General features: G+C 62.2%; 77 protein-coding genes (1 of these 77 cut by a window edge). 28 read left to right on the forward strand and 49 right to left on the reverse strand.

The genetic code is table 11. From position 1 onward, the window contains the following. The 5 genes in view from HMPREF3157_RS09750 to HMPREF3157_RS09770 are tightly spaced (at most 59 nt apart) and all read right to left on the reverse strand, a layout consistent with a single transcriptional unit that may run on beyond the window. On the reverse strand, positions 1-285 hold the 5' portion of the coding sequence (locus HMPREF3157_RS09750; RefSeq protein ID WP_051120722.1) for a hypothetical protein. 108 nt of this gene lie to the left of the window's left edge; only the first 285 of its 393 coding nucleotides appear in the window; its start codon is at positions 283-285; its stop codon lies off the left edge, out of view. A 7-nt stretch (positions 286-292) separates the two neighbouring features. Beyond that, positions 293-541 (reverse strand): hypothetical protein, encoded by a 249-nt coding sequence (locus HMPREF3157_RS09755; RefSeq protein ID WP_369707160.1) that lies wholly within the window; start codon positions 539-541, stop codon positions 293-295. A gap of 59 nt (positions 542-600) precedes the next feature. Next, on the reverse strand, positions 601-1,557 hold the full coding sequence (locus HMPREF3157_RS09760; RefSeq protein WP_016664980.1) for a type II secretion system F family protein: 957 nt from the start codon (positions 1,555-1,557) through the stop codon (positions 601-603). After that, on the reverse strand, positions 1,554-2,432 hold the full coding sequence (locus tag HMPREF3157_RS09765) for a type II secretion system F family protein (RefSeq protein ID WP_016664981.1): 879 nt from the start codon (positions 2,430-2,432) through the stop codon (positions 1,554-1,556). Before HMPREF3157_RS09765 ends, HMPREF3157_RS09760 begins: the two co-directional genes overlap by 4 nt. Then, entirely contained in the window at positions 2,429-3,652 is a 1,224-nt protein-coding gene (locus HMPREF3157_RS09770) for a TadA family conjugal transfer-associated ATPase (RefSeq protein ID WP_016664982.1), read from the reverse strand. The genes HMPREF3157_RS09765 and HMPREF3157_RS09770 overlap by 4 nt, the downstream gene beginning before the upstream one ends. 236 nt (positions 3,653-3,888) lie before the next feature. On the opposite strand from HMPREF3157_RS09770, the gene HMPREF3157_RS09775 reads away from it, so the two are divergent. Beyond that, positions 3,889-5,103: a YihY/virulence factor BrkB family protein gene (locus tag HMPREF3157_RS09775; RefSeq protein ID WP_070436221.1), complete on the forward strand. Its 1,215-nt coding sequence runs from the start codon at positions 3,889-3,891 to the stop codon at positions 5,101-5,103. A gap of 14 nt (positions 5,104-5,117) precedes the next feature. Then, entirely contained in the window at positions 5,118-5,843 is a 726-nt protein-coding gene (locus HMPREF3157_RS09780; RefSeq protein WP_070436222.1) for an SOS response-associated peptidase, read from the forward strand. A 13-nt stretch (positions 5,844-5,856) separates the two neighbouring features. Here the strand turns inward: HMPREF3157_RS09780 and HMPREF3157_RS09785 are convergent, their stop codons facing one another. Further along, entirely contained in the window at positions 5,857-6,291 is a 435-nt protein-coding gene (locus tag HMPREF3157_RS09785) for a hypothetical protein (protein WP_070436223.1), read from the reverse strand. Positions 6,292-6,539: 248 nt separating this feature from the next. Between HMPREF3157_RS09785 and HMPREF3157_RS09790 the strand changes: the two genes are divergently transcribed. Then, entirely contained in the window at positions 6,540-6,788 is a 249-nt protein-coding gene (locus HMPREF3157_RS09790) for a WhiB family transcriptional regulator (RefSeq protein ID WP_016664986.1), read from the forward strand. Between the two features lie 98 nt (positions 6,789-6,886). Here HMPREF3157_RS09790 and HMPREF3157_RS09795 read toward each other — a convergent pair whose 3' ends face one another. Further along, the gene (locus tag HMPREF3157_RS09795) at positions 6,887-8,392 is read right to left on the reverse strand and encodes a sensor histidine kinase (RefSeq protein ID WP_070436224.1); all 1,506 of its coding nucleotides are present in this window, start codon (positions 8,390-8,392) and stop codon (positions 6,887-6,889) included. A gap of 103 nt (positions 8,393-8,495) precedes the next feature. Here HMPREF3157_RS09795 and HMPREF3157_RS09800 point away from each other — a divergent pair, with 103 nt between their 5' ends. Further along, on the forward strand, positions 8,496-8,999 hold the full coding sequence (locus HMPREF3157_RS09800) for a DUF2505 domain-containing protein (protein ID WP_070436225.1): 504 nt from the start codon (positions 8,496-8,498) through the stop codon (positions 8,997-8,999). On the opposite strand, the gene HMPREF3157_RS09805 is transcribed toward HMPREF3157_RS09800, so the two are convergent. The 3 genes from HMPREF3157_RS09805 to HMPREF3157_RS09815 are packed head-to-tail and all read right to left on the reverse strand — an operon-like array spanning position 8,996 to position 11,216. Further along, complete coding sequence (locus HMPREF3157_RS09805; protein WP_070436226.1) at positions 8,996-9,442, reverse strand: hypothetical protein; 447 nt, start codon at positions 9,440-9,442, stop codon at positions 8,996-8,998. The genes HMPREF3157_RS09800 and HMPREF3157_RS09805 overlap by 4 nt on opposite strands. Positions 9,443-9,480: 38 nt before the next feature. Next, complete coding sequence (locus tag HMPREF3157_RS09810) at positions 9,481-10,668, reverse strand: CpaE/TadZ family protein (RefSeq protein ID WP_070436227.1); 1,188 nt, start codon at positions 10,666-10,668, stop codon at positions 9,481-9,483. Beyond that, positions 10,665-11,216, reverse strand: a complete 552-nt coding sequence (locus HMPREF3157_RS09815; RefSeq protein WP_161493619.1) for an SAF domain-containing protein — start codon at positions 11,214-11,216, stop codon at positions 10,665-10,667. Before HMPREF3157_RS09815 ends, HMPREF3157_RS09810 begins: the two co-directional genes overlap by 4 nt. A 268-nt stretch (positions 11,217-11,484) precedes the next feature. Here HMPREF3157_RS09815 and HMPREF3157_RS09820 point away from each other — a divergent pair, with 268 nt between their 5' ends. Further along, positions 11,485-11,718 (forward strand): helix-turn-helix domain-containing protein, encoded by a 234-nt coding sequence (locus tag HMPREF3157_RS09820; protein WP_034373922.1) that lies wholly within the window; start codon positions 11,485-11,487, stop codon positions 11,716-11,718. 2 nt (positions 11,719-11,720) lie between these two features. Here the strand turns inward: HMPREF3157_RS09820 and HMPREF3157_RS10590 are convergent, their stop codons facing one another. Next, positions 11,721-12,260 (reverse strand): hypothetical protein, encoded by a 540-nt coding sequence (locus HMPREF3157_RS10590; protein WP_040386597.1) that lies wholly within the window; start codon positions 12,258-12,260, stop codon positions 11,721-11,723. Positions 12,261-12,328: 68 nt separating this feature from the next. On the opposite strand from HMPREF3157_RS10590, the gene HMPREF3157_RS09830 reads away from it, so the two are divergent. Further along, positions 12,329-13,408, forward strand: coding sequence for a LysM peptidoglycan-binding domain-containing protein (locus HMPREF3157_RS09830; RefSeq protein WP_168161707.1), 1,080 nt, complete (start codon positions 12,329-12,331; stop codon positions 13,406-13,408). A gap of 33 nt (positions 13,409-13,441) precedes the next feature. After that, on the forward strand, positions 13,442-13,831 hold the full coding sequence (locus tag HMPREF3157_RS09835; RefSeq protein WP_016664995.1) for an Rv3235 family protein: 390 nt from the start codon (positions 13,442-13,444) through the stop codon (positions 13,829-13,831). 33 nt (positions 13,832-13,864) lie between these two features. Here the strand turns inward: HMPREF3157_RS09835 and secA are convergent, their stop codons facing one another. The 8 genes from secA to HMPREF3157_RS09875 all read right to left on the reverse strand — a co-directional run bounded on the left by secA (position 13,865) and on the right by HMPREF3157_RS09875 (position 24,593). Further along, positions 13,865-16,654, reverse strand: coding sequence for a preprotein translocase subunit SecA (secA, locus tag HMPREF3157_RS09840; protein WP_016664996.1), 2,790 nt, complete (start codon positions 16,652-16,654; stop codon positions 13,865-13,867). A gap of 206 nt (positions 16,655-16,860) precedes the next feature. Continuing rightward, complete coding sequence (hpf, locus tag HMPREF3157_RS09845) at positions 16,861-17,505, reverse strand: ribosome hibernation-promoting factor, HPF/YfiA family (RefSeq protein ID WP_016664997.1); 645 nt, start codon at positions 17,503-17,505, stop codon at positions 16,861-16,863. A gap of 152 nt (positions 17,506-17,657) precedes the next feature. Beyond that, positions 17,658-18,410: a ComF family protein gene (locus HMPREF3157_RS09850; RefSeq protein WP_040386598.1), complete on the reverse strand. Its 753-nt coding sequence runs from the start codon at positions 18,408-18,410 to the stop codon at positions 17,658-17,660. Positions 18,411-18,520: 110 nt separating this feature from the next. Beyond that, positions 18,521-20,224 (reverse strand): LpqB family beta-propeller domain-containing protein, encoded by a 1,704-nt coding sequence (locus HMPREF3157_RS09855; RefSeq protein ID WP_070436229.1) that lies wholly within the window; start codon positions 20,222-20,224, stop codon positions 18,521-18,523. Further along, positions 20,221-21,843, reverse strand: a complete 1,623-nt coding sequence (gene mtrB, locus HMPREF3157_RS09860; RefSeq protein ID WP_070436230.1) for an MtrAB system histidine kinase MtrB — start codon at positions 21,841-21,843, stop codon at positions 20,221-20,223. Before mtrB ends, HMPREF3157_RS09855 begins: the two co-directional genes overlap by 4 nt. Beyond that, positions 21,836-22,516: an MtrAB system response regulator MtrA gene (gene mtrA / locus HMPREF3157_RS09865; protein WP_016665001.1), complete on the reverse strand. Its 681-nt coding sequence runs from the start codon at positions 22,514-22,516 to the stop codon at positions 21,836-21,838. Before mtrA ends, mtrB begins: the two co-directional genes overlap by 8 nt. Positions 22,517-22,555: 39 nt before the next feature. Continuing rightward, entirely contained in the window at positions 22,556-24,226 is a 1,671-nt protein-coding gene (locus HMPREF3157_RS09870) for a phosphohexomutase domain-containing protein (RefSeq protein WP_016665002.1), read from the reverse strand. Next, positions 24,216-24,593: a DUF3499 domain-containing protein gene (locus tag HMPREF3157_RS09875; RefSeq protein WP_070436231.1), complete on the reverse strand. Its 378-nt coding sequence runs from the start codon at positions 24,591-24,593 to the stop codon at positions 24,216-24,218. Before HMPREF3157_RS09875 ends, HMPREF3157_RS09870 begins: the two co-directional genes overlap by 11 nt. 58 nt (positions 24,594-24,651) lie before the next feature. Between HMPREF3157_RS09875 and HMPREF3157_RS09880 the strand changes: the two genes are divergently transcribed. Next, positions 24,652-25,065 carry a metallopeptidase family protein gene (locus tag HMPREF3157_RS09880; RefSeq protein ID WP_016665004.1) on the forward strand — a complete coding sequence of 138 codons (414 nt, stop codon included), beginning with the start codon at positions 24,652-24,654 and terminating at the stop codon, positions 25,063-25,065. A 27-nt stretch (positions 25,066-25,092) separates the two neighbouring features. On the opposite strand, the gene HMPREF3157_RS09885 is transcribed toward HMPREF3157_RS09880, so the two are convergent. From HMPREF3157_RS09885 to HMPREF3157_RS09895, 3 genes are read right to left on the reverse strand one after another with little or no spacing between them, the layout of a single operon-like run. Then, positions 25,093-26,727, reverse strand: a complete 1,635-nt coding sequence (locus HMPREF3157_RS09885; RefSeq protein ID WP_034373950.1) for a DUF5719 family protein — start codon at positions 26,725-26,727, stop codon at positions 25,093-25,095. After that, complete coding sequence (locus tag HMPREF3157_RS09890; RefSeq protein WP_070436232.1) at positions 26,724-30,293, reverse strand: glycosyltransferase family 2 protein; 3,570 nt, start codon at positions 30,291-30,293, stop codon at positions 26,724-26,726. Before HMPREF3157_RS09890 ends, HMPREF3157_RS09885 begins: the two co-directional genes overlap by 4 nt. Before the next feature lie 30 nt (positions 30,294-30,323). Further along, a complete protein-coding gene (locus HMPREF3157_RS09895; RefSeq protein WP_016665007.1) occupies positions 30,324-30,626 on the reverse strand; it encodes a WhiB family transcriptional regulator in 303 nt (100 codons plus the stop codon). A gap of 273 nt (positions 30,627-30,899) precedes the next feature. Between HMPREF3157_RS09895 and HMPREF3157_RS09900 the strand changes: the two genes are divergently transcribed. Both HMPREF3157_RS09900 and HMPREF3157_RS09905 read left to right on the forward strand, forming a co-directional pair. Continuing rightward, complete coding sequence (locus HMPREF3157_RS09900; protein WP_070436233.1) at positions 30,900-32,150, forward strand: folylpolyglutamate synthase/dihydrofolate synthase family protein; 1,251 nt, start codon at positions 30,900-30,902, stop codon at positions 32,148-32,150. After that, positions 32,147-32,779, forward strand: a complete 633-nt coding sequence (locus HMPREF3157_RS09905; protein ID WP_141740670.1) for a TIGR03089 family protein — start codon at positions 32,147-32,149, stop codon at positions 32,777-32,779. The genes HMPREF3157_RS09900 and HMPREF3157_RS09905 overlap by 4 nt, the downstream gene beginning before the upstream one ends. 11 nt (positions 32,780-32,790) lie before the next feature. Here HMPREF3157_RS09905 and HMPREF3157_RS09910 read toward each other — a convergent pair whose 3' ends face one another. From HMPREF3157_RS09910 to HMPREF3157_RS10315, 6 genes are all read right to left on the reverse strand, one after another. Then, complete coding sequence (locus tag HMPREF3157_RS09910) at positions 32,791-33,534, reverse strand: ABC transporter ATP-binding protein (RefSeq protein WP_070436235.1); 744 nt, start codon at positions 33,532-33,534, stop codon at positions 32,791-32,793. Next, complete coding sequence (locus HMPREF3157_RS09915; protein WP_016665011.1) at positions 33,534-34,442, reverse strand: ABC transporter permease; 909 nt, start codon at positions 34,440-34,442, stop codon at positions 33,534-33,536. The genes HMPREF3157_RS09910 and HMPREF3157_RS09915 overlap by 1 nt, the downstream gene beginning before the upstream one ends. Further along, positions 34,439-36,445 (reverse strand): glycosyltransferase, encoded by a 2,007-nt coding sequence (locus HMPREF3157_RS09920; RefSeq protein WP_070436236.1) that lies wholly within the window; start codon positions 36,443-36,445, stop codon positions 34,439-34,441. The genes HMPREF3157_RS09915 and HMPREF3157_RS09920 overlap by 4 nt, the downstream gene beginning before the upstream one ends. Before the next feature lie 42 nt (positions 36,446-36,487). Next, complete coding sequence (glf, locus tag HMPREF3157_RS09925; protein ID WP_016665013.1) at positions 36,488-37,645, reverse strand: UDP-galactopyranose mutase; 1,158 nt, start codon at positions 37,643-37,645, stop codon at positions 36,488-36,490. A 120-nt stretch (positions 37,646-37,765) separates the two neighbouring features. Next, positions 37,766-38,653, reverse strand: coding sequence for a glycosyltransferase (locus HMPREF3157_RS09930; RefSeq protein ID WP_016665014.1), 888 nt, complete (start codon positions 38,651-38,653; stop codon positions 37,766-37,768). Next, on the reverse strand, positions 38,650-40,689 hold the full coding sequence (locus HMPREF3157_RS10315) for an NAD-dependent epimerase/dehydratase family protein (protein WP_016665015.1): 2,040 nt from the start codon (positions 40,687-40,689) through the stop codon (positions 38,650-38,652). Before HMPREF3157_RS10315 ends, HMPREF3157_RS09930 begins: the two co-directional genes overlap by 4 nt. Positions 40,690-41,199: 510 nt before the next feature. On the opposite strand from HMPREF3157_RS10315, the gene HMPREF3157_RS09940 reads away from it, so the two are divergent. Beyond that, on the forward strand, positions 41,200-42,111 hold the full coding sequence (locus HMPREF3157_RS09940) for an LCP family protein (RefSeq protein ID WP_070436237.1): 912 nt from the start codon (positions 41,200-41,202) through the stop codon (positions 42,109-42,111). Between the two features lie 30 nt (positions 42,112-42,141). Here the strand turns inward: HMPREF3157_RS09940 and HMPREF3157_RS09945 are convergent, their stop codons facing one another. Further along, entirely contained in the window at positions 42,142-42,825 is a 684-nt protein-coding gene (locus HMPREF3157_RS09945) for a glycosyltransferase family 2 protein (protein WP_016665017.1), read from the reverse strand. 145 nt (positions 42,826-42,970) lie between these two features. Between HMPREF3157_RS09945 and HMPREF3157_RS09950 the strand changes: the two genes are divergently transcribed. From HMPREF3157_RS09950 to HMPREF3157_RS09960, 3 genes are read left to right on the forward strand one after another with little or no spacing between them, the layout of a single operon-like run. Beyond that, complete coding sequence (locus tag HMPREF3157_RS09950; protein WP_016665018.1) at positions 42,971-44,290, forward strand: nucleotide sugar dehydrogenase; 1,320 nt, start codon at positions 42,971-42,973, stop codon at positions 44,288-44,290. Further along, a complete protein-coding gene (locus HMPREF3157_RS09955; protein WP_016665019.1) occupies positions 44,287-44,706 on the forward strand; it encodes a DUF2304 domain-containing protein in 420 nt (139 codons plus the stop codon). Before HMPREF3157_RS09950 ends, HMPREF3157_RS09955 begins: the two co-directional genes overlap by 4 nt. Then, positions 44,703-46,643 (forward strand): DUF6541 family protein, encoded by a 1,941-nt coding sequence (locus HMPREF3157_RS09960; protein WP_016665020.1) that lies wholly within the window; start codon positions 44,703-44,705, stop codon positions 46,641-46,643. Before HMPREF3157_RS09955 ends, HMPREF3157_RS09960 begins: the two co-directional genes overlap by 4 nt. 26 nt (positions 46,644-46,669) lie before the next feature. On the opposite strand, the gene HMPREF3157_RS09965 is transcribed toward HMPREF3157_RS09960, so the two are convergent. After that, entirely contained in the window at positions 46,670-47,854 is a 1,185-nt protein-coding gene (locus HMPREF3157_RS09965) for a glycosyltransferase family 4 protein (protein ID WP_016665021.1), read from the reverse strand. Continuing rightward, positions 47,841-48,905, reverse strand: a complete 1,065-nt coding sequence (gene wecB, locus HMPREF3157_RS09970; protein WP_016665022.1) for a non-hydrolyzing UDP-N-acetylglucosamine 2-epimerase — start codon at positions 48,903-48,905, stop codon at positions 47,841-47,843. Before wecB ends, HMPREF3157_RS09965 begins: the two co-directional genes overlap by 14 nt. Before the next feature lie 579 nt (positions 48,906-49,484). On the opposite strand from wecB, the gene HMPREF3157_RS10840 reads away from it, so the two are divergent. The 4 genes from HMPREF3157_RS10840 (at position 49,485) to HMPREF3157_RS09990 (ending at position 54,587) form a co-directional block, all read left to right on the forward strand. Then, positions 49,485-50,159, forward strand: a complete 675-nt coding sequence (locus HMPREF3157_RS10840) for a glycosyltransferase family protein (RefSeq protein ID WP_232049709.1) — start codon at positions 49,485-49,487, stop codon at positions 50,157-50,159. After that, entirely contained in the window at positions 50,156-51,274 is a 1,119-nt protein-coding gene (locus HMPREF3157_RS09980) for a glycosyltransferase (RefSeq protein WP_016665024.1), read from the forward strand. Before HMPREF3157_RS10840 ends, HMPREF3157_RS09980 begins: the two co-directional genes overlap by 4 nt. 74 nt (positions 51,275-51,348) lie before the next feature. Then, entirely contained in the window at positions 51,349-53,211 is a 1,863-nt protein-coding gene (locus tag HMPREF3157_RS09985) for an ABC transporter ATP-binding protein (protein WP_070436239.1), read from the forward strand. 290 nt (positions 53,212-53,501) lie between these two features. Next, positions 53,502-54,587, forward strand: a complete 1,086-nt coding sequence (locus HMPREF3157_RS09990) for a glycosyltransferase (protein WP_371440691.1) — start codon at positions 53,502-53,504, stop codon at positions 54,585-54,587. Here HMPREF3157_RS09990 and HMPREF3157_RS10845 read toward each other — a convergent pair. Further along, a complete protein-coding gene (locus HMPREF3157_RS10845) occupies positions 54,581-54,853 on the reverse strand; it encodes a hypothetical protein (protein WP_232049710.1) in 273 nt (90 codons plus the stop codon). The two genes, HMPREF3157_RS09990 and HMPREF3157_RS10845, sit on opposite strands and share 7 nt — an antisense overlap. Here HMPREF3157_RS10845 and HMPREF3157_RS10965 point away from each other — a divergent pair. Continuing rightward, positions 54,740-55,681 carry a glycosyltransferase gene (locus tag HMPREF3157_RS10965; RefSeq protein WP_332067306.1) on the forward strand — a complete coding sequence of 314 codons (942 nt, stop codon included), beginning with the start codon at positions 54,740-54,742 and terminating at the stop codon, positions 55,679-55,681. The two genes, HMPREF3157_RS10845 and HMPREF3157_RS10965, sit on opposite strands and share 114 nt — an antisense overlap. 4 nt (positions 55,682-55,685) lie before the next feature. Here the strand turns inward: HMPREF3157_RS10965 and HMPREF3157_RS10000 are convergent, their stop codons facing one another. Continuing rightward, positions 55,686-57,659: a DUF6541 family protein gene (locus HMPREF3157_RS10000; protein ID WP_016665028.1), complete on the reverse strand. Its 1,974-nt coding sequence runs from the start codon at positions 57,657-57,659 to the stop codon at positions 55,686-55,688. 47 nt (positions 57,660-57,706) lie between these two features. Next, entirely contained in the window at positions 57,707-58,609 is a 903-nt protein-coding gene (locus HMPREF3157_RS10005) for a glycosyltransferase family 4 protein (protein WP_141740672.1), read from the reverse strand. 249 nt (positions 58,610-58,858) lie between these two features. Between HMPREF3157_RS10005 and HMPREF3157_RS10875 the strand changes: the two genes are divergently transcribed. Next, positions 58,859-58,984, forward strand: coding sequence for a hypothetical protein (locus HMPREF3157_RS10875; RefSeq protein ID WP_255348415.1), 126 nt, complete (start codon positions 58,859-58,861; stop codon positions 58,982-58,984). 128 nt (positions 58,985-59,112) lie between these two features. Here HMPREF3157_RS10875 and HMPREF3157_RS10010 read toward each other — a convergent pair whose 3' ends face one another. From HMPREF3157_RS10010 to HMPREF3157_RS10050, 9 genes are all read right to left on the reverse strand, one after another. Then, the gene (locus HMPREF3157_RS10010; protein ID WP_016665030.1) at positions 59,113-60,102 is read right to left on the reverse strand and encodes a Gfo/Idh/MocA family protein; all 990 of its coding nucleotides are present in this window, start codon (positions 60,100-60,102) and stop codon (positions 59,113-59,115) included. Next, on the reverse strand, positions 60,102-61,208 hold the full coding sequence (locus tag HMPREF3157_RS10015) for a DegT/DnrJ/EryC1/StrS family aminotransferase (RefSeq protein ID WP_016665031.1): 1,107 nt from the start codon (positions 61,206-61,208) through the stop codon (positions 60,102-60,104). The genes HMPREF3157_RS10010 and HMPREF3157_RS10015 overlap by 1 nt, the downstream gene beginning before the upstream one ends. 30 nt (positions 61,209-61,238) lie before the next feature. After that, on the reverse strand, positions 61,239-61,859 hold the full coding sequence (locus tag HMPREF3157_RS10020; protein ID WP_016665032.1) for an acyltransferase: 621 nt from the start codon (positions 61,857-61,859) through the stop codon (positions 61,239-61,241). Further along, positions 61,856-62,398 carry a 5-(carboxyamino)imidazole ribonucleotide mutase gene (purE, locus tag HMPREF3157_RS10025; RefSeq protein ID WP_070436240.1) on the reverse strand — a complete coding sequence of 181 codons (543 nt, stop codon included), beginning with the start codon at positions 62,396-62,398 and terminating at the stop codon, positions 61,856-61,858. The genes HMPREF3157_RS10020 and purE overlap by 4 nt, the downstream gene beginning before the upstream one ends. 3 nt (positions 62,399-62,401) lie before the next feature. Continuing rightward, the gene (locus tag HMPREF3157_RS10030; protein ID WP_083288155.1) at positions 62,402-63,652 is read right to left on the reverse strand and encodes a 5-(carboxyamino)imidazole ribonucleotide synthase; all 1,251 of its coding nucleotides are present in this window, start codon (positions 63,650-63,652) and stop codon (positions 62,402-62,404) included. Then, positions 63,597-65,057, reverse strand: a complete 1,461-nt coding sequence (locus tag HMPREF3157_RS10035; RefSeq protein ID WP_070436241.1) for a sensor histidine kinase — start codon at positions 65,055-65,057, stop codon at positions 63,597-63,599. Before HMPREF3157_RS10035 ends, HMPREF3157_RS10030 begins: the two co-directional genes overlap by 56 nt. A 19-nt stretch (positions 65,058-65,076) precedes the next feature. Further along, entirely contained in the window at positions 65,077-65,775 is a 699-nt protein-coding gene (locus tag HMPREF3157_RS10040; protein ID WP_016665036.1) for a response regulator transcription factor, read from the reverse strand. A 72-nt stretch (positions 65,776-65,847) separates the two neighbouring features. Continuing rightward, positions 65,848-66,957, reverse strand: coding sequence for an adenylate/guanylate cyclase domain-containing protein (locus HMPREF3157_RS10045; RefSeq protein ID WP_070436242.1), 1,110 nt, complete (start codon positions 66,955-66,957; stop codon positions 65,848-65,850). A gap of 43 nt (positions 66,958-67,000) precedes the next feature. Further along, the gene (locus HMPREF3157_RS10050) at positions 67,001-67,777 is read right to left on the reverse strand and encodes a biotin--[acetyl-CoA-carboxylase] ligase (RefSeq protein WP_141740674.1); all 777 of its coding nucleotides are present in this window, start codon (positions 67,775-67,777) and stop codon (positions 67,001-67,003) included. 93 nt (positions 67,778-67,870) lie between these two features. Between HMPREF3157_RS10050 and HMPREF3157_RS10055 the strand changes: the two genes are divergently transcribed. The 7 genes from HMPREF3157_RS10055 (at position 67,871) to HMPREF3157_RS10085 (ending at position 76,637) form a co-directional block, all read left to right on the forward strand. Further along, the gene (locus tag HMPREF3157_RS10055) at positions 67,871-69,457 is read left to right on the forward strand and encodes an acyl-CoA carboxylase subunit beta (protein WP_016665039.1); all 1,587 of its coding nucleotides are present in this window, start codon (positions 67,871-67,873) and stop codon (positions 69,455-69,457) included. Further along, a complete protein-coding gene (locus tag HMPREF3157_RS10060; RefSeq protein ID WP_016665040.1) occupies positions 69,454-69,747 on the forward strand; it encodes an acyl-CoA carboxylase epsilon subunit in 294 nt (97 codons plus the stop codon). The genes HMPREF3157_RS10055 and HMPREF3157_RS10060 overlap by 4 nt, the downstream gene beginning before the upstream one ends. Before the next feature lie 22 nt (positions 69,748-69,769). After that, on the forward strand, positions 69,770-71,470 hold the full coding sequence (locus tag HMPREF3157_RS10065) for a DUF885 domain-containing protein (protein ID WP_070436243.1): 1,701 nt from the start codon (positions 69,770-69,772) through the stop codon (positions 71,468-71,470). Next, positions 71,467-72,186: a Maf family protein gene (locus tag HMPREF3157_RS10070; protein ID WP_083288156.1), complete on the forward strand. Its 720-nt coding sequence runs from the start codon at positions 71,467-71,469 to the stop codon at positions 72,184-72,186. Before HMPREF3157_RS10065 ends, HMPREF3157_RS10070 begins: the two co-directional genes overlap by 4 nt. A 75-nt stretch (positions 72,187-72,261) precedes the next feature. Next, on the forward strand, positions 72,262-74,037 hold the full coding sequence (locus HMPREF3157_RS10075) for an acetyl/propionyl/methylcrotonyl-CoA carboxylase subunit alpha (protein WP_016665042.1): 1,776 nt from the start codon (positions 72,262-72,264) through the stop codon (positions 74,035-74,037). 27 nt (positions 74,038-74,064) lie between these two features. After that, on the forward strand, positions 74,065-74,901 hold the full coding sequence (locus HMPREF3157_RS10080; RefSeq protein ID WP_016665043.1) for a purine-nucleoside phosphorylase: 837 nt from the start codon (positions 74,065-74,067) through the stop codon (positions 74,899-74,901). Beyond that, complete coding sequence (locus HMPREF3157_RS10085) at positions 74,898-76,637, forward strand: phospho-sugar mutase (protein ID WP_070436244.1); 1,740 nt, start codon at positions 74,898-74,900, stop codon at positions 76,635-76,637. The genes HMPREF3157_RS10080 and HMPREF3157_RS10085 overlap by 4 nt, the downstream gene beginning before the upstream one ends. Positions 76,638-76,640: 3 nt before the next feature. On the opposite strand, the gene deoC is transcribed toward HMPREF3157_RS10085, so the two are convergent. Then, positions 76,641-77,321, reverse strand: coding sequence for a deoxyribose-phosphate aldolase (gene deoC / locus HMPREF3157_RS10090; protein WP_070436298.1), 681 nt, complete (start codon positions 77,319-77,321; stop codon positions 76,641-76,643). A 64-nt stretch (positions 77,322-77,385) separates the two neighbouring features. On the opposite strand from deoC, the gene HMPREF3157_RS10095 reads away from it, so the two are divergent. After that, complete coding sequence (locus tag HMPREF3157_RS10095; RefSeq protein WP_016665046.1) at positions 77,386-78,516, forward strand: NUDIX domain-containing protein; 1,131 nt, start codon at positions 77,386-77,388, stop codon at positions 78,514-78,516. 31 nt (positions 78,517-78,547) lie between these two features. Here HMPREF3157_RS10095 and HMPREF3157_RS10100 read toward each other — a convergent pair whose 3' ends face one another. The 5 genes from HMPREF3157_RS10100 to HMPREF3157_RS10120 are packed head-to-tail and all read right to left on the reverse strand — an operon-like array spanning position 78,548 to position 84,536. Next, complete coding sequence (locus HMPREF3157_RS10100) at positions 78,548-79,834, reverse strand: thymidine phosphorylase (protein ID WP_016665047.1); 1,287 nt, start codon at positions 79,832-79,834, stop codon at positions 78,548-78,550. A gap of 38 nt (positions 79,835-79,872) precedes the next feature. Continuing rightward, positions 79,873-80,274 carry a cytidine deaminase gene (locus HMPREF3157_RS10105; RefSeq protein ID WP_070436245.1) on the reverse strand — a complete coding sequence of 134 codons (402 nt, stop codon included), beginning with the start codon at positions 80,272-80,274 and terminating at the stop codon, positions 79,873-79,875. A gap of 11 nt (positions 80,275-80,285) precedes the next feature. Next, positions 80,286-81,635 carry an ABC transporter permease gene (locus HMPREF3157_RS10110; protein ID WP_016665049.1) on the reverse strand — a complete coding sequence of 450 codons (1,350 nt, stop codon included), beginning with the start codon at positions 81,633-81,635 and terminating at the stop codon, positions 80,286-80,288. A gap of 1 nt (position 81,636) precedes the next feature. Further along, positions 81,637-82,965, reverse strand: coding sequence for an ABC transporter permease (locus tag HMPREF3157_RS10115; RefSeq protein WP_034374002.1), 1,329 nt, complete (start codon positions 82,963-82,965; stop codon positions 81,637-81,639). After that, the gene (locus HMPREF3157_RS10120) at positions 82,962-84,536 is read right to left on the reverse strand and encodes an ABC transporter ATP-binding protein (protein WP_070436246.1); all 1,575 of its coding nucleotides are present in this window, start codon (positions 84,534-84,536) and stop codon (positions 82,962-82,964) included. Before HMPREF3157_RS10120 ends, HMPREF3157_RS10115 begins: the two co-directional genes overlap by 4 nt. Positions 84,537-84,644 lie beyond the last annotated feature (108 nt).

Here is an 84,644-nt window from a genome sequence, read left to right on the forward strand (position 1 = left end):
CGCATGCTCGCGCGCTTCGACGTCCACGTCACCGAGTTGTTGAAACCGAGCAGAGGCTAGTTCTGAGGCCCGTGCGAGGCCGTCGCTCGGATCGTTGCCGAGCAACGCCCCGTGGTACGCCGACTGTACGGCGATGTCCGTGAGTCCATTGCGCACGTGAAGGAAGAGGGCAAGCTGGAGGAGGCTCAGGCCAAGCGCTACCACGAGTGCCGCGATGAGGGGGAACTCCACGACCGCGTTGCCTCGTTCTTCGCGCAGGCGCCGATGCAATCGGCGTATACGCATGCGCACGCTACTCGGTGAATTGGCTCATGGCCTGGTTGAACAAGCCCACGAGGGCATCGGAGGCCACGGCCCATAGAGCTACGACGATGCCGGCCGTCATGAGGGTGATGAGGACCCACCCGGGAACGTCTCCGCGTTCACTGGCCAGGCGCTCGCGCGCCGCGAAGAAAGCTCGAACGCCCGCACGGGAGATGCGCTCACGCAGCGGGGTCCGGGCGGTGGCATTGTCAATCAAGGTTGAGCGGTTAATGGACACGGGGTTCTCCTTCGGAATGAGGTGGGATACCAAAATTGCAAAATGCGGGGCCATGCTTGTCATAGCCCCACCTGGAGTGCGGTGATGCCGGGGAAGACCGCAAACACAATGACGAGCGGCATGAGGAGGAAGACGACGGGCAGAAGCATGTACACCTCGCGCCGCCCTGCGCTCTCCATCAAGGTCCGCTTCGAAAGCTCGCGGGCATCTTGCGCTTGCGCGCGCATGACATCTGCGAGTGGGGTGCCTCGTTCGAGGGCGACGGCAATGGTTTCCGCGAACCTCGAGAGGGAGTCGAGCGGGGAGCGGGTCCCAAGACTGATAAGTGCGTCCTCGAGACTCGCTCCCGCGCGGATCTCGGAGACTGCAATCGCCAGTTCCCGCGAAAGCTCTCCCTGAGAGGTGCGCGCGACTCTCTCCATTGCCGCGATTGGCCCTTCCCCTGCTGAAATCGCGAGGGCCAGTAGATCGGCAATAGTGGGGAATTCGCGCGCCATTGCCTGCTTCCGCGACGAAATCGCGCTCGTGAGGAGGTAGTCGCGTACGAGCGGTGCGGTCACGCTTGCGATCACGACAAGTGCGAGGAGCGCAATGAGCGGCGCTCGCTCGAGCGCGAACAGCCCCATCCCGAGGGCAGCGCTCGCCACGAACGCCACTATCGCCCAGGTAAACTGCTGAATTCTGAAATCGCGATAGGTGATCCGGCCGCCCGCGAGCGCAAGACGCTTCTCGATTTCACGTTGGCTCCCGAGCGCCCGCGCGGCAAAGGCGCGCACGCTCTCGAGAAACGGGCCCACGCTAGCGTCAATCACGGGATACACCCGTGCACTGTTCTCGAGAAAACCGAGTGCTCCACGTGCGCTGCCCCGTTTAATGTAAGGACTGACGCGAGCTTCAACTGACCGAGGTCGCCGCCACGGATTCTCGAGGATCACGAGAGCGAGGCCAAGGCCGAAAAGTGCGCCGAGGGTGCACCCCAAAATGACGATCGTGAGGGTATTGTCGCGGATGATCATTTGCGCAGCACCCTCTCGTCTTGCGGCAAGCGCGCGAGCGCGAGCATGAGGCGATAAGCGAAGAACGACACGAGCGCACCAGCGATGATGAGCATGCCGCCGGCGGTGGAGTCGTAGGCCTCTGCGGCTTCGGGACGCAGAATCATGAGCCCGAGCACCACCCACGGGGCGATTAGGGCGAGCTTCGCCCCGTTGACCGTCCAGCTCTGCCTCGCTTCGAGCTCGGAGCGCACGCGCGCATCTTCACGAAGGAACGATGACAGGGTGCGGAGAAGCGTACCGAGATCGGTTCCGCCCACGTCTCGCGTAATGCGCAGTGCCTCGATGATGCGATCCGCAACAGGGTCACTCAATCGCGCCTTGAGTCGATCGAGGCTGTAGGAGAAATCGCCGGTGGCGTGGTATTCCCTCGCAAATTCACCGAATGACGAACGCAGTTGCTCGGGCCCGCGATCGGCGAGTTGGGCAAGAGATTCGGGCAGCGAGAGCCCCGCGCGGACAGCCGATCCCACGAGGTCGATTACCTCCGGCCATACTTCGCGGAGGTTTTCTTGCCGTCGCCTCGCCAGTGCTCGCAGCGCCCATGCGGGGAAAAGGCTTCCGCCGACCCCTGCAGCGACGCTCGGGATCATCGCGGTGCTGAGCCCTAAACTGAGGATGAAAGCCACGCCACCGGTGAGCACCGACGCAATAAGAAGGTGATGCGGGCGTGCGTTCGAAAGCCCGATCCGGGCGAAATCGTCGCGGATTCGCTGCTCAATACGGGTACGCGAGCCCACCCGAACCGGTCTCCTCGCTTCACGGGGCCAAAACGCTGACCAGATCGTCACGAGCCCGAGGCCGAAGAGAGCTCCAGCAGCAAAGCCCGGGATCATCGCTTGTCTCCAAGGAGGGTCGATAGCGAGAAGCCGGCTCGTTCGAACCGTTCGGGGTGCGGCGGGTATGCGTCGCCTCTGCATAGCCGGCCGCGACGGAACTCGAAGATGTGTCCGAGCTCGACTACGGAATCTTCGACTCTCCCCGGAACAGCGACGATCTCTCGCACTCGACGGGTGCCATCGTGAAGGTGATCGAGGTGGACGACAAGATCGATTGCGTTCGCGACGGTAGGCGTCACGAACGAGCCGCTGACATTTTCGCCCGCGAGCAACGGGAGCGTGCACAGCTTGGCGATCGTGTCGCGGGCGGAGTTGGAGTGAATGGTGGCCATCCCTGGAAGCCCACTGTTAAGCGCGATGAGCATGTCGAGCGACTCGGCCTCGCGAACCTCGCCAACGATTATGCGGCTGGGGCGCATACGCAGCGCCTCCTTCACAAGGCGACGCATCGTAATTTCGCCGACGCCTTCGAGGTTCGGCTGCCGGCACTGCATGCCCACGACGTCCCGTGCCGAGATATTGAGCTCGAATACTTCCTCGATCGTCACGATCCTTTCGCGCGGGTAGACGGCCGAGCCGAGGCAACTGACCATCGTCGTTTTACCTGCGCCTACGCTCCCGGAGACGATGATGTTGAGCCCTGCCTTTACGCTTGCGTCGAGGAAGTCGGCAGCTTGCTGCGTGAGGGACCCTAACGCGACGAGGTCTGCGAGGGAGTGTGCTTTTGAGATGAACTTTCGGATGTTGACGGACCAGTGCTTGCGCGTGACATTCGGGATCACGGCGTGAAGGCGCGCACCGCTGGGGAGAAGTGCGTCGACGAATGGTGTACTGAGGTCAAGGCGGCGACCCGTTTGCGCAAGCATTCGTTCGACGAGCCCGCGAACTTCGCCGGCCGAAAGCACGAGTGGGGTCAATTCGCTGACGCCGTGCCGGTGGACGAAGATTTCGCTCGGCGAGTTGATCCAGATTTCTTCGATCTCCGGATCGTCGAGGAACGTCTGCAAGGCACCGAAACCTCCGATGCGTGCGGCCACTTCCCCCACGGCCGACTCGCGCTCACGCAACGCAGGGACTTCACCACGGGCAGCTTTGGCGTCGTACTCGTTGACGACTGTGGCGATGAGGTCATCGAGTGACGACGATGTCGCATCGAGACCCTGCTCGCGAATCGCTTGGCGAGCTTCGGCCTCGATGATGCCGAGTGCGTCGTGCATGGGTTCCCCCCCCCTTATGCAATCGTGGCGCCTGCTCAAGGCTCCCCGTGCCCCGTCCCCCTGGGGCTTTCTGTCATCTTTGTACCAGAGTTTGAGGGCACACGAAACGCTGTTCGGCAATTGTGGATAAGTATTCCTGGGTTATCCAGACTGCGGGTGCGTGTGCGGTGCGGCATACGTGCAGATCGGCCGTATAGACTCGCGTCGTCCCGTTCCCCGTCCCAGAGGATGACCGCATGGCAACGCGCCTTTCCACCCGCGATACCGCGGCCGAAGCAAAGATGTCGAAGACCGAATGGACGTACGCGGCTAAGCGCACTCTCACGGAATTCTCTAGAGCGGGCGGAACGGACCTCGCCGCTCAGCTCACGTACTTCATCGTCCTCGCCATCGCCCCATCCCTCCTGGCCCTCTTCTCGCTCGCTGCACTCGTACTAAGCGGTTTCCAAGACGAAATCGTCGGGCTGATTACCGATGCAGTAGCGAAGTCGAACATTGCGAAGGGCTCGGGCGATCTGAGCGGCCCGATCGAATCCACACTCAAATCTCTCCTCGGGTCGACCTCCTCAGGCACGATCGCTCTCATCATCGGTATCGTGACCGCCCTGTGGTCGGCTTCGGCGTTCGTCAAGGCATTCTCGCGAGCCTCCAACAAAATCTACCGAGTGGAGGAGACCCGCGGCCCCGTCAAGTTCAACCTCTCGATGCTCGCGGTCACTGCCGCACTCATCGTGGGAATCCTCCTGCTCTTCATTTCCATGTTGCTCAACCAAAGCATGGTCGACTCCCTCTTTGGACCCATTTTCTCGGCGATCCAGATGCCGGATCTTCTGTCCTTCCTCACCGACACCTTTATCCCGATTTGGGCGTGGGTAAAGTGGCCGTTCATGCTCGCACTTTTGTTCGCTGTCGTGTCGCTGCTGTACTGGGCGACGCCGAACCTTGAGCACAAGTACCGTTTCATCTCGCCGGGTGGAATTTTCGCCATCGTGGGCATTGCCCTCGCGCTCGTTGCCCTCAGCATCTACATGTCGACCGCGGCGAGTTACTCGAGCTACGGCGCCATCGGTGGCGTCATGGCAGTCCTGTTCGTCCTGTGGGTCGTGAGCATCGTGCTCATTCTCGGCGCGGCGTTTGACGCCGAGGTTTTGCGCGGCCGCCAGCTCGCCGCTGGTATGCCCGCCGAGGACGGTTTCGAACTTCCAAGCCGAGGCACCGAACCGCCCACCAAAGCCGACCTCAAATACGCCAAAATCGTTGAGGAAGGCCGCGAAATCCGCGTCAGCAACCTTTACAAAAACCAGGGCAACTACACGGCGACATTCGCGGGTGAGGACGCGCTTCGCAAGGGCGACGAGGATGTCTTCTCCGTCTCCGAAAGCAACGAGTCATCGGGTGAGGAACCCGCGGCTTCAGCCACCGAGAACAGCGCGCGCGACGCGCAGGATTAGGCTGCGGCGTCGCCATGTGCGGGCGTTTCGCGTTTTTCCAGGAGATCGAGCCGCTTCTCGATGACATCGGCGCCCTGGATCGCGCCGATCCGCACCTGGCGACGCGCTACAACATCCCTCCCACGACGCCGATCTATGTCGTGACCGAGGGGGTCGAACGCGATACCAGCACGCTCACGAGAGCTGTGCGTACCGCCCATTGGGGCCTCGTCCCCCGGTTCGCAAAAGACCTCTCGTTCTCCGCGAAAACCTTTAACGCGAGGCGAGAAACTCTCATAGAAAAGCCAAGTTTTCGCGGCTCCCTTAGCCGCTATCGCGCCCTCGTCCCCATGAACGGCTACTACGAATGGCAGTCGGGACCGAACGGGAAAATCCCGTACCACCTCCACGATCCGCACGCCCCACTCCTGTATGCAGCCGGCCTCGTGTCATGGTGGAAAGATCCTGCGCGACCAGAAGCCGAATGGCTGCTCACAGCGACGATCATGACGAAAGCGGCCGAGGGACACCTCGAACGAATCCATTCCCGCATGCCCGTTTTCCTCAACCCCGAGGGCCGCGAAACTTGGCTCGGTTTCGAGTCTTTCGCAACGGGAAATGACGCCCATACCTGGATCAATGGCTCCGAAGGGCAGCTCCCAGCTCAAGCGCTTGAAGCCTACCGGGTGGGAGACGACGTTGGAAACGTGACGAACGAGGGCGCCCACCTCATTGATCGGCAGCATCCGACGCCTGCCTAGATCCGTCGGCGGCTTAGTCCTCGTCGGCGATAAAGAGCTCGCGATCGGGTCGATTCTCAGGGCGTATGAGAAGAACGAACAGCGCAATCGCCAGGCCAAGAGCAGTAAAGCCAGCCCAGAGGAGACCTCCACGGATGAGGCTTCCCCCAATCAGCGCCTGGAAAAGCTGCCATGTCACTCCAAAGCTCACGCCGTAGCGCCCGCGTTTCATGAGCGAACGCGCAGCAAGCGCGACCAACAGCGCGAAGATCCCTAGACATGCGGTGAGTCCCACGGCGAGTGTTGACAGTTTCGAGGACTGAGCGGGAAGAGTCACGAGGGCATAGAGCGCAGCGGCGAGAAGCAGGAGCGCCTCGACCACGAGGAGCGCGGCGCTCACGCGGCGCAGCGGGTGCGTGGGGCGTTGAGATTGCGCCTTGGAACCGGGGGCACCGCTAACGGAAGTCATGCCCCCACCCTAATGCCCGGTACGCCGTATGACCGCCCCTGGCAAGATGCAGGCGGTGTGGAAAAGATAACGAGGGATCTTCTCGCTAGATCCTTGTCCATTAGCGACGTTGCCAGGAACAATGGAGTACTACATCGCTTCGACACCACCGTGTTAGTGGCGATATGCATTGATGTCGAGGCCCGCTGGGCCACACGCCATTGTGACCCCACTACGGTCACGATGCACTGGAAAGAGAGAGTGACCCGATGGATTGGCGCCACCGCGCTGCATGCCTCACCGAAGATCCCGAGCTTTTCTTCCCCATCGGGAACACGGGACCGGCGATCACCCAGATCCAGGAAGCCAAGGCCGTGTGCCAACGCTGCGAGGTCATGAATATCTGCTTGAAATTTGCGCTCGAATCCGGCCAGGATTCCGGCGTGTGGGGCGGCCTTTCCGAAGATGAGCGCCGCTCACTTAAGCGCCGCACCGCGCGAGCGCGACGCGTCGCCTAACGGCCACTGCCCACAGGCGTATCTTTTCGAACCGTATCTAGCGGCGTTGCCGCCGCTAGGCACAGCCGCATCAACTCTGGGCTTGCCCTCCCCACTCCTTAGCGCGAGATCGGGTCGAGATACACATCAATCGTGGCGCGCGTGCCACCGTCGGGCCTATTCTCCCAGGTGAGAACGCCACCAAGCTCCCCCTGCACGAGGGTTTGCGCGATATTCGTGCCGAGCCCCTCGGGCCTGCTGGGCATCCCTTTGCCGTCGTCGTCGACGTTAATCACGAGATGGGTTCCGCTTCGCTCACTCGTAATCGTGAGGTTTCCTCCGGTTTCCGAGAGTCCGTGCTCGACGGCATTCGTTGCGAGCTCAGTCAGGACAAGCGCCAGCGGGGTCGCTTCCTCCGCACGTACGAGCCCTGCCTTGCCGACCTTGTGAGTCGCGACCGCAACCTGCCCGATGCCGCTCGCGTGGTCACCATCATGCACCGTTGCCGAGGCGGCATCGACCGCGAGGCGCAGGCAGCGATCGATCACGTCGTCAAGCAAAACGGTCTCTTCGCTGCCCTGCAGGAGGGATTCGTGAACCAGTGCGATCGTCGACACGCGCCGCATCGCCTCAAGCAGCGCGTCCTTCGCTTCGTCGGACTTCATGCGCCTGGACTGCAAGCGCAAAAGCGCAGCGACCGTTTGCAAATTGTTCTTGACGCGATGATGGACCTCGCGGATCGTCGCATCCTTAGTCATCAACTCTTTTTCGCGACGGCGCACCTCGGTCACATCGCGTACGAGAATGATGGCCTCCGTTCGCTGCCCCCGGCGCGTGATCGGGATCGCGCGCAGTGACAGGATCCCGCCTTTTGCTTGCATGTCGACGCGCCACGCGGCGCGCCCCGTCAGCACAAGTGGAAGCGACTCATCGACGGGAATTCGCGATTGCAGATCTGCGGTCGCGAGCTCCGCGAGGAGGGACCCCACCATGTCTCCCTGCATCCCGCAGCGGTGGAAGGCGGAAAGTGCGTTCGGAGAGGCGGCCTTGACAACACCTTCGCTATCGACCGACACCCAACCGTCACCCACACGAGGAGCCCCTCGGCGAGGCGGAACGGGCGCCCCTTTAATAGGGAACGCCCCCTCCCCCATCATGAGCAGCAATTCTCGGCCAAGCCGATGCTGCTCCTCTTCCGCGGCGGTGAGTCGCGCATCGGCGGGCGATGTAAACGATTCGATCGACACGATCGCGAGGACCACGCCCTTGCGACGAACGGGGGCAAAGCGCACGAATGCGGGGCGAGACTCGCGCTCGACCGTCACGAATGCGTCGACATCATCGACGCCTGCTCCCGCATTGTCATAGGCCGCGAGTAGCTCGGGCCAATCCTCACGCGTATAGACACTCGAGATCGGGTCCTCGAAATACACCGTACTGCCGTTAGCCGGGCGCGAATGCGCGGTCGCCCACATCCCCTCTTCGCGCGGCACCCACAGCACGAGATCGGAACCCAGCAGATCCGAAACGACCTGCCAATCACCGAGGAGAAGCTGGAGCCACTCAACCTCGGGCCTCGGCGTTTCATCGTCATAGGTAAGCACGTTGTTCACGGTGGGAGCCATATCTCAAGCCTACTGCCTCACGGCTTGAGTCCGGCACCGCGCACACGCTCGTCTCGCCGCGCGCCGCTAGTCTTAGGTCAGCACCAGATGTGAGGAGACGACAGTGAAAACACTCCACGACACCATCGACTACAGCGCGAGCGTCGAGCGCGTTGCACGCTTCTACGCGAGCAGTGAGCACGCAGCTGAGCGTGCGCGAAGGCTCGGCGTGAACGATACGCACGTGGATGTCCAGGGCAATCCCGACGGCGCCTTCACCACGACGATCCAGGCGACTGTGCCACGCGAGCAGATCGGCCACGACAAGTTCAGCCGTTTCCTGCCCGGGCGCCTCGACGTGACCATCGTGCATGACTGGGACGCTCCCGACGGCGGCTCCCGGACGGGGCGCCTACGCGCGACGGTCGCCTCTCTTCCGGTCGACCTTTCGGCGGACTTTACTCTCGGCGGCAGCGGCGACGGCTCGCGTATGAGCATCAAGGCAAACCTCAGCGTAAAAATTCCCCTCGTGGGAGGCGCAATCGAAAAAGCCGCACTCGAAGCAGCGGGCGATGCTTTCGACACCGAGGAAGAATTTGCCAACGACGTCCTCGCAAACGAGCGCTAGGCTTCGAGGAACTCCCTCACGGCGCTGGCTTCGCTCGCGTCGAACCAAAACACGTCGGGAGCGTAGGGGTCGTCGGCAACCTCAGCGGCCGAATTCTGGGTGATGAGATAGGCCCTTAGCGGCACCGTTATCGCCTCGCTCTTAAGGAGGTGCGACCACTCGCCAACGTCGGCCGAGGCGTCGCTCTCGAGTGCGCGATCGGGAAGGTCAAACGCTGCGATCGCAATCCGGCCCTCGCTTCTGTGAGCGTGGGCGAGAGACAGGATGCATTCGCACATCGCCTCGAATTCGCGCTCTTCAGCTTCATCACCAGCGAGCCCCTTAGTCGCCGAGGCCGGCACACCCCACACCCGCGCGCCTGCGGGAAGGTCGAACGTCGGGACCGTCATATCGAGAACGCTCGTTTCTCCCGCGAGCGCATTCACAGGGCAGAACACGCGCATGTGCCTCTCCTTGGCTAGTAACAGCTGGGGCCTCAAGACTACCGAAGAAGATTCTGGTCGACGTGAGTGGCGAGCCGCATGAGAGCCTGCCGAAGTTTCGATTTCGGTGCAGACTCTGACAGGAGGACGCCGTCCCACCTCGCGCGAGAGGCTACCGCCGCATCGAGCGGGAGGGCGAGGCACGTATCAAAATCGAGGCGCGTGCGAAGAGTCCGCTCGATGCTCGCGAGCGTCACGCTTGAGTCGAGTTTGTTAACAACGACGGTCACGGGATTCCGCGCGAGCTCCATGACCTGGGGAGCTTCACGCACAAAGCGCGTCACGCTAATGGGATCAGCGGCCACAACGGCGATCACGTGTGAGCCCGACGCAAGTGCGGTTCGCGTGGCCCCATTGCGATGCTGAGCCCCGAAGTCACCCCCGCTTCCCTCGTGGTCCAGTGGTGCGGCGACATCAACGACGACGGTGTTCGTCGCCTCTCGAGCTTTTCCACATACCGCTTCGAGGGCATTGTCGTAGACCTCGATGTAACGCGAGGGGACGCCTATTCCGCTGAGGAGGTGGAGGTCTTCGCTGACGAGCGGAGAATACTGGAGGAGAAGCTCGGCTGTGAGCGCGCCTTTATCGCTTGCTCGACATGCGGCAACGAGCCCGGGCACTTCATCAAGGACACCGAAAATCTGTGATTGGCACGGGCCGTAGGTGTCGGCATCGATGAGAATGCTCTCACCTCTGAGAAGCGACAGTTCGTGCGCAAGATGTGCTGCGACGAAGGAGCGCCCGGGGGCACCTTCGGGGCCCCATACGGTCAGCATCGGGGAGGCCACTTCGTCGCTGCTTGGCTCTTGGGTCCACGTGGAGTGATCGGGATCCTGCGTTTCGAGCCCCGCGTGCAAGAGCACATCGTAGAGCTCATCGGCATCGATTCCTCCGTGCACTTCGAGGGTGATTCCAAGTGTCGCGGGATCGGTGCGGCTCGACTGAGACGTCACGGCAACGACGCCGGTTCCCCCACGCCTGATCTCGTGGACGATTTCACGCGAAAGCCCCGCAACATCAACATCGAGAAGGAGAACATCGCCGAGTTCGGCTCGTGTGAGAGCAAGAAGCTCCGTAAGGTCAACGCACCGCCTAAGAACACGGCAACGAGCGGAAAGTCGCTGCGCGATGGTCGAAACCAGCTGAACTTCGTCGGCACCCGACGCGCACACGAGGATGTCGATCATTCGGAATCCTCAAAAAGTCCCGGCGCTTCGACAACATAGAGGTTGCGCTTTGTTCCAAGCGCATCGAGCACGCTTGCCACGTGTGCGGAGGGGATGAGGACCTCAACTCGCGAGCCGCGCCCACTGAGCCCGCCGCCCTCATCTACGCCACGGACGACGGCGCCCTCCACGAGGATCGTCGAATTGGGTGCATCCTCACCACCGGAAGCCCACACGTCAACCAGTGCACCCTTTTTGAGCGAAGACGTGACTGGCTGATCGACCTGGATGGTAACGGGGCGCATCGATGAGTCTGCCGCTTGCCCGACGGCGCTGCGGGGTAAAAGCTCGCCTCGTGCGATACTTTCACGGGCAACGCTTCCCTCTGCGATCGAGGCGGCTTTGTGCACGTAGTGCTCACGACTCTCCCCCATGCGGACCTCGGCCACCGTAAATTGTTCGGGTGTGAGCACGTCACCCTCGGCGATATCGGTTGTCGCGACAAGAACGTCTTCGCTCGAGGACACCATCGTGAATGCCAGGCCCCCGACGAGAGTGCTACCTAACACGAGTGCAGCGCCCGTAAGCAAGCGGGTATCGCGGTATGGATTCTTTCTGATGCGTCGAAAGCGCGTGCGCTCCCCCATTGACCCCCCAATGTTCGTGAACCACGTAGTCCACGACGAGCATAACGACAGTCGTGGCAGCATGCGAGCGGTTTTTCCAAATGTGGACAACTGCGGGGGCGCCAACCCGTCGACATTTATCCACAGGGTCGCCGATCCGGATGACTGTTCATGCAAAAATAGTGGAGAGCCAAGTTGACCGAGGAGCACCATGCCAATGCACTTCTACACGCTCGATGAGGTGTGCGAGATCCTCGCGATCGAAAAACCGCAGGCCTACTCGCTTGTGCGGAGCGGAAGTCTGCGCGCAATCAAACTTGGAGGGCGCGGCCAGTGGCGCGTTGAAGAGGCAGAGTTACGCGCGTTCGTCGATCGCGCCTACGCCGAGACCGAAGCGGAAATTCACGCGCACAACAGCGCCCGCACCGCCGAGCGCACGCGATAGAACTAAACGACCCAGATAGCTTCGAGCGAGGAAAACGGCACGGAAATAACGCTCTGCGTCCGCCTGGAAGCGTCGGCCCCTGCGACCGCCCTGATCTCGCAGTGATCTGCGAAAACTCGCGCCACCACCCCGGTAAGGTCCCCGGCCACCGTCACGATCACTGCACGACGCCCAGTTTCGGCCATTTCTTGCACAGCACTGCGCAGCCCTAGCCGCGGTCGCCGCTCGTCACCGGGTCGCACCCGACCAAGAGCGCCACTCACCCACGCGACTTTCGCCGCGTTCACGATCATTGTGCGCGAGGGGTGGAGAGCATCGAGCTCGATCCAATCGCGGCCGACACGTCGCATGCGCCCCTCGTATGCCCGACCTGAGCAAAGACTTATCGTCACAGCCTGCCCCGCGGTCCCCGCGATTCGGTCGAGGAGTCCCACCTCCGCACGCTCTGCTTCGGCGAGCTCCTGCGCGTCTTGGCGAATGCGTTCAAGGCGCTCTCGCTCGAGCCAGCGATCGAGATCCTCGAGACGGTCATCGGCACTCATGGCGACAAGGTATCGCACTCTCCACAGTGACCTCTTGCACATCCACCAAAAAGCACATAACATCCTTCATGAACATCAAAGTTTATCAAACTGCATCAAATGGTGCGTACGTGCTCAGTACTCCCGAGAGGCTTTCCGCTGCTTCAGCAAAGCTTCGACGTTTCTGCGCGCGAGCAGTCGCACTCACGCATAGGGGGAACACTGTGACCACGACGTTGACCGCACACAGCCATCGCGCAGAGAGCTTCCAGTCCACCGAGCTCTCCACATTGGCACCCGTCGCAATTCGAAAAACTCGCGCCTTCGCCAAGGCGCTCGCGTGGCTCATCGCGAGCGTCGCCGCTGTCGGTGCACTCACCTTCGCGCTGCATAGCGCTCACTCGAGCGAAGGCACCAGAAAATTCGCGCTCTCGGTCTTCGCGTTAGGCGCCGGAGGGCTCGCCGCGCTCACCGCGCACTTAAGCGTGACCTGGATTCTCATCTCGTGCGCGCTCACCGCGCCCAGGCACTCCTCTCGCCGCACATTCGCTCTCAAGGCTCTACGCCTCTGGTCTCCGCGAGCCGCGCGCCTCGCGGTCGTCGCACTTGGGATCTCGGCAACAGCCCTCTCCCTTGGCGACCCCACACGGGCTCTCGCCGATGCCGCACCAACGCCCCCGTCTGCCACAGCCACTCCGCACGCCTCCGATTCGGGGGAAAGAGACAACCCCGTGGAGGCTATCGGCAATAGTGAAGGCATCCCTTTATCCGACGTCACCACCCTCGGTTGGGCTCCACGAGAGGCAGACTCGGGCATCATCCCAAGCCTAGAGACGACCGCGGAGCCCACACCTTCGCAATCGATGGCGTACAGCGGCGCCTCGCAGGCCCTCCCAGCGCCAGCGGCTGCCCCAAACGCTATCGAGCAAGAAAACGCATCTCCGGCTCCTACCGCCGCTCGCACCGCAACGGCGCCACGTTCGAGCGATACCTACACAGTGAAGCAGGGCGACACGCTATGGACGATCGCAAAGCGCCATCTCACCAGCCTCAACGGTGAACGCCCCACCAACGGAGCTATCGTTCGCGAAATCGAGAGAATCGCCGCGCTCAATCCCGAAATCGACGACGTCGATCTAATCTTCCCCGGCCAAAACTTCAACCTTTGATCGCTAGCCGCACCACGCAGAAAGATTCACGCCATGCTCACCAATCCTCATTCCCCGTCACCGCGCATCGAAACCCCATTCGACGACGACATCAAGGCACGCAGGCTCGTCGAGGCAGTCTCGCGTCAAGCACTTGAGGTACTCAACGGCTATCGCCCCATCACGTCGCTAAGCAAAGTTCTCGTTCCGCAAGAACAGGAAAACTTCGCCAAACGCGTCTCCTGCGTCAACGCCTACCGGCACACTGCTGGCATCAAAGTCGCCCCACGCGTGAGTGTCGGCGGTGTGCACATATGTCAAGTCAGCGACAGCGTGATCGAGGCGAACTCGGTCGTGCGAGACTCCCTTCGCCCCAGGTTCGTGTGCATGAGGTGGGAGAAGAAGCGTTCCGGCTGGAAAATCACAACTCTCGAACTCGGCTAACGCACGTCAGCAGGCTTTAACCGACGGCGAAGGTCAGTTGTTCTTCGTGCGTTTACGCTCCTCGCGCTCCTTGCGGCGACGCTCGGCACGCGAGAGCGGCCGCTCGGTGGCTGCTTCGCCCTCAGCGGAGCTGTAGGAGAAGTCCTCAACCTTCGGCCCTTCGCCAAGGCCTTTCGCCGCGATCTCGATGCCCTCGGAGTCGCCGGCTTGGTTCGCGGTCCCAGACCCGGCTTTCGCCCCACCCGGCACAGCCTTTGCCTGAGCGGCAGCTTCGCGCACGAGCTTTGCGACCTTCTCGGGAACCTGCCCTTTGCTGGGTGCTTGCTGCACCTTGACATCAAGATTGAACAGGTACCCCACGACGTCTTCCTTGATGCCAGCGACCATGTCGTTGTACATCAGGAAGCCCTCGCGCGCATACTCAACAACCGGATCTCGCTGGGCCATAGCGCGAAGACCGATTCCCTCCTTGAGGTAGTCCATCTCGTAGAGGTGCTCGCGCCAGCGCCGATCGATCACCGAAAGGAGTACGCGGCGCTCAAGCTGGCGCATCGCTGCTTCTCCAAGCTCGTCTTCACGCTTTTCATAGGCAATCGCGATGTCCGAGCGGATCTCACGCTCAAGACGCTTTGCCGTGAGGTTTTCCTTGCCTCCAACTTCCTCAACGACATCCTCGGCCGTGATGGAGGCGGGGTAGAGCGCTTTGAGCGAGCCCCAAAGCTCCTCGAGTTCGAAGTCCTCGGCGCTCTTGCCGGCGGTCGCGTTACGCACGAGCGCTCCCACGACGTCGTCGATGTAGCCAGTGATGGAGTTTTCGAGATCCTCACCTTCGAGAATGCGGTTGCGGTCCTCGTACACGCGGGCACGCTGCTTCGTCAAAACGTCGTCGTACTTCACGACATTCTTACGAATCTCGAAATTCTGCGCCTCGATACGCTTTTGCGCGCCTTGGATCGACCCTGTCACGATCCTGCCCGTCAACGGCGTGTCCTCGTCAACGCCTCCGCGCTCAAGAATCTGTTCGGCACGCCCCTGCGAGAAGCGACGCACGAGATCGTCCTGAAGTGACAGGTAGAAGCGGGACTCGCCGGGGTCTCCCTGGCGGCCCGAACGGCCGCGCAACTGGTTATCGATACGGCGGGACTCGTGGCGCTCCGTGCCAAGAACGTAGAGACCACCGAGGTCGACAACCTCATCGTGTTCCTTGGCGACCTGTTCGCGGGCTTTCTCGAGCGCGTCGTCCCACGCCGCCTCGTATTCCTCGGGCTGTTCCTCAGCACTGAGACCGCGGTTCTCGAGTTCCTTATGCGCCATGAACTCGACGTTTCCGCCGAGCATGATGTCGGTGCCTCGGCCGGCCATGTTGGTCGCGACTGTGACGGCTCCCTTGCGGCCCGCCATCGCGACAACGGCAGCCTCGCCCTCGTTGTTCTTAGCATTGAGGACGTTGTGAGGGATGCCCTTCTTCTTGAGCAGCGCGGAAAGGTACTCGGACTTTTCCACGCTCACTGTGCCAACGAGAACCGGCTGGCCTTTCTTATGGCGCTCCTCGATATCGGCGACGACCGCGCGGTACTTCGCCTTCTCCGTGCGATAGATCTGGTCCATCTGATCGATGCGCTGAAGAGGAAGGTTCGTGGGAATCGGGACAACACCAAGCTTGTAGGTGCCCATGAACTCGGCAGCCTCAGTTTCGGCGGTACCGGTCATGCCCGCGAGCTTGTCGTAGAGCTTGAAGTAGTTCTGGAGGGTGATCGTCGCGAGCGTCTGGTTCTCGGCTTTGATCGCGACGCCCTCCTTGGCTTCGATCGCCTGGTGGACGCCTTCGTTGTAGCGGCGACCAGAAAGAATGCGGCCCGTGTGCTCATCGACGATCATGACCTCGCCGTCCATGACGACGTAGTCCTTGTCGCGCTTGAAGAGCTCCTTGGCCTTAATGGCGTTGTTGAGGAAGCCAATGAGCGGGGTATTGAGCGACTCGTAGAGATTGTCGATGCCGAGCTGGTCTTCGACGAGGTCGATCCCCGGCTCCAGAATGCCGACGGTGCGCTTCTTTTCGTCGACTTCGTAGTCACGGTCGCGCTTGAGCTTAGTTGCGACGCGCGCGAACTCAGCGAACCACTTGTTCACATCACCCGTGGCCGGGCCGGAAATGATGAGGGGCGTGCGGGCCTCATCGATAAGGATTGAGTCAACCTCGTCGACAATGGCGAAGAAGTGGCCGCGTTGCACTTTGTCGCTGACCGAGTGCGCCATATTGTCGCGCAGATAGTCGAACCCGAATTCGTTGTTCGTGCCGTAGGTGATGTCGGCGGCGTACTGCTTGCGGCGCTCCGCGGGATCCTGGCCGGAGACGATCACGCCGGTTGTGAGGCCGAGCATACGAAATACGCGGCCCATGATGTCACCCTGGTACTTCGCGAGGTAGTCGTTGACCGTCACGATATGGACGCCTTTGCCGGCGAGCGCATTGAGGTATGCGGGCAGGGTCGCGACGAGGGTCTTGCCTTCACCGGTCTTCATTTCGGCGATCTCGCCGCGGTGGAGGGCAGCGCCGCCCATGAGCTGCACGGGGTAGGCGCGCTGGCCGAGTGTGCGGCGTGCGGCTTCGCGAACAGTCGCGAAGGCTTCGATCAGGATGTCGTCGAGCGTTTCGCCGTCGGCGAGGCGCTTCTTGAACTTTTCCGTCTCTTCTCGAAGTTCATCGTCGGTGAGTTCGAGGAAGCCTTCCTCGATATCATCGACACGTTGAGCGATGTCGGCGAGGCGTTTACGCTCGCGGCCTTCACCGGCACGAAGGATGACGTCGAAAAGCTTGGCCACTGGAAAACTCCCTTAGAGGATCTCGTCATGCACGCGCGCGTGCGGAACACTCACGGCGCGGTTTCCTTGCGGATAACAGCGCGAACCGTGCCAGTCTACGTGGCAAAGGGGGTCCGCGCGCTACTTGAGCGCCCGGACCCCCTGGAGTAAGGCATCACACACCGGAAAAACCGCAACTTAGCTGGATTTTTCGCGGCGGGTCACAATTATTCCAATTCGATAACGCCGTAGTTCCATCCTTTGCGGCGGTACACCACTTTCGGGTTGGCGGTTTCCTCATCAATGAAAAGGTAGAAGTCGTGGCCGACGAGCTCCATCTGGTAGAGGGCGTCGTAGATACTCATCGGCGTGGCCTTGTGCTTCTTTTCGCGAATGACGATGGGCGAATCAAGTGCGGGGTCGTCGGGTGCCTCCGCGTCGCTGTCATCATTCTCCTCGCGTGGTCCTGACTCGGCCTTGGCGAAAAGCTCTTCGATCCGGTCCGCGTCAGCCTGCATCTTGCGGAGCGTCTCGGTATCAGCGCCATGTCCCTTGGAGCGGCCACGGTGCCGGTCCTTTCGCCTGTCCGCGAGGCGGCGGAGACGTTCATGAAGCTTGTCAAGAGCGAGGTCGAGTGCAGAGTACAGGTCCCCGGAGCGTGCTTCGGAGCGGATGATCTGACCCTCGTCATGGACCGTGAGCTCAACGCGTTCGCTTTCGTCGGCGCGGCGCGGGTTCTTTTCGGACGAAACTTCAACGTCCACTCGCATTGCGCTTGGCGCTAGTTGGGGGACCTTGCTGAGCTTGTCCTCAAGGTGACGCTGGAAGCGTTCGGAAACGTCCATTTTGCGGCCAACAACATTGATATCCATGGAAATCCTCCAGAGTTGAGAAGTGCGTGGGCGGCCACGATCCGCCCGGTTCTACGGGTGGGTGGTTCACCTCCTCCTCACGAGGTTCGCGGCGTCCCTGCCGCTTTGTGGTCTCTCAATTATGAGGCTTCTGACTGAAAACGTACCGCAGATCACACGAGTAGACTGGGAACGTGTGTGCGCGGAACCCTCGCAGACGCGAGCGTCAGTGCCGCGCAGGTGTGCACCCCAAGTCCTGCGAGAGCATCGCTTGTCTTTTTCAGAGTTGTGCCTGTCGTGACAACGTCATCAAGGATGACCGCCGAAACGCCGCGCAGCCCCTCCCATTCGTCGCTTCTCCTCGGCCCGATCACGCGGCCTCGCCCGCCCGCCCTCTCGCGCTTCGTTTGCGAGTGTTGGCTCGGTCCACTGAGTCGCAACGCCGGGGCTAGGCGCACCCGCGCGTGTGCGCTCACGTGTTCGGCGAGGAGCCGCATGTGATCCTCTCCCCTGCGCCGCACTGCTTCGCTGCGCGAGGGTACCGCGACGAGGATATGCCTGTGGGCGCATCGCTCCGCGAACTCGGCGAGGGCATCTGCAAGGAGAGGACCGAAGTATCGGGCGAGCGCGAAGTGCCCTCCGTTTTTGTAGTCGAGGACAAGGCTCTTCGCGCGCCCCTCATACTCGGCGAGAGTGACCACGGGAAACATCGGCAGCGCTTCGATCTCGCGGCCGTCGGCACTTGGCCGTGCCTCGCAGACCTCTTCGCATACGCTTTCCACGCGGATAGCACCACTCGAGAGGGCACTCGCACATTCATCACACATGTGAAGCCCTGGTTCTCCGCACGCACACGAAAACGGCACGAGAGTGTGACGTGCCCATGCAAGGGTGCGCGCGAGCGCCGAGGTGATGCGTCGTCTCATGGCTCCATTCGACCGTGTTTCTCGGTCAGCTGATGAATCTCCTCGGCATGCTGAGGATGGAACGTCGCTGTGGAGGGCGTTCCGACGGCTACCGGGCAAGCACTGCCGCACTAATAAAGGGCGATATCCCGCCCACGAGCGTCGATGTGCGCCCACGAGTCCACGGTCCTCTCGACGACCTGCCCGTCGTCGCTGCCGACAAACAACAGCCGTGCTTCGGACGAGCCAGCAACGGACGTCGTGTTCTCACGAAGCTCACTCACCTGCTCGAATCCCGTGCGCAAGCTCCACGCGATAGCAACAGGCATGGCGCTCGCACCCGAGGCGCCCCACAGGAGGATCGATTCCTCGGAGTACCACGCGATGCCCTGAACACTGTCGAGGGCAACGCTCACCTGAAGTGGTTCCGCAAGACCCGTCGGGGTACCGTCGGGCTCCCTCACAATTCCCATGATGCTCAAGGTCAAGGCTCCCGGCACCCCATGCGCGATAGCGAGACGCACCCCGTCTGTGGACATCGACGTGAAGGCAACGTCCTCGGTCGGCTCCCACACCACAGCAAACTTTCGCACGGCGCGCTCAGGATCGGGGTGGACCACGAGAAGCTCCGGCCCTCCAGCCTCCGGCATCGTCCAGGCGTATCCAAACTGGTCGATACTTGGGCTGCAGAGGGCTTCACCGAATGTTTCCCGGCGAACTTCGGCCTTGGTTGTCAGCGCTGAAACGAGAAGCTCGCGTCGATCAAGGCTCACGGCACTTGCGTAACGGCCGCGTAAACTCACGCGTCCACAGCGCACGGTCTCGGACGCGAAAGCGGGTACGAGCGATGCCCCTCCCGTGTCACTGGCAAGAGAGATGATGCCGCTGTCGCCCGATCCGTAGAGCCTGTGTCCCACCGATGCCTTCATCGGGTAGGTCTCCGGCGCAACAGAAACCTTTTCGCGACCGTTCATGAAGACGACCGACGACACGCGCTTGACACTCCGAAGCGTCTCGGAAATTTGGGCCAGTGCGAGCGCCCGTTCACTCTCGGGCAGTTCGAGGACCGAGACCGGCGTCTGCACCAAGAGATCCCCCGCCTCATTTCTTGACAGCGCGCTCGAGGCAATCACGATGCCTTCATGAAGTGCGGAACGCACGGCCCCCTTGAGGTAGGGAGCCGGCCCAAGTGCAAGCCGATTGAACGCGGAGGCGAACGTCGTTTGACGCATAAACCATCGAGGATCCGCCACGAGCATGTTTCCTGCATTCGCAACGAAGTACACGTTGACGGGCTCGTACAACCGGGCGAAGTCCTCCGCCCCCAGAACGAGCGCATCGGGAGCCTCCGCGATTCTCCATTCGCCATCGACCTCGGTGAGCCGAAATTGCGCCAGTTCCCGTGTAGCCTCGAGATTCGTGGTGCGTGCGCCCGTAGCCGAAACCTTAGAGACGACCGGCACCGTGACCGCGACCGCGTTCCCCTCTCGCTCCTGAAACACGAGCCCCTCCGACTCGGCGAATTCAATCGCCGTCGAAGGATTCCATGCCTCGCGCGCATTCCCCGCCAGGTATTCGCGAGCAATGCGGTTACCGTCGTCGACGCCAAGATGAGCCGCAAGGAAACCGCGCACGATGTCGATCTTTGTCGCCCCCTGATCCGGGGGCGCCACCGCGGCATTACCCTGCGCGCCGAGACCGATTCCCCTCACCGGCGCCGTGTGGATGTCCGAGGAATTGGGGATGCGGGCGCACCCCGCAAGCACAGCGGCTCCTGCCCCGCCGAGCACGGCACGCCGCGACACATCGCGGGAGAGAGAAAAGTGATTGTTCATTCGGCTTCTCCCTTCTCCGCCGACCGCACGAGCGCGAGCGGCGAGGCGGTTAGCTTCGCCCCGGGACTGCGCGGGAGCAGCAATCGAAACACGGCGGTCTCCCCCTTGACGCCCCATGCCTCAAGAAGCCCCCCGTGAGCCTCGGCGTCCTCGTGTGCAATGGCGAGGCCCAACCCCGTTCCCCCGAGGGTGTGCGTGCGCGACGGCGCCGCACGCCAAAAACGGTCGAAGACACGGGTCGCCTCTTCCGGACTTAGGCCCACGCCAAAATCCTGCACAGTGAGCGCAAGAGTCGAACCCCGCGAAGCCGTACGCACATCGATCACACCACCTGCACCGTGTTCGATCGCGTTGGTCAGGAGGTTTCGCACGATGCGCTCGATGCGCCTCGAATCCATGTCGCCGACGGTATCCACGCTCAAGTGCTGTACGCGGATATCGGCTGCGTACTCGGTGGCGATCGGCTCGAGTTGCTCAACGACATCGTCGACAAGCCCCTCCAGCGATGTTGGTTTAGCCTCGAGCTCCACGGTTCCGGCCTCGTGCCGAGAAATTTCGAGAAGGTCCGCAATGAGCGACTCGAAACGCGTCACCTGTTCCTCCAACAGTTCGAGGCTGCGCTTACCCGAGGGGCTGAAGGAGTCCTTTTCCATCTCGAGCATTGAGGCGGCCATCTTGATCGTCGTGAATGGTGTGCGAAGTTCGTGAGAGACGTCTGAGACGAAACGCTTTTCAAGCTCCGAAAGCTCGACGAGCTCGGTAATCGTGGATTGGAGCGAAGCCGCCATGTTGTTAAAGCTCGTCCCCATTCGCGCAAGGTCATCGCCGCCTTGAATCGCGAGGCGATAATCCAGGTCATTTTCCGAAATGTGGTCGACGGCCCGCGCGGCGCGTTTGAGTGGTGTCGTCACGATCCGCGAGATCGCGAGGGACACGAGGAAGAAAAGCAGCACGAGAACAGCGCCGCCAATCACAAGAATTGTGTTCACGCGGTCGAGCGTCTCTTGCTCCTGACTGACGGAGTACAGCATGAGAAGCCTGTAGAGGCCCGCTCCGGGAACATCGATCGTCGCTCCCACGAGAATCGCGGGTCCGGAGTCTCCACGTTCGACGTACTCAATGCTGCGGTACACGAATTGGTCACTCGCGGCGTCGAGCTCGCGCTCGAACTTTTCGCTCACAAACGCCGTGAGCGCCCCGTTGTTCGTCACTGCCTCGCCCGCGGTACTCCCCATCGGTATCACCGCAAGTCCTTTAAAGACCTTCGGATCCCCGACGGTCGCCCCCTCCATAAACGAAATGATCACGTCCTGGCGCTCGTTCACCGACGTGCCCACGAGAGGCTCGAGGTCGCTCACGAGCGCGCTACGCAACGCCTCGGACTGTTCAAGCGACCGATCGCGTCTGAGCTCGTAAAGGGCGTCAGAAATCGCCGTGGAGAGGAACGTTTCGACCACGAGGATCGCGAGGACCGACAAGAGCATCGTCGCGAAAACCGCGCGCGCGGCGATCGGCCATGTCGAGAAATCGCGAAAGCGGACACGCCCCGCGCTTCGCGAACTGATCTGTGACTCATCCGCTACAGCCGGGGGGAAGAAGCGCTCGCGAAGACTACTCACCCGCGCGGTAGCCCACGCCGCGAACCGTCACAATCAAGCGCGGATTGTCGGGGTCAATTTCGATCTTCGAACGCAGGCGCTGCACATGAACGTTCACGAGCCGCGTATCCTTCGAATGCTGATAGCCCCACACTTCGCGCAAAAGCTCCTCTCGGCTAAATACCTGCGAGGGATGACGCGTCATTTGCAAGAGCAACCCAAACTCCATCGGGGTGAGTCGAATCGTCTCGCCGTTCCTGATGACCTGATGGCGATCAACGTTGATCTCAAGGTCGCCGAGGGTAAGAACCTCAGCCTCGCCATGAGGCGCGCGGCGCACACGGGCACGGATGCGCGCAACGAGTTCTTCGGGCTCAAAGGGTTTCGTCAGGTAGTCGTCGGCACCTGCCTCAAGCCCCTCGACCACTTTCTCGGTCTCGGTACGTGCCGTGAGCATGATGATCGGAACGTTTGAGCTCTCGCGAATGTGCCGACAGATCTCGATGCCGTCCATCACGGGAAGCATGAGGTCGAGGAGAACGAGATCGATGTTTTCACGCTCGAGAATGGCGAGGCCCTCACGCCCGTTGGGGGCCGTAACAACGCTGTAGCCTCGCCCTTCGAGCAGAATCGAGACCATCTCGGCGATGGCCGCGTCATCGTCAATCGCAAGGATCCTAGGGGGTGTGCTCATGCCGTTATCCTGCCAGAAACCAGTAACAGTGGAAATTTGTTAGTCGCGAATGCTTGAAACGTCTCGCGACAGGAGCATGGGAATACCGCACTCTCGCTCGTAGCGGCACCCACACGACTCGCAGACGATCAGTCCTTTTCCGAGGTCAAGACTCGCGTGGCACTCGGGGCAGCGCACGAGGCTGCCAACCCAGTCCATCCCCTCTAGGTTCCGTTCATCTGGCGACATGTTGCTCTCCTTTTCGCCTTCGCCGTGCGGGGCAACCTCGCCGAGTACCTCCGCCTCACCGCGCACGAGCGCGAGCGCGAAATCTCGCAGGTGCTGCATGGTCGCCTCCTCAGCAGCTTCGACGTTAAGCCGCACGAGCGGCTCGGTCCCCGATGGCCGAACCGAAAGCCACCACTGCTCACGTGGATCAGCCGCTTCATCCCAGTGGGTGAGCGTCACACCGTCGAGGTCGTCGCGTCGCGCACCGCGCTCGACAAAAACTCGCGCAACGCGTTCGAGGATCTCGTTCACCGGTTCGTCGACTCGAGAGTTTATTTCACCGCTTGCCGCATAAGGCGAGTAGCGCTCCAAGAGCGAGCTCAAGGATTGTGCACCACTTCGCTCCAGTGCACCGAGCACATGAAGCGCCGCGAGCATCCCTGAATCAGCGAAGAAAAACTCCCTGAAGTAGTAGTGGGCGGAGTGCTCGCCTCCAAAAACCGCGTCGCGATCCGCCATTTCTTGTTTGATGATCGAGTGGCCTACCTTCGTGCGGACGAACTCGCCGCCTGAGGCCTCCACTACCTCCCGGACCGCTCGACTCGACACGGCATTGCCGATCACGACCGGACGCGAGCGACCGTCGAGCATTGAACGCGCAATCTCGGCCTCCGCGATCATTGCGGTCACCGCCGACGGGGGAACGATCTCACCTCGCTCATCCACGACGATGCAGCGATCGGCATCGCCATCGAACGCAAGGCCAAGATCTGCCCCGTTCTCGCGCACCGCGTTTTGCAGGTCCCTCAGGTTCGCGGGGTCGAGAGGGTTTGCCTCGTGATGTGGGAACGTTCCGTCGAGTTCGAAGAAGAGCGGAATAATCTCCACGGTGGGAAGGCGCTTCGCAAGCGCGGGGACCGTGTGCCCTGCCATCGCGTTAGCCGCATCGACCACAACCCTCAGTTGTCGCGTGCCCTCAAGCGGCGCAAGCCGCAGCATGGTGTCGATGTAGTCGTCGAGCATATCGAGGCGCTCAATGCGACCGCCCTCGCGAACAGGAATGGAACCTCTATCCAGGTATGCGTGCGCACCGTCGCGCACCTCCAACAGGCCATTTGCCCTCCCCACGGGCTTCGCATACGCACGACACATTTTGATGCCGTTGTCGCGCGCCGGATTGTGCGATGCCGTCACCTGCGCGCCCGCCGCGGCGAACAGTCCGCTCGCGCAATAGAGCTGATCCGTCGAGCTCAGGCCCGCGAACGCGACCGTTGAGCCGCGCCTCACCGCTCCGCGCGCGAATGCCTCGGCGAGGTCAGGGCTCGAGATTCGCATGTCGTGCGCGACGATGATGTCGCCGGCATCGAGAAAGTCGGCAAAGGCCGCCCCCAGCGCACCTGCAATTTCTGGCGTCAGAGTTTCGTAGGCAACGCCGCGAATGTCGTAGCTGCCGACTATCGCTTCGAGAGCCGCTGCATGATCTCGCTCGCCCTCAGCGCTCATCGCTCTCATCCTTCACGAGGGTGAGCCGCCTTCGCCCTTGGGGCCGGGGGTCCGACGCCTGTGTGCCTGCCCTGTGGCCTACGTCTTCATAGCTCGGCTTGGGTTCTGGTTCGTCGGCGAGGGCGCGCGCAAGCGCGAGCACATCATCTTCGGGCTCAAGCGGCGCCGGAGCCGTCACGACTGTCCAACCCCTGGGCGCCGTGAACGAAGCGGCGTGGCTCGCGCACAGGTCGTAGGTGTGCGGTTCGCTTTCGCGCGAGAGCGGGCCAATGACTGCGGTCGAGTCCGCGTACACGAAAGTGAGCGTCGCAACGGCAGGCTGGGAACATGAGGATTTGGAGCATGAACGGGCAGACACGACGTCCATCTTACGGCCCGATGGCTCGTGAACCACTCGACGCGGCCGCCACGCGTAGGCTTATGGCATGGCTTTCACACGAAACGCCCGGCTGCGTCGCCGAGATCGGCATGGGCGCGGGTTCCGCGGCGATCTCATTCCCTCGCATCTTCCGGGTTTTGCCACGCCGAGCGACCGCTTCGATGCACTCGTTGCCGAGGCGATGGGGCCGCTCTACGAGAGGTACGCAAAACTCGAGTACTTGCAGGTCCTCATCGAAGAGGTTCCGCTCGATACTTCCGCCCTTCACGCTCCTCCACTCGGCCGCTATTTCCCGGGCGACCGCCGCACGCGTCCACGGATCGTCCTGTATCGGCGTGCGATCGAATCCCGCGCTGGCAACCGCGAGGAACTCGCCGAGCTCATCTATGTCGTTGTACTGGAGAACGTTGCGGTTGCCCTCGGGAAGCGAGTCGACGAAATCGACCCGTGGGCCGCGTGAGACGCCCCGCGCTTGTGGCGCTCGTGCTTACCTAGGCTCGAGGTTGACAGTCATCCCGGTTGCCCGGGCAGCGTTTGCGGCGAGGGGAAGGGTCGTGACGAGTGTGCCGCCATCGTCCGCAGCGGCCGTTTGCGACCAGGCTCCCCTATAAGCCCCTCCGTCCTGAGACACCACGAGGAGACCGGCGATCGAGGCTGGGTCCTTTCCCAGTTGATCGGGGTTCACGGTTACGGAGTGCCCAGCCTTGATATCGACGGAAGTGCTCGCGCCTATCGTCCCGTCGCGTCTGATTGGTGCGACACTCACGTGCGCCCCGTGCTCTGAGTTGAGCGTGAGGCTTCCGCCTTCAGCTCCATGCCCGAGTGCGAGAACCGAAGCGGAATCGATCGCTTCCGAGGGGGCGTACTCGGCAAAGTCTTGCGGAAGACCAACCGTGTCGCCTTGCCGTGCACCGCTTGCAATCGACGAGCGCAACGACCCTGCGACGGCGCTTCGCGCACTCAAGGAGATTGTGTAAGTTCCAGCATTGAGGCCGTCGAGCGGAATCTCTACGGTTGTACCCTGACCCGGGTCTTTGACATCCCACTCTTTCACGAGCTTGCCCTGCGCATCGAACGCCCGGGCCGTCGCGAACGCCTCCTCAGAGCGGACCTGGGCCGCATCCCCGGGTTCGCCGCCTCGGGCGGTGCGTGCGAGCGCAAGATGGGCGTTCCCTCCCTCACGGAGCACCACTCCCGGCCACGTAAGGGAGCTGCTCGGCTCGCTCGCCTGGACGTTTTCAGTCCCCTGAGGCACGAGTCCCTCGCGCCTCACGAGCTCCGCGCTCATGGCGAGTGCGGTGCCTCGCACCTCGACATCGAGGGCTACCGTTTCGCGCTCGTCAACGAGGGTCGAGACCGGAACACGAGCAGTTTCTCCCGGGCCTACGACGATGTCGGAACCCTGGGTTGCCGGTTCCACTCCGTTTTCCGAGTACACGGTCACACGCGCACGGGAAGCACGCGTTCCTGGATTGGACACCACCAGAGTGTCGAACGTGCCCGCTCGCGTGGTGAGACCAGCGAAGGAGGCGGAGGTCGTCGCTTGGGCGCACCGCGCGAGTGCGAAACCTCGGTAATCTCCGCTTCCGGTCACATGGGCTTGGCTCGCATCAAGAACCGGCGCGGTCTCATCTGCGGTGCTCGCGGTGAGGATGGTTGAAGCGTCTAGGGAGTCGAGGCCGTATACCGAGTTCAGGAGAGCGCTCGACTCGGCATCGACGTCGGCTGCCCGTCCTTCCGCATCGACTCGAGAAAGGCGCGGCGAGGCGTCCTTGCCGTTCATGTCGGAAGAGGCAGGGTCGAGATTCGTTTGCGAGGACTGCGTCCCTCCGTACAGAGCATTCGACGAGGGATCGACTGCGACCGCGTTCATCGACACCTGCGGGGAAGGAGCGCCACCGGCGAAGTCCGCGTCTGACGTCTGTGTTCCCTCCGGTCGAGCGACGATTGGCCCCTGGCATACACGCGCGGCACGCGTCGACGTCGCAGCCGCGCTTGGGAGACTCGCCTTCGTCAAGGTTTTTTCGGGAACGAGCGCAACAACGCTTCCCACGAGCACAACGATGGCGAGAACCGCGAAGGCAGCGAGGAATGCTCGGGGCTGCTTATGCGTATCGGTCATCGCTTCTCCTCGCTTCGAATCCGCCTCGGGACCGCGACGAGAGCGCACACGATGAGCCCGACGACGGCGACAACACCAGCGACCATCTGCACGTCGTTTCTGTACCGCACCTCCAGGCGACCTTTCGCGTCCGCAGGCACGGTAAAGCCCTGCATCCACGTGTCGATCGTCGTGGGGCTGAGCGGCTTGCCGTCGAGTGTCGCCGCCCAATGCTCATCTTCGCGCACAGCAAGCGCGAGCGTGCGTTCCGATTGCGCGGCATCGATCGTTCCCGATACCGCTGTTCGCTCCGATTCGAGGGTAGTAGCCTCAGCATCGGCCCCGGATGCATCAATCAGACGCGCCCGAGCATTCGTGCCTGTCACTCGCCACAAACCGCCGGCATCGCTTGCAGTCACAAACTCTAGCTGCGGGGCTGCTGCGAGGGTCTCGTACAGTCTCGTTTGCGCATCGGGCTCACCCGTCACCACGATGTAGCCGATCGCGAAGTCGGCGAGGCTCGCGCTGCCGTCCGTCGCGGCCGCCGAACCAAGGGCACTCGCGACAGCTTGTGCAAGTGCGCGATCGGCCTGGTCGGAAATATTGCCACGCTCAGCCGCGCGCGCACGCGCGGTCTCCACCGCGGCGGAGGAGTCGTCGATGCTCGGCTGCGCGCCGCTGACGAGGTGCGCGTGCACTTCGCCGCGGGTGTCCTCGTGGAGGACCAGTGTGCGGGTGCGGTTGGCACCTGTCGCCGAATCCGCGGCCACGGCGGGGATCTCCCGCACCGTCGTGCGTTCGACTTCGAGCGCACCGCTGCCCTGAACAGCCCACACACCAACGCACGCCAATACTGTCGTTAGGCACGCTCCTTGCAGCACAAAGGAGGTTATCCTTTGGCTCCGTCGGCTCGACTCGTGGGCGCGCCTCACAATGGCGTCGGCCAGGCAAATCAGGCCGACGATTGCCGCTCCACTAGCGACCATGAGCGCTGGCCCCGGGTACGCGGTGTAGGGCGTCGAGCCCTCGAAGCCTACGACGGTGCGTTGCGAGATCCACGCGAGACTCACGGCCCCCGCGAGCGCGAGAACGCTGACTCGACCGACGAGACCGGCGGTGTGCCCGAGGAATCCAGAGGCAAGTGCCGCAACGATGGCTATCAGTGCAGGGGCTGCCAGGATCGCGAAGGTCCACCAGCTCGACGAGACCCCCAACATTCGTGCGACCGGATCGCCTGCGGAAGGCACAAGGGAAAGGAGTCTTAGCGCATCAGGCATCTCGAACACGCCGGGCATGCCCGCGTTCACAAGGAGTGTCTCGGGCCGAGTGGCGTAGGTCGGAAGCTCGCCGAGATGCAGGAAGAGCGCGGGCAAGCCGCACCACCACAGTCGCCCCCTGCGACCAGGAACGAACGGGGCAACAGCCGCGGTTCCGAGAATGAAGAGAAGGGCGAGGGCAGGCTGCACGAGAGAAATCACGGCAATCATGAAACCGGCCCCCGCAGCCGCTGGGATGCTTGCCTGAGACACCTTGTGAGGAAGCCCCACGGCTTTCGCGAAGAAGAACGCGGCAAGGGGAACAGCGATGCCGAGAAGCATGAGCGGCCAGCGCCCCTCGAGCACGGCAAAGACGAAAGCGGGAGAGAGCACCCACATGGTGGTGGCAATCATCCGCACGATGATGCTCCGCGAGATCGTGCCGCTCGCCCACCACGCGGCAATGGCGCTCAGGGCGATTCCCGCAACGAGGATAAACGCGGTCACGCTCGCGCCGTTCACGGGGATGAGGGCTGCGACACGTGCGAGGAGGTCTGTCGGCCCTTCAGCCCCGAGCCCTCCGGGTAGCCACGCCGACGTCACGATGTCCCAGTTGTCTCGCGCGTTCGCAGAAAGCGGGTGATAGTGGGGGCCCCTCAGCGTGCCTTCCCCGATCAACGGCCGAATCGCGAAGAGTCCACCGACGATAGACGCGAGCACAACAATGATGGTCCAGGTTGTGTGTCGGCCGTAATCGGCATCATCGAGGCCGTGACGCGTGCCTGCGATCCCCCAGCTCGTGCGGCGGATCATGCGCGTTCGATCGTCGTCGGCGAACAGAGAGGTCCACCACGCATCGAGTTGCTCGCGCATGGCCACTTTGCGGGGCATATACAGCGCGCTCAAGCGCTTGCGCGACAAGCGAGCGCGTCCGGCGGCTCGACGAGATCGCCTCATGACGCCGGGAGCCTTCGCAAAAACTCTCAGGCATGCAAGGAACTCGTGCCCCACCGCGCGAGCGTCGTGCCGCGTGATCGCTCGCGCCATGCGCCCGAGCGTGACGAAAGGCAGGGCGAGGAGGGTCGCGAACGCAAGCAGGAGCGAGCGGAACTTGAGGAGCGAAAGCACCTGAGAGGAGCGGTATCGGAAATCCCTCGGTCTCGTGAGGTCGTCATGCGGGATACGCGTCGAGGCCTGAGGAACCACCCTGACGCGTTCGCCAGCGCGCCATACTCGCTGAGAAAAATCAATGTCATCCCACGGCGCCGTGAGCGCGGGGTCTAATCCGTGGAGCTTGTCGAAAGTGCGCGCACGCACGAGCATTCCGGGAGACGTAACTGCCAAGACCTCGCTTCGCCAGTCCGTTTGGCCCTGGTCGATCTCGCCTGGGTCGACACTCGTGAGAATTCTGTGCGAATGCGTGAGCGAAAGACCGAGATCCACAAGTCGCGACGCGGGGCGCTCAACGTCCTCGAGCGCAAGGTGTTTCGTACCCGCGAGGCCCACTGTCGGGTCGGCGTCGAGAGCACGCTCAAGTTCCTCGAGGCACGTCAGGTTCGGGGCCGCAGCTGCGTCAAGAATCCACAACCATGACTCGGCTCCACGACTACGCTTACGCCGGCGCCCGGTCCCGCTCGTTCCATACAGTTCGCTCGTATCGTCCCTGAGCCTTTCCGGGACGAGGGCGGTGTGCGTCGCTGTTTTCTCCTCGCGCCGCTCTTCACGGTCGAGATCGATGTCCTTCGCGCGGCGGCCCCGTGCACCGCTCGTGGAATACACGCGCTTTTCCCATTCAAGGTCACGCGTCGAGTGGACTGTGGACTGGGGAGTCTCATCGTGGCGTGTGGGTTCCGACGGTTCCTCAGCGAGCGTCGGCCCCTCATCCTCGTGGCGGACTGCCCCACCGAAAGCGGGGTTGAGCAGCGTAAAGTTGCGAGACGCGCTTTCCTTCTCTCCCGCAGCTTCACTGGTCTCAAGCCTCGTCGCATCGGGAGAACTCGCGCCATCCTGCGCTTCTGAAGCGCGCGAAGACTTGCGCTCGGAACGCGCATCGCGCGCTCGCTTCGCCTCTTCGAGGGAGCCAACGAGATCCTCGACAATGTCGGGGCGACTCGCCCCTGCGGGAGTGACCCGCAGCAGATCAATACGTCCCTCGTCGAGGACCGACTCAGCGAAGTTGCGCAACTCCTTCGGCGCAGACTCTGGCACGGCTGCAACGACGCAGGAAGGCGGGGCAGATTGCGCACGCACCATTTCGAGGGTGCGTGCAAGGTCCCCGATCTCGTGAGTAGCGGAGACGAGGATGAGTGCGGAGACGTCCCGTTCAGTCACAGGGCGCGATCACCAATCCGTGACGAACGATTAGATCGCACGCTTCTTTAGCTTGCGGCGTTCACGCTCGGACAGACCACCCCAGATGCCAAATCGCTCGTCGTTCGCAAGCGCGTACTCCAGGCACTCGGCGCGGACCTCACACGACACGCACACCTTTTTCGCCTCGCGAGTCGAACCGCCCTTCTCAGGGAAGAACGCCTCGGGGTCGGTTTGAGCACACAGAGCCCGCTCCTGCCACGAGCCCTCGCCCTCGCCCTCGGGGAGCAGCGAGGAAAACTCGACCAAGGTCAGCTCGCGGCGAGCATCGTCCTCGAATGCCTGGAGGGTCATGAGGGTCCTTTCGGGTGTGTGGGCTATAGGCACGACTACTGCAGACGCGAGGGGTGCGACGCTACAGTGACGCTACGAATAACGCTACAAGTGACGCTACAGTGGGAGCGCACGCGTTCGGCGTTAGCACTAAAATACACCGATGTAACTTAGGCGCGTCAAGCCGCTTAATCGAATCTTTAGGGTTATGATCCTTTCCTTTAAGGCGCGGCGAGCGCGCCGCACCAGCTTCGGGTCCGCTGCCTAACTCTCTGACCTGCAAAGGAACCGCACATGCCCGCACGCCACCTCCCCGGGGACGAGCCGTTTTTCCGCGAATGGAAGACGTATCACGGCCCGTACGCCCGCTCGCGCTCGCGCGCCAAACTTTTTGCGCGCGAACTCGCCCTTGACACATCGCCCACGGTCCCCGTCATCGGCGTCGTAGGCTCCAAAGGCAAAGGCTCCGCAGTCGCTGCGACCACCCAATACCTCATGTCCCTCGGGTACCGGGTAGGCACGATCTCTTCTCCCCCGTTCCTCACCAACCGAGAGCGCATCCGACTCAACGCGCGCCCGCTCTCGGCTCCCGACTACGACACGCTTGCCGAACGCGTTGCCGCTGCGCTCACTGCCATGCCACCCGTTGCCGACACGGGCGGCTACCTCGCCCCCACGGGCCTATTCACCCTCGCCGGCGCCGCGCACCTCCTCGATTGCGGCATCGACATCCTCGTCATAGAGGAAGGCCTGGGCGGCGCGAGCGACGAGATCTCCCAGTTCCGGCTCGACACCCTGGTCGTGACCCCCATTTTTCTCGAACACGAAGGGATCATCGGCGACACTATCGACGCGATTGCATGCAACCTCGTCGGGGCAGGAGATGACCGCACACGGAACGTCGTATTCCCCACGACGCAGTGTCCCGAAGCCCGCACCGCCATTCGCGCACTCCTGCCAAACGCTACGCCGCACGAAGTCCCGGAACCACGCGACCTCGGGTTCGGCGCACTCACCTCCATGAACGTTGCGACTGGATACACCGCAGCCGCAATCACCCACGAGTCAGCCGTCGGACTCCCCCACTCCCCCGTCCCGCACTCACGCGCCGCCCACCTTGCCCAGAGCCTTCGCCTCCCGGGCCGTTCCTCCCACGTCTACGCCCACGGCACCCGCTGGCTCCTCGATGCCGCCATCTCACGCGAAGGCGTTGAATCCGCCCTCGAGAACGCTCGACACACGGGATGCTTCGATGACGCGCACACCCTCGTGTGCATGCCGGACATCAAAGATATTCGCAGCATCCTCACCCTCCTCGACCGAGACCGCACGATCCTCGCGACGACGCACGAAGACCACCTGTTCTTCGACAACTACCCCGACGATTGGGAAGTCATGCCACTGACGGAAGCACTGCCCGCTATCCAGCGCCGCTCACGCGAAGTGATCGCCCTTGGCACCATGAGCTTCGCCGCAGAAATGGCGGCCTACCTAGGCCTCGACACCGAAACATGGATCGACCCATGGGCGCAGGCGCAAAAATGAGCACGCTTCTTCAAGAACTGGCCGCCGCCGGAAGCGCCCCCGCACTCGTGAGCTACGCCGAAGACGGACGGACCGAACTTTCCGGACGTGTCTTCGCCAACTGGATCATCAAATCGATCAACCTCTTCGCGAACGAGCTTCTCGTGGACGAAGGCTTCACGCTTGTCCTCGACCTTCCGCCGCACTTCAAGCGCAGCGTTCTCCAAATCGCGGCGTGGCACCTCGGCGCGAACGTCTGCATCGTGGGTGCCGACGACCTCCCCGAGCACATCGACGTCCTCGCCACGTCACGCCCCGACACGGCGCTCGCAGAACGCGCCGAGGATGTCCTCGTCCTCGAAGCTCGTGCGCTGTCCCTCGCGTTCCCGGGCGAGACTCCCCCTCTAGCCCTCGACTGGGTCCAAGCCGTGCGAGCGGCAGGAGACGCCCTCGAAGTTCCCCTCACGACGTTCACGGGACCCGAGCCAGCGCCGCAGCCCACCTGGGGCGATGCCCGCCGGGTGGGACTCGAGGACATCGATCGCGAAGACGCAGCAGCCGCGATAGCCGCGTGGTGCGAAAGGCGCACGGTCGTGACGCCACTTTCACGCCTCGACGTCGCTACGCGTGCGGCCGAAGGGCTCGAATAAGCGTTCGACGCTCAGGAGCTCGCGCGCAAAGTCTCCACAGCCTCAACCGGGTCGCCGTCGAAGATCACGTGCCCCTTCTGCAGCACCACTATCCGCGTGCACAGTTCGGTGAGCATATCGAGCTCGTGGGAGACGATCACCATGGTCTTGCCATGCGCCTGCATCTCGCGAATCCGCGCAAGGCACTTGCGCTGGAAAGGCTCATCGCCAACCGCGAGAATCTCATCGACGAGGAAAATATCGGGATCGGTGTGCACCGCGACGGCAAACGCGAGGCGCAAAAACATGCCCGAACTGTAGTACTTCACGTCCGTATCGATGAACTGTTCGATCTCGCTGAACGCCACGATGTCATCGAAGCAAGCGTCAATCTCGGCCTTCGACATCCCGAGAATCGCACCGTTGAGATACACATTCTCGCGACCCGACAGATCCGGGTGGAAGCCCGCCCCAACCTCGATGAGTCCCGCGACCTTACCGCGCACGCGCACACGCCCGCGATCGGGAAAAAGCACGCCCGAAATCGTCTTCAGGAGCGTCGACTTGCCCGATCCGTTGAACCCGATCAGCCCGACGGTCTCCCCCGATCGAACCGTCACATCGACCCCGTTGAGCGCCATGAACATATCGCGCAGTTTCTGCCTCTTGAGCGCCGAGAATACGAGTTCCTTCAGCGCCCTCGTATGGCGAAGCGAGAACTCCTTGTACACGTTCTCGATGCGCACCATTTCGCGTGGTGATTCAGAAACAGACATCACAGCTCCTGCGCAAACTTCCGCTTCGAACGCTCGAACACGAACGTCCCGAAGGCAAAGACCGCGATCGCGATAAGCAGCCCCGCCCACCACAGCTGGGTGGCTTCGGCGCCCGCAGCAATCGTCGGGGCAGCTTCACCCGTCGAATCGAGCGCACTCGCCATGGGGCGCCAGAACGCCCCGTGGAAACACTCCACGACGATCGTGATCGGGTTGAGGCTGTAGAGAACCCACCACGCGCTTGTGCCGAGGGCGTCCTTGACCATCACGAGAGCGTAGAGAACCGGCGATGTCCACGTCGCCACCATAATGATGAGATCCACGAAGTTCTCGACGTCGCGGAACGCCGCATTGAGCGCCGCCGCGAGCATGCCAAGACCCACGGTAAACACGAGCAGGATCACCATGCCGATGAGGAACCACCACCCCTCAGCGATGGAAGGGCGCCAGCCGAAAAGGCCCGCCCCCACCATGAGCACGAGCACTTGGGGCACGAAATGCACAAGCGCCACGAGTGCGCTCGCCCATGGGAAAAGTTCCGACGGCAGGTAAATTTTCGACACAAGCGGCGCGTTCGACGCGATCGAACGCGTGCAGTTCCCGAACACCTCGCTGAAGAGGTTGATGACGATGATGCCGGAGAAAAGATACGCCGCGTATGCCGGAAGCGAGCGGTTCAGCTGAAGAAAGACTCCGAGCGCCAGATAGAACACCGCGAACTGCACCGCGGGCTTCGCGTAGCTCCACGCCATGCCCAGCACGCTGCCTCGGTAGCGCACCCGAAGTTCCTTCTTCACGAGAAGGCTCAGCAGGAAACGCTCGTAGAGAGGATTAAGCCATCCCTTGTCGCTTCCCGGTACTCGCCAACCCTGAGCCTTTTCCTCGCGTGTGATGGAGGAGATACTCACGCGTGTCGACCCTCACGCTTTGGGGCGGGATTCGCCGCAAATGTGCGCTCCCACGCCTCAAACGACGTGAGTTGTGACGCTGCAGCGCGGTACTGCTCGCGCAAGGTGCTCCACTTCGCAAAGAGTTCAGCGTGCGTGCGCACGGCTTCGGTGAGCAGTTCGCGCGCTTGCTTCGGATCTCGCTTGTACCAGGCGATCTGTGTGCCCTCGGCGTTGGACACAAGAGCGCTGTCGTAGTGCGACAGGCGCCACCAGCGCGCATCTTGGTGCGCAATTGCATCCTGCGGATGTTCGAGCGAGAGCTCGCTCGGCTTCGTGAAAGCCTGCTTCGCGAGCTGCTTGATCGTCCACGCCGGCATGAGGAGTCGACGAGGCTGGCTAAAGCCCCGCCCTTTGCGCGGCGGTTTATTCGTACGCACGTCAGGGTAGTCGTCGACGTCTTTCTTCTGCACGGCGTCGTCGAACTGTGCGGCCAGTGCGCGAATCTCGGGAAGCGTCGTCCCGATTGTCTCGTGAAGATGCTCGGGGCCTGCAAGGACATCGCGCTGGGCCATAAGGCGGCCCGTTTGCGTGTAGTACTGCATGGAAATCACATGCTTGATGTCCATGAAGTGCGATTCCTTCACGAGCCTGCCGCCGCGCTCATACGGTGAATGCAACAGGGCGGTGATGAGCCGGTTGCGCTCGTGGAAGAACGCCTGCCACCCCACAAGGTCGTCCTTTTCGCTCCAGGACATGTGCCACACGCCGGCACCCGGCAACGTGACAGTCGGAAATCCTGCATTTCCCGCTCGCAGACCGTACTCGGCATCATCCCACTTGATAAACACAGGAAGGGAAAGGCCGATCTCCCGTACCACTTCGGTGGGGATGAGACACATCCACCAGCCGTTGTAATCCACATCAACGCGGCGGTGCATCCAACTAGTTGCGCGAAGGGGGTGCACGGCAAGGTCGTGATTGTACTTTGAATCGCTGAAGGCAAGTCCGTAGTGGAAGCGCCACCGATCAATGCTTTCACCGAATGCCAGCATGGACGTGCGGTTATTCAGATCGAACATGTGGGCGCCTACAAGCGTGGGCTTCGTTGCGAAGTCCGCGAACGTCACAAGGCGTTCAAGTGAAATCGGCTCGATGGAAATATCGTCATCACAGTTCACCACGTAGGTGGACTTTTCGGCGATACAGGCTTCGTACATTCCGCGCGAGAACCCGCCCGAGCCGCCAATATTGCCCTGCTCAATGACGCGAAGCTTGTCACCCATCGCCTCCTCGAGCTCTGCGAGCTCGTCAGCGTGATCTCGCAGGCGATCGCTTCCCTGATCGATGATGTACATGACATCAAGGAGCTCGAACAGTCGCGGTGAATTCGCTATCATGCGGATGTTCTCGAAGCAGTAGCGCACCTTATTCATGGTTGTCATGGCAATCGAGAAGGATCCGCACACGCGTGCCAAAGACTCCGGAGCCGAGTACGTCGCGCCGCTAACCTCCAGAGCTCCCGCCGAAGCGTGAACATCGAACCAATACCAGCCGCCATCTCCGAAAGCAGTGACGGGCAACGTAAACGTCGAGACAGCTTCGCCCGCCACCGTTTCGGTTACCACAGTCCGCGAACGGCCATTCGCGCTCGAGCGGTGCACAACAATCCTGCCTTCGCCCTTTGTCGCGACGGTCAGCGTCACATCACGCACTCGAGTCCAGCGCCGCCAATACGATGCCGGGAAGGCGTTGAAGTAGGTTCCAAAGGAACGGGTCTGCCCTGCGGGAACTGTGATCCCGGAGCGCGTATACGTCCCTTCCTCAACATCACTTGTCGCGGGGCGCCTTACCCCCGCGACAGCCTCCATGATCTCAGTTGAGGCCCCCTCGGCGACGTCAACGGGGGAAACGTGTGCCGAAGACTCAACGTACAGCGGCATCGTTTCGGGGCTCGCGCCGAACGGCAAGACAAGCCTGTGGAGTTCGCGATGCCCTTCGGGCAGGGTAAACGTGTCAGTCATGGTGCTCTTTTCACTCATCGGAGTCACGGCGGATGCGCACAACTAGCGGCGCAAAAGCTCCTCAAGTTTGTTATCAGCCATCGAGAGGGCGGCACCGATGGCCATGTGCATGTCGAGGTACTGGTAGGTGCCGAGTCGACCGCCAAAGAGGGTCGAGGGCTCAGCCTCCGCACGCTCGCGGTATTCGAGGAGAGTCGATCGGTCGTCCGCCGAATTCACGGGGTAGTACGGCTCATCCTCACGGCTTGCGAACCGCGAGTATTCGCGCATGATGATGGTTTTGTCCTTCGCGTAATCACGCTCGGGGTGGAAGTGGCGTGGCTCGATGATGCGCGTGTACGGCACGGATTCATCGGCGTAGTTCATCACCGACGTTCCTTGGAAATCGCCCGTGTCGAGCGTTTCAGACTCTAGATCGATCGTGCGCCACTTGAGCTCACCAAGTTCGTAATCAAAGTAGCGGTCAACGGGTCCGGTGTAGACGACGGGGAGTTGGCCGCGCACGTCCTTTTTGTTGAACGGCTGCGACTCGTCGAAGTAATCGACGCCAAGCTTGACCTCGATGTTCGGGTGATCCGCCATGTTCTCGAGCCACGCGGTGTAGCCGTTCGTGGGCAGACCTTCATAGGTGTCGTTGAAGTAGCGGTTGTCGTACGTGTAGCGCACGGGAAGACGCTTGATGATCGACGCGGGAAGATCCTTGGGGTCCGTCTGCCACTGCTTACCCGTGTAATGCTTGATGAAGGCCTCGTACAGCGGGCGCCCAATGAGCGAAATGCCCTTGTCATTAAGGTTCTCGGGATCTTGCCCGGCAAATTCGCCCGCCTGCTCGGCGATAAGTGCGCGCGCCTCATCCGGAGTCATGGCCGCGTTGAAGAACTGGTTGATTGTGCCGAGGTTGATCGGCATGGGGTACACGATGCCCTTGTGGTTCGTGTACACACGGTGCACGTAATTCGTGAACGACGTAAACGTATTGACGTACTCCCACACGCGTGTGTTGGAGGTGTGGAAAAGGTGAGCGCCATACTTGTGCACCTCGATGCCCGTCTCAGGGTCGATCTCACTGTAGGCGTTTCCGCCAATATGCGGGCGGTTGTCGATCACGGTTACTTTTGCCCCGTGTTCGCGTGCGGCGCGGTCTGCGAGCGTAAGGCCGAAAAGGCCGGATCCGACGATGAGAAGGTCGGGTGTGCTCATGATGTGTCGTTCCCTTCGAGGTTTGCTACGTCGATCCCACAATAGCGGTCGCGCGCGCAGAATCTCGAGGGCGCACCGACTGCGCGCCGCTGGTTCGTCACATAGCGGGACTTAGCCGGTTCATGACCGCTGTGTATCTGAAAGACCGCGTTCAATGACGCGCCAATACACGCGGTCGCGCGCGAATGCGGGCACGGCGCGATACACCGCGCGTCCCACAAGATTTCTCACGGCCCTGGGCGCGCTGGTTGCCCCGCTCTTGAGCATCGACCACTGCATGTGCACATCGCTCTTAAAAAGTGCGAGGCCCCCGCGCCTGCGATAGAGGTTCGTACTCACGCGGTAATCCACGAGAGCGTCCGCAACATTGCCCATGCGAGAGCCCGTGCATAACAGGCGATGCCACAGGTCATAATCCTCCATCAGCGGAATGTCCCTGTAGCCGCCTGCCCTGCGCACGGCCTCAACTCGCATGAGAACCGTGGGATGGTGAAACGGTGAGTGATCGCGCATATAGTCCGCGATTTCTTCGTGGGTGAGGGGGCGGCGGCGAATACGCTCCTCGCCCGCCTCATCGCGGCGAGGCAAAGAGGACTCGTCGATCTCGCGCATGTTCGCGCCCACGATGTCAAGGTCCCGCTCCCGCAAAGCAGCGAGCTGCACCGCAAACCGTTCAGGATGATTCACGTCGTCAGCATCGGCTCTCGCAACGAGCGGACTTTCGCATTGCTCGAGGGCACTGTCGAGGGTGCGTGCGAGTCCGCCGTGGCTCTTATTCCTCACTACTCGTGCGCGACCGTATCTTCCTTCGAGAACGTCGGCGATGACGTCTTCCAGGGCGTCGGGAAGCGGGCCGTCGATGGCAAGCAGCAATAAGCCTGGAGCGGTGGTTTGGTCGACCGTCGCCGAGGCAATGGCTTCGCGCGCGTACGCCGGGTCGTCTCCCTCCCACAGGGGCATGAGGACGGTGAGGTCCTCCTCGATCTTCCGCACACCGTGCTTACTCACGTGAGCGCCCTTCGTGAGCGTTCGGCGGAATCGATCGAAGATTCGAGCGCGCGGATCTCGGTGGCACTCATGGGATCGGCAGCAAGAACCACGCTCGAGCGTCGTGGCGACGTGAAGAGCCCTTCACGGAGACCCTTGAGCGCGACGGGAAGGACATCCGCGCGAGTGCGTACCAGGGTCTGCATCCACCCAATCGCACTCTTGCCCCCGTAAAGAACCTTCTCGATCGGGGTGAACGAGTCGGTTTTCGTGAGGGCCCACAACCGATTGCGCACGTCGAAGTAGAACCTAGAACCAGGATTCGTCTGGGCATTCGAGAACTTCACGGTGCGGTGCTCAACCGTGCTCGACGCGACGGCGAAGCCGTGGGAGTCTCGCAGAAGCCTGCCTGTGAACTCAAAGTCATCAGACCAAATGAAATAGTCGGCAATGGGGAGTCCATGCTCCCACACGTCTTCGGCAGCAATGAGCGCCGACACGAAGCTCGCCGTGCGGATGGGACGCGCCCCGAGCTGTGCGTAACGATCGAGGTCGGCGTCACTCGTGCCGAGGCGCGTACGCGAGGAATTCATGGGGTGCGGCCTACCGTCGGTCCAGACCGCAAGCGAACTGAGAACGCTTGCGTGAACATCGAGCTTGCGCTCAACCTCGAGGAGCTTCTCGAGCGCATCGGGCGCTGGAACCGTATCGTCGTCCATGATCCACAGGAAATCAGGACTGTGCTCAAGGAGGGCATGCGCCATGCCGGTGCAAAAGCCACCGGCACCGCCTACGTTGCGATTGAGGTGAACAACGTCGGCACCAATCGGGTGGGTGTCGGCGACGGCGCCGGAACGGTCCGTGCTTGCGTTATCGATGATGACGACGCCATCCAGCGGCCTGCTTTGCGCGTGCAGTGCATCGAGGCACTCGCCGAGGAGATCAGCGCGGTTGTACGTCACCACCACGGCAACGACTCGTCGAGAGTCCTCCTGCGTGGCATCAGGGTGTGGAACAAAACGCTCCGGAATGGGGGCTGAGTCCGCTGGGTTACTCGAGGTGCTGTTGTCCCGCACCCAGCGAACAGTCGCGGCGAGGGACTCTTCGAGCGATGACCGCGCGGGCAGAAGCGCGTCGAGCTTCTCCCGCGACATTTCGGCGCTCGGCCGCGCGTCAAGGGCGAATCGCTTGATTCGACGGGGAAGTTCGAGGCCGCTTGCACGAACCGCTTCCCCTGCCCGCCCCGCGCGCGCCATGAGGCGCCTGCCGGGAAGTGAAAGTGCGAGCGGTGCAGTTTTCGCAATCGAGCGCACGAGGGCGCGCAACTCGTGATCGTCGAGCCGAGGGGAATCTGCAACGTTGAGCACGTAGGGCTCGCCTTCGGGGACGTTCAGATTGAGAGCGGCGCGCGTCGCGCCAGCGAGGGTTCCGACGCTTGCCAGGGGGCGCGCGATGACCGTGTGCGTGAGCGAGACTGCCCCAGAGTTCACGAGCGAAGCGATCAGTCGCGAGATGCGCGCATGAGAACCGGGACCAAAAAGCTCGGCCACGCGCATCACCAGCAGGCGTCGGCCCCGCCCCGCACGCACCCACTGGCCGTAAAGACGTTCCGCCTCTGCGAAAGCGCGCCCTTCGACGGTCGTAGGGGCCTGTGGGTCAGATTCGTGCGCACTATGCCCGTCAGGCGTCTCGCCGTACACGGCGCCGCTCGAAATGAACACGAGGGTTCGCACATCCTCACGTTCGGCAGCGGCAATGAGCGAACGCGCGCCTCCCACGAGGACCGAGTTGAGCGTGCGTGCGCTCACGCTCGAGGAGTCGGGAACCCCAGCGGCATTCACAACCGTGCCGCATCCGCGAACCGCGGCGCGCAGGGCTTCGTCGTCACGAATATCGAGCACGCAATGCTTGCCATTACCGCTTGCGGGTCGAATGTCTGCCGTCACCACGGGGGTCCCGTGCTCACGAAGCTCGCGCGCGATATGGGAACCTGCAAAGCCCGCACCACCGAGAACGAGGGTGCGCGGCGGCGTTTGCCGTCGCTCTTTTTCGGACACGTCGTCTCCTCGCCTTTCGTCCAGGTTTATCGCAGAGTCTAGGCATGATCTTACGGGCAGTGAGTCCCGAGCCTGAGCACACACGCCATCACCGGGGCAGATTCACTCACTCCACCTTGGTGTCCGAGGTTTTGTTGTCATCGGTGTGTACTGTGGGAGCGCGCATGGTGCGGCTTGCCGCCCCCCACACGATTGAAGGTGAACACGATGACGGGTGACTTCCCACGCGACGCCGGCACAGGCCGCTCGCGGCCCGGCCATTCGCGCGCCCGCTCGGGCGGGTCGGCGCGACCTCTGACGCGACCATCCGCGCCGCGTCCACGAGAGTCTGGCGCTCACAGCGAGCCCACCGCCGAAACGCCTACGCGTCAAATGCCAGCTGTACGCAATGCTGCCCGGCCGGCTCCGGTGCGTCTGAATTCGAAGCCATCGGGCAGCCCAGAGCAGCACGCGCAGCATCAACTCCCCCCGATGCACCCAGCGCCCTCGGGCCCGCCTCGCAGAAGAGGCATGTCTCGAAAGCGCGGGGTTCGCCTTGCCCGCACGATCGTCCTTCTCATACTCGTTATTGCCCTCGGGTGGCCGGTTGGCCTCGGGGTATGGGCTAATTCGAAAATCGCGCACACGGACGCGCTCTCCGGAGCCGCCGATACACCGGGCGAAACCTACCTTCTTGCAGGAGCCGACATCGAACAGGGCGGAGCCCAGCGCACCGACACTCTCATGCTGCTGCACAAGGCGCCCAACGGGAAGCAATACCTCGTCTCAATTCCGCGCGACACACTCGCCGAAATTCCCGAGCACGGAACGCACAAAATCAACGCCGCCTACTCGATGGGGGGCGCTCCCCTCCTCGTCAAAACCGTTGAGAAACTCTCGGGTCTCACGATCGATCATTTTGTCGTGATCGGCTTCTCCGGAGTCGAGGACGTCGTCAATGCAATCGGCACAGTGAACCTCTGCATCGACCGCGATGTCGATGACGTGCGTTCGGGTCTCAAGATGACCAAAGGCTGCCACGACGTGGGCGGCGAGCAAGCCCTCGCGTTCGTACGCGCCCGCTATTTCGATCCCACGGCCGACATAGGCAGGCAGCAGCGCCAGCAACAGTTCGTGAGCGCTCTGATGAAACGAGCATCCTCACCTGGCGTCCTGCTCAACCCACTCACTCAGGTGAATCTCGCAAGCGCGGGAACGAAAGCCCTCGTGACCGATAACGACACCGGCCTCATTGACCTCGCCAGTGCCGCCCTCGTCATGCGCGCAGCACCCAACTCTGGAGGTGTTCTCGCCATGCCAATCGAGGACCCGAACTTCAAAACGAAACACTCGGGTGTCGCCATCAAAGTTGACGACGAAGACGTGCACGCCTTCTTCTCATCGATTGCCGACGGCTCGGCCGAACCGAAGCCCGAAGGCTAGGGGCGCCTCACGAAGCGAGGCTCATCTTCTCTACTTAAAGAGAAGGTCCGTGACGATGTTGATCGCGTTCAGCAGCGGCTGCCCCTTCGATTTCGAATAATCCGTGTAGAGAATGTGAACCGGATATTCGGTGTACGTGAGATCGTTGCGACCGATTTCCGAGACGATCTCCGAGGCGTGCGCCATACGATTCTGCTCGATCGAGATGGACTCGCACGCGTGGCGGCTGAGCACGCGAAGACCGTTGTGAGTATCGGTGAGATGAACGCCGCTCGTGATGTTTGTGAAGACGATCGCCATCCGCAGCACGATGCGCTTGAGAAAGCCCGGCTTCGTGCGGCTATCGAGGAATCGTGAGCCGAGCACACAGTCAACCTTCTCAGCATTCATCTTCTCGATCATCGCCGCGGCATCGCTCACCTGGTGTTGCCCATCGGCGTCAAAGGTGACGATTTGCTGCATCGACGGATCCCGAAGCGCGTAGTCGATACCGGTCTTTAGCGCAGCCCCCTGCCCCATGTTGTAGGGGTGTCGCACGACTACGGCACCTGCATCCTCTGCCTCGACCGCCGAGTCATCATGCGAACCGTCATCAACACACACGACCAACGGGTACGTTTCGCGCAGTGCACGAATAACATCGCCAATTACTTTCCCCTCGTTATACAGGGGGATAACGAACCAGGTCGTGTCGGCTCCGGGGCCAAGGGTCATCAGAAAACCTCGTGAAAATTGACAATTTTTGGCGCGATTTTTGGCGCGGGTGCGCGTTACCGCCACCGCAAAGGCTACCCTAGTCGGTAGTGACAACAGCGCATAGCGCCTCGAAAAACTCAACTCCCCGAAGGGACCACGCCTCATGAAGATCGCCGTCGTGGCACTTGGAAAGATCGGATTGCCGCTCGCCGTGCAGTTCGCCGCGAGTGGACACGAAGTTGTAGGCGTCGACGTGAATGAACGTCAAGTCGCGACTATCAACGAAGCGAAAGAGCCGTTCCCGGGCGAAGAGCAGCTCGCCGAGCGCCTTGCCGAGCTTGTACCTGCTGGCAGGCTTCGCGCCACGACCGATTATGCCGATGCCATCCCGGACGCCGACGCCGTAGTGCTTGTCGCTCCCGTTTTCGTAGACGAGGAAACCTGGGAGCCGGACTTCCGCTACATGGATGCGGCTACGCGTTCGCTCGCCGAATACCTCACCCCCGGCACCGTGGTGGCGTATGAGACAACACTCCCCGTTGGCACGACCCGCACGCGCTTCGTTCCCGTGCTCGAGGAGGTTTCCGGCCTCAAGGAATCTCGAGATTTTTTCGCTGTCTATTCCCCCGAGCGTGTTCTCACGGGGCGAGTTTTTGCTGACCTCAGGAAATACCCGAAACTCATCGGTGCTCTAAGCCCCGCAGGCGCTGCAAAAGGTCGAGAGCTGTACGAGGCGGTCCTGCAATTCGACGAACGCCCCGACCTCGATCGCGCGAATGGGGTGTGGGACCTCGGCTCACCAGAAGCCGCCGAGCTCGCCAAACTCGCCGAAACAACCTACCGGGACCTCAATATTGGGTTTGCGAACGAGCTCGCGCTCTTCTGCCAGGACCACGGCATCGACGTCTACAAGGTCATCGCCGCATCGAACTCTCAGCCGTACTCACATATTCACCAGCCGGGAATTGCGGTAGGTGGCCACTGCATTCCTGTGTACCCGCGGCTCTACCTTTCCACTGACCCACATGCGGAGACTGTTCGTACGGCTCGTAAACTCAACGCCTCGGTTCCGGGCAAGCTCGTGGGCCGAGCGGAAGAAATCCTCGGCTCACTTGAAGGGCTCACAGCTGTTGTGCTCGGCGCGGCGTACCGAGCCGGTGTCAAGGAGACAGCGTTCTCAGGCGTATTCCCCACCGTTGCTGAGCTCGAGGCGCGGGGCGCCCGCGTGCGTGTTCACGACCCGTTCTATAGCGATGAAGAACTCGCTAAGTACGGTTGGGACGCGTGGCACGAGGGCGACAACGCCGATCTCGCGATCGTGCAAACGAATCACCCTGAATATCGCGGGTACACTGCCGAAACGATTCCAGGTGTACGCCTGCTCATTGATGGGCGGAACATTACCGCTGCTGAAAACTGGGTAGGCACCCCGCGCTTGGTGCTAGGCAACGGTGAGAACTCAACTCTAGGAAAGGCCTCATGACCGACATCCTCAGCTCTCCGACCGGACTCGTTCTCGACAGTCGCTCGCTAATAATCCAAATCATCCTCATTCTCGGGATTCTCGGAATCACCGCATGGCTTTTCATTAAACGTGGCGCCAAGCAGCTTGCGATCCGCCGGCTCCTCATTCTTGCATTCGCGGTATTCGCGGTTCTCGCTGTCATCTTTCCCGGCGCAGTGACCGCCCTTGCCCAGTTCGTGGGCGTCGGCCGCGGCACCGACCTCTTGCTCTACGCCACCGTTGTCGTGCTTCTCGGCTTCTTGGCTCTCCAGGAGGCGCGCACGAAGAACGCGGAAAAGCGAACGACGAAGCTGGCACGCAAAGTTGCCGTCTACGAAGCGGAACAACCTGAGGCATTCCGTAATCACGCCTTGAACGTCACGAAAGATTCATGAGCGCCTGGTGTGTGTTCGCGGGAGCAGCTGCTTGTGCACTTGCCCTAGCATTCCTCCCCGGTTTTGTATTCGCGCGCCTTCTACGGGTTCCGCGGCTTCTTGCCTTCGCGACCGGCCCGGCTCTCACCGCCGGGGTGTTTGCCTTGGGCGCGCTCGTCTGCTCACGCTTCGACGAGCAGTGGAACCTCATCAGCGCCGCATGCGTGAGCGGTGTAGCAGCCCTCGCGTTTAGTCTCCTTCGCCTCCTGCTCACACGAGAGTCATTTTTTCCCGCGCCTCGCGCGCTTGCACCCGCAACCGCCCGTTGGGTCTTTCCGACGGCTATCCTCGTGTGTGCTTTCGCGGCTGTCGGCCCTATCCTCTATACGATGCCTGGGCCTGATGCCATCCTTCAGCGCTGGGACACGCTTTACCACTTGGGCGCGATTGAGTTCATACGATCTACTGGAGACGGCTCGGTTTTCAAAGTTGGATCGCTCGGCTACACCGATGGACGCGCCGGCTTTTACCCGGCTGGCTTCCACGATATTGCAGCGCTTCTTCCGGGGGTTCCAACCCCCATCACCCTCAACGCTGCGGTCATTACGCTCGCCACCGTTCCATGGACAGTTGGGATTGCCGTTCTCGCCAGAATCTTGTGGCCTCGCGCCTCCTGGGCTCCAACGTCTGCCGCGTGCCTGGCCTTGCTGGCGCCGTCGGTTCCTCTCAACGAGTGGGTGCACTTGTCCCCCGTCGCAAACCTCGCGGGCTTCTCCTTCCTGCCGGGGGCGCTTGCAATAGCAATCGCAAGCTGGCAGACCTTGCTCAAACAGGTAAGGCACCGTAGCCTCGATATCCGCTGTGGGCTCGCAGCAGCCGTCACCACGACAACAGCGCTTATCGGTATCGCTTTCGTTCACCCCAACGCCTTTTTCGCCGCTTGCGTTCTCCTGGCTGCCGCAACTGCAGGCGATGCCATCCGCGCCTTCCGTCACGCCAACACCCGAACCTGGCATAGGACAATCGTTGCCGTCATCCCAGCCGTATGTGCAGCACCCATCGTGGCGATCATTCTTCTGCCTAATGCCTCACCGGTGACAAAGAATTTCACCGGCGGTCTCGCCGTTCCAGTGTGGCAGGGAGCCGGTGAACTCTTGACGGGGCTCCTTACTGTGTGGCCCATGGCCATTGGGGTAGGTATCTGGGTTCTCGCCTGGATCGGAGTCTTCGCATTTTTGCGACGTGGCGCGTGGTCGCCCCTCGTGTGTGCACTGGTCGTGGGCGTACTCTACTTCGATTCAGCGATCGACTCCCCGCTGAATCTCTCAACTCTCTGGTATCGAGGTCAGGATCGTTTGTCGATGGTCGTCACTCTCGTGACGGTCCTGTGCGCAGTCGCGGGTATCGAACGGGTCCGCCTATTCGCCCGGGCCCCTCAAACAACCCGCACTACCCGGATGATCACCGCGAGCGTATCTGGGGTGATCGCCCTTGCTCTCATAGCATCAAGCGTAGGCGCGCGTGCATCGTACGCGGCCCTCAATTTTGATCTCGACACACCGAACCGGAGCCGCTTCTTCGATACGGAAGAACTCGAGATGCTCAAGAGTCTCGACGGACGACTCGATCCACGCAGGAAGGTTCTCGCCAGCCCTTTCTCCGGCGGCTCCCACCTTTGGGCACTAAACGGACAGAGCGTGCATTTTCGGGTACTTGGGCAAACATACACGGAGAGCGATGCCGTGCTCATCCGTACACCAGAACTCATCGGGGACCCTCGAGATCCCGGTGCGTGCTTCCGCCTTTCTCAGGCGGGGATCGGTTACGTCTACGTTGATGCACTCTCCTATTACTACGCAAGCGGCATGGCGCCACTTACCGTCCGGCGCCTTCCGAACCTTGGGGATCCTCTGGCGTCAACAAGCCACTCGGCGCTGTACGAACTCCACTGCGAATGAGAGCCGGCGATTACAATAGTTGTGCCCTAATCGGCGAGCATGCGTGAGATACGTGCTGCGCCACGGTCCGCCGAAGATTGGAGCGAAGCATTGCCGACGGTCCACTGTCGCACATGTGCTCGATCGACCCTGTCTTGGCTGTCAATGGCCTCGATCATCGCGTTCGCGAGCGCCTCCGTGTCATAGCCCGGCGCGTAGCCGAGACCGTTGTCTCGGATGCGGATTGTTGCTGCCGAATTCTCGGCTCCGGCGTGGATGATTGGCCGCCCACACGCGCCGGCCGCATAGATTTTCGTGGGCAGCGCAAAGTCGTACCCCAATCCGGGCGTGATCGAACTCAGGCCCGCAACGGCTCCACGCATGTACTTCGCGACCACGTCTGCGGGGACCTTCGGGAAAAACTCGATTCCATCAACACTTCGCTCACGAACCATACGTTTGAGGGCCTCGAGGTTGGTGCCTTCAGAAAAGAATATGAGCCGAGCATCCATTCGCTTTTCATGGGCCTTTTCGAAAGCCTCCACGAGAATCTGAGCACCTTGCCATTCGGAGACGGTTCCCGCATACACGAAGTACGGCCCCTCTTCGCCGGCATCCGGCCCTTCCGGGGTGAAGATCTCCGTGTCGATGCCGTTTCCGATCATCTCGAGCGAGGGGCGCTTTCCGATGCGCTCCTCGATTCGTGCCCGGACGCCGTCGGAAATGGTAAGCACAACCGACGCGCGCTTCCACACGGTTTCTTCCATCCATCGGACTGCACGTTTGACAATGCGCGGGACCCCTTCGACAGACTCAGTCGCATCAGCCCACACGTCAGCCGCGTAAAAGGCATATGGCACGCCTTTGAGGCGCGCAACAAGCGCGACGACGAGGCCTGTCGTCGGAGGTGGTTCGGCGATAATACCGTCGAGGTGTCGCGTCAAAAGGAGTCGAAGGAATAGCGGGACATCGAAGCTCAGGTAAGAGACGTAGCCGCGTACAGCGCCCTGTTTATCGCGTTTGACGGGCCAGCGCACGACCCGGGTGATGCCTCGTTCTTGGCGACTCGGTTGATGGGGGACGCGAGTTGTGTACACCCGCGTGCGGATACCGGCCTTCTCAAGTGCCTTCGCTAATTGGTGGGTACGAAACGCCGCGGGAATAGGTTCTGGCACGAATGCCCGGGTTGCAAGAACGACATGCCCAGCGCTCTCGCGGTTACGCCTCCTCACGCAGCACCTCGATGACGGTACGGGCCGCATGCCCATCGCCGTAGTAAGGGGGGCGCTCGGCACGGGGCCGGGGCCGCTGGAGGGCGGCGCTAAGGTCCGACGGTTCCTTGGCCAAGACGTTCCACTGGTTTTCGAGCGTTTCTACCCACTCGGTTTCGGTGCGTAGCGTCGTTGTGGGAGTGCCGAGGAGGTATGCCTCTTTTTGGAGGCCACCAGAATCGGTCACGACGGCGCTCGCACGAGAAACCGCATTGACGAGGTCCGGGTACGGAAGCGGCTCCCCTACAAAGAGGTTGCCACCCGCGAGTGCAAGATCCTGTTCTTTTGCTCTTGCAGTAAGCCGAGGGTGGGCAAATAGCGCGATTGGAAGCGGAGCATTTTGGAGTGCAGTGATGAGACCCTTGAGTCGATCTGGATCATCTGTGTTGTCGGCACGGTGCATGGTGGCAACGGCGAACGGCGAGTTGGCGTCAATCCCCTCGGGAAGGTGAAGCGGACTGCCGTCAACTGCCTTCGCAACGCGCAGGCACACATCAGTCATGACATCGCCAACGACGCGCGTACGTGACCCGAGCCCTTCACTCTCAAGGTGCTGGCGTGCGACCTCGGTCGGCGCGAGCAGAAGGTCCGCGGCATGGTCGGTGAGCACGCGATTGTGTTCCTCTGGCATACGACGGTTGAATGAGCGTAGCCCTGCCTCGAGATGAGCGACCTTGAGGTGCATTTTTACGGCGCTCAGCGTGCCGGCAAGCGTCGAGTTTGTATCCCCGTATACGAGAGTCCAGTCGGGCTGGTGTTCCTCGAGCACGTCATCCATGGCGCTGAGCATGGCACCGGTCTGTCTTCCATGGCTGCCCGAACCTACCGCGAGGTTCAGGTCAGGCGCGGGAATTTTAAGATCGGCGAAGAACATGTCGCTCATCGCGGCGTCGTAGTGCTGGCCCGTATGAATGATGATGTGTTCGATACCCTCGTGCTTTGCTGCTTCATCGGCGATCGCGGCAAGTTTGACGAATTGCGGGCGTGCGCCGACAACGGACAGGATTTTCATTCGCGCTCCGGAATTGCATGTCGGGTGGTTCACCACGAGTTTAGCGGCCGTCCAGTGCTGTGACATGGCAAGATTGGCCGTGTTGTCTCAACCTTCACTGAGAGGGATGTGCTCGTGAATCAAAAACAACGTCTGCTCATCTTGTCCTTTTCGCCTATCGCAAGGGACGCCCGCGTGCTCAAGCAGGTGAAGGAGTTCGCTCCGCGATACGAGGTGACCACATGCGGTTATGAGGCAGCCCCCGAAGGCGTGAGTGAGCACATCCAGATTCCTTCTACTCTGGTGTCATGGAGGCTAAATCGCCCCCTCACCATGCTTCGCCAGTTTGATCGAGTGTACTGGTCACAAGAGGTTGTGGCGTGGTGCCTAAGCCGGCTCACCGGCCGCACGTTCGACTGCGTCTTAGCGAACGATGTTGAAGCCGTCCCACTCGCTCTCCGCCTGACCTCCCCCGAGAAGATCCACGCAGACCTGCACGAATATTCACCTCGCCAGAAAGAAGATCTCCGCCGATGGCGGCTGTTCGTTGCACCCTATTTTCGTTTTCTCACGCGGCAATACGTCACGCAGGTGCCGTCTGTGACCACCGTTGGGTCGGGGCTCGCCGAGGAGTACGCGCGCGAATTCGGCATCGACGCAGATGTCGTCACTAACGCGAGCCCTTTCCATGACCTCGCGCCTACACCAGTACCCGAGGACGCCCCCCTACGCCTCGTCCATTCGGGCGCCGCGATGCCGGATCGACGTCTCGATATCATGATCGACGCGGTGGCGCGCGTACCAGAATTGAGATTCGATCTCTATCTCGCACCGAACACGCCCTCGCTCGTGAAGGATTTGCGCACGCAAGCACACGAGTTGGCACCCGAGAGAATCCGCGTCCTCGATCCCGTACCGTATACGGATCTCATTCCTACACTCAATAAGTACGACGTGGGCTTCTACTCGATCCCACCCGTGAGCTTCAACCAAAAATTCTCCCTACCGAACAAGTTCTTCGACTTCGTGCAAGCTCGGCTTGCCCTCGCCATCGGCCCCTCCGTTGAGATGACTCGTATCGTGCACGAACACGCGCTCGGACGTATTGCATCCGGATTCGATGCTGATGGACTCGCCGCTATGCTCGCGGGGCTCACTCCCGAGAATGTCCGCATGTATAAGGCAAATTCCCACACGGTAGCCAAGGAGCTTAGCGCCGAATCGCAAGTAGCTACATGGGCGGCTAGCGTCGATCGAATCGCGGGACTCTCGTGACTGCGCAGGTCACGGTCGTCATTGCTTGCCACAGCGCGGAGCGTCCACTCGACCGCGCTGTGCGAAGTGTGCTCGAGGGAAACGAACGTCACGCCCACCCACTCGTCGTTGCACACAATATTCCGCTCGAGGAGCTCTCGCTCTCAATAGCCGAAGACCTACGCCCTCGGGTGCAGATTCTCCCTCACATCGATGGCATCTCCTCGCCCACTGGGCCATTCAATGCCGGTCTCGATGCGGTCGACACGCCGTGGTGCGCCGTGATGGGATCCGATGACTGGCTCGAACCGGGGGCCGTCGAGTCCTGGCTTCGCCTTGCGAAGCGATATAAGGCGGAGGCAGTCCTCACGAACCTCGCCCTAGGGTCTCCGACGCGGACCGTACCGACCCCTCCCGCGCGTGTGCTTCACCGAGGGTTACGGCACGAGCGGACAGATCGCCTCGTCTACCGGTCGGCTCCGCTAGGCCTCTTGAGTACGGCGATGCTGGAGCGCTTAGGGCTGAGATTTATTCCCGGCCTCTCGGTTGGTGAGGACGTCGCATTTGCGACGAGGCTCGCATGCGAAGCACGCGTCGCCGTAGACCGCACGGGGCCGGCCTACGTGATAGGCGAAGATGCCGGGGATCGCGTGACCTATGTTGTTCGACCGATTCGTGAACAGCTCGCGTTTGTTCCGCCGCTCATCGCTTCGCCGTGGTTCAACCGTCTCGCACCTTCGACTCGCGCAGCGATCATCGTGAAATTTATCCGCATCCATGTATTTGGGACAGTGCACTACCGTCCCGGCGTAGAAAGCTGGAGTGGTAGTGATCGAGAAGATCTAGCTTCGCTGTGTCAAAGGCTTCTCAATGCTAGCCCATCCGCGGTTCGATCATTCTCGAGAGCCGAAGCTTCTCTTCTCGCTGCTTGTCTCGATCCAACCGTTGACGCTGCAAGCCTCGCGGAACTCTCCCGTAAGAGACGACACCACGGCACACCCGCAACTCTTGTCACGAGTCGCGTTGGCGACCTTTTCCTTCCCGATGCACCGCCCCGTTTCATTGCTGCGTCAGCCGCAACCAAGCTCACCGGCACAGTTGCCGCCGCACTACGCAGCTACAAACGGCCTTCCTGAACGCACACGCAAGTCCAAAGTCCGCTGGTGGCAAGGTGGGTCGCTAAGCTTACGGTGTGAAAAAGTTGTTCTCCATGGTTCGCGCGTTGCTTAACGCACTTCCGGCGGGGACGAAAAAGTTTATCTGGACCTTTTCGGCCATCCTTGCAGCGCTATCGTTGCTCGATATTCTCGCCCTCGGCTTACTCGCATTGCTCCTCGCCCCGATGCTGGCGGGTGAAACCGCACGCATCCCGGTGATCGGAGTGACGCTCCGATCACCGGGCGACTTTGGAATAGCGCTCGCCGTCGTGTGTACGCTGATCATCACGAAGGACCTTCTCGCCATTGCCGTGCAGCGTTTCTCGACGCGGCGTTTCGCGCAGTTTGAGCAGGATCTCGGAGCGCGGCTCCTCGACTCATTCTTTTTCGCCCCGTGGACGGAACGCCTCTCGCGAAACTCGACGGATCTCGTGCGCTCAACCGACGTCGGAGTGGCCTCAACCGTCTCAGGTGTTCTGATTCCTTTTACGCAGCTCATTGGCGAGATCTCCACGCTAGTTGCCGTGCTGCTCGTGCTTATCGTGGCGCAACCGATCATGGCGCTCACAAGCGCCGTGTACTTCGCACTTGTCGGTCTCGTTCTTTACGTGTGGATTCTTCGCAAGGCCGTCGCCGCAGGCAGGGATAACCGGAATTTTTCGACCAAAGCCGTGCGGATGGTGAGCGAGATGGTGGCTTCGCTCAAAGAAATCACTCTTCGCAACAAAACCGAAGAGGTCGAGGAAGCTGTCTTAGCCCTCCGAAGAAAGGCCTCGAGCGCACGCGCCGACCAGGTATTCCTAGGTTCCTTGCCGCGATACGTACTCGAGATCGGTCTCATTGGGGGCCTCGCCATCGCTGCGCTCATTGGCTACTCACAGGGCGGCATGACGGGCGCGATGAGCTCACTTGCCCTGTTCGGTGTCGCGGGATTCAGGCTCGTCCCCTCCCTAACTCGTTTCCAAACCATCATGGCGCAAACCGGCGCGAACATGCCGTACGCGGATCGAGTCCTCAACGAGGTTGAGGCTGGAAAGCGCTACCGCAAAGGGCATACCGAACGTCTCGGAGGGAAAGCATTGGCCCGGGACGCTGCGGTGCTTCGACTCGAGAATGTTTCCTTCACGTACCCCGGCACTTCAAGCGAAGCGGTGCGCGGCGTCTCGCTCACTGTCCCCTTTGGCCAGTCGCTTGCTCTCGTGGGTAAGTCCGGTTCCGGAAAGTCAACACTTGTGGACATCATGCTAGGGCTCATGCAGCCGTCATCGGGAGCCCTGTTCATCGACGATATTCCGATGTCTGAGGCTCTTCTATCGTGGCGTTCGCGTGTGGGCTACGTTCCCCAGCAAGTGGCACTCTTTGACTCAACGATCGCCAACAACGTTGCACTCAGCTGGAACAACGACGAGATTGATGAAGACCGTGTGCGTCGTGCACTCGAGCGTGCCCAGCTCCTGAGCGTCGTCGAAGCGCGCGACGGAGGAATTTGGGCGAGCGTCGGCGAAGGAGGCATGAGCCTTTCCGGTGGTCAACGCCAGCGACTCGGTATCGCACGGGCCCTGTATGCCGAGCCTCTCGTCCTTGTCATGGATGAAGCCACCTCAGCCCTCGACACTGCTACCGAAGCTGCCGTCACACGAGCCGTCAATGCATTGAGCGGCGAAGTTACAGTGGTGGTGGTCGCTCATCGTCTCGCCACGATTCGCGAGAGTGACCAAGTTTGTTTCATGCGTGATGGTGCTGTCGCCGCTCATGGAACTTTTGATGAAGTTGTCGTCGCAGAACCTGAATTCGCGGAACAGGCTGCTCTCGCGGGGCTCGTTGATCTATCAGCGCTCACCAGTGGCGCCGCTTTGCACATTCAAAGCTCTTCTGCGACCATCGCCCCTTCGCCCTCGCCTAAGGACAAATCGTGACCTCGCTACCTCACGCTCGTCTCAAAGACCTCAGAGTCGCTTCCTTGGTTTACAACGATGCACATAACGATGCGCGAGTACTCAAGGCCGCGCGGAGCCTCGCCGACAATGGAGCAGAAGTAGAGATCATTGCCGTCGCGCGCGAGGCTCAAGGGCACCCCGCCGGAAAAGAGTCACGCGGGAACCATGTCGTGATCAATCGAGTACCGGCGTTCACACTCGATCAGATCGCGGGCCCGCTGGCTCCACGATTGCGAAAACGACTCGGTTTCGGAGCGCCCGGCACATCGATGCGCTCTCCAGGAAACGAGGGGCAACCTAATAGAACGCCCGCACGAGCGGAATCCACACGCACCCAAAAGAAGAGTCCCGCATCGCAGGCTTCTCAAGCACTCCTCCGCTTTGCCCGCAAAGCCGCTGTGTCCGCGTGGGGGCCGGTGTCTCTCACGTATTACTGGGCAGGAGCTACCCGGACGCTCCTGAGCGAAGACAACGACGTAGTTCTCGCGAACGACGCCAATACACTCGTTCCAGCGCTCATCCTTCACGCTCTCAAGGGCACGAACTTTGTGTATGACTCCCATGAGCTTTGGCGCCGCAGGAACGTTCCCAAGCGTCGCATCGCGCCATATGTTGAGGCCGCAATTGAGCGGGTCGGGATTACACGTGCCAGTCGTGTCACGACAGTCTCCCCCTCAATCGCCGCATGGCTCAAACGCGCCTACAACCTCGATGAGCTTCCCGCTCTCGTGCGCAATATCCCCTCTAAGGCGCCTGTCCCCGATCGTTCCGAAGGGCGCCTGCACGATCTCGCCGGCCTCCCACCGGATGTTCCGATCATTTCGTACGGCGGGGGTATCACTACCTCACGTGGGATCGAGGAGACGATCGACGCGCTTGCACTCATGGATCCGAGCGTTCACCTAGTGATGCTCGGATACGGATCTGAGGACTACATTGAGTCGCTTCACCAGCGCGCGAAGAGGCGAGGTATCGAGCATCGTATCCATGTTGTGGGCCCCGTCGCTCCCGACGAAGTGACCTCAGCCCTTGCCGATGGAGACGTCGCCGTAGTGCATATCCGCCCCACGTGCTTGAGCTACCGCTTCGCGTTGCCGAATAAACTGTTTGAGTCGATCCGCGCAGGTCTACCGGTTGTCGCTGCTGACTTGCCCGATCTCGCCGCAATCATCCGCGAGTTGGGTGTCGGACGCACAGTCGCGCTAGAAGACCCCAGCAGTCTCGCGGATGCTCTCACCACCGTTCTGCGAGACGGCGACGCATTCCGGGCTGCAGCGCGCGAAACAGCGCCAATCCTCACATGGGAACGCGAAGTCGAGGCTCTCATTGAGGGGATTCAGGAGGCAGCTCAATGATCGTCACTGCGGTAACCACCTGGTTCCCCACCCGGCAAAGCCCTAGCCGAGGCGCATTCGTGGTGCGCGATCTCCACGCGATCCAGAAGCATGCCGATGTTCGCCTCATCCATCTGGTTCCCCCCCATGATGACGACGGGACCCGCCGACTCGTGCATGAAGGCATCGAAGTTCTCCGGATTCCCTTCTCCCCCTCGCATCCGCACGGTTGGTTGCGCGCGATCCGCGTACTCAACCGCGCTCTTTCCGGGAGCGATGTCGTCCATTCCATGGCTTTTTCTTCACTCCTTGCGCTTGCACCCGCTCGCCTCGAAATGCCATGGCTCCACACGGAACATTGGTCAGCCCTCACGACTCCGGATACCCTCCCCGGACCGATCCGTTCTGGTTTACCGATTCTGACGCAACTCCTCCGACTTCCCGATCGCGTAAGCGCAGTGTGCAACTTCCTCGCGCGCCCTATTCGCGACGTACGCCGTGACCGCCCTGTCGATGTCGTTCCATGCATTGTTGAGCCCGGGAACCTTGTACCGCGACGCTCACGACGAGACGGTGCCTTGCGACTCATCTCCACGGGTGGCCTCATCGAACGGAAAGACCCCCTCATCGCGGTCGACACTGTCGCACATCTCGTAGATGCTGGCTATGACGTGACGCTCGAATGGCTCGGCGACGGGCCGTTAAAGGAGGCCACACGCGCGCACGCTGTCGACCTCGGGGTGAGCGAACGGGTGATCCTTGCGGGGTCCCAACCGTCACACAAAGTACGCGAACGACTTGGAGCCGCCGATCTCTTCTTTGGCCCCACTCGCGCGGATAACTTCTTCGTTTCAGCGGCCGAGGCACTCATTGCTGGTCGCCCCGTTGTTGTTGGAGCCACCGGCGGGCAGGGCGAGTACATAGATCCGGGTGTCGGCGCGCTCGTTCCTCGTCAAGATCCCGCCGCTTACGCAAGTGCGATACTCGATGTTGATGCCCGAACACGCGCATTGTCGAGTGACGAGATCGCGAGCGTGATCGGCGATCGTTTCAGTAGTGAGCGCGTGGGACGCGAATACGCGAACCTTTATGAACAGCTTCTCGCCAATCAGTGAGGTTTCACGGCTGATAGCAAGGAAGCTCGAGCGAGTAGAGACGGTAGCCGTTCTCCTCAGCTACGAGGTGTAGGTAGCGTTCTGGAATTGACGAGATTCCTTCATATGCTCTCGAAGCCCGAGCGTTCACGCGCGATCCGGGAAATTCAGATTCATCGAGGTACACGTGGGTGACGCCCTCGCGGAGCATCGACGTACACACGGCCTCGCTCGGCGATAGCTGAGAGGCATAGCGGCCAATGCGGCGTTGATCGAGAGTCTGCGGAGGCGCAAGTGAAGGGTACACAACCTTGCGCCCTCCAAGCGAGTAGAAAAGCGTCGTCCCGTCGAGAGGCGAGCCGAGTACGACCACTTCCTCGGGAAGTTTGGCCGCTTCGCGTTCGATGAAAGCGCGCTCTTGCGCGGTGACATAGGGATAAAGCTGCTCTCCCCAGGCCGTGTATGCGAGGCTCGCTGTTCGCGGGAGCCTGTGCGGAAGGAGTGCGCCGGTGAGGCCTAAGCCTCCGACCGTGAGAGCAACAATGAGTACGATAGACAGGCTTGCGACCTGAGCTCCTCCCCTCTTGAAGGGCTCCGCGGCCAGGGCACGGAGGAAAAACGCTGCACCGACACCGGCCAGCGCAACGATTCCGATTTCCCACAGACCGTGGACCCTCTCTCGAGCGCCATACCAGGGCGCGGCGAGCATCGCGAAATGCCCCTCGGTCTCTTGGCACGCGAATGTCAGCACCGCTGAAGCACAGAGGAGTATCGCGGCCCCGGTTGCCGTCTCCCTCGCCTTGCGCCAAGGCCCACCAGTGATCAACCCGGTGAAGGCAAGCGCATAGAGCCCGACCAATCCAAAAATTGCGAAGGGCATAGCCCGGACCCTCGGGCGATCGACGACGAGGGTAAGTATCGTCGTCGCAGTTGTGTGGGGGGCCTGCTTAGTGAGATTCATGTCGCCGAAGACCAAGGAGACCGTAAAGACATACCCCACGCCTATACCTATCAGGAGCACAAGCACGAGCCAGGCTCGGCGCTTATGCATACCAGTGAGTATTGACCTAAGAGCCCATGCGACGAGCGCCGCCCATAGGGCCACGAGATAACTGATGAAAGCCGAGGGGTGAGCCGCGAAGACCCCGGCTGGGACGAGAAAGCGAAGCGCACCTGCGCGTGAGTCAGCAAGGGCCGCTACGGCCGTGGGAAGGAGACTGACACCCAGGAGAAAAGGCCAAAGAGCGATGACAAGGCCGATCATCGCTGGCGAGGAAAACCCGAGCGTCGCTAGCCCAATCGAGGCGGCTAGAATCCATTGCGACCAGCGCTCCTTCGCAGATGCAGGCTCACCCCCGACTCGTTCGATTACGACGAGGGCGACGCCGAAAGACGTCACAGGAATGAGCGTAAGAACCGCGAGCAACACTGAATTTGCTGACATCACCGGGTCGAACGGCATGAGTGCCGCAAGCGCATCAAATGTCGTTGGATAAAACTCACTCGCCCCTCCATACATATCCCGCATCGCAGTCCACGCAAAGGCGTCACCGTTGTCACGGATCATTGCGATCGCCGAGTAATGATAAAAGGCGTCATAGGCACCGTTGAGATTGCGGATACCTCCCATTGCCCCGAGAGCGCCGTAGCCGATCGCTAGCGCGCTCACGATGAGGACTCCAAGTCCTACTGCGATGGGAGCTTCGCGATGAGTCGCGCGGGTGTCGGATCTATGCTCGCCGGAGTGCTTCTTCAACGCCCAAGCGCGCACGCCCCACGTGCCAAGCGCGCTCACGCACGCACACGCGCCAAAAAACCATAAAGCCCAGCGTATTCCTGTGAGAGCTCCCACCGCACTCGCGATGAACATGAGGAGCGCTGTGAGCGCTGGAGCATACACCATGGAGCGGGCTCCGAGCACCCCGAGTGCGCGCACGATAGACCAGCCCGGGACTAGGAGAACTGCGAGTGCAAACGCGAGCGCGAGCACCTCTTGCATGGCGAAGTCCTCTCAGATGGCGGGGAACAAAATGGGGAAGACGGGGATCAGGAACTGTAAGCGCTACCTGTGAGCATATCCGCGTATGCTCTTGCGATCTTTCCCCCGCCCCGTGACTCGCGAATCCATTGCCTCACCGACGACGCACGCGATTGGTACAACTCAGAGTCCGCAAGGAGCCCACAGATCTTCTGCGCTGCCTCCTGCGGACTCTCAACAACCCATTCTTCGGGATAAACGCTTCGTGCCCCGCCAAACGCTCGCGCCTCGGGCCAGTCTCTTACGATGGGAATTGCGCCTGATGCAGCCCCCTCGGCGACAGCCTCGTGAGTTCCCTCATGTCGTGACGCAGAAAGAACAAACCCCGCACGCCTAAAGACGCTGGGCATATCGTCACGCTGCCCAAGCAGCTCCACGGTTCCCGCATCGCGCAGGCCCTGGGCAACAATGCTTTCCCAGTCACGAGGCGCCTCCCCCGCTAACAGCAATCGAAACTCGGGTTGCGAGCGCAGCACTTCACGGAGAACTTCAAGTGCCCATGAAGGGTCTTTGACGGGTCGATTCCATCCCACCAATATCGCCGTTCTGTGCGCATCCTCAAGCTTGGGGAGGGTAAACCTATCCGTGTCCAAGGCGTTCGTGATGACACTCGTGCGGCTCGCCTCTAGGTCGGGGCGCAATTTCAGCAGAAGATTGCGCACGTGGTCAGCGACGAAGACCGTGTGGGTCAAGCGAGAAAAATCAATGAGCAACGGAAATGCGGTAAACGCCTCGAAACGGTGGAAACGGCCATAAACCGGGAGCTCGCCAAAGTCGGTTATCGACGCCCATACCAGAGCATGATGTCCCCATTCCACAAAAATCGCCTCGGCCCACTCGACGTCGGTACGCATCGACTCGGGCAGCGGGCGCGTCACTCCCGCAAGACGCGCCCGGATAAGTGAGTGCATTCGAAGGTCGTCAGCCTCTACATGCTCGGCAAGATCAACCCTCCGGCATTCGGCTATCCCGCGCTCTTCCAGCAGGGCGATCACCCGATCGACAAACGTAAACGACCGATGCGCGACGACCAGGAGACGTACAGGACGACCGGGAGGTGCTTGAGAACTCGTTCCACTTGAGTACAAGTTTTCCGACGGTTCCCCGAGCCGTCGGACTGCTTTCGATTCACGAAGAATCTGCGCGAACCGTAACGGATCATGACGGACTTCTACGTGATGGGTGAGCTCAAAAACTTTCACGAGAAAGCCCGTGGTCGAATCGAGGTCGCCTCTCGCGAAAGCTCGATCGGCAAAGCGCAGCAGGCGTCGGACCGTACGCTCTAATTCTCCGACCTGGCGGTCTCCGTGCGCGAGGCCGGCCCTCCTCGCGACGAATTCAAAACTCGCCCCGAGGGAGCCGGGAAGATGCGCACCAAGGCGTGCGAAGGCGGGCGGAATGCGCACCCGGGCCCCTACAGCTCGACCGTGCGACCTGCCGCCGCCGAGTCCAAAACTGCTTCCACGGCGCGGACCGTATTTAGGCCTTCGCGCATCGTCACGATGTTCGAGACGTCGCCGCGTACAGCGTCGCGGAAGGCTTCGTGTTCGGTCTTCAAAGGCTCCTTGCGGTTGAGAGCGTAGCGAACGGTATCACCCTCACTCACGCCGCGGAAGGAGGCAATCGCGTCCCATTCGTTTACGGTCTCGCCGTTGGCATGGAACGTGAGATCTGCGGTCAACGTGTCGCCAACGAGTGCGCCTTTTTCACCGGTCGCGATAGTCACGCGCTCTTTGAACGGCGATAGCCAATTTACGAGGTGGTTCGTAATGGTGCCATCGGCGAGGCGGCCCGCAATCGAGACCATATCCTCGTATTCGCGGCCGGACTTGCCGGTCGTCACAGCCGAGACCCGCGCAAAACTTGAGCGAGCAACGAATGCCGTGAGGTCGAGATCGTGAGTGGCGAGATCTTTCACGACCCCGACATCGGCAATTCGTGCTGGAAAAATCCCCTGGCGACGGGTAGAGATCTGATAAATATCGCCGAGCTGGCCATTTTCGATACGCTTGCGCATTTCCTGGAGAGCGGGGTTATAGCGTTCGATATAGCCCACCGCGCCCACAAGACCCTTTGATTCAAAGGCATTGGTGATTTCTTCAGCCTCGATGATGTCGAAAGCAAGCGGCTTTTCGACAAGCGTATGAACACCGGCCTCGGCGAGCGCGAGCGCTACGTCCCGGTGAAATGCAGTCGGCACTGCAACCACGCAGTAGTCGAGCCCAGCTTCGATAAGGGCTTCGACATTTGGCAAGACTTCGTAGCCGGGCGCGGCGCCATGCGGATCGCCTTGAGGATCCGCAACGGCCACGAGATCGACGCCTTCGAGAGCGCGAAGATTACGGGCATGATGACGGCCCATCATGCCGAGGCCAATAAGACCAGCGCGAAGATTTTTGCTCATCAGGCACCCGCTTTCGCAACGGCATTCACGGCCTCAACCACGCGCTCGCGATCCGCATCACTCACACTCGGATGAACCGGAAGTGAGAGCACTTCGCGCGCAGCTTTCTCCGTCACGGGGAGCTCAATGTCGCGGCGATCAAACGAGGCAAGGCGGTGCACGGGAGTCGGGTAGTACACGCCGCAGCCCACTGCATACTCCTCGCGAAGCGCCTGGGCAAAGCGGTCGCGCTCCTCTGCGCTGGCCCCATCAATACGAATCGTGTACTGGTGGTACACGTGGGTCGCTCCCTCGGCTACCTTGGGCACCACGACACCTTCGAGGTGTTCATCGAAGAATGCAGCTGTCTCCTGGCGGCGCTTCGTCCATGCCTCCAGCTTGGTGAGCTGAACACGGCCAATCGCGGCATGGATGTCGGTCATGCGGTTGTTGAAGCCAGCGACCTCGTTTGCGTACTGCTTCTCCATCCCCTGGTTACGGAACAGACGGATTCGACGTGCCGTCTCGGCATCCTCGCACGAGACCATGCCGCCCTCACCCGAGGTCATGTTCTTGGTCGGGTACAGCGAGAACATGCCCCAGCGACCGAACGTACCGACCTGCTTGCCGTTGAGAGTCGCGCCGTGGGCCTGCGCGGCATCTTCGCCAACCCACAGGCTGTGCTTCTTCGCGACTTCACAGATCTGCTCCATCGCGGCCGGATGACCGTAAAGGTGTACGGGCTGAATCGCCACCGTTCGCTCGGTAATCGCCGCTTCGATCTGCGCGGGGTCCATGCAGAATGAATCGAGATCGATATCGACGAAAACAGGCATCGCCCCGATCACGGCAACCGCATTAGCGGTCGCCGCAAAGGTGAAGGACGGAACAATAACCTCGTCACCGGGCTTGATACCCGAGGCGAGAAGACCGAGGTGCTGACCCGACGTGCCCGAGTTAACGGCAACGCACTCACGCCCACCGGCGAGCGCGCTCGAGAACTCCTTTTCGAAAGCCGCGACCTCGGGTCCCTGCGCGATCATGCCGGAAGCAAGTACGCGGTCAACCGCGGCACGCTCCTCCTCGCCGATGATCGGCTTCGCAGCAGGAATCAGATTGTATGACATGTGCAATGTCCTTCTTCTCAATCGATAAAACTATGCGGCATTTTCAAGCAGGGCGAGGCCACCGGTCACATCGTCTTCAACGTAGTGTTCGCCCGTCTCGGGACACACCCAGCCGCCGTCGGGGTCTGCTGCGAGGGGCTTACCTGACCTACCAACCCAACCAATGCGCTTCGCGGGCACCCCGGCAACGAGCGCGTGCGGTGGGACATCTTTAACGACGGTCGAGCCCGCGGCCACAAGCGCCCAGGCACCGATAGTGACAGGGGCCACGCAGACAGATCGTGCACCGATGGCGGCGCCCTTTTCGATCGTCACGCCCACCGGTTCCCAGTCGGATGCTCTCTTCGGGCTCAGATCCGGGTTGACTGCGCGCGGAAAATGATCGTTGGTAAGGACGACTGCGGGCCCGATGAACACCCCGTCACCAAGCACGGCAGGTTCATACACAAGGGCGTAGTTTTGCACTTTGCACCCCGCCCCCATTGTGACGCCGGAGCCGATATAAGCTCCGCGTCCGATGATGCAATTCTCACCAAGTGAGGCCCCCTCGCGAACCTGCGCGTAGTGCCAGACTGAGCTGCCTTCGCCGACACTCGCCTCAGGTGAAACGTCCGCCCCCTCTGCGAGCCGGTAGTTACGCTCTGTGCTCATGCCCCCACCTTGCCACCCGTAAAGCAATGTTGGCGGGACTCCCGCAGCTTTTTGCCTTTTTCGTACGCAAGATCGCGCAATTCTGTTTGATACCTCACCATTTTTTCGCGGATTTCTCGCGCAAAATCCGAGTCTCCGGAACTCAGAATTCGCGCTGCGAGGAGCCCGGCGTTGGCAGCGCCACCGATCGATACGGTTGCGACGGGCACTCCCTTCGGCATTTGCACGATCGACAAGAGTGAGTCCATGCCGTCGAGGTGCCGCAGCGGAACGGGAACGCCAATCACAGGAAGGGGGGTAAGGGCGGCGAGCATTCCCGGCAGGTGTGCGGCTCCGCCTGCACCGGCAATGATCGCACGCAGGCCGCGCTCGTGCGCGGATCGTCCGTACTGGATCATGTCTTCAGGCATGCGGTGAGCGCTCACGACCTCGACCTCGCACGGGATGTCGAAATGGGCGAGCTGCTCTTCGGCGTCTTTCATCACGGGGTAGTCCGAATCGGACCCCATGACGATACCGACCAGGGGCTTCTTACTCATGTGCTATTCCTTTGATTCGTCGCCGGTCACGATGGTGTGCGCTGCGGCGCGGGCCCGGCGCTCTGTCTCCTCGAGATCGGCTCCAAGAGCGGTCACGTGCCCAAGTTTGCGGCCTGCGCGAACGCTCTTGCCGTACAGATGCAGCTTGATTCCGGGATCCTTCGCGAGAGCCTCTCGTGCACCTTCGGCGAGGTTTTCGCGGGTGCTGCCGAGAGTGTTGACCATGACGGTCCACGCAGCGGTGGGGGTGGTGTCTCCGAGTGGGAGGTCTGCGACGGCGCGCAGATGCTGCTCAAATTGGCTCGTGACACACCCGTCCATGCTCCAGTGCCCCGTATTGTGGGGCCGCATCGCGAGTTCGTTGACGGCAATGCGACCATCCGGGTACTCGAACAGTTCGACAGCGAGCATTCCCACGACCTCGAGGTCGCTCGCGATATTTGCGGCGAGGGTGCGTGCTCGCTCGGCGACTTCCGCTGCGAGGTTCGGTGCGGGCGCGCTCACGCGAAAGCACACCCCGTCTTTTTGCTCGGATTCAGTCACGGGGTAGGTGGCGATCTCACCACCGGGACGCCTCGCCACTTGCGCTGAGAGTTCGCGGACGAAGGGGACGCGTTCCTCGGCGAGTAGCGGCTGTCCTCTTTCGAGCCACTCGCGGGCGTCCTCGAGTGCCTCCACCCGCATCACTCCGTGACCGTCGTAACCGCCGCGTGCGGTCTTCAGGATGAGGTCTCCCCCGCTCTCATGGAGGGCGGCTTCGAGATCAGCTTCGGTCTCGACGCGCCACCACTGGGGGCATGGATGGCCAAGTTCGCTGAGGCGCGCACGCATGGCGAGCTTGTCCTGTGCGTATACGAGCGCGTTGGGGCCCGGACGCACCACCACCCCTTCATGCTCGAGCGCGTGAAGGAGGCCGGTAGGGACGTGTTCGTGGTCGAAGGTCACGACGTCAACGCTCCTCGCGAAGGCCGTGACTGCCTCGGGGTCGTCGTGACGCCCGAGCATGACGTGGGTGCTCACGCGCGCCGCGGACTCGTCCGGGGTAGTCGCGAGGACATGCAAGTCGAGGTCGAGTTCGATTGCGGCGGGGATCATCATGCGCGCGAGCTGTCCACCACCGATCACGCCAATACGCGGCGAGCGCGCGCCTTCCACATGTGATGAGCTGGACTTGCGGGCGGGTTGAGTACTCACGCCGCTAGTGTAGTGCGCCGTCCGCGCTCGCGTCCCCGGCACGCTGGGTGGAACGTGCATCGGTGGGCAATGCCTCAAGAGCGTGCGCCGCGGAGGCAGCGGCTTCTCGTTGGTGTCGCTCGGCGCGTCGCTTGTCCCGCCGCGCCACGAGCCCGTGGGCCTTGGCGGGGTCCGACGGCTGCTGATCTTCTGTATCTGCGAGCTCGGGATCCTCGGGAGCGGGCGCCGTCGAGAGGAAGATGCCAAAGCGCGCGGGGCGCTCATCAATGAGCTCGAGTCGACCGCCGTCGTCTTCGACGAGGGTGCGGGCAAGGGCAAGGCCGACGCCCGTTCCACGCGAGTCTTTGCCTGAGACGGAGCGTTCGAAAATTCGCTGGCCCAGAGCCGGATCGATGCCGGCGCCTTCGTCGACGACCTCGATGACGGTTGATTGCTCGTTACGACGTACCTTCACGCGGGTCGTTCCCCCGCCGTGGGCGAGGGAGTTCTCGATCAACGTGGCGATCACTTGAGTGAGCGGCCCATGCGAGGCCCATACGGCTGCGGCGTGCGGGACCTGGATTCGCAGTTCGCGACCTGCGCCACGGAAGGCGTGCTTCCATTCTTCGGCCTGCTGTACGAGGACTTGGCGGAGATCGACGACCCCGGGAGTGCGGCGCTGGGAGGAACGGGGGGCGTTGATGAGGTCATGGACGACCTGGGTGAGGCGGTCAACCTGTTCGAGGGACACGCGCGCTTCCTCGCGGACCCATTCTTCCGAGCTCGTTGCGAGAATTTCGTCGAGCCTCATGGACAGGGCCGTGAGCGGTGTGCGCAGTTGGTGGGAAGCGTCGGAGGCGAGTGCCGATTCCGCCTCGAGCCTTTCGGTGAGCATCGCGCCGGAGCGGGTGAGTTCGACCGCTACGGTGTCAATTTCGGCGATCCCGCTCGGCTTCCACTCCGAGCGGCTCCTACCGCTGCCAAGTTCTTCAGCGCGCCTCGTGAGGCGAACGAGTGGCGCGGAAAGCCTCTGCGCTTGCCACAGCGCGACCGACACGCCGATTGCAATCGCGCTTATCGCGGCAACGATGATGAGCACCCACGCGCTTGCCGTGTGCGCTCGGACATCGGATTGGGGAATGCGCACGGTCACGATCTGGCCGTTGACGCCCTGTGCCGACTGTTGGAGAGCATCGGCGCCTGCGTCTTCGCCTGCTTCGAGTTCCGTGTTTTGATACGTGACCGCAATTTGCACGTCGAGGTTCACAACCTGATCGACGGTCTCTTGAAGCATTGTTTCGTCGATCGGGAGCCCCTCGTTGAGGCGGTGATCCGTTTCAGAAATGACGTCTTGAAGAAGGGTGCCGGCCTGCGCGGAGAGGTTGTCCCGTACGGCTGTCAGCCACGCCGCACCCAGGGGGATGCCAAGCAGGAGGACCGCAAGAAGCACGGTCATGAGGGTGGCCTGGAGAACTCGAAGTTGCATGGTGTGCGCCTAGCGCGCCTTAGTGGGCGTCGGTGTCTTCGAAGCGGAAACCCACGCCACGAATGGTGGTGATGCGCTTGGGACTTGTCGCGTCATCGCCAAGTTTGCGGCGCAGCCACGAGATGTGCATGTCGAGCGTTTTCGTGGAGCCCCACCATTCGGCGCCCCACACCTCCCGCATGAGGTCGTCGCGAGTGACGACGCTTCCTGCTTCGCGCATGAGCACCGCGAGAAGATCGAACTCTTTAGCACTGAGGGAGAGCTCCTCGCCGTCGACGTATACGCGGCGCGCGGATGGATCGAGGCTCACCCCGTTGATGTCGTACACGTTCGAGCTCGTGTCTTCTGCGACCTGGGTCCGCCGAAGGAGGGCTCGGATACGGGCCTGGAGCTCACCGAGACGGAAGGGCTTAGTCACGTAATCGTCGGCGCCAGCGTCGAGACCCACAACCGCGTCGACCTCGTCGGCCCGCGCGGTGAGAATGAGAACGGGGGCCTCGAGACCACCTTTGCGGAGCCTCCTGCATACTTCGAGGCCGTCGATGTCGGGTAGGCCCAGATCGAGAATCACGAAGTCGATGTGGTCCTCGCTCGCGGCGATGGTCAGGGCGTCAATTCCTCTCGACGCTCTCACAACGGAGTAGCCTTCGCGGTCGAGGGCTCGCGAGAGGGGCTCTGCGATCGCCGAATCGTCTTCAACGAGAAGTAGTCGTGTCACGAAGTCATCCTTACCCGAGTGCGTGTGTCCCCGCTGTGAGAAGCGCAGACCTTCAAGCGACTCTCTACTCTCTCACGAGTGACGCTCGATGAGCGAGGCCGCAGCTCGTTCGACCCTCACAATGGCGGTCTCGCCGATCCCGTGAAGCTCCTCTGTCCATTCGGCTACGCGCGTAAATCCGCCGGGGAAGGCGCGGTCGACCAGATCCGCCGTCTCGCCGTCGATCACGACCGCGCCCGGTTCGGCGATACCTTCGAGCCTCGCTGCGAGATTCACTTTGGGGCCGAACACATCCCCGTAGCGGGAGAACATGTTTCCCCACGCAAGGCCCACGCGCACGTTGGGGAGCGACGGCTGGCGCTTAATGTTTTCCGAAATCGACAGCGCGATTCTGACGCCGTCCTCCGGGGTATCGGCGAGGAACATGACTTCGTCGCCCACCGTCTTGACGACGCGCCCGCCACCGTCGGAAATGACGTCGCGTGTGAGGTTCTCGAAATCCCTGATGACCCCGGCAAGCTCGATGCCGTCAATCGATTGGGCGAGACGCGTGAACTGGACGAGGTCCGCGAAGCCAACGGCGCGCGGGAGCGGGAGAGAATCGTCGTCCCATTCACTCGTCGAGGTACGCAGGATCTCCGCACCGGCACGCGCTGTGTAGGCCGACATTTGCCGGCGGAACACGTGGATCGCTTGGTGCTCGAAGATTTCGACGAACTGCGGAACGCTCTCGAGCATGCGCATACGCGCCTCGGTGTCGCTCATGCCGTGGCGTTGCTTGGCATCGTCCACGAGTGCTTCGGTGAGCCACATCGCGAGGCGTCCCATATGAAAGCCGAGCCCGCGAACAATCGTGACAAATGCGTCGTCGCTCAAGGTGCCGTCGTTGACGAGAGCGGCGAGGTCGGCGATCGCTTCGGCATCGTCTTCGGTGAAGACGGTCGTGTCGAAGGCGACGTTGGAAAACCCGAGTCCCCGCCAATAGTCGGTACTGAGTTGCCGGTCGACGTTGAAGTCTTCTTCGAGATCCCGCCTGGAGTATTCGCGTTCGCCGTCGAGGAGGGACCGCTCGAGTGCACCGATGGCGCCGCGCACGCGCGCGAAGCGTTCGTTGAGCTCATTCGGCACGGCGTCGCCTGCGACATGCGCGTTGGGCTCCTCACGATCGTGAACGGTACTCATCGGGTCCTTTCGTTCTGTCCTCGAATCCCGCATCTCCTGGTGCTCACACTTGCTTCGGCCGCGCCAGATGGACGTCGGCGGCATCGAGAGCGTGGTGACCTCGATCGGCATTGTGGACGAGCAGCCTGCCCACTGGATCGATGCCGAGCGCCCTCGCGCTATAGGTGGCACCCGCCGGTGTCGTCACAACAACCGACGACCCCACAGTGAGGCAGTTCACAGCATACCGCCTCTGCAGGTGTCTGAAGTCCTCTCCGCCGTGATCGACAAGTGCGAAAATGCGCGCGATTTTTCGCGCGAGCACGGCGCCAAACTCGCAGCGCCCATCTGCATCGGCGAGAACTCCACCGTACAAAGCATCCATGCTCGCAAGCGTCTGCGCCTTCTCCAATCCCTCGCGCCCCCGTTCAATCTCCCCCACGAGATTGACGCCAACTCCCGCGAGAAGACGCCCACGGTCAAGACGAACGAGAATTCCCGCGATCTTCTCGCCTGAGAGCGAGAGAATGTCGTTTGGCCACTTCACGCGGGGCAATACGGCCCCGGGGGCCACTTCAGCGCACGCATCGAGAACGGCGAGGGCCACGGCGAGCGGGTACCAGCCTCGGCGCTCGGGGCCCGGCAGCGGCCACGCGAGTGTGAGCGCTAGGGATTCTCCCGGCCGGTTCTGCCAGCGCCGCCCTTGCCGCCCATGCCCGGCGCGCTGATCGAGAGTCATGAGAGCGAACGGCGCTTCGAGCGTGTCGTAGGGCGGCTCGGTGAGAATGTCGAGGGTTGAGGTGCAGGAGTCCACGTAGTCGATACGCATATGCTCACTCACGGCCTTTCACTCCCTCTTCGCTGCCTCGCTTTTCCACTATGGCGTACACTCACGAGAGCAATTGTGCCAGGCCACGACGGAGCAGGAGTGGGAGTGAACGAGACCCCGAGGCGGTCCACGACCGCCGAGAGACTTGACGAACTTCGGTCCCGCGAGAATGCGGCCGTCACGGAGGCGGGGGCCGCAGCGATCAAGAAGCAGCACGCGCGCGGCAAGAAAACCGCCCGCGAGCGCATCGAGGAACTCCTCGATGCGGGATCGTTTGTCGAGACCGATCGCTTCGTGCGCCACCAAAGCCACAATTTTGGGCTCGAGAATAAACGTATCGATGGCGATGGAATCATCACGGGGTACGGGACGATCGATGGCCGCCAAGTGTGCGTGTATTCGCAGGATTTCACTGTTCTCGGTGGCTCACTCGGCGAGGCACACGGAAAGAAGATCCAGAAGATTCAAGACCTCGCGCTGTCCACCGGCGTTCCGATTATCGGGATCCTCGACGGCGGTGGCGCGCGCATCCAGGAAGGCGTTGCGTCACTCGCGGCCTTCGCGGGAATTTTCCGGCGGAACACGCGTGCTTCGGGCGTTATCCCCCAGATTTCTCTGATCATGGGGCCCGCGGCTGGCGGCGCCGTTTACTCACCTGCGCTCACGGACATCATCGTGATGGTGGAGAAGTCCTCGCACATGTTCATTACGGGTCCCGACGTCATCAAAACCGTCACCGGCGAGAGCGTGGGCTTCGAGGAGCTTGGCGGGGCTCGCACGCACTCGAGCACGTCCGGAGTCGCGCACTACATGGCGAGCGATGAGTCAGACGCACTCGACTACGTTCGAGACCTTCTCTCGTATCTTCCGGCGAACACACTTACTGAGGCCCCCGTCTATCCCGACGAATCGGATCTCGAACCGAGAGCGGAAGACCGCGCCCTCGATCGCCTCGTCCCCGATTCCCCGAATCAGCCCTACGACATGCTCAGCGTGGTCGAGGCGGTCCTCGACGACGAGTTCCTCGAGATCCACGGGAATTTCGCGAAAAACGTCATCGTGGGTTTCGGGCGAGTCGAAGGGCACAGCGTCGGCATCGTCGCGAATCAGCCTTCGCAACTCGCAGGCACGCTCGATATCGATGCGAGCGAGAAAGCCGCACGCTTCGTTCGACTATGCGATTCCTTCAACATTCCGGTACTGACGTTCGTGGATGTGCCGGGTTTCCTCCCGGGAACGGGCCAGGAGTATGGCGGCATCATTCGCCGCGGTGCGAAACTTCTGTACGCGTACGCTGAGGCGACCGTCCCGCTCATTACCGTCATCACCCGCAAGGCGTACGGCGGCGCGTACATCGTGATGGGCTCGAAGGAGCTCGGTGCCGATATCAATCTCGCGTGGCCAACCGCTCAAATAGCGGTCATGGGCGCGCAGGGGGCGGTCAATATCCTTCACCGAAAGGAACTCAAAGCAGCCGGCGAAGCAGGCGAGGACGCCGAGGCGCTTCGCGCACAGTTCCAAACCGAGTACGAAGAGACCTTCGCAAATCCCTATGTGGCCGCTGAGCGAGGCCTTCTCGACGGCGTGATCCAACCTCACGAGACTCGCGAGGCGATCACACGGGCGCTCAGGGCACTGCGGACCAAGCGTGACGCCATGCCCACAAAGAAACACGGGAACATTCCGCTGTGAGCGCTCACGAGCAGCTGAACCCTCCCTCATTCCCCGGAAGCGACGGAGCAGAGCCTCGCCCGAGCGTCGAACTTGTCTCGGGCCGCCTTACCGAGGAAGAAATCGCCGCCATTTCGGTGGCGGTCGCGGCGATGAGCGCGATTTCGCGAGAAGAGGCGCACCAGCGTGAAATCGCCGAGCGCGCAGGAGGCTCATCCTCGGCATGGAATTCTCCCGTGCGCACCCACAGATCGGCTCACTCCCTCCGCGCGAGCGCGGGCCAAAGCTCCTGGATTTTCTCCCAGCGCTGACTCACGTGACTACAGTGGTGCCATGACAACGAAGCGCACCCCTAGCCCTACCGATCACGTCGCGAATGATTTTGTTGAGCGCTCGATCGCTTTGAGCCCCATGACCGCCACGAGCCTCGGCGTCCCCGGCCAGGACCATCTCATGGACGACCTGTCCCCAGAAGGTCTTGAGAAAGGTGCTTCACTGACGCGCGAGACGCTCGCCGCCCTTGACGGCGTTGAGCGTGAGCATCCTGGCGACGATGTCGATCACGTGACGCGCGCAGCCATGCGGGAGCGCCTCGGCCTCGAGCTCGAGCATCACGACGCGCTCCTCACGCATGCGACCGTGAACAACATCGCCTCCCCCGTTCAAGGGATCCGCAGCATTTTTGACATGATGCCGAACGAAAGCGCCGAGGATTGGGACACGATCAGCGAGCGCCTCGCACGCGTGCCGGCGGCCGTCGAGGGCTACGCCGAATCGCTCCGATACGCCGCGTCGAAGGGGGTTCTCGCGGCAAAGCGCCAGCAGCTCATTGGCGCGGAACAGTCACGCTCCTTTACGAAGGCCGACGGTTTCTTCCCCTCCCTCGTCACCAAATCCGGCCTTGAGGGCCCGGCCCGCGAGAAGCTTGAACAGAATGTGAACCTCGCGTGCGAGGCCTATACGAAACTCGCAGAGGTGTTTGAGGAGCTTGCGGAGAACGCTCCCGAGAAGGACGCCGTCGGCCGCGAGGCCTACCAGCTCGGTTCGCGCACGTTCCTCGGCGAAGAGATCGACGTCGAGGAGGCATACGAGTTCGGTGTTGAGGAACTCACGCGCCTGATCGACGAACAGAAGCAGGTAGCCTCGCGCCTGAATGCGCATTACGGCAATGGCGGCGGCGATTCTATCGATGCCGCGATGGCCTCCCTAAATGCCGATGAGTCGCTCGTTCTTCACGGCACCGACAACCTCAAGGCGTGGATGCAGGAGCTTTCCGACGCGGCGATTCGTGATCTTGCCGGGACGCACTTTGATATTCCGGAGGAGCTCACGCGCCTGGAATGCATGATCGCTGAAACGGGCGCGGGCGGCATCTACTACACCGGCCCGAGCGAGGACTTCTCGCGCCCCGGTCGCATGTGGTGGGACACCCCCGCCGGAGTTGACACGTTCCGCACGTGGAGCGAAACCACAACCGTGTACCACGAGGGCGTGCCCGGGCATCACCTCCAGGTGGGCACGCAGCAGCTTCAAGCAGAGCGCCTGAACCGCTGGCGTGCGTCGTTCATGTGGGTGTCGGGCCACGGCGAAGGCTGGGCGCTGTACGCAGAGCGGCTCATGGAGGAGCTCGGCTATCTCACAACCGACGGAGAAAAGCTCGGCATGCTCATGGAGCAGCGCATGCGCGCCGGCCGCGTCGTCCTCGATATCGGTCTTCACAACGAACTTCCCGTTCCTGAACAGTTTGGTGGCGGGCAGTGGACTTACGAGCGCGGTTGGGACTTCGTCCGCGAACACTGGCGCATGGAAGAGCCGATTCAGCGCTTCGAGTATCACCGCTACCTCGGTTGGGCCGGCCAGGCCCCGAGCTACAAGCTCGGCCAGCGAGTCTGGGAGCAGTTGCGCGACGAGGCTCTCGCGCGCGGCACGTCTCTTCGCGACTTCCATCGCGAAGCGCTCGAGCTCGGCAGCCTGCCCCTTTCGGTGCTGCGCTCCGCTCTTTCGGCTCCCCACGGCAGCGGGGTCGGTGCATGAACAGCGGGCTCCCCGGGGTGGGCGAAGGGGCCGACGACCGCCAAGCAACCGTCGGAACCCCACTTCACGAACCGCTCCTGCTCCTGGCCTCCCAGTCTGCCGGACGTAAGGCCGTGCTGACGCGTGCCGGGATCGAGTTCACGACCCTGCCCGCGGATGTGGACGAGGAAGCTGTTCTCGCCGCGGCACTCGAGTCCTCGGGCGAGCTGGCCTTCGAGGATCAAGTGCTGACACTCGCCAGAGCGAAGGCCGAAGCGTCGTGCGCGGCGAGCGAAGGTGGGTATGTCGTTCTCGGCGGCGACTCGATGCTCGAGATCGATGGCGCCCTCGTAGGCAAACCCCGCACGGCAGATGCCGCACGCGAGAGGTGGCGGGAGATGCGAGGAAAGAGGGCGCGACTTCATTCGGGGCACTGGCTCATCGATGATCGCGACCCGCTGGATGGCGGAACCGGGGCGACGTTCGGCAATACGGCATCGACAGATGTCTATTTTGCCGAGCTTTCCGATGCCGAGATCGACGCGTACGTGTCGACGGGCGAACCGCTGTGGGTTGCGGGCGCCTTCACGATCGACGGGTACGGCGGCCCCTTCATTGAACGCATCGAGGGCGATCACCACGCGGTCATCGGTCTGTCGCTTCCGCTTCTTCGCCGGATGCTCGCGGAGATTTCTCTCCCGATCACTGACCTTTGGCGTCCAACGTCCTCGTCGTAAAGCTCTTTCGTCTACGGGCGGTATATGCTCGGAAGGTTGCTGAGCACTTCGCCCGACACCTGAAAAGGATCCCGAATGCCTAAGCCCGCGCTCCATCGACCGTTCCGCACGGTTCTCATTGCCAATCGTGGTGAGATCGCCGTACGCATTGCCCGTGCCTGCCGCGACGCCGGGCTGCGATCGATCGCCGTGTATTCCGACTCGGATCGCGACGCTCTGCACACGCGCGTCGCTGACGAGGCCTACGCCCTCGGCGGAGCGAGCGCCGCGCAGAGCTATCTCGTGATCGACAAGCTTCTCGACATCGCGCAGCGAAGCGGCGCTGAAGCAATCCACCCGGGCTACGGGTTCCTGTCGGAGCGTGCGGACTTCGCGCAAGCCGTGATTGACGCTGGCCTCGTGTGGATCGGCCCCAGCCCCGAGGCCATCGAGAAGCTCGGCGACAAGGTCTCCGCACGCCATATTGCCCAGGCGGCAGGAGCGCCGCTCGTTGCGGGCACCAAGGATCCCGTCAAAGATTCGGGCGAAGTGGTCGCCTTTGCCAAGGAGCACGGCCTCCCAATCGCCATCAAGGCGGCATTCGGCGGGGGCGGGCGCGGTTTGAAAGTCGCGCGTGAGCTCAGTGAGGTGCGCGAGCTCTTCGACTCCGCGACTCGCGAGGCAATCGCATCGTTCGGCCGTGGAGAATGCTTTGTTGAGCGCTACCTCGACGCACCGCGCCACGTGGAAACGCAGTGCCTCGCCGATAGCCACGGCAACGTCCAGGTCGTCTCTACCAGGGACTGCTCGCTCCAACGACGCCACCAGAAACTCGTCGAGGAGGCGCCTGCACCATTCTTGAGCGACGAGCAACACGCGCGCCTTGTCGAATCGTCGAAAGCGATTTTGAAGGAAGCCCACTACGTGGGGGCAGGCACGTGCGAGTTTCTCGTGGGCCAGGACGGCACCATCTCGTTCCTCGAAGTCAACACGCGCCTCCAGGTTGAGCATCCCGTGACCGAAGAGGTCACGGGAGTCGACCTTGTGCGCGAACAGTTCCGCATCGCCGCGGGCGAGAAAATTTCCCCCGTGGATCCTCAGACCCGCGGACACTCCTTTGAGTTCCGCATCAACGGCGAAGACGCGGGGCGAGGATTCCTCCCCTCCCCCGGGCCCGTCAAGCTTTTTGAACCGCCCCTCGGCCCGGGCGTGCGCGTGGACTCGGGCGTGCGCACGGGTGACTCGATTTCCGGCTATTTCGACTCCATGCTCGCGAAGCTCATCGTGACCGGTGCGACCCGCGAGGAGGCGCTCGAGCGCTCACGTCGTGCCCTCGCCGAGTTCCGTATCGACGGCATTCCCACCGTCATGCCCTTCCACCGACTCGTCGTCGACGATCCAGCATTCGCACCGAGCGATCCGGATACTCCCTTCGCCGTGCACACGCGCTGGATTGAGACGGAATTCTCGGGTGACATCACCCCCTCCGCTCTCCCGAACGCCACGGACGACGTCGAGGATCGCGAGGACGTCATCGTCGAGATCGACGGGCGCAAGGTCGAGATCTCGCTTCCCGCGTCTCTGCGCGCGCCTCGTGCAGCCACTCCCCAGCGCCGCAAGCGTCGCACGAGCAGCGCCCGGAGTACCTCGGCCGGCGGCCATGCGGTGAGCGCACCCATGCAGGGAACCATCGTCAAGATCGCCGTCGAGGAGGGGCAAACCGTCGCCGACGGTGACCTCATCCTCGTCCTTGAGGCGATGAAAATGGAGCAGCCGATCCTTGCGCACCGGAGCGGAATTGTGACGAACCTCGACGCGGAGATCGGCGCCACGGTTTCCGCGGGTGCGCAACTCTGCTCGATCGAAGATTAGGCGGTCCCGCGCGGGTAGGCTTGTCGCATGACTGACAATGCACACATGACACCCGACCCGTACCTCCTCGCCAAGGACGCGGCAAACGTCCTGCGCGAGGCCTCCGGCATCGAGCGGATTGACATTGCCGTGACGCTCGGATCCGGCTGGTCCGGGGCAGCCGAGCTCCTCGGCACGGAACTGTTCAGCACTCCCGCCGACGCGATCCCCGGTTTCCAGAAGCCCTCGGTCAAAGGTCACGTCGGGACCCTCCGCATCTTTGAGATTTCCGGCGGGGCCCGCGTACTCGTGCTCGGTGCCCGCACCCACTATTACGAGGGCCACGGCGTAAGCGCCACGGTTCACGGCGTGCGCACCGCTGCCGAATTCGGCGCGACGACGCTCGTGCTGACCAACGGCTGCGGCGGCCTGAACGAACAGTGGAAGCCGGGTAGTCCCGTGCTCATCACCGATCACATCAACTTCACGGGTGACAGCCCGATCACGGGTGCGACCTTCGTCGACCAAACCGACATCTACACACCGCGCTTGCGCGAGATCGCGAAGTCAATCGATCCGGGCCTCGACGAAGGCATCTACATGCAATTTCGCGGACCGTTCTACGAGTCCCCCGCAGAGGTCCAGATGGCGCGCGTTCTCGGTGCGAGCCTCGTGGGCATGTCGACCGTGCTCGAGGCCATGGCTGCGCGCGAAGCAGGCCTCGACGTGCTCGGCTTCTCGCTCGTGACAAACCTTGCCGCGGGGATCTCCCCCACGCCGCTCAACCACGAAGAAGTCGTTGAGGCAGGGCACGCTGCGGCTCCGCGCCTCGCGAAGCTTTTGTCCAGCACCATTCACGCCATCGCAAAGGAGAGCGACCGATGAGCGCGCTCGAGCCAAACCTTGCTTCCCGCGCGCGTGCATGGATGGAGGATGACCCGAACCAGAGCACGCGCGAGGAACTCAAGCATCGCATTGCCGCTGCTGAGGAGGGCAACGAGGCCGAACTCGCCGAACTCGAAGGAGCCTTCGCCGGAACTCTCCAGTTCGGCACCGCCGGTCTTCGAGGTGCGATGGGCCCCGGCCCGAACCGCATGAATGTTGCGGTCGTGTCGCGCGCCGCGGCAGGCATCGGCGCCTACCTCAGCGATGTCGTTGGGAAGGCACGCATCGTGATTGGCTACGACGCGCGCTACAACTCCCGCACGTTTGCCGAAACGAGCGCCGCTATCCTCACCGCTGCCGGCCACGAGGTCATCCTGATGCCCCACCACTGGCCAACTCCCGTGCTCGCGCACGCCGTGCGTGCGAAGAGTGCAGATTGCGGCATCATGGTGACGGCTTCCCATAACCCCGCACGGGACAACGGCTACAAGGTCTACCTGGGTGGCCGCGCCGCAAGTGAAGACGGCAACGGCGTGCAGATCGTCCCGCCGGCCGACGCGGATATCGCCGCGAAAATCGCCTCCGTGGGAGCGGTGCGCGACATTCCCCTCGCCGAAAGCGGGTGGGAGACGATGCCCGAATCCTTCGTCGACGAGTACGTCGAGGCTATCCTCCCGATTATTGAGCGAAGCGACGCGACCGATACGGGTGCGGCTCGCGCCGCACGTGCGAACCTGCGCATCGTCCACACGGCCATGCACGGCGTCGGTAGCGCGACGATGCTCTCCGCCTTCGAGAGCGCTGGCTTCACGGATGTCCACAGCGTGAAGGAGCAGCAAGAGCCAGATCCCGACTTTCCGACCGTTCCCTTCCCGAACCCGGAGGAAAAGGGGGCGATCGATCTCGCGGCAAAACTCGCCGAACAGGTCGAGGCAGATCTGGTCATTGCGAACGATCCCGACGCGGATCGCTGTGCCGCCGCCATTTATGACCCGCGCCGCGAGGTGTGGCGCATGCTGCACGGCGATGAGCTGGGACTGCTTCTCGCGACCTACATTGCGGACCACCGCGAGGTCGAGGGGGCATTCGCGAACTCGATCGTGAGTTCACGCTCCCTCGGGGCGCTCGCGAAAGCTCGCGGATACGCGAGCACCCAGACCCTCACGGGCTTCAAATGGATCGCCCGCGCACACAACATTGCGTTCGGGTACGAAGAAGCGATTGGCTACTGCGTGCTCCCCGATGTCGTCAAGGATAAGGACGGCATGTCGGCGGCTCTCGCGATCGCCGAGCTCGCCGCCCTCACGAAAGCACACGGCGCGAGCCTAGTCGATCTCCTTGACGACCTTGCGCGCGAATGCGGGCTCTACCTCACCTCGCAGCTTTCGATCCGGGTGAGCAACCTCGACCGCATCGGCGAGATGATGACCACCCTCCGCACGACTCCCCCGAGCGCGCTCGCGAACTCGCCTGTGGTCGATGTCCGCGATCTCGCCGAGGGGTCGCTCGAGACCACGGGCCTGCCGCCCACAAACGGCATGTTCCTGCTTGCCGAGGACGACTCGCGTGTGATCGTGCGCCCGTCGGGAACCGAGCCGAAGCTCAAGGCCTACCTCGAGGTCGTCAGTCCTATCGCGGCAGACGCGAGCTTTAACGACCTCTCGGCCGCACGTGAACGCGCGGCCGAGAAGCTCGAACTTATGAAGAAGGAGCTCAGCGAGCTCCTTGGCGCCTAGAGCCTAGGAACGCGCCTCTAGCTCATCGAGGATCGCCGCGGAACCGGACAGGCCGAGCCTGTTTGCGCCCGCGGCGATCATCTCTTTCGCGGCTTCGAGTGTGCGGATGCCACCCGAGGCCTTCACGCCGAAGTCTTCACCCACGGTTTCGCGCATGAGCGCGACGGCGTGGGCGCTCGCACCGCCGGCGGGATGGAAGCCCGTGGAGGTCTTAACGAAATCGGCGCCCGCGCGCTTAGCCGCCTCGCATGAGGCAACAATCTGCTCATCGTTGAGCGCTGCGGACTCGATGATGACCTTGAGAATGACGGGCCTCGGCGCGGCCTCGCGCACAGCGCGGATCTCCTGCTCAGTGAAGTCGCTGTCGCCCGCGATAGCGCGACCCACGTTGATGACCATGTCGATCTCTTCGGCCCCCTTCTTGACCGAATCGGCGGCCTCGTAGGCCTTCACTTCGGGCGCTACCTGCCCCGAAGGAAAACCGCACACGGTCGCGACGTGGACGCTCGTCTCGATCGGGAGCATCGATGGCGACACGCAAATCGAGTAGGTGCCAAGCTTCTCAGCCTCGCGCGCGAGAGCCGCGGCGTCGGCCGGAGTCGACTCGGGCTTGAGGAGCGTGTGGTCGATCATCGCGGCCAGCTCGTCGTAGGACACGGTGGTGTTGTCGTTGTGATTTGTCATGCGTTCATTCTCCCACGCGCCGACCGGGGCTCTCTCAAAGCCGATGGGCATAGGATGAGGTTCCGTGAGTCATCCCCCAATTTCCCAAAGCCCCGCCTCGATGCATCGCCCACGCACCGGCGCGCCCGCGCGCCGCATCGTCCTTCTCTCCGGCCCTTCGGGAAGCGGCAAGGGGCGCCTTGCGGAGCACTCAGGCTTGCCCGTACTCAATCTCGATGACTTCTACCGCGACGGCGATGAAGAAGGTCTACCCTCCGCCTTTGGGATCGTGGACTGGGACGATCCGGCCTCGTGGCGCGCAGGCGACGCTCTCGCAGCCCTTGAAACCCTCTGCTACGAGGGAGCGGTCGAGGTTCCCACGTATTCGATTTCGCAGTCCCGGCGCACGGGCACCCGCATCTTTAGTGCGGAGGAATCTCCGCTTGCCATTGCCGAAGGCATTTTCGCAGCCGAACTCGTCACCGCCCTCGCCGAGCGCGGACTTCTCGCGGATGCGATCGTCCTCGATCGTCCCGCCGCCCTCGTTTTCGCCTTGCGCTTCGTGCGCGACGTTCGCCAGGCGCGCAAGCCGATCCCCACTCTCGTTCGCCGCGGTCTCGCACTCGCCCGTTCCCAGGGTCGAGATGTCGACGCATGGGCGGGAGCCGGGATGCGCCGCCTCGCACTCAGGCCGGCCCTCGCCCGCCTTGGCGGGCTTGAATGCCTGTGGGAGGCCGACGCTCGCTCAGCAACCGTCGAACCCGCGCGCTCGCGCGAGGCACCGCCCACAATCACGGTGTCTGCCGTGTGCTTCTACGGCAAGTCCCAAGGCGAGTGGCAGGTCCTCGGCGTCCGCAAGCGCGGGACAGAGAAGTTCATGCAGCCGGGCGGAAAACCCGAAGCGGGCGAAACTCCACTCGACTGCGCGGTGCGGGAGATTCACGAGGAGCTCAATCTCCGCCTCGATCCGGAAAAACTCACGCACCTTGGGCATTTTCAAACCGCCGCTGCGAACGAAGCCGGTACTCTCCTCATTTCCGATGTCTTCCTCGCGCCCGAAGTTGCGAGCCCCGAGGAGTTCACCGCGCACGCAGAGATCGAAGAGGTGCGGTGGTTTCCGATCCACCCCCAGCCGGGCGAGGCGCACCTCCTTGCCCCGCTGTTTCGCGACGAAGTGCTTCCGCGCTTACGCGCGAAACTCAACGCCGCACGCTGAGCAGCGAAAGGGGCAGGGCCCCATTCGCTCTTTAGGCGATCCGGTCGAGCACGAGTGATCCGCGCTCGAAATTCTCGACGTCCTCGATGCACCACGCGCCTTCGATCGCTTCGAGGGAGCGCGCAAAACGATCCTCGGTATCGGTGAGGAGCGTCGCGAGAACTTCGCCCTTCGTAACGCGATCGCCAACGGTCTTGTTGAGGCGCACGCCCGCGCCGAACTGGACGGCTTCGCCGGGCCGCGAACGGCCAGCACCGAGGCGCCAACCGGCAACGCCGACCTTCATGGCATCGAGGCCGGTTACACAGCCGTCGGACTGCGCGATGACCTCGTGGCTGTGCTTCGCGACGGGGAGTGCGGCGTCGGGGTCGCCGCCCTGAGCGCGAATCATGGCCTTCCACGTGTCCATCGCGCGGCCATCCTTGAGCGCGGCGTCGACGTCAACGTCCGTGACACCCGCTGCGGCAAGCATTTCGGTCGCGAGGGCAACGGTGAGTTCAACGACGTCTGCCGGGCCACCGCCGGCGAGAACCTCGACGCTTTCCTCGACCTCGATTGCGTTGCCGACCGCGCGCCCGAGCGGGACGGACATGTCGGTCAGGAGCGCGACGGTATTGACGCCCGCATCGGAGCCAAGATCGACCATCGTGCGGGCGAGCTCCCGCGCCATCGACTCGTCTTCCATGAACGCGCCCGAGCCGGTCTTCACGTCAAGCACAAGGGAGGCGGTGCCTTCGGCGATCTTCTTGCTCATGATCGAGCTCGCGATGAGGGGAATGCAGTTCACGGTCCCCGTCACATCACGCAGCGCATAGAGCTTCTTATCGGCGGGGGCTAGGCCGCTTCCCGCCGCGCACACGACCGCACCAACGGTCTCGAGCTGGCGCATCATTTCATCGTTCGTGAGATTTGCGCGCCAACCGGGGATCGACTCGAGTTTGTCGAGCGTACCTCCCGTGTGGCCGAGACCGCGGCCGCTGAGCTGCGGAACAGCCACCCCGAAGGAGGCGACAAGCGGAGCGAGCGGAAGGGTGATCTTATCCCCCACGCCACCCGTGGAATGCTTATCGGTCGTCGTCTTCGACAGGGCGTCGAAGCTCATCCGCTCGCCCGAAGCGATCATGGCCTTCGTCCACAGCGCAATCTCTTCGCGGTTCATTCCGTTGAGGAAGATCGCCATCGCGAGCGCACTCATCTGCTCCTCGGCAATCACACCGCGCGTGTACGCATCGATCGTCCAGGCGATTTGCTCGGGCGTGAGCTCGCGCTTGTCTCGCTTGGCGTGGATGACATCAACCGCATCAAATGCTTCAGCCATGGGGTGTCCTTTCGACTGTGTCAATTGAGAAAATGCGCCTACGCCTCGGGCGCGGCAGCATCGAGATCGGCGGGGCCGAACGATTGGGGAAGCATCTCGTCGAGGCTCGCCTCCCCTTTCGGCGTCAGGATCGTGAAGTCGCTCGCCGCGTGTTCGGCGAGAAGTTGCCGGCAGCGGCCGCACGGCATGATGACCTCGCCGAGCCGGTTGACGCACACGAACGCACGGATCTTCCCGCCACCGCTCGCCATGAGCTCTGAGAGCATGCCGCATTCGGCGCAGAGCGTCACACCATAACCGGCGTTCTCGACATTGCACCCGCGTACGATGCGCCCGTCGTCCACGAGCCCCGCGGCCCCCACGGGATAGTGCGAATACGGGACGTAGGCGCGGGCAGCGACCGCGCGCGCGGCTTCAAGCAAAGGTTCGAAGTCGGTCATCGCCGAGGCTCCTACTGCTTGATGTACGGCTCGCCATCGGCAGCGGGCACGCGAACCCGCCCCACGAAACCGGCGACCGCGAACAGCGTCACGACGTACGGCAGCATCGCGAGGAACTCCGAGGGCACGGTGGCCTTGTGAAGGTCCGGCGGAAGAGAACTCGAGAGAATGCCGAGGTTCTGTTGGAGGGCAGTCGCGAACGCGAAGAAGAGCGCCGCACACATTGCTCCAACGGGGTGGTAGCGGCCGAGGATCATGGCGGCGAGAGCGATATAGCCCTTGCCCGCGCTCATTTCCTTCGCGAACGCCACGTTCGTGCCAATGGTGAGGGTCGCGCCGCCGAGGCCGGCGACGGCCGAGCCCAGGAGAACATTGCTCCAGCGCGTGCGCGCAACGTTAATGCCCACGGTGTCGGCGGCGAGGGGGTGCTCGCCAACGGCACGTACGCGAAGACCCCAGCGGGTCCAGAAAAGCGCGGTCGTGAGGATGGCAACGATGACCCACATGAGGTACACGAGAATGTTCTGGTCAAAGAGCGCGGGGCCGATCACGGGGATATCGGCGAGAACGGGAACGCGGAGGTTCGGCAGCCGCATGGGGGTGTTGAAGTGTTCCGGATCCTGCTTCATAAGCGTTCCAAACAGGAAGCCCGTGAGGCCGATCGCGAGCACATTCAGCACCACACCGACGATAATTTGCTGCACGTGGTAACCAACCGCAAAGAGCGCGAGCAGTGCACCGATCAGGAGCGCGACGATCGGCGCGGCGATCATGCCGATCCACGGGCTACCCGTCATCGAGCCTACGAGCGCGGCGCCGAACGCGCCGAGTAGCAGCTGGCCCTCGATCGCGATGTTGACGACGCCCGCCCGCTCCGACAGCACGCCCGAAAGCGCACCGAACACGAGCGGAACCGCGAGGGCAAGAGTCGCCTGGAGGAGGTAGCCGAGGTCGAGTGCCTGACCCGCGACGGCCCACACAAGGAAGTCAAAGGCCCACAAAACTCCGAAGAGAACCTGCAGGAGCGCTTTCGTGCCGCGCGGCCACGCGAGGTTTTTCGCCTGCACGATCCACGCAAGGACCGCGAGGGCGACGAGAACGAGGCCCAACACCAGCGAGGTTGCTTGCGCGGGCATCGAAATTTTCTGTGGCACCCCCATGTCGGTAAACATCGACTCGCGGGCGATTGCGAATGTCGAGTCGTGCCCGGGGACCGCCCCGAGGCAAAACCCTGCGAGGGCCACGAGCGCAAAGACGCTCAGGGCAACGGGCATGTGCCACCAGTTCGGGAGACGCCCCTTGACGGTGTCGAGAACGACGACGTCGTCCGTGGGAAGGGCGCGGGGATCCTGAACGCTCATCTCATGCCTCCTTTGAAGCGTCGGCGGAGTCGGCTGCGGGTGCGCTTGCCCGGTGGCTGCCGGCTGCGGCGGGGGTTACGGTTCCGACGGTTGCCGTGGAGGCGTCGGATTCCTCCGTCGCGGGAGCGGCACTACCCGCCGGTGTGTCGTCGTCCTTTTTGTCTCGCGCAAGGAACGAGAGACCGGTGAGGGTCCTCACGAGCGGTGGCGCGGCGATGAAGAGCACGACGAGCGCCTGGACGATGCTCACGAGGTCGATCGGGACTCCCTGGTTCGACTCCATGAACCGACCACCCACGCCGAGGGCCGCGAAGAGAAGACCCGCAAGGAGGATCCCGATGGGGCCCGAGCGGCCGAGGAGCGCAACCGTGATCGCGTCGAAGCCGACGTTGCCGGCGATTCCGCTCGTGAGGCGGTGCTCGGTGCCGAGCAAGTGAACGGAGCCGGCCAGACCCACGAGTGCGCCGGCGACGACCATAACGAGGAAGCTCGTCGTGCCGACCTTGATGCCCGCGACTTGCGCGGCGCGGGGGTTTTCACCGACGGTCCGGAACTTGAAGCCGAGCGAGCTGCGCGTGAGCAGCCACCACATGAACACGCCTGCGAGGAGCATGATGAAGATACCGGCGTGCAGACGGTAACCGGAGATGAGAACGGGAAGCTGTGCATTCACGGCGACGTTCGGCGAGATGGGCTGCGACGAGTTCGCTGCGGTGAAGGCCTTCGTCGTCAGGAGGAAGCCGAGAAGCGAGACCGCGATCCAGTTGAGCATGATGGTCGAGATGACCTCGTTCGCCTCGAATCGCGCTTTGAGGAAGCCCGCAATGCCGCCCCACACCGCACCTGCGAGTGCACCGACCGCAAGCGCGACAATGAGGTGGACGACAGGCGGAAGGAACGTCCACGTGAATCCGACGTATCCGGCCATTGCAGCACCGATGAGGAGCTGACCGGTGCCGCCGATGTTGAACATGCCCGCCCTGAAACCCACGGCCATGCCGTAGGCGGCGATGATCAGCGGAGTCGCGACTGTCAGTGTCTCGAACAGAGGGCGCCACATGAGGGCGGTCGTACGCGCGTTGTAGTCGAAGATAGCGCCGCGGAACATCGCCTCGTACGCCCCGGCGATCGCTGCCCACGAGGCCCCAAAGAAATCGCTCGGGCGCGCGAAGACATAGCCGAAGGACTCACGTACATCTTCATTGGCGATCAAGATGAGAACGCTACCGATGATCGCGGCAATGATGAACGCACCGATGACGACCGAGACTTCGCTGCGGCCAATCCGCTGGGCGAGGGTGCGACTCGACGCGGTGTTTTTCTCGCTCACGAGAGCTCTCCTTCCTCGGTCAGGGCGCTCTCACTCAGCGTTCCCGTTCCGTTAGCGACGGCCTCGCGAGCCGCCTCGGCGGTGTACCCGGCCATCATGAGGCCCAGCACTTCGCGGCTTTCGTTTCCAGGCACAATCCCGAGGATCTCACCGCGGTACATCACTGCGATGCGGTCGGCAAGCTGGCACACCTCGTCGAGTTCGGTCGACACGATGATGACCGGGGTTCCCTTGTCTCGTTCGAGAACGATGCGCTTGTGAAGGAACTCGATCGAGCCGACGTCGACGCCGCGTGTGGGCTGAGAGGCGATAAAGAGCGAAAGGTCTCGCGAAAGCGCGCGGCTCATGACGACCTTCTGCTGGTTGCCACCCGAGAGGGAGCCAACGGGAAGGTCAATTCCGGCCGTGCGAATGTCGAATTCCTTGACCTGGCTTTCGGCGTGCGTGCGGATCGTGCTCGGGTGAAGGGAGATTACCGAGCCGAAAGGCCTGCGGTCGTGTTGGTCGAGAACAAGATTCTCAGCGACCGAGAACGACTTCATGAGGGCGTCCTCGGTGCGGTCCTCGGGAACAAATCCGACGCCTTCGTCCAGGATCCGTTTCGTGCTGAGGCCCACGAGATCGGTGCCGTTCAGGACGGCGTGACCGCTCACGTTCTCCTGAAGGCCGAGGAGAGCTTCGGTGAGTTCCGTCTGGCCATTGCCCTGAACACCCGCGACACCGAGGATTTCTCCCTCGTGGACGTCAAAGCTCACGGAGTTCAAAAGCTTGAGCCCCTGCGAGTCCGTGACCGTGAGGTTCTCAACTCTGAGGGCCGCCTCGCCGCCCTTCGGCTCAGACTTCGCAAAGTCGAGGGCCACCGGACGGCCCACCATCAAGTTTGCAAGTTCGGTTTGCGGCGCGCTTGGATCGGCTGCGCCCACGACCTTGCCGCGTCGAATGACCGTGATGCGGTCCGCGACTGCCTTAACCTCGCGCAGTTTGTGGGTGATGAACACGATCGATGTGCCCTCATCCTTCAACTGACGCATGATCTGCATGAGCTCATCGGTTTCCTGCGGCGTGAGCACCGCCGTGGGCTCGTCGAGAACAAGAACCTCGGCGCGGCGCGAAAGCGCCTTGATGATCTCGACTCGCTGCTGCGCACCGACGGGGAGATCTTCGACCTTTGCGTCCGGGTCGATGTCGAAGCCGAAGCGCTTGGAGATTTCGCGCACCTTCGCGCGTGCTTGGTCGAGGTCGAGGAAGGCGCCCTTCGTAGGCTCGTGGCCGAGCGCCACGTTTTCCGCAACGGTGAAGACCGGGATGAGCATGAAGTGCTGGTGCACCATGCCGATACCGGCGGCCATAGCATCTCCGGGGCCCGCGAAATGCACGGGCTGATCATCGATAAGAATCTGGCCGCCGTCGGGCTGATAGAGCCCGTACAGAACGTTCATGAGGGTGGACTTACCCGCGCCGTTTTCGCCGAGGAGCGAATGAATTTCGCCCTCGTTGATGACCAGGTCAATGTGGTCATTGGCTACGAGCGAGCCGAACACCTTCGTGATGCCTCGCAGTTCGAGTTTCACGAGCGCTGCCTTCCGTGAGTCACACGGACCCCGCGGGCCCGAGGGGGTGTGGATTCGAGTATAAGGGGGATGGGCGTGCTGGCGGCCCCCTCCCGCGGGAGGGGGCCG

The sequence above is a fragment of the Dermabacter sp. HMSC06F07 genome, from assembly GCF_001807345.1.
In the GTDB taxonomy this organism is placed as follows: Bacteria; Actinomycetota; Actinomycetes; order Actinomycetales; family Dermabacteraceae; genus Dermabacter; species Dermabacter hominis.

Coding starts and splice junctions, on each gene's coding strand:
- HMPREF3157_RS09765 (WP_016664981.1), bottom strand. CDS start 2,432: ATGATCCCGGGCTTTGCTGCTGGAGCTCTCTTCGGCCTCGGGCTCGTG.
- HMPREF3157_RS09785 (WP_070436223.1), bottom strand. CDS start 6,291: ATGACTTCCGTTAGCGGTGCCCCCGGTTCCAAGGCGCAATCTCAACGC.
- HMPREF3157_RS09855 (WP_070436229.1), bottom strand. CDS start 20,224: ATGAACAATCACTTTTCTCTCTCCCGCGATGTGTCGCGGCGTGCCGTG.
- HMPREF3157_RS10035 (WP_070436241.1), bottom strand. CDS start 65,057: ATGCAACTTCGAGTTCTCCAGGCCACCCTCATGACCGTGCTTCTTGCG.
- HMPREF3157_RS10000 (WP_016665028.1), bottom strand. CDS start 57,659: ATGCAAGAGGTGCTCGCGCTCGCGTTTGCACTCGCAGTTCTCCTAGTC.
- HMPREF3157_RS10065 (WP_070436243.1), top strand. CDS start 69,770: ATGACAACGAAGCGCACCCCTAGCCCTACCGATCACGTCGCGAATGAT.
- HMPREF3157_RS09780 (WP_070436222.1), top strand. CDS start 5,118: ATGTGCGGGCGTTTCGCGTTTTTCCAGGAGATCGAGCCGCTTCTCGAT.
- mtrA (WP_016665001.1), bottom strand. CDS start 22,516: ATGAGCACACCCCCTAGGATCCTTGCGATTGACGATGACGCGGCCATC.
- hpf (WP_016664997.1), bottom strand. CDS start 17,505: ATGGATATCAATGTTGTTGGCCGCAAAATGGACGTTTCCGAACGCTTC.
- HMPREF3157_RS09990 (WP_371440691.1), top strand. CDS start 53,502: ATGCGCTCTCCAGGAAACGAGGGGCAACCTAATAGAACGCCCGCACGA.
- HMPREF3157_RS09985 (WP_070436239.1), top strand. CDS start 51,349: ATGGTTCGCGCGTTGCTTAACGCACTTCCGGCGGGGACGAAAAAGTTT.
- HMPREF3157_RS09870 (WP_016665002.1), bottom strand. CDS start 24,226: ATGAGCGCTGAGGGCGAGCGAGATCATGCAGCGGCTCTCGAAGCGATA.
- HMPREF3157_RS09920 (WP_070436236.1), bottom strand. CDS start 36,445: ATGACTGACACGTTTACCCTGCCCGAAGGGCATCGCGAACTCCACAGG.
- HMPREF3157_RS10005 (WP_141740672.1), bottom strand. CDS start 58,609: ATGCACTCACTTATCCGGGCGCGTCTTGCGGGAGTGACGCGCCCGCTG.
- HMPREF3157_RS10020 (WP_016665032.1), bottom strand. CDS start 61,859: ATGAGCACAGAGCGTAACTACCGGCTCGCAGAGGGGGCGGACGTTTCA.
- HMPREF3157_RS09820 (WP_034373922.1), top strand. CDS start 11,485: ATGCCAATGCACTTCTACACGCTCGATGAGGTGTGCGAGATCCTCGCG.
- HMPREF3157_RS09805 (WP_070436226.1), bottom strand. CDS start 9,442: ATGCGCGTGTTCTGCCCTGTGAATGCGCTCGCGGGAGAAACGAGCGTT.
- glf (WP_016665013.1), bottom strand. CDS start 37,645: ATGAGCACACCCGACCTTCTCATCGTCGGATCCGGCCTTTTCGGCCTT.
- deoC (WP_070436298.1), bottom strand. CDS start 77,321: ATGACAAATCACAACGACAACACCACCGTGTCCTACGACGAGCTGGCC.
- HMPREF3157_RS10590 (WP_040386597.1), bottom strand. CDS start 12,260: ATGAGTGCCGATGACCGTCTCGAGGATCTCGATCGCTGGCTCGAGCGA.
- HMPREF3157_RS09880 (WP_016665004.1), top strand. CDS start 24,652: ATGGCTTTCACACGAAACGCCCGGCTGCGTCGCCGAGATCGGCATGGG.
- HMPREF3157_RS10110 (WP_016665049.1), bottom strand. CDS start 81,635: ATGAGCGTTCAGGATCCCCGCGCCCTTCCCACGGACGACGTCGTCGTT.
- HMPREF3157_RS09910 (WP_070436235.1), bottom strand. CDS start 33,534: ATGTCTGTTTCTGAATCACCACGCGAAATGGTGCGCATCGAGAACGTG.
- HMPREF3157_RS10030 (WP_083288155.1), bottom strand. CDS start 63,652: ATGCACGTTCCACCCAGCGTGCCGGGGACGCGAGCGCGGACGGCGCAC.
- HMPREF3157_RS09895 (WP_016665007.1), bottom strand. CDS start 30,626: ATGACCCTCCAGGCATTCGAGGACGATGCTCGCCGCGAGCTGACCTTG.
- HMPREF3157_RS09790 (WP_016664986.1), top strand. CDS start 6,540: ATGGATTGGCGCCACCGCGCTGCATGCCTCACCGAAGATCCCGAGCTT.
- HMPREF3157_RS09810 (WP_070436227.1), bottom strand. CDS start 10,668: ATGATCGACATCCTCGTGTGCGCGTCGGGTGCCGACGAAGTTCAGCTG.
- HMPREF3157_RS09945 (WP_016665017.1), bottom strand. CDS start 42,825: ATGACCCTTGGCCCCGGAGCCGACACGACCTGGTTCGTTATCCCCCTG.
- HMPREF3157_RS10080 (WP_016665043.1), top strand. CDS start 74,065: ATGACTGACAATGCACACATGACACCCGACCCGTACCTCCTCGCCAAG.
- HMPREF3157_RS09770 (WP_016664982.1), bottom strand. CDS start 3,652: ATGCACGACGCACTCGGCATCATCGAGGCCGAAGCTCGCCAAGCGATT.
- HMPREF3157_RS09875 (WP_070436231.1), bottom strand. CDS start 24,593: ATGGACGTCGTGTCTGCCCGTTCATGCTCCAAATCCTCATGTTCCCAG.
- HMPREF3157_RS09960 (WP_016665020.1), top strand. CDS start 44,703: ATGAGCGCCTGGTGTGTGTTCGCGGGAGCAGCTGCTTGTGCACTTGCC.
- purE (WP_070436240.1), bottom strand. CDS start 62,398: ATGAGTAAGAAGCCCCTGGTCGGTATCGTCATGGGGTCCGATTCGGAC.
- HMPREF3157_RS10045 (WP_070436242.1), bottom strand. CDS start 66,957: ATGAGTACCGTTCACGATCGTGAGGAGCCCAACGCGCATGTCGCAGGC.
- HMPREF3157_RS09830 (WP_168161707.1), top strand. CDS start 12,329: ATGAACATCAAAGTTTATCAAACTGCATCAAATGGTGCGTACGTGCTC.
- HMPREF3157_RS10015 (WP_016665031.1), bottom strand. CDS start 61,208: ATGTCATACAATCTGATTCCTGCTGCGAAGCCGATCATCGGCGAGGAG.
- HMPREF3157_RS09795 (WP_070436224.1), bottom strand. CDS start 8,392: ATGGCTCCCACCGTGAACAACGTGCTTACCTATGACGATGAAACGCCG.
- HMPREF3157_RS09885 (WP_034373950.1), bottom strand. CDS start 26,727: ATGACCGATACGCATAAGCAGCCCCGAGCATTCCTCGCTGCCTTCGCG.
- wecB (WP_016665022.1), bottom strand. CDS start 48,905: ATGAAAATCCTGTCCGTTGTCGGCGCACGCCCGCAATTCGTCAAACTT.
- HMPREF3157_RS10105 (WP_070436245.1), bottom strand. CDS start 80,274: ATGACCGACTTCGAACCTTTGCTTGAAGCCGCGCGCGCGGTCGCTGCC.
- HMPREF3157_RS10075 (WP_016665042.1), top strand. CDS start 72,262: ATGCCTAAGCCCGCGCTCCATCGACCGTTCCGCACGGTTCTCATTGCC.
- HMPREF3157_RS09955 (WP_016665019.1), top strand. CDS start 44,287: ATGACCGACATCCTCAGCTCTCCGACCGGACTCGTTCTCGACAGTCGC.
- HMPREF3157_RS09850 (WP_040386598.1), bottom strand. CDS start 18,410: ATGAGACGACGCATCACCTCGGCGCTCGCGCGCACCCTTGCATGGGCA.
- HMPREF3157_RS09950 (WP_016665018.1), top strand. CDS start 42,971: ATGAAGATCGCCGTCGTGGCACTTGGAAAGATCGGATTGCCGCTCGCC.
- HMPREF3157_RS09905 (WP_141740670.1), top strand. CDS start 32,147: ATGAGCACGCTTCTTCAAGAACTGGCCGCCGCCGGAAGCGCCCCCGCA.
- HMPREF3157_RS09775 (WP_070436221.1), top strand. CDS start 3,889: ATGGCAACGCGCCTTTCCACCCGCGATACCGCGGCCGAAGCAAAGATG.
- HMPREF3157_RS10875 (WP_255348415.1), top strand. CDS start 58,859: ATGACGGACTTCTACGTGATGGGTGAGCTCAAAAACTTTCACGAGAAA.
- HMPREF3157_RS09940 (WP_070436237.1), top strand. CDS start 41,200: ATGTCTCGAAAGCGCGGGGTTCGCCTTGCCCGCACGATCGTCCTTCTC.
- HMPREF3157_RS10100 (WP_016665047.1), bottom strand. CDS start 79,834: ATGGCTGAAGCATTTGATGCGGTTGATGTCATCCACGCCAAGCGAGAC.
- HMPREF3157_RS10085 (WP_070436244.1), top strand. CDS start 74,898: ATGAGCGCGCTCGAGCCAAACCTTGCTTCCCGCGCGCGTGCATGGATG.
- HMPREF3157_RS10010 (WP_016665030.1), bottom strand. CDS start 60,102: ATGAGCAAAAATCTTCGCGCTGGTCTTATTGGCCTCGGCATGATGGGC.
- HMPREF3157_RS09760 (WP_016664980.1), bottom strand. CDS start 1,557: ATGATCATCCGCGACAATACCCTCACGATCGTCATTTTGGGGTGCACC.
- HMPREF3157_RS10845 (WP_232049710.1), bottom strand. CDS start 54,853: ATGGACGACATCGCTCCCGGAAAGAGCGCGGTTGAGTACGCGGATCGC.
- HMPREF3157_RS10070 (WP_083288156.1), top strand. CDS start 71,467: ATGAACAGCGGGCTCCCCGGGGTGGGCGAAGGGGCCGACGACCGCCAA.
- HMPREF3157_RS09835 (WP_016664995.1), top strand. CDS start 13,442: ATGCTCACCAATCCTCATTCCCCGTCACCGCGCATCGAAACCCCATTC.
- HMPREF3157_RS09900 (WP_070436233.1), top strand. CDS start 30,900: ATGCCCGCACGCCACCTCCCCGGGGACGAGCCGTTTTTCCGCGAATGG.